The organism is Nocardia sp. NBC_01499, from assembly GCF_045040275.1.
GTDB lineage: Bacteria > Actinomycetota > Actinomycetes > Mycobacteriales > Mycobacteriaceae > Nocardia.
Genome location: NZ_CP109426.1, coordinates 3,622,837 through 3,738,179, shown reverse-complemented (window position 1 = coordinate 3,738,179; position 115,343 = coordinate 3,622,837). Strand labels below are relative to the sequence as shown.

Here is a 115,343-nt window from a genome sequence, read left to right as displayed (position 1 = left end):
CGGATCTCGGCACGGCCCTGATCACCTGCGAGTCCGGCGGTGGGGAGCTGATCGCGCTCGACCTGGATCGCGAGACCGTACTCGGGTCGGTGTCCGTCGGCGCGCACGGCCCGCACTGGATGGTGCTGACACCGGACGGTTCCACGGTCTTCACCGCCAACAAAGAGGATGGATTCGTCTCCGTCGTCGACGTGGCATCGATGACGGTCACCGGCCGCATCGAGACCCCGAACGGGACCGAGGGAATCGCCGTATCCCCCGACGGTGCCCGGATTTTCGTGGCAAGCCAGCGGTCGCCGCAGTTGTACGTCGTGGACGCGATCGAGGCCCGGATCGAGGCGACACTAGAGTTGCCGGAATCGCCGGGGGCGGTCGCGGTCACACCCGACGGCCGCTACGTTCTGACCACCAGCTTCAACTTCACCTACTGGACCGACAGTCCCGAACTACGCCAGGGCTTCTTCCAGACCGTCGACGCAGACACCTTGGCACTCGGGCCAAGGATCGCGGTGGGCCGGTTCCCACTCAATGTGATCGCCAGCGCGGACAGCTCGACCGCCTACGTCAGCAATTACAAGGACGATTCCGTATCGGTGATCGACCTCGAAGCCATGTCGGTCACGGCCACGGTGCCAGTCGGCGCCGGACCACACGGCCTGGCGTATCTGCAGGAGGGTGAAGGGCTTTCGCGGCCGGAGCAGATATGAGCAGCTACGCCTGCAAAGCATGCTGGTCTCGAGCGAGACCAGCGGACCGGCAGTGGCGACCGGACTGTCCTGACTACCTGCCATAGAGGCGGTCATTGATTCGGTTGACATGCCCAACCACTGTGAACGTCCGCTATTGCCGCATGGTGCGCGTTGGTCAACCGACCAAATTGGTTGTCCGGCACGGCTTCTCAACGTCCGGTATTGCCGATTACCGCACACCTAATGATTCGTACTCCTGTAGATAGAGAGCACAGCCCTGGCCGCAGGAGCACAGCTTGTGTTCAGTCGTCTATCCGCCGCTCAACGCGGCATCCATGCTGGTCCTGCGCCCAAAACCGTTGTGGCAGTTCACCGGAACATAGCGAGGTGCTCGGTGGCCCACTGGCGGAATGTGCGGCCGGGGCGGCCGGTGATCCGCTCGACGGAGCGCGCGGCTTCGGTCTGCTTCCCTGGCAATTGCGACCAGTAGTCCAGTACCGCCTCGACCAGCGGCGCGGGCACATGACCGCGCAGCTGCTCGGCCGCCTGCTCTCGGGTCGGTTCACGCAGCTCGATCCGGCGTTCGAGCAGCTCACCTAGCGTCTGCACCTGGTCACCGAAGCTGAGTACCTGCGGGCCGCCCAGGCTGATCGTCTCGCCGTCCAATGTGTCGGTGGTCAGTGCCAGCTCGGCGACGTCGGCGATGTCTTCGGGGTGGATGGGATCCAGCCGGGCGTGCGGGTAGGCCTGCTCGACCGGCTGTCCGGCACGGATCGACTCGGCCCAGCCCAAGGTCATGGTGGCGAATCCGCCGGGCCGTAGCAGGGTCGCGGTGAGCGGTGCGGCGAGTAGTGCCCGTTCCACCAGGAGGTGATGCCGGGCCAGCGCGTTGCGCTCGGCGGTGGGCAGGGTCACCGAGTCCGACGAGAGCAGCACCACCCGCCGCACCCGGGCTGCCACCGCGGCCGCGAGCAATGCCTCGATTCCGGCCGGCTCGGCGTAGAGGAACACATCGGTGACTCCGGCCAGCGCGGGAGCGAAGGTCGACGGGTCCGCGAGGTCGAGCTCGACGGCTAGGACACCGGCAGGCAGTTCGGTCTTGGCCGGGACGCGGCTGGCCGCCCGGACATTGTGGCCGGAGGTGTGTAGGCGGCGCAGCAGGCCGGCGCCGATGCCGCCACGGACACCGGTGATCAAGATGGTCATATTCTTCACCCTGCATCGCCCCGGCGATCGAGTCCAACGAAGAATGCCGATCACATTGATCACCGTGTGCGATAATTCAGCGGTGGAGTTGCGCCAGCTGGAGTGCTTCGTCGCCGTGGCCGAAGAGTCCAGCTTCACCCGTGCCGCGGCCCGGCTGCACGTCGTGCAGTCCGCGGTATCGGCAACGATCGCCGCCCTGGAACGTGAGCTGGAAACCCCGCTGTTGTTGCGCACGACCCGGCGGGTCGGGCTCACTGATGCCGGGCGCGAACTGCTCCCGAAAGCCCGGGCCACGCTCGACGCCGCCCGCGACGCTCGCGACGCCGTGCACGCCGTCAAAGGTGGACTGCGCGGCACACTGCGTATCGGGACCATGAGCTCACTCGGGCTGATCGACTTACCAGCACTGCTCGGCCGATTCCATCGCGAACATCCCGCCGTGACCATGCGGCTCGCAACGGCGGCATCGACAGGCGGATCGCCCGGGCTTGTCGCCGCACTGGCCCAGGGCCGCCTCGACGTCGCCTTCGTCTCGATCCCTGGACATCCGCCCGCGACGGCACACCTGCGGGGTCTGACATCCACACCCTTGGATCTGGTGGTTCCCCGAGATCATCGCCTCGCCGACCGCGGCGAAGTAGCGATTTCAGAATTGGCCGACGAGTCCTTCATCGACTTCCCGCCCGGGTACGGAAACCGCGCCGTGACCGATCGCGCCTTCACCGCCGCCGGACTCCAGCGTCGAGTCAGCCTCGAGATCACCGATATCGACGCAGGCACCGACTTCGTCCGGCAACACCTGGGCATCGCTCTGCTGCCCCGCGCAGTCATTCCATCCGGCAACGATCTCAGCATCCTGCCTGTCACCGGCGCCGACTTGGATTGGCCCATTTCCTTGGCCACGCCCACCGGTCGCACCCCCGGGGCCGCGACCCGCGCGTTCGAACACCTCGTCACGCAATATCTCGCGAACTCGCCCACGGGTTCGCTGCCGTGTGCGAGTCCGCCGTGAAGGGGCACCAGTTCCTCGGGCAGGACCCGTTGCCGGTCTGAGGTCGGTCCGTCTACGCGACTCCCGGAAAGATCAACGGGCCGAGATCATCTCGGTCCGCTCGACGCACCATAATGCCGCGTTCCGGTCGTTCGCGCCGCGCGGCCGGTGCCCAACTACGGCACCGGCCGGTCGATCCGAATCAGCCGACGTAGTTGCAGAACGCCGACTTCTGGCCGAGCAAGCACGGCAACCACGCCGAACCGGACGCCAGCGAATTCGCCGACCCGGACGGCGAGATGTCCCCCACCTGCTGCGCATCGGTGCCGACAGTCGACCCTTCCAGCGGAAGGCCCGGCCCCGCCATCGCGGGCGCGGCGGCGAACACCGCACCGACGACAACCGCACCGGCAACCAGTGCGGTAATTCCAAACTGCTTCATCGACAATACCTTTCGCTGATACACGTATGCGCGCACAACGGTAGCGAGAAGGTCACCCGGTGGCTGCCGTCAGTTGCTACGCCCTGAGCGCCGGTGGCACCACCGTTACCGGCACTGCGGATCAGGCGGGCGCGTGCTCGGGCCGGATGCCTCGGGCGACCGGGAACGGTGGGACGCTGTGCAGCACCGGGATTCAGCGCAGGACCCCCGGACCGGCAATGGCGGCCTCGGGCGACCCGGCGATGCTGATGCCACCCGCGAGGGCCGGGCGGATCATTGCGGTCTTTCAGTCAAGGCACCCGCAGTCGAATCTCACGGACATCCGGAAATGCCGCTGATCGTGCTGAGAGAACCGGCCAAGCCGCGCGGTCAGCGGAACGCGCGCTTCTGCCGAGACCCGCGCGTTGGTCGACCGTCCAAACCGGTTGGCCGACACCACTTCCAACGCCCGCTTCTAGCCGAATTCCGTGCATCGATCCGCGGTGAACTTTCCCTGCGATTCGTGGCACTCTCAGACGGGTTTCCGCAAATCTACGCGCGACTTGCACGAAAAGTTCACTTCTACAGGCGAATTCATGGCCGATCGCAGCCAAGTAGCACCCTGGTTATCGGAGATGCCGTTTGTTGCTACCGGCGGGATCGGTGGGTCTGGTCGAGACGCGTGAGCCATTCGCGCAGCAGGCCGGCTTCGAAGACGCTGAAGCCCGCGTCGGTCACGGGGTCAGCGTTGCCAGCGGGGGTGATGATTCCGAGTAGTGACTGTGCACGGTCGGCGATGGGGCAGCGGTCGTCGGCGCGGGGTACGGCTTGCTCAGTGAGGGCGTCGAGCACGATGTCGCGTAACGGCCGGATCAACTGGGCGTCCCGAGCCTGTTCCGGCTGGGCCAGCAAGAGCAGAACCGCGCCGGTCGTGGACGCCTCAATGGCTACCATGGCCGCCTCGACAGACACCCGGAGCAGCCCTTGTTCGTTGGCGCGTTCGAGCATGCCGCGCAGGATGGCCCGGTTTTCCGTTACTGCCGCGGGGTGGCGGTCCGGTCGCAGGTTCGCGTACATCAGCGTATAGATCGCGGGGTTGGCCAAGCCGAACTCGACGTGCGTCTCCCAGCCTCGGCGCAAATCCTCGACCGGGTCCTGACTGGGCAGGAACGCACGCTTATCGGCGAGGTAGCTCTCGAAACCGAAGCTGGCCACCGCATCGAGCAGTGCGTCCTTGTCGCCGAACAACCGATACAGCGTCGGTGTCTGAACTCCGGCCGCTGTCGCGACCGCCCGGGTGGACAGCCCGGATGGCCCGGCGTCGGCGAGCAAGGTCACTGCCGCGCTCAGGATGCGCTCGCGTTGATCGTCCGAGCCGCCGCGTCGATCCAGTGATGACATGTTGCGATGATAACGGAAAATTGTTGACGTTGACAATGACGCTGTCACGGTAATAGCGTTATCGATGTCAACAATAGGCGGAAGAGTGACAGAGAACCCCGCCGCTCTGCACGACGAAAGGATCCAACATGCCATCCGTTCACGTCGCTGTCGCCTACTACTCCGGCTACGGGCACACCCTCGAGCTCGCCAAGGCCGTCCGCGACGGCATCGAGTCGGTACCCGAGGCCTGCGCCGACATGGTCGATGTCGCCGACATGACCGACGCCAAGTGGGCGATCCTCGATTCTGCTGACGCGATCATCTTCGGAACGCCGACCTACATGGGATCGGCATCCGGGGCGTTCCACGCATTCGCCGAAGCGACCTCCAAGCGCTGGATGACCCAGCAATGGCTGGACAAACTCGCGTCCGGCTTCACCAACTCAGGATCGATGAGCGGCGACAAGCTGCACACGCTGCAATACCTGGCCCTGCTGGCCGCCCAACATGGCATGCACTGGGTCAGTCTGGGCCTGCTGCCCGGCTGGAATACCACAACCAGCAGCGAACACGACGACAACAGGCTCGGGTTCTACCTCGGCGCGGGCGCCCAAACCTGGAACGACCAAGGACCGGACGCCGTCCACACCGCCGACATAACCACCGCCCGCCACCTCGGAGCCCGGGTCACAACTCAAGCACTGCGCTATCGACATCCGGTCGCGTCATAGACCCCATTGTTTCCCGGCGCGCGTTCCGGGTCGTCCATCTTGCTCGGTTCGGAACGGCCAGTGCAAGCACTCGAAAGGTCAACGGGCCGCGGGCATCTCGCACCGGCCGAACGACGCTTCTGGAAGGGGTAACAGCCCCCGCGGATCAGATCTCGGGATTGCGGTCAATGCGATGCGATAACCGCTCGGCGAAAGTTTCCGCCCATGCAGCCGACTCGGAGTCGTCGTCGATCTCCGGGTTCGATTCGCAGTTTTCACCTGACCGAGATCGCCTGCCCGCTTGCCGCCACCCGGACGGGCCTGCAATGCGAAGATCCGAATACACCACGAGGCGTATGCCTCCACCGACATGCCCGCAGTGTCGATGAAGGTGCGCCAGTCGTCTTCGCCGACGGTCACCACAATCTCTTTGCTCGCTATGGGGGACAACGCTAGACCCTGCATGTCGGCTCAGCGCGCTATCCAGGACCCTCGGATATCCGCACATGCCGCTGGGCGCGCGTTGGTCGGCCGTCCAAGTCGGTTGGCTGACAGTGTTCCGCGGGGACGGTAGCTCGTTCGACCGGTTCCTACTCCTCGGAGAAGGTCCGCAATGCTGCTCGAGCTGTCTCCATAACTTTGCTCCACTCAGGCATCGCGATAACGGCAGCATCGCTGGTGCCAGGCGGCAACGAGGCGTAGAGAGGAAGTAGTACGCCAGCCAACTCCGCTACCCTTTCGGCCTCGCTACTATTCCTGAGCACCGCGCCGATATACCGTTCTATATTCTTGTCGTCAAGGTACAGGTCGAACAAGTCCGCAACCGCTTGGTCTAAATTCTCGATCAGATTTGGATCACCTTTACGCTCTACCCAGACGCGTTGTTGAAAGGCGGGGTCGGCCAAGTCTCCCAGTAGGTCGATTACAGCGCTTCGCGCATCGGGATGTTCGATCATCTATAGACCCCATTCAACGAGTAGGTTTTCCTGGTCCAGGTTTACTAACCGAGCCCGGTGCAGCGCCACCCGACCCAGGTTTCGCTGCACCCGAGGTCGGTGCCGTGCATCCTGGTCCAGGTTTCGCCCCGCCCCCACCTGTCGGAGCCTTACCCGGTCCAGGTTTCGCGCCACCGTCAGTCGACGCCCCACCGGTTGTGCCGGGCTTGGCGCATGATCGACCCGTTGAGATTGAATAGCGCTGTCGGGCTGACCTTTGTCAATTCGGATGGAGTTTCCGGACTTATCGGGATCGCTCCACCGCCAGCCAGGCTTCGAAGGATCTTTCGCTCCCTTCTTCGTAGCTTCATCGTCACCCCAAGGCTGACGAGCATCTGCGACTGGCCGAACTCACCATCGGCAACACCAGCGTGGAATCGGTGTTCTGGGGGCAGCTATCGCCTGCTGGTGCCCGAGCTCGCTCGCGCCTTCGTCTCCTCGGGTTCGCTGAAGCACCTGAACTGTCGGTCGCGGCCGTCGCCGCGCTGCTCGACCGGGATCGGGCCGAGGCCGAGCAGCTCTGCGAGGCACTCGTCGATCACGGCATGTTGCAGACACCGAAGCTGGGTCAGTATCGGCTGCACGACCTGATGCGGCTGTTCGCCCACAAGGTGGCCGATCCCGCACAGCGCCGTGAATCGCCGCAGGCGCTGTGTCGGCTGCGTGATTTTTGCACCTCGGCCGAGCCGCGGTTCACCGGCGAACGCGACGGCGCCGCGGCGGTGGGTGCCACTCTCCTCATGACCGACAGGCGGGCTCCGTGATGACCGAAACATCCCGCACCCCAGCACTTCCGGTGACCCGGCCGACCGGCGGCCCCTTCGATCCGCCCGCCGACTACGTCGCCTTGCGCGATACCGAGCCGGTGCGCGAGTGCGCTGCCCGACCGGCATCGACGCCTGGCTGATTGATGATCTCGGCTATCGCGATGTGAGCGCCGAGCAGCTGCGAGTCATCGCCGAGGAACTGTGGTCGATCGAGAACAACATCTCCCTCGCCGACATGGACTGGGACGAGTTCGCCAGTGCGGCCGACGACGACGGCATCTTCCGGGGTTTCTGACCTTGATCTGGCCCAGGTCGCGCAGTCGCCGTCTGTGTGGGCCGGGCTCATCGCCGGAACAACAGGGGGTGGCTAGCGGGTTGGCTCGAGGAGTTCGGCCAGCTTGACGGTGTCGCGCAGGTAGCGCTCGTACGGGAAGCCGGCGGCGAGCAAGGCATTACGTAGTTCGTCGTAGAGTGGCTTACCGCTGGCGTGGAAGCTGTTGCGGCCCGCTTCGGTGGTGCTGACCAGTCGCCGTCGCCCGTGTTCGGGGTCGGGGTTGACCTGGATGAGTCCGGCTGTTTCCAGTGGGCGCAGGGCCCGGCTGATCGCCGGATCGGACACCGAAAGCGCTTGCGCCAGTTGGTGCTGGGTCATCGGCTCGCCCTCTTCCAACGAGCCGAGCAGCCGCATCTGGCTATAACTCACCCCGCCCGAGCCTGTCACGCGCCGCCGGGTCGCCTCGCCGAGCAAAAACACCACGCGATGAAACAAGTCGCCCAGCCCATCATCCATGGTGCGAGCGTACCAGAATCTTGTTCAGTTAATATTAACTGCACAACGCTCTTTGATTCCGACCCGCCGGTCTGTCGCGCGGGCCAGGGGGAGCGGCGACCACCAGCAGGTTTCACCGATAAGTGGTGTCAGGATTCGCACTTACAGCGTGCGTCGCTCTTCCATCTGTCCGTCGCGTTCATGGGTGCCCAGTGGTCGATGAACCGCCCGCCGCCGCGCCGTAAACCGGCGAAGTCGGCGACTGGATGCCGATCACCGGCAGGGTTGTTCCGTCGGCCAGCTCAGATCCAATCGGAACGCTGGTCCGATAATCACGATATCCAGGGACCGGGTGAAATCAGTTGCAGTACATACGATTTCGATCGTCCGCCTCTTACGCGGATGTGATTCGTTTCGCGCCGTGCCACGCTTGCCCTCGTAGCCGACGATCCGATCGGAGAACACGTCCTTGATCGCACACAAATAGAGCTTGCCCGCACTGGTGTGGTGCTCGGTGATGTCGGTAAGCCACCGAGCGTTTGGCCTGTCTGCGGTAAATCGTCGTCGGCGTTGGTGCCGGTGCGGGATCGGGAGGCTCGGGCGGTGATTCCGCTCCTCACGCCGCGGGAGGGCTAGCTGTCGCGTTGCGGTGTCCGGTTCAGGGGTGTTTGACCGGCTTTGCTTCGCGGTAGAAGCAGTTGTAGGGCCATTACACCTTGGTTGCTGGCTTCGCATGCGTTCGGGAAAACGTGCTCGATGAGACACGCCGACACGTCCAGCCTTCGTCGGTATTGGACCAGCGACCATCCCGTTATCCGGTTGAGGCCAGCCGGTCGGGTGCCGGGTTGGGTCACGACTGGTTCCAGCAAACTTCGCGCGTGTCTCAACTGCGTCGTGGTGGGTGATCGAGGGTGCGCGCGGACTCACCGGAACACGCAAAGGCGACATCGATGACGGGGAAGTGCGCTGGGAGAGGCCTGGTTGGCTCATCTGAGACGTGCCAGGGAGTCCGTGGACTCCTGAACACGACATATGTGACACAACGTGGTGCGCGAGAGGGGACTTAACCCCGTCGTTGCGACACCGATGACACATGGGTGTGTTTAAGCACTGTTCAGATACGTCGCTGAAGCGTAGCACGGAGATGTTGTGGAGTTCTCCATGCTCGGTATTGTGTTGAGCTGTAGGGGGTTTCGGTCTCCTCTCTGAGGTAGCTGGCTTGCCGCGTGCTTAAAGTATTTGACGGTCACTTGTTTACGAGGCGATCCAGGCAGCATCCACGGTAGAGCGGAATCGGTTGCTGGGTGCTGTGTTTGGTGGTGGTCGCCGTAGTGCGATTGGCTCGGTAACACGTCCGGTATGTCGGCTGCGACCCCTGCGTTCGGTGCGTAATCGGTTCCGTCTCATCACCTCTCGATCAGGGGTGGTTTTGGCGGATCTGACTGCCGGTCGGGCCTGATCGGTCGCTGGTGCAGGTTTCGTCAGCCGATCTGGTAGATAAACCGGTGCGGGTGATATGTGGTAGCTGCAGGCCCGGTCGCCGCATGGCAGCGACCGGGCTGGCGCTCAGTGGCTGTTTGCCGCGAGAGGGTCGTCGGTTAGGAGTCGGTGGGGTTCTTGGGTGAGTATCGCTAGGGCTGTGGTGATTTCGTAGAGGTTGGCTTTGACGTAGGTGGCGGTGGTGCCGTGTGCTTGGGTGTGGTGGCCGGCGTAGGCGCGGGCGGTGGCGTAGCCGAAGGCGCGTTCGACCCAGGTGAGGGTGGTGTGGCGGAGCCAGTGGGTGGTGATGTGTTGGGTCGCGACCCAGGGGAGGTGGGTGCCGAGGCGGTTCCAGAGGTGGTCGTAGCGGCGGCGGGTGATGGGTTTGCCGTTGCGATAACGCAGGAGTTGACCGTCGGGTGGACTGTGGCGTTGTGCTGCGTGGTGTTGTAGGTGGGCCATGAGGGTGGGGGAGATCGGTTGCCAGCGGTCGATGTTCTTCTCGCGGAGCAGGATCAGGCATTGGTGTGGGTCGAGGTCGCGGGGTCGTAGGTTCAGGGCGCCGCCGCGGCGGCAGGCGGTTTCGATGTGCAGTCGCAGCAGTAGCGTGTCGAGTTCGCGGTCGTCGCCGGTGATGGAGGTGACGTGGCAGATCTCGGCCAGTCGTGGTGAGGGGATCGCTTGCCGATGCGAGGCGGGCCGGGCGGGCATGGTCAGTCCGCGGGCCGGGTTTCGGGTGGGGTGGATCCAGTTGTTGTCTTCGGCGTAGCGGTAGAGGCAGCGCACGGCGCTGATGAAGTGTTGTTTGGCGCTGGCGCCGTTGCGGGTGCCGCGGGTGGTTCTACTGTCCGCCTGGACGTGTCGTGCTCGTTCATCGAGTTCGGCTTTCGACACCTCGTCCAATCGTCGGTGGGGCCAATTGTTTTCGAGCCAGCGCAGGTGGGTGTTGTAGGTGCGCAGGGTGCCTGGGGTGAGGGTGGTGCGCAGTTGCGGGATCGCTTGGCTGAAGGTGGGTGCTGGGTGGGTGTCGGTGAGTAGGTCGGCGGGTGTGATGCCGATTTGTGAGAGCAGGATTCGGGTGGTGGCGATGGCGGCGGGGTCCGCGACGCTGCGGACTGGTGTCGTCATCGGCTATGACGCCCGGTTTCGCGGTTGGCCGAAAACGGCGTGTAATGCTGGTGGTGGGTAACATCGAGGGCAACTACCCGAGCAACGGTTGCGGGGAACGAGCAGCCTGGTTCCGTGACAGCGAAGGCAACATGCTCGGCCTCGCCGAGGTGGTGCGCTGATCATCATGCTGTGAGGTCGGGTCGAGAGTGCTCGAAGCGGCTGCGGGGCCGCCGACCAAACTGCTGGCGGAAGATCAAGGCAGGGCTTGCGCTGGGCTCAGGGCTGATCAGTCTGGCTCTGGGGAGCTGGTTCGCGGCCAGCCCCGGCACCGGCAACGGGATAGTCGGGGCCTGGGCCGCCATGGTGTTCGGACTGGTCGCGCTGACCCTCGGCGCGGTAGCACTGAACCGATCTCGTCGTGTCGCCCGCATCGACTGAACCCGCAAGTTCGAGACCGGGCACCCGCACCCCTGACCGCGGACCCGCCAGTCCGTCGCTGTCACAGGCAGGTCGGAAGCTTGAAGATGTCAACGGGACGGTGGGGTAGCCACGGGCCCAGCGGGCGGTGGCGAATGCTTCAGCGCAGGACGCCAGCAGGCGTAGCCGTTCGGGCTTGTCGTATGGTGCAGCGTCGACTTCGGAGCGTAACTCGATGACACGGCGTTCGAGGAATCGAGCTTCGTCGGGCCCGATTCCGCTTTGTGCGAATTTCAGAGCTGTTCGGACCCTGTGCTGCAATCCGTCCATATTTCGACCTCCTGGCGCGTGTTTGCCGCGCCTGAGCACCGAAATGTTCAGGGCTGCTTGGCGGTTGAATGCGGATTCGGATAATAGCTTCACCACGTCGGGTACCCCTATGGGCATTGGATAAACGATCCGAGGCCGCTGCGTCATCCGTGGGATCGGGGACCTGGATCATCGGCATTACCCCTAGCTGATGCCGGTGTTCTGCGAACGGCCGAGAAGTGCTGAACACCGGGTGATCACGCAGAAGTAGAGCGACCGCGAATAGTGTTGCTACGAAGTCGGTTTCGTGAAGCCGCACAGCGGAGTCGCGGCAATGGGCCACGGCTCTAGGTCCGGAGAGTTGGCTGGAGGGGACGCGCAGCAGGTGGGATGACGAGCTTGCTTCACCGAATCCGGTTCCTGGGGATGTCGTGGAATCCGCTCGGAGTCTCGACGTTGTGCCATTTCCTGGCACCGTCGATCGTGCGCCCGGCGGTCGGTCCGAACGGCGTGGCGAATTGGACATCGGCCTGCTGACCGGCGGTGATGACGGTGGCCGCTTGCGCCCTGCCGCGCCATTCGGTCATCCACAACTTGTGGAAGACGATCACCGCGGGATGGCTCCGGTCATCGAGGGTGACCTGGACGTCGGCGCCGGTGTACTCGCCCCACACCGCCCACCACATAGCGGCGGGTTCGCCGACGATCGGGCCTGAAGTGCCCACGGCCATGTTGTGTCCCGACCATGGTCGCCAGGGCAGCTGGTCGGAACTCATCCGAGCGTCGCTGGCGGGCGATCGAATCCGGAAATGCTCGTCTCCCGCTCGCCAGTGCACCTGCAAACCCGATACCGGAAGCATCAACTCCTCGTATTGTGTGGCGGTCATGTCGACCAAGCACCCCACCGCCTCTGTTACGAAACCGTGATCCGATGGAGGCTCCAGGATGTCTTGCTGTATAGAAATCCGGCAGGCCGCCGTCATCCCGCCGTCGTGTCGTTGTCAACGGATAGCGAAGTGCCGGAAAATATCGCGCCGGTGCGTCCGAGCGCGGTTGCCTGTCGATACCACTCCTGGGCCTCATCGGTCCGATCTCACTCGTCGAGCAGGGCAGCCTCGCTCAACCGGTTTCGGACTGCGCTGCTACTGCGTCGAGAGACTCCGAGCATCGCGCACTCGCGACAACCCGCTGCCTCGGATTCACCAACCCCAGAACGCCACGATGCCCTTGCCATCGCGCTTGGACTCGTGCAGCAAGTCGACATGCCGGCCAATGTCTATGAGCACCAACCGATCCAGGGTGGCGCGCACGACGGGACCACTGGTCTCTCACCGGTGCAAGGCTGCCGCGCATGCTGCCTTGCTCCAGTGCCCCATGTCGGGTACGGGATTTCTGTGACCCCGTCGTTGAGAAGATCTGCCACGGTTGGATTGGCCATACGCGACAGCACAGTGTGGCCGGGTTGCCGTCGTCATTGGCGGATCGTATGGTGGCGGCGCACCGGAGAATGTGCGACTTCCAAGTGGTAGGTCGCGTGCGGCTGAGGTTCTAGGTTTGTCGGCCGGTTTAGGGTGTGGTGCCGAAGCCAGGTGCGGAAAATTCGCACCTGACCGGTAAATAGACGAGGCTGGTCAACGTGGCGTTGTGTCGTATGCGTTCAAGTCATGCCGTAGTCGACCGATGTGGTGAGTCGGCTACCTGAAAATCGCATCCGAGGGAAATCCCGAAGCGAATAGCGCGGTGCTGCCGATCCTCCTTCGGCTGGAAACGTAAATACCCCAGTGGTCTTGAGTAGTGCGAGTCATTCGGGACCTTCTTAGATTCGTGTGAGCAAGCCGTGGTCGAACTCTCGAATGCAGCTTCGATCATTATGTTCGAAGGTGAAGTACCTTCCGATCCCTACTTCTGACTGTTACCGTTCGAGCGGCGCAACCAGCGTCTGCAAAGAGTCGCAAAAATCTGTTTCGAGTGAGAATGAGAGCAGCTAGATGACGTCGAGCCTGTCGGACAAAGTGATTATCAACGTGTGCCCTACGGGAATGATTCCGCGGCGGCATAAAGTGCCCAACGTTCCGATCACACCGGAGGAAATTGCCGCTGACGTCAAGCGATGCCGTGATGCGGGTGCGTCAATGGCGCATCTCCATGCACGCGACGATGACGAAGAACCGACCTGGCGTCCGGAACGGTTCAAGGATATCCTCGAAGCGGTCGCGTCCGAAGTTCCCGACATGATTTTGGTTGTAACAACCAGCGGCCGAGACTGGTCTGAACTGGAGAAGCGTTCGGCGGCGCTGCGTATTGATGGGATCGCAAGGCCGGAAATGGCCTCGCTGACGCTCGGATCGATGAACTTTGCTACCGGACCGTCCGTTAATTCACCAGAGATCATTCGTGGGTTAATCACGGAAATGCACAATAATAATGTTGTTCCTGAACTCGAGATATTCGACACGGGAATGGCCGACTACTGCACTCATCTGGTTGAGAAGGGGATTCTCAAGCCTCCTTACTATGCAAATATCCTGCTGGGCTCTCGCGGCACTGCCAACCTGTCTGCGTCGAATGTGGCGTCAATCTTGGCAGGCTTGCCGCAGGGAACGGTATGGGCGCTCGCCGGGGTTGGTAGGTACCAGCTCTCCGCAAACACTGCGGCCTTGAGTCTGGGCGGGCACGTGCGCGTGGGGCTCGAGGACAACCCGTACTACTCCTGGGCAGATCGATCGCCGGCTACGAACAGCGGCCTGGTGGAACGGGTTGCAAGGATCGCTCGAGAGCTCGGCCGCGAACCGGCAACACCGGAGGAAGCCCGCTCGATCATCGGCCTGAAGCCGGTGGATCGAACATTGGCGTAATCCTCAGTGGGCGGTGGCACGGAGAGCCTGCCGGTGATGCCTCAGGGCGCTGGTGTGCTTCGCAAGTCGGCTGTACCAAATCCGTCATCGGACCTCGGTTGTTCATGGGCCGATGCGGCCTCGATCGCGCGGGCAGGTTTGCAGGCTGGCAAAAATTTCTATGATGAAGGAGTAAGGATTAGCGTGTCCAGTTCGTCTCAGATGATCAATGCACGGTTCTCTATCGACGAAGATGATGTGCGCAGCTTCGCCGTGCATGGGTTTCTGAAGTTGCGTCAGATATTTTCCGAGAAGTTCGTCGAACACTTACGCGAGATCAATACCTCGCAGATTGTTCCACCCTCTGACAACTACGGTGCGGGTTTCAGCAAGCTGAAGTATGATATCGGAAACGATGACCCCGCTATTCTTGCGCTCATGAGCGATACGAGCTTCTCGGCAGCGATAGCTCGTATCGTCGATCAGTCGGTGTTCTTTACCCAGGGCCTCGGCTTCGAGCTGGAGAAGAACAAAAGTACGGGGTTTCCCTGGCATGTAGGCACGCAGAGTTTCGGTTTTCAGCGCCGTGAAGACGCGGGCTATACGATCTGGGCGCCCCTTTGTCGTATCAACGCACATGGGCAGCGGGGCGGGATGAAATATATTTCCAAGCAGCTGTTGTCCGGAGAATTCATCTACCAACATATCAATCTGTTGCCGACTTACATGCAAACCAAGATCGAGTCCGGCCAGAGTTTTACGTTCGACGACTTCAGCAACCTGAAGAATAGTCTTGTGAACTCCCCTCAAATGGCAGGTCTACTCGACCATTTTGCCGTGGAGGACTCATTCGAGCCGGGCGACGCGCTCATCTTCGACAAGTACGTTCTGCACCGCAGCGTGAAGCTTGAAGAGGGTCCGCTTCCGTCCCGGTTGGCGTATGCACTGCGATTCTGCTCTATCGATGCCCGTTACGATGACGCGCGCGTCAAAGCGCTGTCCTACCCGCGGGACGTTTTCAAATATGATGTCGGTAGCAATTTCAACGACATGGTTGCTGCCACGGATGGCGAACAGGTCTACGCCAGCCCGTACTTCGACGGAAGTCGAGAAGCGCGAACGCTGATGTCCGGTCAGTCGCTACAAAACATATGACCTGACTGGGAATTCACCCGTGAACCGTGTTCGTCTGGAATAAAATGACTGGCATATCGTCCGAAACTCATATCCAGCTGCGTCTGGCATTGCCGGAGGATGGAAACCAGCTGGCGGAAATCGCACACGAGGCCTACGGAAAATATCTTGATTTGGTGGATGAACCGCCAGCTCCCATTCTGCTGAATTATGACGAAGTCGCTGCTGCCGGTAGAACTCATGTTGCCGTCACTGCCGATCGAGTTTTGGGCATGGTGACGGTAGAACCGAGCTATCCGTACCTGATTCTGCGGAACCTTGCTGTTCGGCCGTCCTGTCAGGGGCAAGGGGTCGGAAAGAGGCTGGTGGAGGTCGTCGAAGGGGTGGCACGGTCTACCAGATCAAAAGGGGTGAAACTTTGGACTCGGGCCGAGATGTCCGGCAATCTCTCATTCTACCGGTCGCTGGAATACGAGATCACGCACTCCGAACGAAACGACCGCTCACATCGTATCTTCTTTCTCAAGGAACTCGGCTGAAGAGCCGGGCGTGCTCCTTTCTTGTTCCTAATATCTGACTGTCGATCATCTAATGAAAGGACAGCTGTGACCGTCGATACCGCCGTCATCGCGACTCGGCTCTCGGAAACTTTCGTTGCAGAGGTAACGGGCCTGACTATCAGTCCAGAGATAACTAGCGAGTTCGGCCGCAGCATCTATGAGCACTACCTGGACCACAAAGTGCTCGTCTTCCGCCGACAAGACATCGATGCAGGGGCGTTCGCGGGTTTCGGAACTATTTTCGGGCGGCCGGAGGAGCATCACGTCGTCAAGCTCCGGCACCCGGAGCAACCGACCCTGACCTATCTTTCGAATCAGGACGAGCTCGGCCGAAACAAGGAGATGAAGACGTCGGGCCAGGGTTGGCATTCCGACTATTCATACAAATTGGTTCCCGGCGGTGCGACGATGTTGCATGGCCTGGAGATCCCGGTGGCCGGCGGTGACACGCTGTTCGCCGACGCCGAAGCAGCTTTCGCAGCCCTGCCGGAAGCGCGCAAGGAGTTTCTCCGGACGCTGCGGGTTAGACACCAGTACCGCTGGTCGCCGGACCGTACCGATCCTTGGGCCCGCTGGCAGTACATTGGGCCAGAGGAACGTAAACGGACTCCGGAGATCACCCATCCACTCGTTCGGCGTCATCCGGACACCGGTCGAGAGTCGCTATTCATCCAGCCCCGCGTAATCGGCAGTGTGATCGGTATCGCTGAAATGGCCGAGGCGGAGAGCACGGAACTCATCGAAGAATTGGTCGCACACATTACCAGCGCACCCTACGTGTACCGGCACAGTTGGAATCCACTGGACGTGGTGGTCTGGGACAATCGATGTGTCTTGCACTCGGCAACAACGAAGGACCTCGACGAGAAGCATGTGCGTCGGCTGCTGCGTCTTACCACGCATGGTCAGCCGGTGACACCGTCGATGCCGAAAGTCGGTTACAGCAGGTTGTCGTCCAGGTAAGCACGTTGCTCAGTCAGGCTGTGCCGAACATCGTTGTACGTGCTCAACCAATGTCGCTTGTCCAATCTTGGGTCGACGCAGCAACGTTTGGTCGCCCTATTCGAGTTTGTCAGTGAGATGTCATGAGTTCTGGTATTTTCGTCCGCTGCTCCGACGACGATCTCTATTCGCATATGCTTGCGATCTTGGAACGGCTGGTCGGATTCGACACCACGAGCAGTAATTCCAATATCGAACTGGTTCATTATGTTCAAGAGCTGATTTCCGAAAATGGAATAAGCAGTCAGCTGTACTGGAACGAAGAACATACTAAGGCGAGCCTGGTGGCTACCGCCGGCGCCCGATCCAACGAGCGTGGTGTTATCTGGTCGGCGCACACTGACGTGGTCCCCGTCGAGGGGCAGTCATGGTCCGCTGATCCATTCGAACTACGTATCGAGCAAGGCGTTGCGATCGGTAGAGGAACTGCGGACATGAAAGGTTTCATAGCCTGTTGTCTCGCTATTCTGTCTCGGGTTGATCAAAGTGGATTGACGACACCTATCACACTCATGCTCACCTACGATGAAGAGGTGGGCTGTGTTGGAGCGCGTCAACTCGTGGATGAGATGCGTACCTGGGCAGGGGTCAAGGGCTGTATTGTTGGCGAGCCGACCGGCTTAGAAGTCGTGGTCGGCCACAAGGGAAAACAGATTCACAAGGTCAGATTTATAGGAGAATCCAGGCACGCGGCATTGGCTCCACAGGTAACCAATCCGATCGTTTCGTCGGTATCATTTGTCGGTACTGTCCAGGCGCTCAACGAAAGATTCCGTTCCGAAGGTCCCCACGACGATCGTTTCGATATCGGTCATTCTTGGATCAACGTCGGCCGTATCTTCGGGGGACTGAAGGCGAATATCGTCCCTGAGGATTGCGTTCTGGAACTGGAAATCAGGAACGTCCCGGGCCATGATTGTGATCGAATCGCTGCTGAACTCATGGACCATGTCGGTGCTGGCTTATGCACGGATGGGTCCGCGAATTACGAAGTCGCCGAGGTGTCGACAGAACAGCTTTCCGATACTCCGTCGTTCACGATTGATCCGGCCCACGAGTTTGTGACTTTCGTGCGAAGATCATTCGGTGCGGAGCAGGACCCACTGTGGGTTCCATTCGGAACTGAGGCGGGCATCATTTGGGGGTGTGCCGGCATACCGGCTGTCGTGTGCGGACCAGGATTCATCACCGAGGCGCATACTGCGAACGAGTTCATTTCGCTCGATCAATTGAGCAAATGTCTGCGGTACCTGCAATCATTGCCGCTCGTCTGACGAAGCGCGCCGGAGCAAGTTTAGCGGACTCGGTCGGATGCCATTGCTGGAGGTGTTCTTCGGCTATTTATCAGAATTTTGGCTACGCGAATTCGACCGTAGCCGGTCGAACGTCGATCCGATCCTATCGAAATGAGTAACTCATCATGACACTGCCGCCGTCAGCTCCGTGTATTCCGCGCTCGCGTCTCGGCGCCGAGTACATCGAGCACGTGCAGGAACAAGGATGCGAGCCGGCTGACTTGATGCGGCACGTTGTGGCCGATGAACTCGTCACAGTGGCGTACGGAGGACGCTTCCTACCGTCGCCGGTTTTCCTGTCGAGGGCGGAGCGTAGTCAGGTCGCCGACGACCTGAACCAGATCTATCAGCTGTTGACCGAGCTACCGGAGAGGCTCTTCAGGGGCGATGTCGGTGCCTTGGCCCGAGCCGTGGGGATGACGACAACCCAAGTAGACGTCGTTCAACGCGCAAGGCAGGCGGGCACCGCCCTCCTTCCGCTCGCCCGGTCCGACCTCTACCGCGGCTCAAGTGGCTTCAAGCTGCTGGAGTTGAACATCACCAGTGCCCTCGGTGGATTCGAGAGCGCGGGTATCAACCGGGCCATGTTGCTGCATCCGGCCCTGGCCAGCTTCGTGTCGGACAAACGTCTTGCCTACACGGACACATTCGGCGACATCGTAAAGACGTTGTACGCAGAGTGTGCGAAACACCTGAACCATGGTCGTCATCCTGTTGTCGCTCTTGTCGATTGGCCAGAGAGCTTCGAGTCATACGAGCCTCGTCTGAAAGTCATGGCGGCGCTGTTCGAGACTCTTGGAATCGACGCAATCCCCTGCCATGTGGGCCAGATTGCCGAGCGCAACGGCCGGTTGGAAGTTAGGGGGCGCCCGATCGATGTGGTGTACCGATTTTTCCTAGTCGAGGAGATCGTTACACCTGCCGATGGCGAGCTCGTCGCACCGCTACTGCGGGCATTCGAGGAGGGAAGGGTCGGTATCTTCAGCCGCCTCGACGCGGAGTTGTACGGCAACAAAGGAACTCTTGCCATGCTGTCCGATGATCGGAACCGGAGTGCGTTCAGCGATGAGGAACGCAGGTGCATCGACCGATTCCTACCGTGGACCCGCCACGTGCGGACGACTGCGACGGACTCGGTAGGACAAGAAGTCGACCTGGTGGCCTATGCGTTGGCACATCAGGAAGACCTGATCCTCAAGCCGACGTTGCTGCACGGTGGTAGCGGCATTGTGCCTGGCTGGACCAGCAGCCAGGAGGATTGGAAAGCCCAGTTGGCCGCGGCGGTCGGTGGTTCCTACGTGCTCCAGGAGCGCATACGGCCGATACCCGAGGCATTTCCGGCGGACGAGGGTTCAGGGGTGCAGGAACTCTATTTGAACTGGGGGGTCTTCCTGACGGACCCACGAGTGACCGGCGCAGACGGTTTCAGCGGCTGCATTGTGCGAGGCAGTAGCGACCCCGAAGTCGGCGTGGTGAGCATGTCTGGTGGTGCGCGAGTCGCATGCACTTTCTCGGAGTGCACCGCCGAAGCGATCGACCTGCCCTGATGAAAAAGGATGTTGGAAGGGACACGCCGATGAAGATTGCAGTGATCGACGGCTTTTCGACGGGGCGTTTGCTCGTTTCGGAGCTTCGACGTCGCGGGGTCGATTGTGTGCATGTTCAAACGTCTCGCGACATACCCGAATACTTCCTTCGAGGTTTCCGCCCCAGTGACTACTCCGATCGATTGGACGGTGAGATCGATCCCACTATCCTTGCCCATCGACTGGCCGAGCTAAGAGTCGACCGGGTCGTGGCAGGCGCCGAGTCCGGGGTGATCCTCGCGGACACCCTTACTCATCTGATGGGGCTTCCGGGCAACCGGCATGAGACGCTCGCGGCACGGCGGAACAAACAGCTCATGGCCGAGACAGCCGCTGCAGCGGGTATAGCTGTGCCGCGCGGCAGAACATTCGGTAATGCGGATGATGCCAGAGCATGGTTCATTTCGAATGGCTTAACAGAGGCGGTGGTCAAACCACTGAGCAGTGCTGTCACCGACAACGTGCGGTTCTGTTGTTCTGCTGATGACGTACACCATGCCTGTAAGGCTGTTCTCTCCTCGAACAACGTCTTCGGACAGCCCAATACGGCGGTGTTGGTCCAGGAACGGGTGCACGGCGTCGAGTACTACGCAAATACCGTTTCATATGACGGGGTACACAGGGTCGCCGAGCTGTGGCGATATTCCAAGCGGGCAGGCAGCACTGGTAGCCCGGTTTACGACTATGAAGAGCCTGTGCCAGTGCACGCAGAAGAGACAGCGCCGTTGCGAAGTTTCGTTGTCGCGGTTCTGGACGCACTGGGAGTGGTGTGCGGTGCCGCCCACACCGAGGTGATGATGACCGAGCGCGGTCCGGTTCTCATCGAGACAGGTGCACGTCTCGGCGGAGGGACCGCACCTGATGTGGTGCAAAGGTATTCGGGAATCTCACAAACAAGCCTGCTGGCCGACATGCTTACGGTCTCGGATGGGTTGCTGGACTTCGACGACGACGCTGTGACCTGGTCCGGGCGGCTGCGCAATGTTGCCCTGATCAATATGGCAGCGGGGCACGTGCGGTCACTGGACTGGGCGGAACGGCTCCGAGCCTTACCCACCCTGGTCCATCTCACATGCGGAGTCGGTCCCGGGAGCTACCTCCCCGAAACAATCGATCTGGCCAGCTCGCCGGGATATGTCTACCTGACCTCCGAGGATTCTTGCGACGTGCAGCGCGACTACGAGGTCTTGCGGGCGATGGAAACGGAAGGCCTCTACACCGCCTACACCGCCTGAACTCGAACACACTGCCACGGCGGCCGGCAGTGGCGGTCACCGGTAAGGCGACACTGCAGACCTCGAACCAGCCTCGGTTGGCAGAAGAGAAAGAGATGCGACAGTGCTCGCGACAGCATTCATACCTGGTATCAGCCACGACAAACTACTCGTGCTGCTCGTGCAGATCGGTGTTCTACTGCTGTTGGCGACGGCCCTCGGTCGCCTGGCGGCGCGGGTCAATCTTCCGGCAGTCGTGGGTGAATTACTTGCCGGAATCGTTATCGGGCCTTCTTTATTGGGAAACTTCGGCCCAGCATTATCCGACTGGCTCTTGCCGAAGAACTCCGAGCAGATGAATCTACTCAGTGCGATCGCGCAGTTGGGGGTTCTACTACTGGTAGCCATCACCGGCGCACATATCGACCTCGGATTGCTCAGGAAGGAGCGGACGACCATAACCTGGGTGAGTGCGGGTAGCGTGCTGGTTCCCCTGGCGTTAGGTGGTGCGCTCGGCTTCCTGCTGCCTGGATCGATGCGAGGCGAAGCGGGCGATCGTGCCACATTTGCGCTCTTTATAGGCGTTGCGATAGCGGTGAGCGCGCTCCCTGTAATCGCGAAGACGTTGATCGATATGCGGCTCCTGCATCGCAACGTCGGCCAGGTGATCATCGGTGCGGCGGCTGTCAGCGACGTTCTGGGATGGTTGCTGCTGTCGATAGTGTCGGCGATGGCCACTGCGGGATTTCACGCCGACCTAGTCGCGGAGTCGGTGGGAGCTTTGCTGTTAGTGCTCGCTGCGGCCGTGTTTGCCGCTCGACCGCTGATCAGATGGTTGCTGCGCGCTATCGAGCGTTCCACGAGCCGCAACGAACTCGGCATTGCGGCAGTGATGGTGTTGATCATGCTGGCTGCTGCGGGCACCCATGCCTTAAAGATGGAGGCCATCCTGGGTGCGTTCCTCTGCGGTATGGTCATGAGTTCGCTCGGTCCACAGGGTCGGCAATTCTTGGATGCCATGCGGCCGTTTGTGATGGCAGTCCTCGCGCCGCTGTTTCTCGCCACCGCGGGTCTTCAGGTCGACTTGTCGGCGTTGCGCGATCCCGCGATGCTGGGTATCGCTGTGATCACGCTCGCCGTAGCCATAGGAGCGAAGGTCACCGGTGCCTACCTGGGCGGCCGAATCGGCAAATTGGACCACAATGAAGCCTTGGCCGTCGGCTTCGGCTTGAACGCTCGCGGAGTTGTGGAGATCGTCCTGGCTTCGGCGGGACTGAAGATCGGTGTGCTCAACCCGGCCTCTTACACCGTCATCGTCTTGATGGCGGTCGTCACTTCGGTGATCGCGCCACCGATCCTGCGCCGTACCGCCGGTCGCATTACGCACACGGCGGCAGAGATCGAACGCGAACGACGGTACGCGGACTAGGGTGTCGAGTCGGCAATTCAGTCGCATTGGTAGGAATCTTCCCCGCGAGCGGTTGAACCTCAAAGAGCGTCGGCGGGCAGGGCTTTGCTGACAATCGGCTAGGCAAGCGGTACGGGATCGTGTCGTCCTGCCTTCCCCTGGGCGAGAGCGTCGTGCGCGCGAGCGAGTCGGTGGATTCCTTCGATGAGTTGCTCGGGAGGCAGTGAGTAGGGCATGCGGATATTGCGCTCGAACGCTCCACCGATGCCGAACCGCGGCCCGGCCGCGATGGCGACGCCGTAGTCGGGTGCGATCGCGGCGAGGCGCGAGCTGACAGCGTCTGGGAGGGCCGCCCACTTGGACAGCCCACCTGGTGTCTTGATGACGCGCCATTCCGGGAACTTTTCGGATATCGCGGTGTCCAGCGCCTGGCGCTGTGTGCGAAGGCGATGGAGCATGTCGGCTCGGTAGCCGTCTGAGTAGAGGAGTTGGGCCGTCGCGAGCTGTTCGAGGAGCGGAGTGCCCAAGTCGGTTCCGGTCCGGATCTGTGCGACGCGCTCGAGAACGGAGGGGTGCGCGCGTATCCATCCGATACGGAGCCCTCCCCAGATGCTTTTGGAAGCAGACCCGATGCTGATCGCGGTGGGGTGATGGCGGGCGAATGGTGTGGGCGGAGCAACGTCGAGGGCAAGGTCGGCCATGGTTTCGTCGATGACGGTCAGGCAGGAAAGATTGATCTGCTCTCGAACGGCGCCGGACATGCACAAACCGGTGGGATTGTGGAAGTCGGGTATGAGGTACGCCAGCTGCGAGACACGACTTGCGGACTGGAGTTGCGTTGTGTCCCAACCAGTTTCGGTGAGAGAAACGGGTGTGATACGGGCACGGGCATCGTTGAATACCCTGATGGCGTGGGGATAGGTGGGGTGGTCGATCAGTACTCGGTCACCTGGGGTGAGCAGTGCCCTGGCGATGAGAGCCAGTGCGTGCTGGGCGCCGGTAGTAATGAGGATGTGATCGGGCCGTGTGCGCAAACCTCGCTGTTCGTACCGGTAGGCAACGGCCGCACGCAATTCGATCACTCCGAGGGGGTCGTATCCATTGCGACCGAAGTGCCGGGGCAATTGTTCCAGTGCTGTCGCGTAGGCGCTGTAGAGAACCTCGACCGGTGCCGGCGGTGCGGCAAATGACAGGTCGATCGTTGTCGCCGACGGGGTGACCTGTTGGTGAGGTGCTCTGTCACCTGGGAGTCTGACGACGGCCCTGGCACGTTCGTGTGTTTCGACGTACCGCTGATCAGCCAGTGTTCGGTAGGCGGTGCCGACGGTAGTTCTGCTTGTCCCCAGCGTCGAGGCAAGCTCACGCTCGCTCGGCAGAACGACTCCGAGTCCGAGCCGGCCATCCAGTACCAACAGTCGCAACCTGTCGGAAAGGTGCTGATGGGCTGGCCCCGGGCCTTCGTTCCACGAGCCGACCATCTGAGCCACAGTGTGCGAGCTGATCTTCACTGAACCAGCATCTCTCATCTGGCTATGGAATCAAATACCAGAGCAGAGCAGGATGCTTTCCATGACTACACCAATCCGTGCAGCGCCAGTCGTAGATCCACGCCCCTACGGGCATGCCGTGGTCCGCCGGATGAACGCGGCCGACCAACTGAGGTCCGGTCGCAAGCTGCGGAGGTTATCGCAACTGTTGATCGGGTTGATCGGCTACGGGGCGTCGGTGATGATGCTGGTGACCTCGGGGTTGGGGGCGGCGAGCTGGAATGTCCTGACAGAAGGGATCGCCGAGTCGTTGGAGATTACGTTCGGGTGGGCGACGAATCTGGTTGCGGTAGTTGTGCTCCTTGCGTGGATCCCGCTGAAGGAGCTGCCGGGCCTCGGAACACTCCTCAACGTGGTCGTCGTCGGATTCGCCGCCGATGCGGCCTCGATTGTCCTTCCGACTCCGCACTACCTCCCGGTCCAGGTCGGCTATCTGGTCGTCGGGCTCGTGCTGCTGGCGTTCTGCGACGCGCTCTATCTGGGTGCTCATTTCGGTGCTGGACCCCGTGATGGCGTCATGACAGGGCTGGTCCGGCTCACTCGATGGCCTGTCGCGGCGGTCCGGACCGGCATCGAAGTCGTCGTCGCAACGGCAGGCTGGCTCCTCGGTGGCACGGTTGGTATCGGCACAGTCCTGATCGCCTTCGGCGTGGGGCCGCTCATCGGGTACTTTCTGCCACGAGTTGCTGTTTCGCTACCCGAGACTCCCGACACTGGGCGGCCTGCCCGTCTTCGGTGATGAACACTGTCGGCGACGAGGCGCTATCTGCTCGCGCAGGGAATCCCGTTGTGCGGATGCGGGTTTCGGCGCATTTGGAATTCGAGACACTGCTGCAGTGTGCGCGCGGACCCGCATCTCTCGGTGAACGCGGGTGGAACTGCAAGCACGTGGCCATTGAACTTTCTACGCACACGTATCCGTCGTCAACAGCGTTCGCGATTTGTGCACGCGCACAACGGATTTGTAGCCACGACCAGACATGGGATGAAACTTGACCCGATAGATGCGCTCCGGTAATTTACTGGTCCTCGCGCTCATACGGCCGGGTGCAGACAAGGGGCGGAACCTGTCGCAATTTCGGGTGCTCTTATACGAGGGAGTTGTGATTAGAGCATTGATGGCGTCAGGCTTCCGCGAGAGTGGCGATATATCCAGATTCGGAATTCGGCCCCAGCTGGCGGGTGAATTCCAGAATCTCCTCCGAGAAGCGGAAATGATCACCGCCTATTCATTATGTGTGGAGATGCACTGAGCGAGCTCATGAAGTAGATCCATTCTGTAGTAGGTGAGGCGTGCGCGTCAATTCTGGACGTGCGCTCAGTTGTGTTTGAGTGGTGTGCCGGGCTTTGCCGGCCGGGATCGCAGGGTTGACGGCATTGTATTAAGGGTGCGTGTGTCGAGGTGAGCATGACGCACCTCTTTCGGTGTTCGGAGACGAAGAAGTAGCTATAGCGAGGGTTCGATGCCCTAAAGTTTCAGGGGCATGTGGTTATAAGGAGGGGTTATGCAAAAGGCCGCTAGAAGGACGATAGGGCCGGTCGTGTCTGGCATCCTAAAGCACCAGCCCATGTCCCATATCGGACAGCACGAAGTTGTGCGGCTTTCCCTGGAGCAGGTCAGGGTGTCGGGTTCTCCTCGTACCAAAGGGGAAGACGAGTTGCATGTCCAGGCTTTAGCGGAAGCCGTGGGCCCCTTGCCTCCGATCGTTGTTCATAGACAGACCATGACGATTATTGATGGGGTGCATCGGTTCAGGGCGGCGCAGCGTACCAGTGCCGACGCTATCGATGCGGTTTTTTTTGATGGAGATATGCGGGAGGCCTACGTACTGGCCGTGTGTATGAACAGCGCGCACGGGCTGCCGCTGTCTTTGGCCGACCGTAAGGTGGCGGCGCGGCGCATACTGTGCGACTTCCCGGAGTGGTCGAACCGTCGGGTGGCCGAGGTTGTGGGGTTGTCCGACAAGACGATTGGGGTTGTGCGGCGCAGGGTAGGTGCGGAAAATCCGCATCTGACCGGTGAGCGGGTGGGGCGCGACGGTGTTGTGTATCCGAGTGAGGCTGGGGTAGCTAGTCGCCTTGCGTTGGAATTCTTGGATGCGAATCCAGGCGCGTCGGCGCGGGACGTTGCCTCGGCTACAGGTGCTTCGTTGTCGACGGCGAAGAAGGCTCGGCGCGACATGCGGGTGGGCGATGCTGTCGGGGACAGGGCGAGCGGATCCGCTGTCGCGGTGGGCGGAGGTCGTGCGGCTGCGCCCTGGGCGCCGACCGGCAAACTGCCTGGTGAAAAGTTGAACGACCCGGGTGCCATGGTGCGGAGATTGCGTGCCGATCCGTCAGTCCGTTTTTCCGAGCACGGCCGAAGATTGTTGCGGATGCTGGATGTCGCGCCCGTAGAGTCAGCGACCTGGGATTCTATTGCCAATAGTCTGCCAATTCATTGTGTGCCATCGGTCGTAGAACTGGCACGACGGTATTCGGAGAGTTGGCGGCAGTTTGCGAACGAGGTATCGCAACGTGCGGATATACGCCAGGACGCCACTGACCACCGCAGCGCCCGTCGAGTGTCTGATCGGTCCCAACTTGACGAACAAGTTTCGGACCGTGGCCGCAATTGATCGAACACAGACAGCTCGAATACCTGGTTGCGATCGTCGAACACGGCGGTTTCACCAACGCGGCACGTGCATTGCAAGTGACGCAACCGTCCATCTCCCGCGCCGTCGGCAGGCTCGAGAGGGAGATGGGTGTCGAACTGTTCCACCGGATCGGTCGCAATGCTGTGCTCAGCAGGGCCGGCGTTCTGACGGTCGACCGGGCCCGACAGGTGCTGCGGGAATTGGATGATCTGCGTGCCATGGCGCGGGCGGTCGGCGCCGGAATCGCCGGACGAGTCGATATCGCGGCTACCACCTCCGCCGCGTTGGGGCCGGTCCTCGATACTGTCGACGAACTGCACAAGCGTCACCCCGGCGTGACGGTGAGTATATGGTCGGTGTCTTCGGCAGCCGAGGCGGTCGCCATGGTGCTGCGGGGGCGCTGTTCGGCGGGAGTGTGTGGCAGCCGGGACCGCCCGGCTCGACCGGGGCTGATGGCGTCCCGACTGCGTGATCGGGAGTATTTGCTGGTCGCGCCACCAGGCACACAGATAGGCGTCGATGGGGCCGTGGCTGCGGAGGATTTGCGCGGCCACAGATTCGTCGTACCGCCACCGGGCACTGCCGTTCGCGACTATTTCGATCGTCTTGCTGAGGTAGGTGATCTGTCCATCGCGGCCGAGGTTGGTGATTGCAGCGCTATATTGCCGATGGTGCTTCGAGGTATCGGAGTCAGCATTATGTCCGATGGTTGGCATGCGCTGGCCCACCGCTCCGGATCGGCGGTTCGTCGATTTTCCCCGTCAGAGCGGGTGCCCCAGTGGCTTGTATATCGAAGCGTCCCCCGCGGCTCAGCGCTGCAGGTGTTCATAGATACCATCAATTCGCTCAATACCTGTGTGCCGTCCGATGCACATTCGGATTCGCATGAGATTAGCCTCCGGATCGGTCAGTCTCATGGAGAGCGATAAGTAGATTCTGGGATGAGGTCGGGGGACAGTTGCCTGCTTTTCTCGTGCCATGAAAGCGTCGCGTGATCGCAATAGGGATCGGATTGTCCCACCGAGCCGTTTGTTATCGGCGTGTGTGTACCGGCGAACTTTTCGGTCCTCGAGACAGCTGTCGGAACATTGTCTAAAGGAATCGGTCGTGCCATCATGAATATTGAAAAATGATAACTTGGAGGAATTCCAGTGACTGATCGACCGCCGTTATACGGGACCTTTGGTGTTGTTTCTGCTCCGGACTCGATCACTTCGTCAGTGGGGATGGCCATCCTGGAGAAGGGTGGCAACGCGTTTGATGCAGCCATAGCAATCGGATTTACGTTACAGGTGGGTGCACCGCATCATGCGGGGGCCGGCGGAGAGGTCGTCGCTACATTCTTCACTAAGTCCGAGAACGCTGTTCGCGTCCTCTGTGGTCAAGGGCCCGCGCCGGCGGGTGCGACACCCGAAGCGATGGTCCGCCTGGGGTTCGAGTCTGTTCCGGCCATCGGACTCTTGGGTGCTGCCGTTCCTGGCGCGTTCGATGGATGGATGCTGATGCTTCGCGACTACGGGACGAAATCTTTGCGAGAAGTGCTGGAGCCGGCAATCGGATATGCGTCATCAGGTTTTCCCGCGGCACCGCGGTTGGCCTATCTCGTCGACAAATTCAAGCATAAACTCTTGAACTACTGGCCGACGACTGCAGAGGTGTACCTGGAACAGGGGAATGCGCCGAGACCCTATTCCTTGGTGAAGAACCCGGCCCTTGCGGAGACTTACAGCCGGATTGTTCGCGAAGCGGAGGCGGCATCGAATGACCGTGACGAGCAGATCGAGAAGGCCCGAGAAGTCTGGCGTCAAGGATTCGTGGCGGCAGCCATAACAGAGTTCGCAGCAACGCCGAAACCGGACCTGACCGGCACCCTTCATGCGGGTTTGCTATCCGCGGACGATCTCCTGGCATACCGGGCGACGTACGAGGCTCCTACAACGTTCGATTGGGGAGACTGGACGTTGTGCAAGCCGGGTCCGTGGAGTCAAGGGCCGGTGATGCTGCAGCAGCTTGCTTTGCTGGCTGATCACAAAATGGACGCCGATAACTTCGATTCGGCGGATAGCATACACATGCTCAGCGAAACGGCCAAGCTCGCCTACGCTGATCGAGACGCATACTATGGCGACAACGGTGTAGTTCCCATAGACGTGCTGTTATCGAAAGAATATGCGAAGCAGCGGGCCAGTCTCATCACCAGGCGAGCATCTCTGGACTTCATACCCGGTTCGATTGCAGGAATCGAACCTGCTCTTCCTCGGTTCGTGTCGAGTCTGTTCGAGCGCGGAACGGGGGCGGCGGACGATGTGGCGGCCGGATCCGAACCGAAGCTTCCCAATGGTGATACCTGTTACATTGCCGTTGTAGACAAGTTCGGGAATTTTGTATCAGCGTCCCCGAGCGGCGGCTTTCTGATGCGATCGCCAGTCATCGGGGCACTCGGCTTCCCACTCGGCAATCGGTTGCAGACGGCGTGGCTGGACCACGGCCTACCGAACACGCTGACACCGGGGCGACGTCCGAGAACAACTATTTGCCCTCCGCTCGCTATGTTCCAAGGAGAGCCGTTCATGGCTTTCGGATCGCCAGGGGGAGACCGTCAGGATCAATGGTGCTTACAGTTCTTTCTGAGAGTAGCGGGCGGAATATCTCCTCAGCAAGCTATCGAGATGCCCCGCTGGCACACAGAGCACCTGGTGAGTTCATTCGATCCTCATGAAATTCATCTGGGCAAGTTGGAGATCGAGAGTTCCGTCGGAGAATCGGTAATAGAAACGTTGCGATCATGGGGTCACGATATCGAGGCCCGCCCGCCGAAGTCCTTGGGGAGGTTGGCGGCCGCGGGCCGTGATATCAAGTCCGGGTTGCTGTTCGGTGCTGCCGATCCCCGCGGCTCGGTAGTCCAGACGTGTGGCCGGTAGACGACAAGATTATCGATGAGATTATCGAGTGGGGGATTGATGATTACCGACGGCGCCACGCGCTACTCTCCATTGGCGCGCCGATTGATCGCAGGGCAATTGCTTGTCGGCATCGGTAACGGCTTGGTAATTCCGATATGGTTTCTGTTCCTCGACCAGGTTCGCGGCTTCGGGCCGGGGGTCGCCGGCATGTCGTTCGCGCTGCGGGCGGTCGCACTTATCGCGGTGGCCCCGATCGCGGGGTGGGTGATGGACCATCGCGGTACTCGAAGCGTATTTCTCGCAGGGACAGTGCTCACACTCTTCGGAGCGATCGGGATGGGTATGTTCCGGTCACCGGTGCCGGTGCTGCTGTCGAGCTTGGCGATGGGCGCTGGGATCGCGTGCACAACGCCGGCAACGCGCGGCATTCTGTTGCAGTCGGTACCCCTGTCGTGGCGGAGTCGTGCCGCTACGACGAGCTTCATGATGTGGAACCTGGGGTTAGGCACCGGCAGTCTGCTCGGCGGCTTGATCGCGGATCCCATGCATCCGGTAACTTTCGAGCTGTTGTTCATCTCGTTGGCCGCCCTGGGTGTGCTCACCAAAGTCATTTACATACCTGCCATGCCGAAGCGGCGCGCCGCGGAGCCGCCGAGTGCTGGTTGTGACAAAGCACCATTCACACTTCAGCCGGCCTTCCTGTGTTACCTGGCACTAGCCGGGCTGTTGCAGCTGGTGGGCTACGGCCAAGCCAACTCGGGATTGCCCGGCATGGCGACGACCGTGCTCGGAGTGTCGCCGAAGATCATCGGCTTCGCGCTAGCAGTCAATACTGCGGTCATCCTGTTGACCTCGCCCTTTACCCGCCGCATGGCTCGTGGAAATCCTGCTTGGTCGTTGGGCGCGGTCGGACTGCTATGGGCCGCAGGGTGGGCACTGGTCGAGGTTGGTGCCTTGACCGGTCGAACAGACCTGATCGTTGTCACCATATTCGGTTTCTACGCGCTTTTCGGCATTGGTGAGGTCATGCTCGCTGCGTCAGCGTCGCCGCTGGTCGCAGATCTGGCGCCGTCAGGAGGATTGGGCCGCTATCTAGGTATAGATATGTTCATCCGGCAGCTGGGCATGGCGCTGGGTCCGCTGACATCGGCAGTATTCATAGCTCAGGCCTGGGTGCACCCTTACTTCGCGCTCTCTGCCGGTGTATGTCTGCTGGCCGCTATCTTCGCATTGCCGCTGAGTCGCCTGGTCGTCGGTGACAGCGAACCCGTCCCGACCGGGAAGGATGGTGCGGACGTGCGGCCATCGACTCGTTCGTAGTTCCATGCGACAGGGGGGACTGCCCCCGGTTGGGTTGACTCCTTGACCTTCCCTAGGTCACCTGAGCTGCGAGGATGCGTCCCCACGGGGGAAGGATCATCGACATGCCCAAGCCCTATCCCGAGGAGTTCCGCCGCGAGGGCGTCGCGGTCGCCCGCAAGGTCGAGATCCCGCTGACCCAGATCGTGAAGGATTTCGGATCTGGCAGAGCTGTGTGAAGAACTGGGTGAAACAGGCTGATATCGACGAAGGACACCGGCGGGGAACCGCGGGTGATGAGTCGGCCGAGTTGCGGGAGGCGCGGAAGCGGATCCGCCAGTTGGAGCAGGAAGCCGAGGTCATGCGTCGTGCGGTCGCCTACTTCTCGCGAGACGTCAACCCAAAATTACAGATGTACCCGCTGGTCCTGGGCCTGGCCGCTGACAAGATTCCTGTCGCGGTGACCTGCCGGGTGTGCGGCTTCTCCCCGCAAGCATTCTTCAAGTGGAAGAAGAACCCTGTCTCGCAACGTGATTGGGACGACGCACATCTGATCAACGTCGCGTACGACATCCATGCTGGGGACCCGGCGTTCGGTGACCGGTTCATTGCCGATGAGCTGCCTGCCCGCGGCATCCGAGCGGGTGAGAATCGGGTCGCCAGATTGTGTTCCCAGCAACGGATTTGGAGTGCGTTCGCTAAGAAGCGTGGGTTGAACCGCAAGGCCGGCCCACCGGTCCACGATGATCTCCTCGACCGCAGATTCTCCGCCGATGTCCCGGATGCGCTGTGGCTTACCGATATCACCGAGTACCACACCGGTGAGGGCAAGCTGTATTTGCGTGCGATCAAGGATGTGTTCTCCAACCGGATCGTCGGCTATTCGATCGATTCCCGGATGAAAGCGTCACTGGCGGTATCGGCGCTGGTCAACGCGGTGAAGCTACGATCGTCCACCGCGACGATCGTGCATTCGGATCGAGGCAGTCAATTCCGGTCCCGAAAGTACGTGAATGCGTTGTCGGTCAATGTTTACGGGTTCGATGGGCCGGGTCGGGCGTGTGGTGACAATGCGGCGATGGAGTCGTTCTTCGCGTTGCTGCACAAGAATGTCTTGGACCGGCAGCGCTGGTCGACTCGCGCGGAACTACGCCTCGCGATCGTGGTCTGGATCGAGAAGGCCTACCATCGCACCCGCCGGTAACGCTGACTCGGCCGACTGACCCCGATCGAGTTTGAGACAATAAGCCAGCCCGCGCTCACGGCCTGAAACACCACACCCGCGAGTCAACCGAACTCGGGGCAGTCCCGTTAGAGCGGGACCGGTCGATCGTTGCGGCGCTTCACGGAGGTTCGAGTCACGTCGTAGGCGTGGATCGCGGAGCAATTCTGCTGCTGTAGGTATCCGGCTGCCCGGATCGTCGGTGCGGACAGCGCGGCGACGAGCGTGGGGCGATCGATCGCACCCAGGACGAAGCTGGCGTGATACTGCCGCTCCGGCGGATTGTCGTGGGCAACTCCGGGACTGGGCCACAGAAGCGCCGACCACGGCAGGTACTCCTGAGTGCGTATCTCGGCCAAGTCGGGGATCGCGGCCAGCCGTCGCCCGAAGTCGTCGAGAAATGCGTGGAATGCCTGTGCGGCTACGCCGGGCCGTCGTCGGAGCAGCACCACGGTGCGGGCGCCGCTCTGGTCGTCGAGACCGTCGCGCAGCCACCGGCCACCACCCGGGCCGGTGAGGTAGAACAGTGTCCGGTCGAAGGCGTTATGTTCGTCCAGCAGGACCGGCACGCTGGCGGGTAATCCAGCCACCGGCCCCACGATGTTGCCGAAGGTGACTTCCGGTGTCCCGTCGACCCGCCACTGCGGATCGATCGCGGTTTCCACCCCCGGTGTCGGTGCCCACAAGCCGCGGGAATCGACAGCGAATTCGTGCTGCCGGTACTCCCATATCCCAGGAATCGCGGCGACTTTACTTCCATGCGGTCCATGCCAATGAGCAAGGGATTCCGCCCGAGGTAGGTCGCGGCGAAGGAAGAGCAGATACAGGGCGGACATGTTCGACCCGTCAACTGCCTGCGATGATCCCGACGACAACTCTGCAGGTGGCGGGTCGGCCCGTGCCGAAATCCCTGTGACGGCGCAGCAGGTCAGTGCCGCCGCGCCCGACAACAGGCCCCGTCGACCGATTACCGATCTGATCCCCCCAGCTCCATTAACTCCCATTGTGCCCACTCCATCAAGGGTTTCGAAATGCCGGTCAGGGATAGTCCACGGATAAATCGCCGGTAGTTATAGGCAACGGCCAGCACAGCAGCAATCTCGTAAGATCGTCCGATCTCGCGGATTGCCTCTGATAGCTACTCATTGGAGCCTCGGCTTGCGGTCCCACGATGACAAGGTAGAAAAAGGTGTAGTAGTGGTCAAAATTGGACAGCGGATGCTGATCGAGCGTGCGCTGTCATGAGGCTGGGTGCTGCTGTGTTCGGCGGAACGCAGCGGGGGTGGTTTGTGTTCGGAGAGCGAAGAATTTGCCGAAGTTTGTCGGTTCGGTGAAGCCGAGTCGGCTCCCGATCGTGACGGCGGGGAGATCGGTGTGAGCGAGGAGGCGTTTGGCTTCCAGGACGACTCGGTCATCGATGATTTCTTTGGCGGTGTGGCCTGTGGCGTGCTGGCAGGCTCGGTTGAGGGTTTTGAGTGAGTAGCCGAGGCGGTCGGCGTAGCTCTGTGCGCGGCGCAGCACTGTGTAGGACCGTTCGAGTTCGTGGCGGAACCGGTGGAAGCAGTCGCTGTCGATCGCTGTGAGGTCGCGGGGGTCGGTGAGGCGGGCGATACGCAGTAACAATGCGGCGAGTAGGTGTTGGAGCAACTCGACGTCGAGGTCGGCGGTCTGCGCGCTCGGTGGGCAGGACTCGGTGGCCAGATCGGCGAAGGAGTGCGAAATGACTGCGTGGTCGGCGGGCGCGAGCTGAAACGCTGTCTGGCCGAACGGGTCGCCGACGACCGGTGCGGTGTGCGGTGAGTGGGCGGGGAAAGCTGCGGTGAACAGCACCAGGGTGGCATCGATCTCGGCCGGTCGCTCGCCGCAATGGCGAGTCGGCAATCGCTGAACCTGGCCGGGCCTGGTGTGCAGCAGCGTCCCGGGCGTGCAGGGTAGCTCGGCGAAATCCACCATCGCCGTGGCGTGGCCGTCGTTGACCAACAGCAGCTGATGGAAGTCCAGCCGGTGCAGCTGTCCGAAGCCCGATGCAGGTAGACGGCTGATCAGATCGCGGTAGTCCAGCACCTCGACACCGAGCCCGGGGCGAGTCGGATGCCGGTAGCTGCGCTCGATCAGCTCCATCTGTCCCATTCTAACCACCCCAGCACCGATTTATACCTAGCAGCTATGAGTGCGAAAACCTAAAACTGACTGCATGAGTTATTCGATAGCAATCTGCGAGAGGGGATGAAATGACTCGAACCGAGGTTCTGGCAGAAGCGGCTATTGCCTGGCCCGCGCCGGTCGTGGTTGCCGATTCCGGCGATGTCAGCGAACGCGGCCGCCTGATCGTCGACATCGGAGACCACACGATCGGCATCTTTCGTATCGACGGACATCTCTACGCCTACCACAACATCTGTCCGCATCAAGGGGGCCCCGCATGTCAGGGGCGGATCATCCCGAAGGTCCGTGAGGTACTCGACGATCAGCAGCGCGCACACGGGATGCGTTTCGACGAGTCGGAAATGCATGTCGTATGTCCTTGGCACGGTTCGGAATTCGTCATCACGACCGGAGAACACGCCACGAAACCGAACTTCGGGCTCAGCGCCGTCGAGGTCGCCGAAGAAGGAGGCAAGATCTATGTCCGCATCTGAGAATCTGATCAACGCGCTCGACCAGCTCCATGGCGGCGTCGAGCGACTGACCTGCGGCGGTGCCGACACGTTGACATCGCAGGCGTTGTCGAGGTTGGTCGCCGATACGGCCACCTTGTACGCGGCCGCCGCGCAGTCGGCCGGATACCTCCCGGCGATCGAGGCCGAGGGCTACTCGAGCACCGACGCGGTCGTGCTGATCTCGGCGCTGATGGAGTCGCAGAATCTCAACACCTTCGACCTCGCGTTGTGGCTGTCGCGCATCCCGTCGATGGCAGCAGTTCGCTCGTGACAAGCACCATGGAGCCGAGGGTCGCGGTTCACCCGACCCAGGAAATCACCGTCACCACCGACTCGCGCCAGATTCTGGCCAACGCCGCCAACGACACCAAGCGTTACGACCTGGACAATCGCTTCATCGTCGATGTCGACTCCCATCACGTCGAACTCGACTCCTGGCCGGAGATCATCGAGTATCTCGATCACCCTATCCTGCGCGACTACGGCGAACAGATATCCCAGAACTGGCCCCAGGCAGGACATTTGGCACTGTCCAACCATGTCGCGGGCCTGACATTTCAGGACACGGCCGGTCGGGTTCCGCATCAGGCAGCTCTGTCGGAGTACGTGGAACCCAGTGGGGAGCACCGGGATTTGACTCTGGTGCGGCGCGCCATGGATGCGATGAGCATCGACTGTCAGGTGGTGTTCCCGCAGCCGATGCTCGAAATCGGCCTGCACCCCAATCCGTTGATCGGTGCCTCGCTGATGATGGCCTACAACAAGTGGTTCGTGACCAACATCCTCGGCAAAGACCACCGGATCAAGACCATGCTCGGGCTGCCGTTCGAAGACCCGGACATGGCATTGGAAACCATCCGCCTCTACCACGACCACCCCGATGTCATCGGGTTCCTGGTCACCAGCCAGCGCCATATCTCCGTGCACGACAACCGATACATGCCGATCTACGCTGAACTGGAGCGTCTCGGTTTGCCGATCGGTTTCCACGCCGGACCGTCGTGGGGCGACTCGATGACCTCGACGATGAACCGGTTCACCGCCGTGCACGCGATCTCGTTCGTCACCTGCAACATCACCCATCTGACGAACTGGCTGTTCAACGGAATCCCCGAGCGGTTCCCCGGATTGAAGACCATCTGGATCGAGAGTGGCCTGGCCTGGCTCCCGTTTCTGATGCAGCGCCTGGACCACGAGTTCATCCTGCGCACCTCCGACGCCCCACTGCTACGCAAGGCACCGAGTGACTACATGCGCGAAATGTATTACACCTCACAACCTTTGGAAATGCCCGACCCTGATCTGCTGCAGAGCACCCTGAAGGCTATCGCCGCCGAGAACACGCTGATGTACTCCTCGGACTGGCCGCACTGGGACTTCGACACCCCCGGGCGCATCATGTCGATCCCCAACATCTCCGAACACGCCAAGAACAACATCCTCGGCGGCACCGCCCTGCAGGTATTCGGCGCCAAAATCGCCGGACTCGCACCCGCCACCGCCACACCGCGCGGTGCAGGGAATCGGTAGTTCCAGCTCTGACCATCACTGCGATCCGGCTGTAGATCGCCGCGGTGCTTGCTCCGCAAACAACCGCGACGAGCAACCGGATCATCCACCAACACAAGGAGTTTCACATGAACAACCGTGAGCTGGTCATGCAGGCCATGACCGAACTGTTCGTCGACAAGGACCCCACGGCCGTCGACCGCTGGGTCGCCGCGGACTACACCCAGCACAACCCCCAGGTCCCGGACGGCCCTGCGGGTCTGCGTGGCTTCCTTGAAGCACTGCCCGAGAGGTTCGGTTATGAACTCGCACGGGTTCTCGTCGATGGCGATCTGGTGGCCGTCCATGGCGTCTACCGCGAGCTCGAGCCGGGATCACAACTGGTCGCCTTCGATATCTTCCGGTTGCGCGATGGCAAACTCGCTGAACACTGGGACGCGCTGACTCCTCTGGTCGAGCACACCGTCAGCGGACGCAGCCAGGTCGAGGGCCCCACCCGCATCGCTCACCCCGAACAAACCGACCAAAGCCACAAGATCGCTGCCGGTTTCGTCGAAACGGTACTCATCGGTGGACACACCGAGCAGATCGCCGACTACATCAGCACCGAGCAGTACCACCAGCACAACCCCCGGGCCGGCGACGGGCTCGACGGCTTCGGCGCACTACTCACCACGTTCGCCGAACAGGGCATCACGTGGTCGCTGACGGCGAGTTCGTGCTGACCCAATCCGAAGGCAGCCTCGGCGGCACACCGACCGCTTTCTACGACCTGTTCCGCATCGCGGACGGCAAGATCGTCGAGCACTGGGACGTCATCAACGAGATCCCCACCGCCTTCGCCCACGACAACGGCATGTTCTGACCGCACCGCAACGCGACATCAGATCGACGAACAGCGGGCCATTCTTCCCGTGCGGTTCAACGACGCCATCGGCCGACCCAGCGCATGCCGCCACCGGCACATCGGACGGGCGAGGACACAGAGTCAGGTACTGCCATTCTGAAGGGAGCTGTCGATGACACAGGCGTTCGCAGCAGTGCCCGCTCCGACCAACACCGACCAGGACGCCGGACCGTTCTTCTGCCTCGGTCTGGTGCTCAGTAGCGACCCCGACGCGGGCATCGATGTCACCATCCACCGGCTGTGCGTCCAGGGCCGAGACGAGATGACCATCTTCTTCGCCCCTGGCCGACACATCGACGAGTTCCGGAAAAGGCAGAGGCCCAGGGTAATTCGCTACCTGTATCGATCAACATGGGGCTGGACCCGGCTATCAACATCGGCGCAACCTTCGAAGCACCGACCACCCCGTACGGCTACAACGAACTCGCCATCGCCGGCGGGCTGCGCGGCGGACCCGTCGAACTGGTCGACTGCGTGTCCGTCCCACAACAGAGCATCGCGAGCGCTGAAGTGGTGATCGAGGGCGTCATCCTGCCCGGGCGCCGCGAAGCAGAAGACCAGAACACCCACAGCGGGCACGCCATGCCCGAGTTCCCCGGCTACAACGGTGACGCCAACCCTGCACTACCGGTTTTAAAAGTCACCGCGATCACCCGGCGCAACCCGATCCTGCAGACCCTGGTCGGCCCCGGCGAAGAACACGTCAGCCTGGCGGGGATCCCTACCGAGGCCAGCATCTACAACGCCTGCGCCGTGGCCCTGCCCGGTTTCGTCAGCGAGGTGTACGCACACTCCGCGGGCGGCGGAAAATTCCTGGCCGTCATGAAATGCCTCAAACGCAAGCCGCTCGACGACGGGCGCGTCCGACAAGCGGCATTGGTTGCGCTGGGCACCTACTCGGAGTTGAAGAACCTGATCATGGTCGATGAGGACGTCGATATCTTCGACACCGACGACGTGTTGTGGGCCATGACCACCCGCATGCAGGGCGACACCGACATCGTCGTCATCCCCGGCGTCAGTGGCCACGTCCTGGACCCCTCACAGTCACCGGCCTACAACCCGAGACTCCCGGCGCGCGGGGTCACCGCCAAAACCATCTACGACGCCACCGTGCCCTACCGCCTGCGTGCCGAATTCGCGCGCGCACAATTCCGTGACGTCGACCCCCGGCCCTTCGCCCCCGACCTGGGACTCGAATATCCGGCCAACACGTAACTCACCCGCGCTACGAAAGCAGGACGATATTCATGACCACCCCCAAATCATTTACCCTCGCCGACCCCATCGACGGCCCCCACGTGTGTGCCCCACCGAAACAGCGACCCCCTAGCGATAGCCTTCAGTCATGACCGGGGTCACGGCGATATCTGGCGCGAGCGGGCACATCGGCGGGCAGGTCGCCCGCGTGCTCTCAGGTACGGGCATATCGACACGGTTGCTGGGGCGAGATCCCGAACGGATATCACCACTACCTGCCGCGGTCCCGGTCCGCATCGATTTCGCCGATCCCGCCACCGTGCAGGCAGCACTCACCGGGGTACAGACCTTCCTGTTCGTCTCGGCCACCGAATCGGCGGACCGTGCTGCACAGCAGATCGCCGTAGTCGAGACCGCGCGCCGAGCCGGGGTCGAGCGAATCGTCTACCTCTCGTTCGTGGGCGCGGCACCGGAGTGCACCTTCACGTTCGGGCGCGATCACTGGTACACCGAACAGGCGATCCGAGCCTCGGGCATGGACTTCACGTTCCTGCGCGACAATCAATATCAGGACCTCATCCCGCTGCTCGCCGACACCGACGGTGTCATCCGCGGGCCCGCCGCAGACGGTGCGGTAGCAGCGGTCACCCGCAGCGACGTCGCCGCCGCCGCGGCCGCGGTACTCACCGGCCAAGGGCACGCCGCAATGACCTACGACCTCACCGGACCACGCGCATTCACACTGACCGAGGCCGCCGAGATGATGACCGCAGCCCATGGCCGGCAGTACACCTATGTGTGCGAGTCCCTCACCGAGTCCTACGCTTCTCGATCGAAATACGCTGCCCCGCAATGGGAACTCGACGGCTGGGTCAGCTCCTACACCGCGATCGCCACCGGCGAACTAGAAACCGTCACCGACTCGATCGAGCAACTCACCGGACACCCCGCAACAGACTTCCGCGATTTCCTCACAGCGCCGCCTCGACGCGAAACATAAGCGGCATTCGGCAAGAGTCGTCTGACCTCGACGTCAGCGTTGCCTATTGCTCCTCTATTGGCGGCTCGGAGTTCTGCTGTTCTTTCAGTGCCGCCTGCATGCAGTCCTTGAATTTGGCGTAGGTGGCAGACTTTTCGAAGCAGTTCTGCAGTGTGGTCTCGATTGGGTCCGGGTGTATCGGCATCATCGGTCCAGCCGCAGTTGCCGGGGCAGCCAGAGCGACGCCGACGAATGCTGCAACCAGCGTTCCAGCTGCTGCACCGAGGATTTTATGGTTGTGATTGCGCATGGTTGTTCTCCAATTCGCTCAGCGAAACCTCTACGGGCGATGCACGCAACTTCGATGGAGCCGGACGAAGTGTAGCCGTGCACCACCGCGGCCCGGATTCGGCCGCCGTGGCGGCCATGGTGGCACGCCGCCGACCGGAACTTATGCTGGTCCGCGCCGCTAGCCGACCAACCGCCGCGCAAAGACTGACGACCGCGACTGAGGAGGGGATTGACCGTTCACCGATGCAGCGATCCGCCGGATTCGTTCTCGCGCAAGCAATTCAATCATTTCGATCAGCGAGTCGGCCCCAATGCCGCCGTCCTCGATGCCGTCGCTGAAAATCTCCGGCAGCATGATCGATCACCAAGTGCCCATTCGGATTCCGAGTGGGATCAATCACGCGAAGTGGGACAGATCCACACTCTGCGGAGGGGTTCATTTCTCGGGAGATCCGCGGTGCTGGTGGCGCAGGCGCTGTCGCGGGACCCCGGCAAAGCGTGGCTTGGCTTCTCTGGAGGCGTAACCGAGGACGGTTCTTATCAGCCTCTCGTCGGCAACGGTCGACGCTCCGGTCTGCGTGGTCGGTCGTGGGTGGCGCGATTCGTGATGTTCGGCTTTGATGGAGTTTGACGAGGATCAGCGGCGGGTCAGGAGCCGATGTCCGATGTCCACATTCGATCGTAAACAGTTCCACGCCCTTATGGACCGCTGTCTGGACGCGGCGGAGTCCTTGCTCGAGCCAGAGAGTCCTGATCCGTCAGATCGGTTGTGGTTGCCGCAGTTCGCGGTATCGATCATCAATGATCGGTCGCGGGTGTGTGCGCCGCGGGTGTTCGAGGCGATGGGGTGGCCGGCGGGGACGGTGGTCGGGTTCGGGTGGGTCGAGGACGTGATCACGATCGGTGCGGTCGAGTGGGGCCGTTCGGCGATTGATCGTCGGGGTCATGTGCGGTTGCCGACCGAGGTGCGCCGCGATGCTGGTATCGAGGCGGGGGATCCGGTGCTGTTGGTCGCGATGCCGGAGGAAGGGCTTGTCGCGGTTCTGGGTCCGCGGATGCTAGGCCAGGCCCTGTCGCCGATGTTGGCGCCGGTGCGGGATACGGAGGCTCGGGCGGTGACTCCGCTCCTCGGGCCGGGGGAGGGCTAGCTGCTGTGTTGCGGTGTCCGGTTCGTGGATGTTTGACCGGCTTTGCTTCGCGGTAGGAGCGGTTCTCAGGCGCATACACCTTGGTTGCTGGCTTCGCACGTGTTCGGGAAAACGTACTCGATGAGACACGCCGACACGTGCTGGCTTCGTCGGTGTTGGACCAGCGACCACCCTGTTATCTCGAAGAGGCCAGACGGTCGGGTTTTCGACAGGTTCCTGGCCGGGTCGGGCAAACTTCTCGCGTGTGCCGCGGTCGCGTGTTCTAGGTGTCTTGAGCACGGTAGCTGGCTTCGATAGCGGGGAAGTGTTAAAAGAGCCCTGGTGGGGGCATATGTGTCGCGTTCGGGGGCTCTTGAACCCCTGAACGCGACACATATGACACAAGTAATGCGCGAGAGGGGACTTGAACCCCGCGTTGCGACACCGATGACACATGGGTGTGTTTAAGCACTGTTCAGATACGTCGCTGAAGCTTAGCACGGAGATATTGTGGAGTTCTCCATGCTGGGTATTATGTTGAGCTGTAGTGGGTTTCGGTCTCCCTTCTGAGGTAGCTGGCTTGCTGTGTGCTTAAAGTAGTTGGCGGTCGCTTGTTTACGAGGTGGTCCGGTCAGCATTCGAGGTGGAGCGGAATCGTTTGCTGGGTGCTGTGGTTGGTGGCCGTAGTGCGATTGGCTCGGTAACACCCCCCGGGTATGTCGGCTGCGACCCCAAAAGGCAGTGACTCCGAGGAGCTGCATCGACACCAATCGGTTACTGGTCCCGATGCCGCCCGGTGGTCGGGGCCGCTCCAAGGGATAGTAATGTGACCGGCCGAGATCCGACGCTAACGCGAAGATATCCAGCGCATCGCGAAAACCCTTGCCGCTCTGAGGATCAGGCTCCTATTCCGATGGACGGCGTGTTCTGGTTGTGAATGCTTTGTTCGCGCTTTAGCGGAGGCTAGTGTGGCCGAGCTTGTCTCATATCCTCGATATCTTCTGTCGCAACGAGTGTTGGAGAGGAAACCTGAGTGTTTATGCGCAAAGGTAGAATTCGATCGGTCATTCGGGCGGTGTACCCGGTGTTGGCGATGCTGTTGTTGGGTGTGCCCGCCGCTGGTGTCGGGTTAGCGGACCCGAGTATCGACAAGGACCAGACGATCGAAACACCTGAGGGATGGGCGATTTCGGTCGCGAAGACCGAGGAGAATCTGGACAGGGTGCCGCCGTTGAACGCCGCTGCGTTCTCCCGTGAGGCGTTCTTTTCCGCTACTGCTAGAGCTGTGATCGGTGGGCAGGGCAGCACACCGGTGCGGGCGGGAGTGCTCGCGCTGGGGTTGATGATCGGCTGCAACACTGACGTCTCGAACGGGTTGACTCTGGGTTTGAACACCAACCTCGGGGTGAACGTGGGTGTCACCGGCAACGGCACGCTGTCTCAGTCCCCGTCCGGGGGTGCCGGTGGTAACGCCGGTGCCAATGCGGGGGTCGGCGGGAATGTCTCGGTGACACTGCGCCCAGGCTCTATCACCACGGTCACGTTGGCGTCCAAGCCGATCGCCGCAGCGACGGGGGACTTGGCGCTCAAAGGGGTGGCCTTGCATGTGGATTCCTGTATCGGGCAGGTCGCGATGCGTTCGATCGCCTCGCTGACGGTCTCCACCGCTACCCGCGACGACTCGGTCACGGTCTACGGCGAACCACAATCGTTCTGATCACGATCGCCAGTCCATTCGGTGCACGGATTTAAGTGTCATAGCTGGTCACAACGCTGGAACGATGCGATAGCATCAGCGCATTATTCGATCTTGATCGGCTTGGTGCGACCAGCTCTCCCCCGCTTTCCCCAGTTTGGCGAAGCCCTGCAACGCAGCAGAAGGGAGCACGCCCCGTGACCGCCGCAGTGCCCTCAACAGATCCTGGTGCCCTGGCGCGAAACCGCGTGCGAACCACGCCGACGCCACCTCCGGCAGGACGGCGTTCGCCGCGGTGGCATCGAACCGTCACGATCGCGGCACTGACTGCTTCCCTCCTCGGCACCACCGTCGCGGGGTGGTCGAGCCCTGTCGCGGCGCAACCGATCTGCATCCCCTCACCAATGGTGTCGTGCCCACCTCCGCCGCCACAACCGCAGCCACAACCCGGACCCCCCTCGACATTCGCTCCGCCGCCGCCCGTCATCCCGACCGCGCCCAGTCAACCTGGCCCCAACGGCGGACCCAACGGCGGCGCCTACATCCCACCAGCACCCGGCCCGTACAACGGCACACCCATCATCCCTGTACCCGGTGCGCCGCAGCCAGTACTACCCGGCAACGAGCCACCTCCGCCTCCACCACGGCAGAACCAACCGGCACCACCTGGCGCCGAGCCCGTTCCCGGTCCGGATGCGCCCGCCCCGCCCGCACCGTCGCCGGCACGTCAGGTCGCGTGCATCCCCGGCGGAGCCTCGCTGGCTGACCTGTTCTGCGGGCAACGCCGCGAAGTGGTCTGCGATCCGGCGTGTTTGATGACGTTCGAGGACCTCGAGCGGTCCATCATCGTCGGCCGCGGCCTGCACGGAAGGTACGAGGAAGACTTCAAGGCGGAATTCGAGCAGGTCAAAGACCTCAACGACCGCCAGTTGTGGGAGCGGGTCGGCAGGGACCTGGCTGAGAAACAGGTCCAGCGTGAAACGCTCGACCAGTTCAACGAGTGGAAGATCTCAGGCAACAAGACCGATCGTTGCAAAGACTTCAACCGGCTTCAGCACACCTACGACGGCAAGAGTCGATGCGGCGGTCCCGTCGCGGTGTGCCCGCCCCGTGGGGGAGAAACCGCCGAGGAGGCTTCGCAGCGGCTCGAATACATTGGCCGGGCCAACAACACCCCACGCCCGAGGATGAAGGTACCCACCAACGTCCCCGATCCTCGATACGGCGGCAAGACATTACGGCAGGTCGGCAGCGACGAAGCGAACAAGGAACGCAACGCCAGCGAGGCCAACAAGATCAAGTACCAGGGCTATCAGGTCGGGCACGCCCCCGATACGACATGGGGTGGTGACCCGAAGTCGCCCGGTGGATGGGTCGCAATGACCCCCCGGCTCAATCAGTCGATCGGCGGGCAATCCGGTGCCTACCCCGACGGCTACCTGGCGTACTCGTTTGTCCCAGGACACTGGGACGAGACAAATATGGAATGCGTTGCCGACACATTCTGACCCGACCGGACAGACAGCACGAAACGGAGGAGGCACAGTGAGGAACTGGAGCCAGCTCGTGGCGGCCCTTGCGCCATTGCAGGAACGCGCGGCCACATTACGTGCGGAATCGTGGCGATCGGCGCCACCGAACCCGCCCGCCACCGACGCCGACATCTCCGCGGCCGAACAACGACTGGGTGTGCTTTTCGACGACGCCTACCGGGATCTGCTGCGTACCTGCGACGGCTGGCCGGTATTCGGCAACAGCCAGCTCTACGGCACCCACGATCTCGGCGTCAGCGACGACTGGGCCATCAACAAAGACGCGATCGAGGAATACTTCGCCAGCCAAGGACGCGACGCAACCACAGCTCCCGAAGGTCACCGGTTCGTCCTGATCGCCCACGACAACTCCTCCTCCCGCTTCGTCGTTGCCGCGTTCCCCTCCTCGACTCGTGAACAGTCCAGCCGCTGCTACGACTGCCAATCCGGTGAAGACACCCCCTTCGACGACATCTACGCCTGGGCACAGTTCGAGTCACGGGCCATCACCACCAGCCTCGACGAGGCCATCGCCGAGGTCGCAGAGCCATGACAGACACACCCACCGGCAACGACTCCGCCGACCAGCCCACCCCCGCCCACGACACCGAGGCCGGCACGACCGAAGCCCCGCCGAGCCGAACCAGTGACAAGTCCGCCACCACCGAGGCGGGCGGGCACCGCCGGTGGCACGCCTCCCGGCCGGTGTGGGCTGTGCTGACAGTGGTGACCCTCGCTGCCCTAGCGCTTGCGGGCACGACGATCGCCCTGGCCGTGACACACCGCGACACCGACAGCAGTGATGTCGGGGTACCTGACCCCCGCGATATCCCGGTTCTCGACGCGTTCGGCCTCAAGCAGCGAGTCCTGGTGCTCGACGCTGTCCGCCAGTACTTCGAATCGGTCGGCGCGAAGGACCCTGTCGCGGTCAACGCGCGCTCGTGCGCCCACAGCCGAATCGACCTGAACGGGGACGGCATCACTCGAGCCAACGACGCCCTCCAGCAACAGTTCGATGCGCACGGAGCACCACACCTGGAGTACACGATGCTGATCGAGTTCCCGACACGCGACACCGCCTACCTCGACGCGGTCGCCTACTACGACCGCCCCGTCGACGCACTAGGTGGCGCGACCAACGAACGACTGCGGATCGATCTCGAATGGGAAGACTACGAGTGGAACGTCTGCTCGATCCGTAAACGTTGAGCGCGCTACGTCGGACCGGTCCGGGGCTAGGAACGGGCCGACTCACATCAATGTTGCCGATGTAGGTGTCCAGGCTGGCAAAGACCGCTGGTCAAGTCGTCGCCATTCGGGCGTGAAGTCGAGGTCACCGCAGTACGTGACTGACCAGCAGCGACCAGCCCGACCTCGAAAGCGGAGGACCAGTCGTCCGAACGAACATCCTCACATCAGCGTAAGACGTTCTGTATCGCACTCGCCGATCCTGACTACAGTTAGGGCGAGCGAGCGGTAATGGCTCCCCCTACTTGTCTCTTACCCGAACCCGTTGCCGCAAACGGAAGCCACAAGGAGTTCCGTTCGCTGCGCAGGGGGTCAATGGCCTGCGGCGGTTATGGCAGGCAGTCACCTCGGTATCGGTGGAAACCAGCGGTGCTTGGTGATGAGATGCCATGCGGATGCTCTACGGGTCGCGAGGGGACACGTGTAGCTGGAGGGGTTCGTGGCGCCGGTGGCTGGTGTGGTTGGTGGCTTCGGTGCGGATGGGCTGTGCGGTATCGCTTGGTTGAGAGTGATCTGTGCCCGTTGCTGATGGGCATTCGGTATTTCGGTGAAATGCGCCGAATCTATCGAACGAAGGTTGAACGATGGCGGTGCAGCAAGTTTCTCGGAATACCTTCATGTAAAAATACTGGAGAGTCAGTGTGGATTCGGGCGGTCGTCGACAACGAGGACGAAAAATCGGATGGTAAGCCAATGGGCCTGATCACGATGTACTGCGAGGCGGGAGGCGACGGTGTCACCTTGAACAAATACGGGACCGGCACGGCATGCCCGGACTGGGTCAACACGAACGTTCCCATAAACTAGGTGGATGGAAGCTTATGGACGATGAATCTTTCGCCAGCAGGGCATTGTCGGAATTGCTCAGGCTGTCCGCCAAGGATGACGAGCTGCGTGAGGTTGTCATCGACCCAGTGGCGCACTGGGTAGAAGGTCCGTGGATTCACCTGGTGTACAGAGTGGACGGCTCTCCGCTGGTGTTCGGTCTCGCCAGGGATACCAGCCGCCCGGAAAAACTGTCCCCGTGGCGAAACCCGACAGAGGCTGCCAGTTGGTATCTTACGGGTGACATCTACGGTGTGCCGTACGAGTTGTTCGAAGGAAATCTCCAGAATATTGTGTGGCTGGGGCAATCGAGTGAGCATGGACTCCCGATTCTTGTGAATGAGGTGGTCAATCGTCATGGATGACGCTACAAAAGGGCTCAGTCTATCGAATCGGCAGCGGCGCCTCTTTCTGATCGTTGCGTGCGCGATTGCGCTCGGAATCGCGGCCCTGGTCGTCTATATGATCGTGGGCTCGAAGCCGGATAATTCGAGCGGCGTGGAACCCTACGAAAAGCCTCTGAATACTGTCATATCGATGCATCAAGGTATCAGTCGCCAGGAACTACTTGATAGTACGTGTGGCGTTTACCATGATGAAGTCCAAAAGCTTACGGAGGACGACGCCAACCAAGCAGCCCATGCCTATCTTGGGCAATTTGGTGAAGTCAAGGTGGTTGACATCGGTCCAGTGCAGTATATGACAGGGGCCAAGGCCAAAGTTACGATCACCGTACAGGCGCAACGCTCTGACGATCCACAGCAGCCGCTGATTCAGAAGGCGGAGGCGGAATTTGATTCCTCATCCCAGCCGTGGAAGGTTTGCGATATTCAACCAATAAATTAACTCGGTACGGCTGAAGAATAACCCAGCCGGGGCAGGGGGTCCGGAGGCTCGGGCGTGGTTCCTCGGGCGACTGAGCCGTCATCGGGGTTCTCCTGCGCGATGGACCGGATGGGTTCGGCGTCACCGTGAGGGCGCGAGAACACCGCCATCTATCACGGCGAATCACACGCGTGAGCACGACCGCGCAAGAGATGGTCGAATGCCCGAGTTGGGTCGGTCGAGAAGGCTTCGCTGGCACCATTTGCGGCGTACCCATCGACCCGGACGACCCGGGTATCCGTCCCCAAAAGCGTGATCTCCAGCCGCCCTCGCGGGAAGCGAACGCGATGACCACACCGAGCATGATCGAAGTGTTGTCCGCACTGCTGGGCTAATCGGCACGGACTCCCCGCTCAGGGAAACCGACATCACTGTTCACGCGTCGTGGATCGACGGGCGGTTCGTATTCGTGGTGTATGAGCAGACCCGCTGGCCCGGGCTGTACGGATTCGCCGCGGACACCGATACGGGCATCATCGAGCCCTACACCGCTGACCCGCAACGGCTGGGCATCGAATTTGCGATGTTCGGCATCTACGAACCCAACGCGCAAGCACCGGATGACGTGGTCGACCGCCACGAGATCTTCTGGTTTGGCGATATCAACGAACTCCCCGATCTCCCCCGAAACCTGGGGCCAGGGAGCCGTGGTCTAGTCCAGACAGGTCTCCTTGTCCAAGTCGGTTGCTGTGGAGGGGGATTGGGTTGTGTCGGATGGTGCCGGTCGCTGTGGTGGGCGACCGGCACCGTGTGGGTTAGGTGGGTTGGTGGGTCAGGAGTGGGTGAGGTTCTTGGGTAAGTGTTGCTAGGGCTGTGGCGATTTCGTAGAGGTCGGCTTTGACGTAGGTGGCGGTGGTGCCGTGGGTTCGGGTGTGGTGGCCGGCGTAGGCGCGGGCGGTGGCGTAGCCGAACGCGCGTTCGACCCAGGTGAGGGTGGTGTGTCGGAGCCAGTGGGTGGTGACGCGTTGGGTGGCGACCCAGGGGAGATGGGTGCCGAGGCGGTTCCAGAGGTGGTCGTAGCGTCGGCGGGTGATGGGTTTACCGCTGCGATAACGCAGGAGTTGACCGTCGGGTGGGCTGCCGCGTTGGGCTGCGTGGTGCTGTAGGTGGGCCATGAGGGTGGGGGAGATCGGTTGCCAGCGGTCGATGCCGTTCTTCTCGCGCAGCAGGATCAGGCATTGGTGTGGGTCGAGGTCGCGGGGTCGTAGGTTCAGGGCGCCGCTGCGGCGGCAGGCGGTTTCGATGTGCAAGCGCAGCAGCAGGGTGTCGAGTTCGCGGTCGTCGCCGGTGATAGAGGTGACGTGGCAGATCTCGGCCAGACGTGGTGAGGGGATCGCTTGCCGATGCGAGGCGGGCCGCGCGGGCATGGTCAGTCGGCGGGCGGGGTTTCGGGTGGGGTGGATCCAGTTGTTGTCTTCGGCGTAGCGGTAGAGGCAGCGCGTAGCGCTGATGAAGTGTTGTCGGGCGCTGGCGCCGTTGCGGGTGCCGCGGGTGGGTTTGCTGTTGGCCTGGACTTGTCGTGCTCGTTCGTCGAGTTCGGCTTTGGACACTTCATCCAATCGCCGGTGGGGCCAATTGTTTTCGAGCCACCGCAGGTGGGTGTTGTAGGTGCGCAGGGTTCCCGGGGTGAGGGTGGTGCGCAGTTGCGGGATCGCTTCACCGAGGGTGGGCGCCGATCCGGTGTCGGTGAGTAGGTCGGCGGGAGTGATACCTATCTGCGACAACAGGATTCGGGTGGTGGCGATGGCTGCGGGGTCCGCGACGCTGCGGACTGGTGTCGTCATCTTCTATATCGCCCGGTTTCGCGGCTGGCCGAATACGGCGTGTAGTGCTGGTGGTGGGTAGATGGCGAGTTGCTGATCGGCGGGGTGGGCGACGAGCAGGACTTTGTCGCCCACGTTGAGGTCGGCGATGCGGCGTTGCCGGTAGGGGACCCGGAAGTTGTAGTTCGCGCTCACGTGCGTCTCCCCGTACTCGGTGGAGTGGACGAGCACGGCACCGTCAGGGCGGCAGCGAATGTCGAGTCGGGTGCCGACTGTCCAACCCAATGCGGCCAGGAGGTGTTTGTCGTGGATGCGTCCGGCATCACCGACGGTGCACATGCCGTAGACGATGTCGCGTTCGATCGGTGCCGCGGCCGGTGGTGGTGTGGTGCGCAGGCTTTCGATCAGTTCGTCTATCGGTGTCAGGGGTGGGATCGCTGGTGGGACCAGCACTGCGCGCGCTTTCCCGCGGTGGTGGCGCTGCGGTGGAATGTAATGCTCGGGTTCGGTGGTGGGTGTGTGCTGGTGTTGTGGTGTGACGGGGTGAGCCAAATGCTGCCTCCAGGGTGAGGCACTCGACCGCACGGCCCGGGTGCGGTCAGCCGCACCGCCGGGTGCATGAACGATGACGGCGCGCATTCGACCATGTCGGCGCAGACATCACGCGCAGATATGCGCTGGCGCACCGAAGGTGGACAGGATTGAACCTGCGACCACCTGACCCTGGTTCAGATGAAATGTCCGATTCCCGTCAGGTCTCGTCCGCGACTACGACGATGCCAGCGGCACCGCTGAGCCCCTGGCTGAATCGGCTGTATCCAATACCTCGACCGCGGGTGCGAGCGCGCATGCCGCTGACAGTCGAGGTTTTCGTCGATGTCCGCTGGGGTTCCTGTTCAATCCTGGTTGGTGGTGATGAGTAGGTCCCCGGTCTCGGTGCGGCTGTAGACGACCCGGCGGCCTATCCGGGTGCTGGTGATCAGTCCGGCGTCGCGCAGCACTGTCAGGTGCCCGCTGATAGTGCCGAGGGACAGGTCGAACAAGGTGGTCAGTTCGCTGGTGGTTGCGGGTCGTTGGAGTTCTCGCAGGATCGCGGCGCGGTTATGGCCCATCAGGTTTTGCAGAGCGGTATCGGCCTGCTCGCGATCCTCGACGGCGAAACCCCGGGCGGGGTAGACCAGTGCGTGTTGGTCCGGTGGCGCCTCGCACAGCCAGGAGCCACTGGTGTGGGTGATCGGCACGAACAGCATTCCGTCGTTGCCGACGATACGGTCCGGGGCGTGCTGGCGGCCGAATTGTATTGCGTCCGAGTCGATCCAGGCGCTGTGCCGGGCCATGTGCCGCAATGCGCTCGGCCAGCCGTCGCGGGCCAGCAGGCCGGAGCGGTAGGTGATGTCGCGTTCCAGCACGGCTCGTCGAGCAGACCATTCCGGGGATACATAGCGTTGCCAGGCCGACCGCAGTAGTTCGGCGGTGCGGGCTCCCCAGCTGTGTCCGGTCAGCCAGTTCAGGTCGTGGCCGAGTCGGCTGTTCGCCACCGAGAGTTCCAGTTCGGTGCGCACGCACGCGTCCGGCATGGCGGCTACTGCGGCCAGTTCCTCGTCGAGCGTCGTGCGCATGCCGCCCGGTGGGGGAATCGCGACGAACCGGGGTATCCATTTCGTGGTGGCCAGCAGCCGGATCAGTTCGATCGCGAATGGGTCGCCGTCGATGCTTGTCAGGAAGTCGGCGTGGTGGCGCCCGTACCAGGATGCGAGCCACGGTTTGGCGGGGGCATCCTTGCCCAGCACGATCACCGATCCGAGGGTTTCGGCGAGTGGGGACAGCGCGAAGCGGGACCGCGACACTGCCGCCGCGTTCAGTCGAAGTCGCACCAGGTTTCGCCTCCAGCCGAAACCTTAGTCGTGCGCCGTGCCCGCCCGCACACTCCGGCAGGTGCGTTCTTCTCCTCTCGGGCATGCGGGGTTTCGGTGGTTTCTCCTCGGGCAGACGGTGTCGTTGTCGGGCAGCGCGATGGCGCCGGTCGCGGTGGCATTCGCCGTACTGGATGCGGCCGGTGTCGGCCAGCTCGGTGTGGTGCTGGTGGCCCGCACGGTGCCGATGCTGGCGTTCCTGCTGATCGGAGGTGCGACAGCCGACCGATACTCCCGGCGGACGGTGTTGCTGGTGACCAACATTGGTTCGGCGCTTACCCAGGGCGGTGTCGCCGCGCTGCTGCTGACTGGACACTACTGGCTGCCTGCCGTCGCCTTGCTGGAGTGCCTCAACGGTGTTCTCGCGGCGTTCATCACCCCGGCATTGCGTGGCGTTGTGCCCGACCTGGTGGATAAATCCCAACTCCGCCAGGCGAATTCGCTGTTGAGCACGGCGCGTAACGCCACGAAGATCGTTGGGCCGGGTGCGGCGGGCGTGATCGTCGCGACGGCCGGAAGCGGTGCGGCAATCGCCGCTGACGCGGCCAGCTTCCTCGTCGCTGCGGTATGCCTGGCCCGGTTGCCGCTGGCCACGCCCGTGAGGTCGGCCACCTACGGGCTGCTGGCCGACATCGGTGCAGGCTGGACCGCGTTCCGGTCCACACCGTGGATCTGGACGGTGACAGTCGCCTTTTTCGTGGTGAACCTGGCCCTCACCGGTAGCTGGCAGATCCTTGGCCCCGCCTTGACCAGACAGACCTCCGGAGAACAGGTTTGGGGGTTCGTGCTCTCCGCCCGCGGGCTGGGCATGCTGTTGACCGGCGCGCTGATGTCCCGGCTGATCGTGCGACACCTTCTACGGTTGGGACTGATCATTGGTGTGCTGTCTGCTCTGCCGATGATCGTGCTCGGTGCGCGCTGTGCGCCACCGGGGCTGATCCTCGCCGCCCTCATCGGTGGGGCAGGCATGTCGGCGTTGGCGATCAGCTGGGACACCTCGCTACAGGAACACGTGCCCGAGCACGCCATCTCCCGGGTGTCGTCCTACGACAACCTGCTCTCCTACGCGGCGATCCCGATCGGTCAACTGTGCGTCGGCCCGCTCTCCAGCGTGCTGGGCGGTTTCCACGTCGCCTTCGTCGCCGGCATCCTCGCCGCGCTCGCCGCGCTGGCGCCACTCGCATTCACCGCTGTCCGCCGGTTACCCCACACCCCGCCCGAGCCGCGCACGTTCACCTCTGGATAGCTGAGACGCTTCAGGCCGAGTCCGCTCCCCGGTGATCACAACCTCGGCCTGCCGTGCGGGTTCCTCTCGGCTGCCCGGACGCCGGTTGGTCCTGCGAGGTCAGCCATGCGGCGAGCGTTGGGCTCGCGAAAACGTGCGCATAGCAACTATTGCATTGGGCATTCATCGGGTAGTCTCCAAACCCGTGATGCACGACGCCCCGGCACGACGCCCACTGTGCTCGACGCTGATTTCCGACCCAGAAATTGCTGTGGCGCAACTCGATTCGACGGCGAGCGCAGGTCATTCGACGCCAGTCCGATGAGCCTGACCAGTGACTTCCTTTTCTACGCAGTCATTGCCGCGGCGGTCGTTGCGGTACTGACCACTTTGCTGGCCTGGAATTCGGTGCCGGGTCCACGGGCGGGGCGCTGGCTGGCGCGGTTGTTCATGATCGGCCTGTGCCAGGCCACTGCGGTCGCGGTGTTAGGCCTGTGGGTCAACAACAACTTCGCTCTCTACAGCTCCTGGAACGACCTGCTCGGCGAGCCGCCCGCGGCCGACTCCGCGCCGAGCGGTGCCTTGGGTGCCGCCGACTTCCACGACCTCGGCGACCGGGTCAGCACCACCGAATATCGTGGGCCGCAGTCGAAGCTGCGGGGCAAGGTATTGGTCTGGACGCCACCGCAATACGACCAGCCCGAGTACCGCGACTACCACTTCCCGGTGATCATGCTGCTGCACGGTGTTCCCGGCACGCCGCGCGCATGGATCAAGGGCGGCCACGCGACAACCGAGATCGCCGACATGATGCGTGACGGCCGACTGTCGCCGGCGATTCTGGTCATGCCGCGTGTCGACCCCGGCGGCAATACGGACTGCACCAACATCCCGCGCGGCCCGCAGACCGCGACCTGGCTGGCGCAGGACGTCCGCACTCTGATCCTCCGCCATTTCCGGGCGCTCACCGAGCCATCCGGATGGTCGATGGCCGGGGACTCGACCGGCGGCTATTGTGCGACCACGCTGCCGCTTCAATACCCGGCGTCGTTCGCCACCGGACTCGCGTTCAGCCCCGATGACTTCCACGGTGATCCCGATATCGTGCCCAGCCGGACACTGCGGCGGCTCAGCGACCCGATTCGTCTGGTCGGCACCGGTATTCGAGTGGCGCTGCTGGTGGCGACCAGTCGCCACGACCCCTCCAGCACCCCCGCGAACGCGCAAACGCTGCTCGCCGCCGCCAAGGCGCCGACACAGGTCGCGCCGCCACTGATCGTCGATGACGGCGGACACAACTGGGGCACCTGGCGGGCGATGTACCCGAAAGTGTTCGGCTGGCTCAACGCCCACCTGAGCCCACCCCGGAAACCCTCTGCGCCAACGGCACTCGCCGTCGGCCAGCCAGGTACCGCGCCGCTACCGGCATGTCAGCACGGTGACCGCTGCAACCCCCAGCGCTGAACTCGGCTCTGCCGCAGGCAGTCCGGGACGAGGAGCCGTTACCCTCGGCGAATTCGGGTGCAGGCCCCGCGGACCGATTCGTGCGGTCTTGACGGTCAGCGGAACGAGCGGCGGCAACAGCATTGTCGCGGGATCGGCTATGCGGCTTCGATGGTGGCGTGGGCGATGCCGCGAGGGCGTCCGGCTCGGGTCCAGCCCCAGTAGAGCAGGGCGGCAAGGAGGAGAGCGGCGGCCAGGGACGCCAGCGGTTCGCCGCGAGCGAGGTTGACGATGAGGGTGAAGGTGACGACGGTGGCGCCGAAGAGGTTGACGGCGAACCACTTTCGCTGTCGGGCCCGGCGGGAGAAGTGGGCCATGGCGATCAAGCCGGTGAGGAAGCTGACGAAGACTGCGACGGCGTAGAACAAGACGAGGCGTTGGTCTTGGCCGTCGGCCGCCACGGTGACTGCGGCTGAGACACCGGCGAACACCGCGACACCCCAGTATGGGGTGTGGTGGATGTTGGTGTGGCCGAGCACTGCTGGCAGTATCCCACCTTCGCGGCCGGTCGGATCGGTGCGTCTGGCGAGGGCTTTGAGGAGTCCGGGTCCGGCCTGGAACGATGACGATGCCGCCGAGAGCAGCAACAGGGCGGTGGTGGCTTGGAAGAAGGCGTACACCACCGGTGAGGTAGCTGCTCGGGCGAGGTCGGCGAGTTGGGTGGAGTCGGTGTCGGGGACACCGATGTGCAGATACACCGCGGCAGCGGTCAATCCGAGGGTGAGTCCACCGACCACACCCAAGGTGAGCCACAGCGTGATCTGCCCGAATCGGCGGCGTCCGCGATCGTCGAGCTGGCCAAGCTGGGCGATCGCCGAGGATGGTGCTTCGACACCGGTGGCTAGTGCCATTGCGACCGGGAATGCCAGTGCGACAGCCAGTATCGGAGTGTGGCCGGGGTCGGTGGCGACATCGGTGTGCGGTGTGCCGCCGATGAATCCGTCGATGACGACGATGGTTCCAGCAATGATGAACAACACGGCGAGTACTGCGAACAGGGTGCGACCCAGGTGCCCGAACCAGGTGACCGCGGCGACGAATATCAGCAACCCCAATGCCAGCGGAATCCGCCAGTCCGCCAGTCCGGGGAGATAGGCGATCACCGCCGAGGACCCCGCGGACACGCTGATCGCGATGGTCAACACGAAATCGACGATCAGTGCGCCGATCGGGACGAACGCCCACGCCTCACCGAACGCCTCACCCGCGGCTGCCGCGGCGCCCCCGCCTTGTGGGTAACGGGCCACCAGCTGCTGGTAGTTGACGATGATCACCCCGATGATCGCGACGACCAAGCCCATCGTGACCAGCAGCAGTCGCAGGTCACCATGCAGTGCCCGCAGGGCGGCTTCGATGGCGTAGGCGACCGAGGACACCGGATCGGCCATCACCGCAAAGGCGAAGGCCCCCAGCAACACCGGCCGTGAATGCAGCACCGACCGGAATCGGGCAGCCGCGGACCGGGCCGGTGCTGCGGTCAGGTTCTGTGACACGGGCATGAGCGCGGTTCCCTCCGGCCGACAGCGCGATTCGATTGCCGACCAGATCTTCCCGGCGCATCAGAATCCAAGTTACCCCCGCTCTCGCCGCGTTGTAGCTGGTATCGAACGGGTGCCGGCGTCCCGATCTGGGGTGCTTGGGCCGGCATACAGGAATACACTTTGTCCGCTGGCGATCTGGCGTGGCTCCGTATTACCGGCGAGCCCAGATGTCGTCGTCCGGACTGCGCCGACGCTGTCGAATTCCAGGTCGGCTTGCGAGGTAGCGATCGGGCAACCGTATCGGCCGGGTGCATTCGGCCGCGAGAAGGTACGCGGTGGGCATATGGTCCCGTTAGACAGGTGCTTTCTGCCTGGCTCGATGGTCCGACGGATCGAGAAGGTCGAGATGGTGCAGCGAATTCTGCTTCTGAGCGGTGCCGATAACGGGCTTACTCGGCGTGCGGCTTTAGCGCTGCGCCGCGCTGGGCGGGTGGTCCACGTAGTGATCGTGGCGGGTAGTGCGGACATGGAGGCCGCGGTCGCGCGCGGTGACTTCGATCTGGTCATCTGTCCGTTTTTGAAGGCGCGAATTCCTGAATCCATCTATCGAAAATGGACCACCGTGGTCATTCACCCTGGCCCGGTAGGTGATCGAGGCGCGCATTCGTTGGATTGGGCAATCAGCGAGGCGGCGCCGGTCTGGGGTGTGACGGCGATGTCGGCGGTCGAGGAGTTGGATGCCGGACCAGTCTGGGCAACAAGAACATTCGTGCTTCCGGTGGCGCGGAAGTCGGTGGTGTACAACGCGGCTGTCGCCGACGCGGCGGTGGAATGCGTGCTGGAGACCGCGGACAAGGCGGCCGACCCGGCTTTCGAGCCTGTCGACCAAGCCTCGGTGAAGCGCCGGGTGGCCGATACCGCCGCTCGGCCGAGGATGCGGCAGGGGGACCGGGGGTTCGATTGGTCCGCTGATCCCGAGCTGATTCTGCGTCGGATCCGTGCCGCGGATGGCTCTCCGGGGGTGTTGTCGATGATCATGGGCTGTGCTGTCTACCTTTATGACGCCCATCCCGGACGAGCCGGCGGCCTTGATGCCGGACCGGGCACGGTGATCGGTCGCCGCCACCATGGCGTCGAGGTCAGTTGCGGATCAGGTGGCAGCATCTGGATCGGACATCTGCGCGTCGAGCTCGGCGAAGGATGGTCGTGCAAGGCCCCGGCCGCTGCGGCGCTGGCGTTGGCGGGGCTTTCGTTGAATTCGGTCGCGCTCGATCGTGGCGATGCGTTCTCCGACATCAGCTACGAGCGAACCGGGTATATCGGCACGGTGACATTCGAGGCCTACAACGGAGCGATGACCGCGGACCTTTGTCGCCGATTGGTGGCAGCCATCGACGCCGCGGCTCGTCAAGACACCCGAGTACTGGTCATTCGGGGTCGTGGGGGCGCGGTGTTCAGCAACGGCCTGCACCTGGGGGCGATCGAGATCTCCGACGATCCGGCCGGGGCGGCGTGGCGCAATATCAAAGCGCTGAACGCGGTGTGCCGGGCGATCTTGTCAGCTACCTCGCAGGTCACCATCGGTGCGTTTACCGGATCTGCGGGAGCCGGTGGGGTGATGCTGCCGTTGGCGGCCGACGTGGTCGTTGCTACCGATCGTGCGTTACTGGATCCGCACTACGCCACCATGGGGCTCGGCGGATCCGAGCTGCACACCTATACCCTGCCGCGGCGAGTCGGCGCCGAAACCGCGCAACGCTTGCTTACCGAGGGCGGGTCGATCGATACCGTGGAGGCTCGAGCGATAGGTCTGATCGACCAGATCTGTCCTGACGATGGATTCGACCGCACACTAACCGATCTGGCCCACCATTACGCACAGCCCAGCCGATGGCGCAAGACCACAGATCGCAAAAAGGAACGACTCGCGCGCGATCTTGCGCGAAAGCCACTCGATGCCTATGAATACGAGGAGTTGGGGGAGATGGCACGCAATCTGTTCGACGACAGCGGCGGCTTCGCGGCCAAACGATCGGCGTTCATGAACAAGACCGCGCGCCGCAACGACGACCGCGCCCGAGGAATTGGCCGCACAGTTGGACTCGACACGCACGGCGCCGATGTTTCTTCGACGCAGGTAACATCAACCGTGGCTAACGGATCGCCGACGCGAGGCCGACAATGAAGGTAAATTACCTGCGCCATCTCTGATCACCGCGGCTGATTCGCCGAAGAAGTCTACCGGTCACCTGGGGTGATTCCATTCGCAACCAGCCGCGGTGAAGACGATCGTGGGCGGCACCGACTGTTCGGCAACGTTGGTCAGAGATGGCTCCGGAACGACTCCAACTCTTCGTGTCGTTCGGGTGTGGTTTCGGGGTAGGCCATCTCGAGGGTGTCGAGCACAATCTGGGAGACGATGAGTCGTGCATTGTCTTTGCGGTCAGGCGCCCAGATCTCGGTGGTTGAACCGGTAGGTTCCCGCAGCAACGAGAACCGTTGAAACACCCAGGAGTACAACAATATTCACTGGTTGGAAGCCGTAACGCAGGGGTTCGCCGTCGAGGTAGTAGTGGAACGGGGACAGATAGGCGACCCACTTCACGCCGAGCTGACCGGCGAAGGCGTGTGCGGCGTAGGCGAGCACGCCGACGACCGCCGTGACCGCGAACACGACGGCGCGGCGACCGAACGCCGCGCCCAGCCCGACGGCGAGCGCACCGAAAATCACGGCGAGCAGTGCGACATTGAGACACTGTGCGGCGAACTGGGCGGGACTGATCGCCGTGAGTTCCGCGCTGCCCCGGATGGCGAGCATGCCGAGCCAGATGAACGCCGTGATCGCGGCGGCGGCGACGGCCAACGCGCCGAAACGCTGCAGTATCAGGGAGGTTCGGGTGATCGGGTAGGACATCAGCAAGTCCAGGGTGCCCGATTCCTCGTCCGCGGCGGTGGCGCGGGCGCCGGTGGCCGCGCCGAAGAACATGGCGAGCAGCGGCACGATCAACCCGAACACGGTCGATCCCAAATAGCCTGGGGCTGAGGCGATATCCTCCATGCGCAGCGCCTCGCGCAGCCCTTCGGGGACGTTCTGGACCTGTTGCCCCCCGCTTTTCGCCATTTGCGGGTAGAAGCTCGCGTACATGACGGCGGCCAGGGTGCTGCCCGCGGTCCAGCCGATCAGTGCGCGGCGACTCTCGCGGAGGGTTTTGGTCAGGATGGTGACGGTCATCTCGATCGATTCCTTGTCGTGGTGTGGTCGGTGCGTCTCGGGTTCACGCCACGGGCATCGGGTGGGCTTCGTCCCCGGTGTATTGCGCGTGGAAGATCTCGTCGAGGTGGGGTTCGCTGGTGCGCAGCGAGGTGACCAGGTGGTGCGCGGCAGCCTTGATGATCGCGTCGGGTGTGCCGATCACCTTGGCGCGCAGGATGGTCCGAGAGTCGTCCAGAGTCAGGTCGGCGATGCCGGGCAAGGCACGGAATTGTTCGAGGGTCACCGGGTCGGCGAACTCGATCTCGATGCGCCGCACTGCGGAGGCGCGCAGATCGGCGACCGTGTCGAGGGCGACGAGCCGGCCCTCGCGCAGGATGGCGATGCGGTCGGCGACCGCTTCGACCTCGTCCATGATGTGGCTCGACATGAACACGGTCTGGCCGTTCTCGGCGGCTTCGCGCACCAGGTCGAGGAAGGTCTGCTGCAGCAACGGGTCGAGCCCGGAGCTGGGTTCGTCGAGGATCAGCAGCTCGGGGGTGTGCATGAAGGCCTGGACCAAGCCGACTTTCTGCCGGTTGCCTTTCGAGAGGCTCTTGATGGTCGAGTTCGGTTCGAGTCCGAGCCGGTCGGTGAGTTCGTCGATGTGGGACTGGGGCACACCGCCGCGCAGCGCAGCCAGATACCGCAGGCATTCACGGACTTGCTGGCGTCCGTCGACGACGAAGTCCCCGGCCAGGTATCCCACGCGGCGACGCAACTCGACCCCATCGTGGCGCGGATCGAGCCCGAGCACCGTCGCCGCACCGCGGGTGGGACGGATCAGGTCCAGCAGCAACCGGATGGTGGTCGACTTACCCGCGCCGTTGGGGCCCAGATAGCCGAACACCTCGCCGGCGCAGACGTCGAGATTCAGACTGTCCAATCCGCGTCTGGTGCCGTAGGTCTTGGTGAGGTCGCGGATCTCGATGGCGTTCTGCATGACTCAGAATCTATCGAAGTTTCAGAGATTTGTGAAGATTCAGAGTGTTGGAAGCTATCCGGTATTGTGCGGGTGCATGGACTCCATGCAGCAACTCCGCGATGCGGCCGAGAAGCTGGCCTTGATCCTGGCGCAGGGCGGCATGCAGAAGGCGACCGCCCGGGTGATGACCGCACTGCTCTATACCGAGCAGGAAACGATGACCGCCGCGGATCTGTGCGAGCAGCTGAGCATCAGCAGCGGCGCGGCCTCGACCGCGCTCAAACAGCTGATCCAGAACGGGCTGATCGAGCGAGTGCCCGCGCCGGGCAGTCGCCGTGAGCACTTCCGGTTCGTCACCGGCGCCTGGGCAACGCTGATGTCGCAGCAGAACACGATGTACGCGGTGATGCGCGCGGCGGCACAGGACGGGCTCGATGCCGCGCGTGCGGAGTCGGTCACCGCCGACCGCCTGCACGAGATGCAGGACTTCTACCGGTACATGGAACGAGAAGTGTTGCCGCTCATCGACAAATGGCGGCAGCAATACAAGGTGAACACCCCGAAATGATCGATCGCCACTGGATGCCGCAGCGTCCAGTGGCGATCTCACCACGCCGGATAATCAGGGTTTGCGCGCAATCCCGCCGACGATCAGTCGTTCGATGAGGGTCAGTTCGCTGGGCGCGGCGCCGTCTGGTCGCCATTGCGGCAGCGGCACCAGTCCGGGCTCGATCAGGTCGAAACCGCGGAACAGGCGCAGGATTTCGTCCTGGGTCCGGAATCGGCCGGTGCCGAGGAATTCCAGGAACGACTTCTCGAGTTCGCGTGCTTCGGCGCCGGTATCGATGAAGTGGGTGATGAACAGATGGCTGCCGGAAGGCACCGCGTTCATATAGGCGTCGACGATGCCCTCGGGGTCTTCGTCGTCGTGCAGGTGATGCAGCACGCCGACGAGCATGACGGCGACGGGCTCATCGAAGTCGATCACCTGCTGTACATCCGGGTGAGTGAGAACGTGCTCAGGAGTGCGCAGGTCGGCGGTGATCACACGAGCCTGATCGTGATCCTTCAGCAGTGCCTGCCCATGCGCGCGGACCATCGGATCCTTGTCGACGTAGACGACACGAGCGTCGGGCTGCAGTGCTTGGGCGACCTGGTGGGTGTTCTCCATGGTCGGCAACCCCGCGCCGAGGTCGAGAAACTGCCGCAGCCCCGCTTCACCGGCGAGGTAGCGCACGCCGCGCCCCAATGCGGTGCGGTTCAGTCTGGCAATGTCGTCGACTTGGGGCATGGTTTGCCGCAGGTGCGCTACGACATCGCGATCGATGGGGAAGTTGTCCTGTCCGCCGAGTAACGCGTCGTAGACGCGCGAAATGCTCGGCTTGCTCTGATCGAACTCCATGGACGTGGAATCGGAACTCGCCATCACTCTCCCTTTGCGTGGGCAACGCCCGCCGGAACCGTTCCGGCGCAAGGGTAGTCACGGGGCAGGAATTCAGCGGACATTTGAGCTAATTCTTCGCGCTGCGCCGGCGACGCCGTAATTCGCGATGAGACAGCCGGTTTCGCGCCGTGCTCGGGGCTGCCGTCAGCCGTGCCGTCCCGGCCAGCCTGGATACGGAGGCGTCGGATCAGGCGGGGGGTCGGCGGGAATACGGCGGTGGACGCTATCGATACCCACAGGGTTGGTCTGCGGGTTGTTACGCGTCCACGTCGTGCATGCTTCGACCAGCGTCGCGCTGTCGACGTCGTGCGGTGTGGGCCCCCACGCTCGGGTCACTCGCAGGCCCTCGAACACGTTGTAGTGGGGTGCTCGGTCGGGCGGTCCCGGGGTAAGAGAGGTAGTGACGGGCTGGTCGGGGATGTTATCGGCGAGGTCTTGGGCGGTGAACCCGATCAGCCAGCCCCGCCGGGGTTCGCCGCGTTGGCCGGGCCTGTTCCAGCGGTAGGTGGAGCCACCGTCGATCGAGTCGGCGACGTTGGTGTAGTCGAGGCAGTAGGCGGCGGCGAATCCCTTGGGCTGGAGCTGGATTCGCATGATTCGAGCGAGGAAAGTGCCTGACCATCGCAGTTGCCAATCGCCGTGTTCGGCGCCGACGGGATACGCGCCGCCGTCGGGGGTGTTCAACCAATCCACTGCCGAGACTGCTGCCGAGTACCCGGGATAGGACAGGGTGTTGCCCACCGACATGGCCAAGCGCTTGCTCTCGGCGAATGCCCGGACCACGGCCGCGTTCGGAGCCGCCAGATCGATGCCGTCGGCGGCGCTCCACTGGAAGGTGTAATTGCCCGCCCATTCCGTCGGGAATGTGTAGTCGGCAGCGGGGACCGTGGACCGTCGCGGTGTAGTGGTCGACGTCGTGAGTGCACGGTCGGGATGGCTGTCCGTCGCGCACGCGGCGGCCAGCAGCACAGCCGCTGCGGTCGCGCTCCAGCCCGTGCGGCCGATCAGCCTCATTTGACGACTCTTCCTTGTCTTTCCGCGGCGTTCGACGCGAACATCGACGTTAATGCACGCAGGTGTTGTCGATTGTCACAGGTCCGCGGTCCAGTTGTCGGCTGGCGGACAAGAGAGTCAGCCGATGCGTCCGTCGCCTGGGGCCGCCGCCATCCTCAGGCGCACCATCGGTAGCGTGTCGACAGGCTTACCGGTCGCGTGCTCGATGGTGGCTCTCAGCTTTTTCCATGCCGCGGGGTGGTCGCGGACGTAGTGGGCGAGGGCTGTGGCGGACTCTTCCCCGGTCATCGGTGTCGCGATGCCGGGTCGGTTTCTCGTGGTGCCGGTGGAGATCCGAACCTGCGGGTTCGTTCGAATATTGCGATACCACTGGGCTCGAGTACCGAACCCGGACACGATGACGTATTCGCCGGGGGCCGGCCGGTCGACGACTTCGAGCACGACGTACCTGGTTTCGCCGGATTTTCGTCCGATATGTTGCAGCATCAGCATGCGTGAGCCGAACAGGAAACCGAGCCCCGCTCGGTAGAGCTGGATCGGCGCGCGAACCAGCCATCGGGTGTGCAGCGCACGGGCGCCGAGTGCGGCGGTCAGGCTTGTCGTGGCCATTTCTGTTCTCCTTCAATGGGATTGATCGGAATCGGGGTTGCGGTCACTGAGCGCGCTCGCGGACGACGCGCGCGATGTCGATTTGTTCGACGAGGCGCCCGGCCGGGAGTTGCGATAGTGCGGCGGCGGCCAGGACCGCGATGACGGCGAGTAGCGGGGGGAGCGGGCCGAGGGAGAGGTGCAGGCTGAACATGTCGTTGTTGAACGAGCGCAGAAACGCCCAGGCCGCGGCGATTCCGGTGGCCAGCCCGAGGGGGACGGCGAGCAGTGTCGCGGCGAGGTTTTCGGTGGCCAGTGCGGCGGTGAGGCGCCGGACCGGTACGCCCGCGGCACGCAGGGTTGCCAGTTCGGTGGTGCGTTCGGCGAGGTTGACGGTCATCGTGACGTAGATGACGGTGAAGGCGAGTATCGCGCCGAGGATCAGCATGACGATGATGAAAACCCAGAACAGGCCGAGGAATTGGCCGGCTTGATCTTCCAGTGCGTGGGTGTCGGTGTAGATGACGACGCCGGGCAGCGAGGTGATCCTCGCGCGTAGTGCGTCGTGATCGGCGCCTGCGTCGAACCGGACCAGATATCCGTGCAGGCCCAGGCCGCCGAGGCGGCTCGCCGTGGCGTCGGTGGCGTAGAGGAAGGTGCCCAGCGGTTCGTCGACGAAGCCGGTTACGCGTTGCTGCTGCGGGGCGCCGAAGGCGGGGGTGAGCGTGACGGTGTCGCCCGCGGCGATGCCGAGGCGGTCGGCCAGTGGCGCACCGGCGAGGAGACCATCGGCGGGTAGCGTCCGGGTTTGGCCGTCAGGGGTACGGAATCCGTGCATCGTCGTGTTCGGGGCGAGCCCGTTGAGGGTCGTCGAGTAGGACCGGTCGCCGGCGGTGACGGTGACCGGGGTGGTTGAGGCCGGTTCGACGGCGGTGACGCCGGGCAGGTCGCGCAGTCGGGTGGCGAGGTCTTCGGCGCCGGGGGAGAGGTAGACGCTGGCGTCTTCGCGTTCGATCTGATGGAACTGCAGATCGAGCACGGTGCGCATGCTGGTGAGCATGCCGACCGAGGCGAGGATCAGGGTCAGCGAGAGCACGGTGCCCACCATGGTCGCGATCGTGCGGCGTCGGCCCCGGGTCAAGGAGCGTAGCGCCATCCGCGCTACGACGGGCAGCCGATGCTGGCGTGCGGACCATCGAGCGAGCGGTCCGGCCTGGGCGGTGCGGACGCCGTCGCCGCGCATGGCTTCGGCGGGCGCGAGCCGCGCCGCGGCGATCGCGGGTGCCAGACCGGCGATGAGCCCGGTGAGCAAGCCGAGCGCGAATCCGATTAAGGCGGTGGGGATTCGGTGGTCGACGACCGTGTCGGGGATGCCGAGGGCGGAGGTGTAGGCCGAGGTGACCGCGGAGGTGGCGACGAATCCGCCGAGGACTCCGAGTAGCGCGCCGACGGCGGCGATGCCGACGCCGTAGCTCACGTAGTGGCCGACCACGCTGCGTCGCCGGGCGCCCATCGCCAGCAGGGTGCCGATGATCGGGCGCTCGGTGTGCACCAGCCTGGTGATCAGCACGTATTCGGCGATCGCCGCAGCGGCCAAGAACAACGCCGGGAACCCGACGGCGAGTTCGGAGAAGCCGTTGAGGTCTTCGTGCAGGATTGCGTTGGAGGGTTGTTCGGCCTGTGTCACAACATCAAGCGCACCTGCTGAGCGTAATGCCGCCATAACCTTGTCGCGGTCGGCTTGTGTTGCCGTGCTGGTCATTTCGACCAGAGTCTGGTTTGGCCTCGGCGCGCCGGTGAGTCGCAAAGCTTCGGGTTGTGGGGCGAAGGCGACGGCGAAGGAGTGGGGATCGCCGAGGGCCTCTTGGCGGTTGCGGGCGGGCCACAGGTATTCGGCGGAGCGGGCGATACCGCAGATCGTGACGGTGTGCCAGTCGGTGCCGTCGAAGATCTGAAGCCGGTCACCGGTTTTGAGGTGGAAGGTATCGGCGGCGTGCTGCTCGAGGACGACCTGATCGGTCTGTGCGGGATCCGGCAATTGTCCTGCGGTCAACTGGATTTCGTTGATACGCGGGCCGCCGGGCTGCGGCAACCCCGCCACGCGTCCGAACAATTTGGTGTCCCCGATCGAGAACGGAACATCGGTCTGGGTGCGTTGCGTGACCAGGGCGACACCGTCGGCGCCACCGACCGCGGCAGCGATAGTCGCGGGATCGCCTCCGGTGGCGGTGAAGTCGGCCAGGTGCAGGCGATCGTAGGTGCGCTGGTAGGAGGTTTCGAGGTTGCGGAACGAGTCGTAGCTGGCGATGAACAGCAGCACCCCGAGCAGCACAGTGGTCGCGATCGCGGCTACCTGCGCGGTTCGCCTGCGCAGGTCACGCAGAATCTTCTTGGACAGCACCCGATTCGAGGCCATGAACATCGTCCTCACCACCTGACATTCGCGGCATCGACCGGGCTGGCGTTGGTGTCGGCGGAGACGACGCGGCCATCACGCATCCGGATGACCCGGTCGGCGATCTCGGCGGTGACCTCGTTGTGGGTCACCATCACCACCCCGCGTCCGGCGCGACTGGTGCGTTGCAGTAGCTCGAGTACGCTGCGTCCGGTGGCGACATCCAGTGCGCCGGTGGGTTCGTCGGCCAGCAGGAGGTCTGGGTCGGTGGCCAGCGCCCGCGCGATCGATACCCGCTGCTGTTGCCCGCCCGAGAGCTGTGCGGGGAAATGGTCGGCCCGGTCGGCCAATCCGACCGCCGTCAGCAGCTCCGATGCCCGGCGGCGGTTGCCGCGTCCGGTCAATTCGACGATGACCTCGATGTTTTCCCGTGCGGTCAGACTGGGGATGAGATTGAAGAACTGGAAGACGAAGCCGACGTGGTCGCGCCGGAAGGCACCGAGCGCTGACGGTTTCGTGGTCGAAATATCCTGACCGGCAACGACTATCGACCCGATGTCGGCGGATTCGATACCGCCGATGAGGTTGAGCAGCGTGGTTTTCCCCGATCCGCTGGCACCGAGTATCGCGATTAGTTCGCCCGGCGCGATATCGAGGTCGACCTCGGTGAGGGCGTGCACGGCGGCCTCGCCCTCACCATAGGTCTTGCCGACGCCGCGCAGGCGGATTCCGCCGCGCGGCCGGTCAATCGTCGGAGCGTTCTTGTTCCCGTGTTCGTTCACTGGAATGTCCTTCGCTGTCTGGACTTTCGGTCAGTCCCGCCGCGCGCAGCAGCGGGCCGGTCACCTCCACCCCGGCCAGGGTGGGATCGATCATCCGGTGCAGGATCAACCCGTCGATGAGCGCCAGTACCACCGCCGCGGTGGCCTCCGGGTCGGCGGTGGTGCCTTGCTCGCGGAACCACGTTGTCAGTGCTGCGCGCACGCGAGCGACGAAGTGGCCCAGCTCGGTTCGCAGCCGCGGGAGCCGGGTCGCGGCGAGCATCATCTCGCTCATCGCCATCGTCGCGGTGTCGGTCTCGGTGTAGGAGCTGATCGCGGTGAGCATCTGGGTCATCGCCGCAGGACCCGACATCGCCAGCACGCCGGCCATCACGTTGTCGTACTCGGTGCGTGCCGTCTGTAAGGAAGCGTCGATGAGCAGGTCGGTCACCGAGTGGAAGTGGTAATGCACCAGCCCCGGACGGACGCCCGCGCGCTCGGCGACCAGCCTGGTGGTCACTGCGCCCCAGCCGTGCTCGGCGATCAATTCGACCGCCGCTGCCATTAGCTTGGCGCGCGTTTCCTCGCCTTGTGAGGCTGCCGTGACCACGGGACCTCCTGTCGCACTTCAGGTTGGTAGATCGCCTTGGGCGTTCGCCCAATCCTCATGATAGTGGCACACTGCAACAGTTGCTATAGGCAATTTGGTTGACGTGGTCTGGTGCGCAAAGAGGTCGTCGATCGCCGTCCCGAATCGAGGTGCGGTCAGTGCGAGCGATCCGTGGCGCGCAGCGCGAGCAGGACGTCGTCGTAGTCGATCCACCCGGTCAACTCGCCGCGCGTGCGATCGACCACCGGTAGGCCGGTGCCGTCGTGACCGATCAGCGCGGTCAACATGTCCGGCAAGGTCGCGTCGACCGCGAGCGTCGGCGGCAACGTGAGCAATGCGCGCACCGTATCCGCCGACCCCGGATCCTCGAGGGCTTCAGCGATATCGCGCGCGGTGACACAGCCGTGGTAGTAGCCGTCCGCGCCGACGACGGGCAGCATCGTCGCCGTGGACCGAGCCAAGGCGTCCGCGGCGGCGCGAATGTCGGTGTGTTCGTCCAACGGGATCGGCACTTCGCGGGCGACGTCGCGGGCGAGCAACGCGGGACGAGCTGGTTGATGGCGGTCGATATCGACGCCACGGCGCAACAGCTTTCGCGTGTAGATGGTGTCTTTCGACAGCAGCCTCGAGCTGAGATCGGCCATCGCGACCGCTGCCATCAAGGGCAGGATGATCGTGTACTCGCCGGTGAGCTCGAACAGGATGATCACGGCGGTGATCGGCGCCCGAGTCGCGCCACCGAGTGCTGCGCCCATGCCGATCAACCCGTACGCGCCCGCTGATTCGGTGAGGCCGGGCAGGAGCAGGTGGGCGAGGTCGCCGAAGGCGACGCCTGTCATCGCGCCGATGAACAGCGTCGGCGCGAAGACCCCGCCGGAGCCACCGATACCGATCGTCAGGCTGGTAGCCAGCATCTTCGCCACCAAGAGCAACAACACCATGCCGACGAGATAGCGGCCTTCGACGGCATTCTCCAAGACCGGATACCCCACCCCGTACATCTGCGGCAGTGCGAGTAGCAGCGCCCCGAGCGCCAGCCCGCCCACCGCGGGCCGAGCCCACTCCGGTCCGCGCCACACCCGATCGCACAGATCGTGGACCAGATACAGCACCTTGGAAAAGCACACCCCGACGACACCCGCGACGATTCCCAACACCAGATACAGCAAGTACTCGACTGGACTGCGCACGCCGAACTGCGGTAGCGCGAGAAACGGCTCGTCGCCGAGCAGCGCGCGTCCGATGACACTGGCGGTCACGCTCGACAACACCACCGCACCGAAGGATTCGGCGGCGAAATTCCGCAGGATCAGTTCCATCGCGAAGAACGGGCCCGCGAGCGGGGCGTTGAAGGTGGCCGCGATGCCACCGGCCGCGCCGCAGGCGACCAGCAGTCGCATGCGTGGTGCGTCGAACCGAAGCAGCTGTGCCAGGGTGGATCCGGCGGCCGAGCCGATCTGCACGATCGGGCCCTCCCGACCCACCGAACCGCCGCCGCCGATGCACAACGCCGACGCGAACGCTTTGACCAGCGTTACCCGCGGCGCGATACGGCCCCCATGCTCGGCGACGGCATACATCACCTCGGGGACCCCGTGGCCGCGCGCCTCAGGGGCGAATCGATACACGATCGGTCCGTAAATCGCACCGGCCAGCACCGGCGCGAACAACAAAAACCACACGCCCAGCCACGGAAGATGCAGGCTCGCCACCCGGCCGAGCCCCGCGTAGTCGGCTCGACCGGTCACCATCCAGGTGAATCCGGTGATCAAGTAGCGAAATCCCACCGCACCGAACCCGGTGACCACGCCGACGGCGATTGCCAACGGCACCACGGCCGAAGGGCTTTCCCGCAACCAGCGCCCCGTGGATTCGCGGCGCGGCAACGGAATCGCCGCCCAGGTTCGTCTGTCTATTTCCGCATCACCCACAATGGCAGTATGCAACAGTTGTTATAAGCAATTCTTGGTGGGCGGTAAAATCTGTGGTCACATCCACTGAGGAGGACGATGGTGCCGCCAGCCCGCTCGGTCACCCGGGACTCGGTCGACGAAGTGACCGATGCGCTACTCACCGCGTCGCGGCTGCTGGTGGCGATATCGGCCCGATCGATCGCCCATGTCGACGACACGATCACCCTCCCGCAATTTCGCACCTTGGTGATTCTGGCCACCCAGGGACCGGTGAAACTGGCCACGCTGGCGCAGCAATTGGATGTGCAGCCCTCGACCGCGACCCGGATGGTGGAGCGGCTGCTGGCCGCCGAATTGATCACCCGGCAACCGAATCCGCAGACCCGCCGTGAATTGATCATCGATCTGACCTCGCATGGCCGCGAGGTCGTCGACGAGGTCACCGCGAGCCGCCGCCGCGAAATCGCCCGTGTCGTAGCGAACATGCCCCGCGCGCAACGGCAGGGGTTGGTGGCCGCGCTCAACGCTTTCACCGCCGCCGGCGGCGAATTCGCCGCCGAGGGCAGTCAGGCGTATCCGCTGTAGCGGGCAGCGTTCACGAGCCGACGGTCGCGAGGGACCGCTCCGGGTCTTGCTCGGATGTCGTTGTCTGCGTGGCGATGTGAGTGTTGCGGCGACGGGATCGGACGCCTGCCCAGTGGAGTAGCGCCAACCCGGCCAACCCCGCCGCCGCCGTCCCGATGCCGATCTGCCAGCCCGGTGGTCGCCAGGTCAGGATCAATTCGGCATTGCTGGTGCCCGCCGGGATGTCGACGGCGACGAACGTACCCGCCACCGTCGTGAGCGGAACGTCCTTGTCCTGCAGACTGGCTCGGTAACCGGGCCACGCGAGCCGGGCGAAGACGACCCGTCCGCCCTCGGCCGAGCTCACTCGAACCCGGCTGGTGACGTCCGCCCGTGAGGTCGAGATCGCCGTCACCCCTGCGGAATCGGCGATCAGACCGTTGCGGGTCGAGATCGGGCCGTCGGTGCGTTCGAGCACCCAGATGTAGTTCTCGTGTCCTGGATAGTCGACCCATCGCCAGCCCGGCGGCGCGGGCTGATTGCGTGCGTCAGGGAACTGCGCTCGCTGCAATACGACCCGGTCGACCTTCATCAGGTCGACAATCGTTCGCCCGGTGGATGATTCGGTCGCGAACGCGCGCCGGAACGCATCCGGGCACGTGCTGCCGTCCCAGCCCATGCACAGCATCGCGCTGAAGGCGGCGTGGCCGATAGGGGTGTAGGCGTTGACGTAGTCCAACCCGAGATTCTTGGCATAGTTGCCGAACGCGAGCGAGCTGTAGGCGCCCGCCAGGCTCCTGTCCTCCGGTCGCAGCAGGCCGCGGTCGGCTAATTGCAGTGTGACGCCGTCGAAATGGGGGAACGCGGCGGTCATCTCGGAGCGTCGTTCCGGAAAGTTGTAGGACAGCGGTGTCGGTGGTGCGGAGTGCACCTGAAGGTAGGCGATCGGGAACATGGAGCCGATGATCAGCAGGCACACCGCCACCGTTCCCCGGGTCCGGCCGAGCCACAGCGCGACCGCACCGAGCGTGACGACAGCCGCGACCGCGACGAGATGGCGGATCAGGTGATGCGGGTCGGCCGAGAACGAGCGCGCGAGCAACAGGCCGATCAATACCGCCGCGGCCACGCCGCGACTGCGTGCCCGCGTGAAAGTCCCATGGCGGCTGAGCAATACGCACACCAGCACGAGCAGCGCGAGCGCGACCATCGGCAACACCCGCGCGGGCCAGCGTAAGGGACCGATCCGCCCGGGGCCCGCGGTCCACATCAATACCGCCGCCGCGAACAACCCGACTCCGCTGAGCTCTCTGGCCGACCGGGCCGCCGCACGCCAGTCGATGAAGGCCAACGCCGGAATCGCGAACCACGCGATGTACACCATGGGCAGCGGCTGGACATACCCCCACCACCCCGTGAACGCGGGCACCGTGCTGGGCAGGCTCGCATTGAGCGACTCCGACCACGGCACCGTCAGAAACGGGTCATTGAGTACCCGCTCGTTGCCACGCCAGGTCGCCGCCGACGACAACATCCCGGGCAGATAGGTTTCCAACCCCACCAGCCCGGCGCACCCCGCCGCCGCGAGCAACCGCCACGAGGGTGCCCATCGCCGCTGGTATACGACTTCACCGACAGCTACTGCGGCGATCATCAGTGCCGATTCCACTGCGGGAAAGATGTATTGGACCGAGATCGCCAGGTACAGGAAGACGACAGTGGGAATCGGCCCGCTGCGACCCCTCGCGTAGCGGACCCCCGACGCCCAGGCCTGGACCAGCCATGCGGTGCCGGTCAGCGAGGTCGCCCAACTCGCTTCATCGAAGAACAGGAACCATCCGCTGAGCGTGAACCCGATCCCGGCCACCGCCGCCCAGGGCGCCCGCGCGCCGTACTCGCGGCAGATCCGGAACACCCCGAGCGCGGCGATGATCGAGAACACCAGCTTCACGACGGTCGCGTAGACCGCGAGGTTGTCCACCGACGGCGCGATCAGATCGACGAGCAACTGCGGCGGGTTGTACAACCCGGCCTCTTCCATCGCATAGTTGCCCGACATCCACTCCCACGGCACCAACGCCGGAAAATGACCGTCGCGCAGGCGCCGCCCCAGCATCACCCACAGTGCGGCGTACTGGGATTCGGTGTCATCGGTATAGAAATGCCGTGCGTTCGCCAGCAGCACCGCCGCGTAGCCGACCACCACACCGAAAGTGGTGACCGCTCCCCATCGATACGCCTCGTTGCGCGATTCCGTTGCCGCAGTTGCCACCACGAGTGCCAGACCCTACCCGATAGCGGCAGTCTGCAACAGTTGCCATATGCATGCGTAGTTGAAGTCTGCACGGCCTCGCTGTGGACACTCAGTCGCGAGCACGATTCATGCGACGAATGAGCAGTGCGATACCGACGAAGAGTCCGATGAGTGCTATTGCGGCAACCTCGGCCATGGCGAGCTCCTTCTGCGTGCGAGTGGGCACCGTAACCGGGCCGGGCCCGACTCGGCAGGCATATGTGAATTCAGTGTCGGTGCGTCATCAGCACCGCGCCAAAGCATTTGCCTGAGTGCTGGCTTTACGGCATCTTTACGGGTGGTGTGCCGGGAAGTCTGGTCTGCAGCGTGACCCCGCAACGACGGGCAGCGCTCAACGGCTCGAGGGGTGGGACTGATGGCACTGGTGCTTGCGTTCGGAGTGGTGTTGCTGGTCAGCGTTTCGCTGTCCGGCGTGGCCGCCAGGACGGTGTTGTCGACAGCGTTGCTCTTCCTGCTGGCGGGCGCGCTGATCGGGCAGGGCGGATTCGGTTTCGTCACGATCGAGCCGCGCGATGGACTGGTCGTCGTGCTGGCGGATGTCGCGCTGTTCACCGTGCTGTTCACCGACGGCCAACGGGCGAATCTGCCCGCGCTGCGCGAAGGTTGGCGATTGTCGGGTCGTGCGCTCGGCCTGGCGATGCCGTTGACCATGGTCCTGATCGCGCTGCCCGCGCACTGGCTCGCCGGGTTGGACTGGCCGACCGCGTTCTTGCTCGGTGCCATCCTGTCGCCCACGGATCCGGTGTTCGCGGCGGCGATCGTGGGGCGCAGCGATGTTCCGGTCCGGCTGCGGCGGCTGCTGAACGTGGAGTCGGGGCTCAACGACGGTCTGGCGCTGCCGTTCGTGTTGATCTTTCTCGCGACCGCGGCCCATCGCGAGTCCGGACTCGAGCACATCGCGGTGGAGCTGGTGCTCGGTGTGGTGCTCGGCATCGCGGTGCCCGCGGTCGTCGCGTTCGCCTGGCGGTCGAAGATCCTGACCGCGGAACCGCGGCTACAGGCGTTGGGGCCGTTGGCCATTGCCGTCACCCTGTACGGGTTGTGCCATCTCACGCACGCCAATCCGTATCTTGCGGCGTTCGCGGCGGGTTCCACACTGGCCACGCTGGATCGAGTGGCGGCCGAGCAGTACGAGCCGTTCGGCGAACTTCTTTCCGAAATCACGAAATTCGCCGCGCTGCTGGTGTTCGGTGCGTTGATCACGCCGGATCGCCTCGGCCACCTCGGTGTCGGCGGCTGGGCGGTCGCGGTGCTCGCCATCTTGCTGGTCCGGCCGGCAGCGATGCTGATCTCGTTGCTGCGGACGTCGCTGAGCGGACCGGAGCGAGCAGCGGCGGCCTGGTTCGGCCCTAAGGGTTTCGCATCGGTGGTCTATGGATTGCTAGCGTTGCAATCCGAGATCGCCGACCGCGAGGTCGTGTTCGATCTGGTCGCCGTGACGATCGCGTTGTCGATCGTGCTGCACTCCTCGACCGACGTTCCGGTCGCGCGGGTGCTGCGGGTGGAACCGCCGGACAGTCTGCCGACCGGGCGCAAGGCCCCGCCGCGCGAGGACACGCCGGACGCCGCGCCCTAGTTGGCTCGGCGCGGGTCAGACCAGGAGGGCTCGGACCTGGGGTACTGCTTCGGCGGGATGTCGTGCGTGGATGGCGTCGCCGATCGATGTGAACTGCCAGATTCCGTTGGTGCGGAACACTTTGCCCATCACCAGGCCGGTGTGTGATCCGCCGCCGCTGAGGTCGTAGCGGGCGATCTCGACGCCGGTCACGCTGTCGATCAAGCGGCAGAAGGCGTTCTCGATGTGTTCGAAGGTTTGACCCGTGTAGCAGGTCACGATGAAGACCACTGCGTTGATCTGCGGGGTCAGCCTGGTCAGGTCGACGGTGATGATCTCGTTGTCGCCCTTGCCTTCTCCGGTGGTGCTGTCGCCGAGGTGTCGGATCGCGCCGTCGCGGGAGAGTAGTTGCTCGTGGTAGACGACGTCGGCGATCTGATCGTCGGCGAACAGCAGTGCGGCGGCGTTGAGGTCAATGTCTTTGCTGTTCGCGCCGAACCAGCGGTGGGTGCGGACCGGGTCCCAGCCGAGTGCCATGGTGACGTAGTCGAGCGCGATGCCGCTCTCGTCGTGGAGTGTGATGAACATGGGTTTCCCCCTCTTTCCTGGCGGCCGCGGCTCTGTTGCCGCCCCGCCGAACCGTGCCGGACTGCCGATGTCAGCCGAAGGCGAAGTAGCGCAGCCACAGATACGGTGCGGCGACGGTGATGGTGATAGCGGTGACGATCGCGCCTTTGCGGGTGAACTCCCAGAACGAGATCGGTGCCCCTGCCTTGGCGGCGATGCCGAGCATGACGACGTTGGCGCTGGCGCCGACCGCGGTCAGGTTGCCGCCGAAGTCCGAGCCCAAGGTCAGCGACCACCACAGCGCGTCCGAATGCACCGGGTTATCGATGTCGGCGGCGAGGTCGGCGACCAGCGGACTCATCGTGGCCACATACGGAATGTTGTCGATAATTCCGGACAGCAGCGCCGACACTCCGAGAATCAACATGACCGCTACCAGAGCATTGCCGCCGGTCGCGTCGGCGGCCCAGCGCGCCATCGTTTCCACGACGCCCGTCTTCACCAGCGCGCCGACCATGACGAACAGCCCCGCGAAGAACAGCAGCGTCTCCCATTCGACGCCGGAGAGGTAGTCCTCGGGTTCGGTGCCCGAGATCAGCACCAGCACGCCCGCGCCGAGCAGTGCCACAATCGCGGGATCGACATGGAACCAGGAATGACCCACGAACCCGACGAACACCGCCAGCAGCACCACACCGCACTTGGCCAGCAGTCGCGGATTTCGGATGGCTTCGCGCTCGTCGAGGGTCATCACGTCCGCGATGCGTTCCGCGGTGGTGTTGAAAGAGCCGCGGAACAGGATCGGCAAGACGAGGGTGAATACCACCAGTTCGATCGCCACGATCGGCGTCATGTGCACGAGAAAGTCGTTGAACGTCAAGCCGCTTCGGCTGCCGATGATGATGTTGGGCGGATCACCGATCAAGGTGGCGGCGCCACCGATATTCGACGCCAGTACCTCCGCGATCAGAAATGGTGCGGGCCGGATGTCGAGCCGATCGCACACCAGCAGGGTGACCGGGGCGATCAACAGTACGGTGGTGACGTTGTCGAGGAACGCCGAGGCCACCGCGGTGATCAGGGTCAGCAGGATCATCACCCGCACCGGAGATCCCTTGGCGCGCTTGGCCGCCCAGATCGCCGTATATTCGAACGCGCCCGTTTGGCGCAGCACCCCGACGATGACCATCATCCCGAACAACAACAGGATGACGTCCCAATCGACTCCGGTGTCATGGGAGAAGAACGCGTCCCCGGAATCGAGCACACCGGCCGCGAGCACGAGGGCGGCACCGCCGAGCGCGGCCTTGGTCTTATGGATGCGCTCGGTGGCGATCAACGAATACGCCGCGACGAACACCACGATCGCGATCGCGGTCACCGCAGACCGCCGCGACCGTCACCGGTCAGGTATTGGCGAGGGTTACCTGCAACAACCGCGACGCGGTGATCACCCCGACCATCCGCTTTCCCTCGACCACCGCGACTAGCGGGGAACGGCACCGCGCCATCAACGCGGCAACCTCGATCACCGTGTCGTCGGCGCGCACCACCGGGATCACCGGTTTCGCCGCGGAGTCCGGCAGCAGTTGACCAACGGTCTTGCCGCGCAACGCGTCCGCGACCCGGTCGGCCACCGACTCCGACAACACCCCGGCCAACGACGGATCGTCCTGGATATACCCGGGGACCAGGAAGCGCACGACTTGGGAGGCAGGTAGTACCGCTCGAGGCACCTGATCCCCGTCGGTCACGACGATCCCCGGTAACCGATGCTCGGCCAGCAGCTTGGCCGCGGCCAGCGCATCGGAATCCATCCGCACCGACGGGTAGTCCTCGGCTATCTGACTTGCCTGCATCTATGCACGATACGGCGTGTCGGGTGCGGGTCACGGCGGATCGCCCGCTGCTGTCGGCAGACGCCAGATGGGACACGGTTGCGCTATCCGCAAAACCAAGCACAGAAATCTCCCATGACCAGCCGCCCGACCCGTGATCACGAGCCGGGTTTGCCGACCAGACTTCCCGGCGCACCACCCGTAAAGATGCCGTAAAAATACGTCCAGGGCAAACTTGGTCGGTGACAGCCGTGTCGGGCATCAGCCCGCGCGTGGCCCGGATTCGACCGCGCGGATGGCGGTTTCGATGGCACCGATCTGTGCGATGACATGACTTCGCGTCGGCCCCGTACTCGACCTCGGCGCCGCCATCAGCTTGCACATCGAACGTGCCTGCGCCGACAGCGGCTCGCCCGGACCAGTCCGCAGCGTCGGGCGAGGCGAATTATTGTGCAGACCACACCCGACATCTATTAAGGGGGCTGAGACCTCGTGGTCGACAACGGTGCCCCGGCCGCGACGCACGCACTGCTGTTCGACCTCGACGGCAGCACCCTGAAGCCGTTGCGGACCGGAGACGGCAACAGCGCCGTTCTCCAGGGGACGCGCGTGGTGGTGTCCAAGGATGCCGCCGCCCTGTTGAACAAGACGTTCAACACCGACGCGGTCAAGGCCGGCTTGCTCGTCGGAATCGCGACGATCACCCTCAACCAGTAAATTCTCTCAGGCCCCGGAGCGGGTGCCCGCACTGAAATCGGCTACTACCGGATGTGCTGTTCCGTAGTACTTCTCGCCTGCCGATCGCGCGATAGGCGGCATAGATTTCCGTGTACTGAGATGTCCCGTGCCGAGGCTATGTATCACTGGTCACTGACTTCAGGGGATTAGGGCGTACTCCCCTGGGGTGCAAGTTGATCGGGGGTTCGCCCGCCGGGGACGGTAACGTGCCGGGTCGAGGTGTACTCGGCTTGGACCTTGTAGTACCGGTCGTTCGGGCCGTAGGCGGTGTAGAAGGTGAAGCCGCGGGGTCCGGTTCCAGCGTAGGGCGCGCCGGAGACGAAGCGGTCCAAAACGGGATCGAGTTGCTTCGGGAAACTCGTGGCGTCATAGCGAACAGGGAAGCAGATGCGTTGCATCCGTGGGGAAGTCCAGGAGAAGGTGCGGTACAGGTCGAAGGTCTGGCCGAGCAGCGCGAGCTCCTGGTCGGTCGCCGCGACGAAGCCGAGGTCGGCCAGGATCGTGCTGATGTCGGCGGCGGTGAGCTGACCGGGGGTGAATGGCTGTGAGTACAGGTTCATGGTGCGACTGGTGAAATCCAGCGCCAGTATCCCGATTTCGCCGCCGTAACGGCTCAGGTGTGCTGTATGCGCACGCGCCGCCTCGGGGATGCCCGCGAATCCGAGTAAGCGTTCCACGCTGATCAATTCGGGAAACATGAGCCAGATCTTCTCGACTCCGCGAGCGACCCCGACGTCGACACCGAAGGACGCCGGCACAGCCGCGGGAATGTCGGTGAGCAGCTGTTCCATCGGATGCCCGGTGAACTCCAGCAGCCCGGCTTCGCGGAGCGCCGTCACCGGATCGGTGCCCGGGCCGGAGTTGAGCAACCGCACGTTCAGTCCCCGCTGCGCGACCGGATGCGTGGTCGTGCGAACGCCGATCACCGAGGTGGTCCACAGATCCTCGAGCGCCGCGAGAACCGGATCCATCACCGCCGGGTCGTATCGGACCTCGGCCAGACGTGCGAATTCCTGCAGATCCTGTCGGATCCGATCGAGCGTCACGACAACGGACATGCCTACTCACCTCGATTGTCCAACGATCTTCCACACCACAGATGGCTATGCGTAGCGCTGCTCAGGATAACCGGGCCGCGCTCGTCGGACATCGGGCTCGACAAATCCGCCAACCATCCTGTCATAGCATCTTCGTGACTACCTGACTAGGACATTCCAGGTCCCCGCGCTGAGCCAGAGCTTGATCTGTGTGCCGGACATGGTCATTCCGGCGCACACTCTTCGGCTAGTTGCCTGGATCCGCTGCGGGCAAGTATAGGCGCGAAACTCGGGCAATATCGCCGAAAAAACCTGGTGCCCAAAGGAACTCGTCCGCCAGCTATCGTTGGCGGTATCAACGAACTGTGCGTGCACCACCTCGTTCTCGAGCGGCCGGACACCCTGCCCCATCTGACTCGCCGACTCCCCGGGATCGCCCTACGACTACTCGGCGTGAATCAGTGAAGCCGTGTCGAAATAGAGGTGGTCGCCTCTGTCGTGCTCGGCGCTCTCGACTCGCTCGGTAGAGAAAGCCGCGGATGCACGATGGCCCCGATGCATCTGTCGAGCAAGGCATCCGGCCGGGGAGCTGTCGTCGGCAACGGTCGACGGGCCGGTCAGTGTGTGGTTGGGCTTGGGTGGCACGGTTCGTGATGTTCGGGTTTGATGGAGTGGGAGACGAGGATCAGCGGCGGGGCAGGAGCCGATGTCCGATGTCCGCATTCGATCGTAAACAGTTCCATGCTCTTATGGACCGTTGTCTGGACGCGGCGGAGTCTTTGCTCGAGCCGGAGAGTCCCGATCCGTCAGATCGGTTGTGGTTGCCGCAGTTCGCGGTGTCGATCATCAATGATCGGTCGCGGGTGTGTGGGTCGCGGGTGTTCGAGGCGATGGGGTGGCCGTCGGGGACGGTGGTCGGGTTCGTGGTGGGTCGAGGGCGTGATCACGGTCGGAGTGGTCGAGTGGGGTCGTGCGGTGGTCGATCGTCGGGGTCATGTCCGGTTGCCGGCCGAGGTGCGCCGCGATGCTGGTATCGAGGCGGGGGATCCGGTGCTGTTGGTCGCGATGCCCGAGGAGGGTCTCGTCGCGGTTCTGAGCCCGCAGACCCTGGGCCGCGCCCTGTCGCCGATGCTGGCGCCCGTGCGGGATCCGCAGGCTCGGGCGGTGATTCCGCTCCCCGGGCCGTGGGAGGGCTAGCTGCTGCGTTGCGGTGTCCGGTTCGGGGATGTTTGACCGGCTTTGCTTCGCGGTAGAAGCGGTTGTTGGACCCCTACACCTTGGTTGCTGGGTTCGCATGCGTTCGGGAAAACGTGCTCGATGAGACACGCCGACACGTTCGGCCTTCGTCGGTGTTGGACCAGCGACCACCAGGTTATCTCGAAGAAGCCAGACGGTCGGGTTTCCGACAGGTTCCTAGCTGGTTCGGGCAAACTTCTCGCGTGTACCGCGTGCGCGTGTTCGAGGTGTCTTGAACACGTAGCTGGCTTCGATTGCGGGGAAGTGTTAAAAGAGCCCTGGTGGGGGGCATATGTGTCACGTTCAGGGACTCTTGAACCCCTGAACGCGACACACATGACACAAGTAATGCGCGAGAGGGGACTTGAACCCCTCGCTGTGACACCGATGACACAAGGGTGTGTTTAAGCGGTGGTCAGTTACGTCGCTGAAGCTTAGCGCGGAGATGTTGTAGAGTTCTCCATTATCGGTATTGTGTTGAGCTATAGTGGGTTTCGGGCTCCCTTCTGAGGTAGCTGGTTTGCCGCGTGCTTAAAGTAGTTGGCGGTCCCTTGTTTGCAAGGTGGTCCAATCGGCATCCACGGTAGAGCGGAATCGTCTGCTGGGTGCTGTGGTTGGTGGGTGCTGGTCGCCGTAGTGAAAGTCCCGGGACGCACCGGCGGGATTCAGCACATCGTCGGAGACGCGAAAAGTGTTCTCGCCAACCATGTTCCAGAGCACGACGATGCTGGAGGAAAGTGTCAGGTACGCGGCCAGATGTGGCCTTGCGGGCAGATCGCGATGCTCCAGGACGTGCGGTACTGGGTTGTAGGAGCTTTCGCGCCAGGAGTTGACCTTCGATAAGCGGTTATTACCGGCGGTCAGACCGATCAGCGGTTGTCCTGAGAACGCGCGGTACTAGCCGAATACCGTGCCTCGCTCGCTCAGGGGCTGTCCGAAATCCGTAAATGCACCTTGTTCGGCACCCCGTCAGCGTGCGGGCAGGGTGTTCCACAGTTCGCATTGGTGGTTGTGTTCGTAGGTGTCGGTGGTGGTGCTGGTGCCTGGTCGTAGCGTCAGGCGTTGACCCTGGTCGAGTCGGGGCCATGGTGGTTGATTCGGAGAGTTGGGGTCCCCGGTGTTCACGAAGCGGGTCCAGTAATCGATCATCTGCCTGGAAAGAGCTTGCTGGGCGTCGGTGGAAAGGTTTGTGGCGCCGTCGATATGGTCGAACAGATAGGGCAGTTCCAGGCTGTGGGCGGCGCCGAGGGGAAAGGGTGGGGCGCTCAGTGCGGTCGGCGCTGGTGGGGCAGGGTCGTTGAATTCGTAGGCGTAGACCGGCGCCCCGGCAGCCATGGTTTCGGCGATGCGGGCGTTGGGGCAGGCGAAAGCAAAATCGGTGATGACTGCCACGTAGGCCAGGGCGGGCTGGGGGTAGCGTTCGAGTGGGTAAGCGGCAGAGATGGATTCGGCCTGGTCGCCGAAGTCCACGGCCAAGCGCGGTAGATACTGTTCGGCGGTCATCTGCCGGTGTGTTGCGGCCATTTCACCGGCCAGGAACACTGCGAACTCATCGTGGTTGGTGCCGATCAAGACAGGAACCTTGGCACCGGTCGTACTGGCTAGTGCGTCGAGGGGGTTGGGTAGCGTTCGTTGTCCGGTCGCTGGTCCGATGATGGGCAGACCCGCCACTCGGTAGAACGCGGGCGGTTGGGCGATCAGGGCGTTGACGGGCAGGTCGCGTAAACAGGTGTCTCGGGTATCGGGATCGCTACAGCCGAGAGTTTCGGCGTATGCCTGGCTGGCTTGGATTGCGCTGGGTCGGTCGGCTTGCGCCTGGCAGCGGCCGCTTTGCATGATGGCTGCTCGGAACAGCCCTTGTGAGTCCGGTGCGACCAGATGATCACATACCGAGGTCGCGCCGACCGATTCACCGGCGATAGTCACCTTGCGCGGGTCGCCGTCGAATCCGGCGATATTGTCGCGAACCCATCGCAACGCGGCTTGCTGGTCGAGCAAACCGAAGTTACCGACCTGGTCGTCGTGCGCTAACGCTGGATGCGCCAAGAATCCCGGTGCGCCGAGACGATAGTTGAGGGTGACGACCACCATGTCTCCGGTGGTGGCCAGCGTCTGTGGCACATAACTGTCACCGCTACCCGAGGTGAACGAGCCCCCGTGAATCCACACCATGACTGCGCGGTCTTCCTGCTTGCGTGCACGCATTGGGGGGGTCCACACGTTCAAGTACAAGCAATCCTCACCGGACACGGTCCCCGCCTGCGGGCCAGGAGCCTGTGGGCATCGCGGCGCGGGCATAGTGGCATCGCGCTCCCCGGTCCATTTCTCCGGCGCGATCGGGGGTTTCCAGCGCAACTCACCCACCGGTGGCAACGCATACGGGATCGCGCTGAACAACCGATGATCCGACGCCACGATGCCACGCACAGCCCCCGCGGTGGTCAGTGCGAGCGCGGGATCGGCTCCCTCCGATCCCGGTGAATCAGTGGCGTTCGACCCGCATCCAGCCAGCAACGATACCGCCAGCACACTGATCAACACCCGGATCGCCCTGCGACTGACACCATGGTTAAGCGGATACTGCGGGATCGCACGCGGGCGACCTGCGCAGTTCGAGGGGACTCGGTCGATCAGGGACTCGGCTACCACGACGAACCTCGCTCTCGATTACTACCGCCGGGTCGAGTCGAGCTCGGCCTGGCAAACCATTGGAAAACCATTCTTACCAGAATGGGAGGCTTCGTGTGCGGATTCAGCTCTCTCGAGAGCGCAGCCTGCGCAGGCACCATCACGTAGACCGGCCGCCGGCACTCCCGGCTCGACTACCTGACCTCGGCCGAATACGAAACCGCGTACTACTCTCAACAACCACCACGCTGACCGGCGCTGGTCACAACCTGAAGCCGGTCCCTTACCCATGACGGTTCAATCCCTGCGCCGGCCACGCTCGTAGGAGGCTTCTCATACGGTTGTCGTTCTGCTGTTCTTTCTCAGCGCGTCTGGCGTTCGAGGGTGAAGATGAATGATTCGTAGTGGCCGCCGGTGCCGTGTTCGAGCCCGATTTCGCAGGTGCGGTTGTTGCACAGGTAGGCGTCGAAGTGCTGATCGGCGAGTTCGTCGGCTTCGTCGCGGGTGGCTGCCTCGGTGAGTTCGGGGTGCAGGAAACCTCGGTCGCCTGCGAAGGCACAGCAGGTGGCGTTTTCCGGGACGACTACTTCGTCGGCGATGGCGGCGCCGATCTCGGTGAGCGTCCCGTCGATGCCGAGGTGGCGGGTGGAGCAGGTGGGATGCACCGCCACCCGGTCGAGTTTCGCGCCGACGGTGAGGTTGGGCAGCAGCTTCTGCTGGGTCCAGCTGGTGGCGTCCATGATCGTCATCGCCGCACGATGCGCGGTGTTCTCGGCGGTCAGGTATTCGGTGATCTCGTCGAGTACGCCGAGGGTGCAGGAGGCGGCGTCGATGATGACCGGCAGTGTGCCGGAATCGCTCCAACGCCAGAGGTTTTCGATGATCAGGTTGGCCATGTAGGTGTTGCCGTCGTGGTAACCCTTGGAGTGCCAGACGGTGGCGCAGCAGCTGCCGCGCACGTCATCGGGGATCCACAACGGTAGGCCCGCGCGGGCGGAGAGCGCGACCAGGGCTTCGGGCAGGCTCAGGTCCCGCCGATCCTGTTGTCCGCGACCGAAGATGCGGTTGATGCATGCCGGGAAGTAGACCGCCGCCGCACCGTCGCGCTCGGTCCGCGGCAGACGTGCGGGGGCTGCGGCGGGCATCTCACGCAGCCAGCCCGGCATCAGCTCGGTGCTCACGACCAGGCGTAGCAGGCCGGTGATGGCCGTCATCACGGTGGCGCCCAGCAGGTGACCGCCGCGCACCGCGACCCTCGCCAGCCGCTCGACCGATCCCCAGCGCTTGGCCACGAGCAACGCTGTCTTCTCTTCTCGCGCGGTGTGTTCGGAGTGGCGAAAGGCTTTCATCATGGTGCCGGTGTCGATGTCGAGTGGGCAGGCCAGCGAACAACTGCTGTCTCCGGCGCAGGTTTCCACCGCGTCGTATTCGTATTGCTCGAGCAGCGCGCGCCGGAGCGGTGTATCGCCGCCCTGGCGCGCCATCTCCCGGCGCACGACGATGCGCTGGCGCGGGGTGGTGGTGAGGTGGCGGCTGGGGCAGACATGTTCGCAGAAACCACATTCGATGCAGTGCTCGATGGTGTCCTCCACCCGAGGCATCGACTGCAGATGCTTCAAATGCGACGTGTGATCGCGGGTGAGCATGACATCCGGGGCGAGCACCCCGTGCGGGTCGAACAGTTCCTTGATCCGCCACATGAGATCGGTTGCCTTCTCGCCCCATTCGATCGGCACGAATGGCGCCATGTTGCGGCCGCTGCCGTGCTCGGCCTTCAATGAACCGTCGTATTTACCGGTGATGAGCTCGACCAGCTCGTCCATGAACTGCGCGTAGTTGTTCTTGCCTGCTGCGGTGCTGAAGTCGACCATCAGACAGAAGTGGAAGTTGCCTGCCGAGGCATGCCCTTGCAGAGACGGGTCGTAGCCGTGCTTATCCAGCAGGGCGGCAAGGTCTTTCGCCGCATCAGTGACCCGAGCGGGTGGTACGCAGACGTCCTCACCGATCATCGTGGCGCCGACGGGCCGCTGCATGCCCACCAAACCGCCCAATGCCTCACGAATCCGCCAGTAGGTGCCGATCTGGGCTCGGTCGCGAGTAAAGCGGCCCGGTTCGAGGAGGGAACAGCCGGCCAGCACCGCCTCCACCAGCGGCAGCGTGGAATCCAATGCCGCCTCGTCGGTGGCCCGCACCTCCACCAGCAATGCCGCGGAGCCCGAAGGCAATTCGGCCCAGGCCGGATTCGCCGCAGGCAGCTGCGCGCACGCACGCAGGGTGCGCCCGTCGAGCAACTCGGCTACCTGAGCACCGGCCGCGGTGAACTTCGGCACCGCCTCGGCGGCGTGCGCGAGGGTGTCGAACAGCAAAAACGCGTCCGCGCGCGCGGGCAGCAGCGGCACCGTGTCGAACACGGCCTCAGCGACGAATCCCAGCGTGCCTTGCGAACACACCATCAGCCGGGTCAGGATTTGTGCCGGTGTCGCACCGATCAGGAAGCCGTCGAGCCGATACCCGCTGGCGTTCTTGATGGCGAACTTGCGGCGGATGCGGTCGGCGAGTTCGGTGTCGGCCTCGATCTCGGCCTTGATCCGCAGCAGTCCCGCGGCCAGCTCCGGTTCGGTGGCCGCGAGCACTTCGTCGGCGTCGTCGGCGCCGGTGTCTACCATCGTTCCCGATGGCAGCACCACCGTGACCGAACGCAGTGTGGCCGAGGCGGTTTGGGCGACTCCCGCCGCGAAACCGGAGGAGTTGTTGGCGATGACGCCACCCACCGTGCACGCATGGGCGCTGGCCGGGTCGGGGCCCAACCGGGTACCGCGCCGAGCGAGGGCAGCGTTGGCCATGGCAAGGACGGTGCCCGGCCGCACCCGCACCCGCGCCCCCTGATCTTCGACGAACGTGCCGCTCCAGCCGCGGCGTACATCGATGAGGATGTCGTCGCCCGCGGCCTGCCCGTTCGGGCTGGTTCCTGCTGCCCGGAAGGTCGCGGTGTGTCCGTGCTCGCGGGCATAGGCCAGCACCGCCGCGATCTCCTGCGGTGTCTGCGGATTTACCACCACCTTCGGAATCAACCGATAAGGGCTGTAATCGCTGGCATACCGCACCAGATCGAGTGCCCGCGCGTGCACTTTGTCCGCACCGAGCAGGGACTCCATGTCAGCCTGTAATGCTGCGGGGGAGCCTTGGGCCAATTCCGCGGGTGCGGCGTCAGCGCAGCCGCCGGGCGAATCCAGCAGCGCAGGCGCGTGCAGAAATGGTTGCCACAACTTCACGATCAGCTCCTTCCGTCCGGCGCACCGGACAACACATGCCGAGCATGGGAATGAAAAAGGCCGATCTGTGCCCCGGTGGGGCGGCGTTTGTTCAGTCGAGCGGGATGCTCATGGCGTTGTGGAACAGGTTGTCCGGGTCGTACTTGCGTTTGATGGCCTGGAGCCGGGGGAAGTGTTCGCCGTAGTAGCTGGCCCACATGTCCCGGCCATGGGCCTGTTCCTCGAGGTCGTCGTCACCGATGTAGCCGCCGACGGTGTAGGGATACATCAGCTCGTAAGCCTCGCGGGGCCACCAGCGGCGGTCCTCGCCGAGCGGGACAAGCTGCGCGGGGTCGTCGGTTTCGTCGGATTCGACGTCGGTGCCGAAGCCGAGCAGCCAGACATCGCCGCGCACCTTGACCGCGGTGGCGTCGGCCGGCAGTCCGGAGGCCGGGTCCAGGGCTTGCATCTGCATGCGGGCACCCTGCAGTGGTTGCCTGGCCGCGAGTTCGCCGAGTTTCGCGATGACCTCGGGAGTAAAGGGCTCGGGCAGGTGTGCGGCCTTGATCGCTTGGTAACGCAGGTTTTCGTCGGCTTCGCGGGTGAGTTTGCCGGGTTCGGCCAGCCAATGGGCCGAGGTCTGTGTCGCGGCTTGGGTGGCGATCACGTCGATATAGCTCATCGGTTCGATGTCGGACTCTGTTGGTTGGGGCAGGCGCGCGCGCATGTCGGCGATCATGGCGTCGCGCTCGGCGGGTGTGTCGGTGAGGATCACACCGACCATTTCCAGGATGCCTTTCCAGATGACGAGCATCGGACTGAAGGTCGTCGGTGTGCTCAGGGTGAAATCCTGTAGCGCGGTGAACGTTTCGACGAAGTCGATATCGGTCAGGCGGTAACGCAGCGAGAAGTTCGCCGGGGCTTTCGGTGCCTGGTGCAGGCGGAGTACGAACTTGGTGATCACGGCGAACGAGCCGGTGCCCGAGCCGCGTAGCGCCCAGAACAAATCGGAGTTGGTGTCCTCGTCGGCGATCTGCACGCGGCCATCGGCCGTGACGACTTCCACCTGCGTCACATGGTCGGTCAGGATGCCGTACCGGCGCACGGCTCGCCCGTATCCACCGCAGGTGGCCTGTCCGCCGACCCCGACCGGCAAGCAGTCACCACCGGGAACCATCAGCTCGCCGTGCGACCACGCCTCCCAGTACAGATTGCCGAGCAGCGCACCGGGTTCCACGGTCGCGGTGCGCGCCTGCGGATCCACGGTGATCTTGTCGAGATGGATCAGATCGATCACCAGAGCATGCCCGCCCCGCCCGCCCAGCCCGTTGCCCTCGATCGAGTGACCGCCCGAGCGCATCGCGATCTGGGTGACGCCTGCCTCGCGGGCACACCGCACGACCGTGGCCACCTCGGCGGTGCTGCGTGGCCGCACGATCCCTAGTGGACGGAACTGGGTCCGCACATTCCAGGTCGCTCTGGCCCGGTCGTAGTCCGGGTCACCCTCGAAACTCATCTGCACCGAAGGCAGGTGCTGGTGGAGCAGCTTCGCGATGTCGACCATAGCTATCTCCTCTCGATTTACATAAAAGACCGGCAGCAGGCCGTTCGGCTGGGCGCGGCTTTTCGTACCGTCGTCACGTGTTCGATTCCTGAGCGGGGATCGCCCCGCGCTGGTCAGTCGAGCGGGATGCTGAGTTTGTGGTGGAACAGGTTGTCGGGGTCGTATTTGCCCTTGACCGCTTTCAGTTGCGGTAGGTGTCGGCCGTAGTAGCTGTCGAACATGTCGCGGCCCTTGGCGCCTTCTTGATAATCGTCGTCGCCGATATAGCCGCCGGTCAGGTAGGGGTAGAAGATCTCGTAGGCCTGCTCGAGCCACTGTTCGTACTTTTTGCCGGTCGCGACCATCGTGGCCATGTCGCCGGCGTCTTCGAGTGGCACCCAGCACGACATCCCCATCAGCCACGGGCAGCCGCGGTTCTTGATCGCGGTGGCTTCGACCGGGAGCCCGGAGTTCGGATCCAGGCACAAGAGCTGGATGCGGACTCCTTCGGTGGGCTGGGTGATGGCGAATTCGGCGAGTTTCTCGATGAATTCGTCGGTGAACGGCTCGGGCACGAAACCGGCCTTGATCTTCATATAGCGCAAATGTTCTCGGCGTTCGCGCCGGACATCACTGAGGTCGGGGTAGTAAGGCGCGGAAGTGTCCTCGAGGCCCTGGATCCGCATCGTCTCCACGTAGTCCGCCGGGCGGATGTCGAACTGATCGGTGGCAGGGAGCTTTTCGCGCATGTCGGCGACGAGGGCGTCGCGCTCGGCTTCGGTCTCGGTCGCCAGCGAGCCCAGGATTTCCAGATGCCCGCGCCAAATGACGATCATCGGATTGAACGCAGGCGGCGCGTTCAGTGAATAGTCCTGCATCGCTTTGAACGTCGACACGAACGACGCGGCGTCGCTGAGCGGGTATTTGATGAAGAAGTTCGCCGGTGCGGCGGGGGCCTTGTTCAACTGTACGGTCATGCTAGTGATGACACCGAACGAGCCGGTGCCGCTGCCGCGGATCGCCCAGAACAGATCCGGGTTGTGATGATCATCGACGGTGACCGCCGATCCATCGGCCAGCACCATCTCCGCGCGCAGCAGACGATCGGTGAGAATGCCGTAGGTGCGTGAGTAGTGACCGTAGCCGCCGCACTGGATCTGACCGCCCATGCCGACGGCGATGCATTCACCGGTCGGCAGCATCAGCCCGCCCTGTTCGAAGGCCGCCACCATCAGGTTCCCGGTGAGGGTGCCGCCGCCGACGGTCGCGGTCATGGCGTCGCGCTCGATGGTGATGTCGTCCATCTCGACCATGTCGATCACCATCGCTTGCCCATCCTGGCCGCCGAGGCTGCCGCCTTCGAACGCATGTCCACCAGAGCGGATCGCCAACTGCGTGACGCCCGCCTCGTGAGCGCAGCGGATGATTTCCTGCACCTCCGCGGTCGAACGCGGGGCGACCACGCCGACCGGCTGCGCTTGTGCCAGGTAATTCCAGGTCGCGGTGGCCTCATCGAAAGAGGCGTCCTGCGGGAACGCCGCCGGAATCGAGGGAAGACGATCGTGCATCAAATCCTTGAAACTCACCATTGCAGATACCACCCTTGTCGTTGGAGGACCAGTGCTGGTGAAGCATTCGAGATCAAGTTGCCCAACAGTAACCGATCACAGATTATTGCCTGAGTGGAACTCATTGGATACGCCAACTTCGCATCCGACGTTAGCAGGGTGTTGGTGTGCCCAACAATGTGGGATAGTCGACAGTATGGCCCCACAACCACCTGCTTCGGCCTCGGTGCAGCCCTCGCTGACTCGTTTGCGTGTCACCGCCACGTGGCTGTTGCATCAGTCGGCGCTACGGGCAGATCAGCGGTCGCTGAGAGTTATCTCGGCGGCCGGATCTCGGCGCTATCACTATTCCGTGCTGGCCGCTCTGGCGGAATCCGGTCCGTCCAGTCAGGCCGATCTGTGCCGATGGTGCGAGATCGACCGCAGCGATATGAACGCCATCGTCAACAGCCTGGCCGAACAGTCATGGCTGCAACGCGCCGCCGACCCTGGTGACAAACGCCGCAACGTCATCACCATCACCTCGGCCGGGCGTCGTCAGCTACGCCGGCTCGACCAGATCCTGGCCGAACTCGACGACGAGGTGTTCGCGCCGTTGTCGGCGACCGAGAAACAGCAACTGATCGACATGCTGGGCCGAGTCCTCGCTCACATCACCTGATCGGCGCACTGGTAGGGCAGCCCCCGCCCACGAAGCCCTCGAACCGGTCGCAGGCGTTGAGTATTACTGTGGATGTCCGTTATCTCACATTGTGCGGGCGTAAACCGTCGCTCATGATCAGTAGACCAGTGTTGGGGTTGCCAACCAAATGGTGGCCCGCTCCACCAATAGCCATCAGCATTCCGCTCGACTAGCCATCAGCATTCCGCTCGACTGAACGTCCGGTTCGACTTATCGGCTTCGAGAAGGGAATGGTCATGACGAACTTCGCCGATTACACCGAAGTGGAAGAAAAAGCGCGCACCACGATGGCGCCCGATATCTGGTCCTATGTCTCCCACGGGGCGGGCGATGAATTCACTCAGTCCAACAACGTGGCCGCATTCCGGAAACTTAGTCTGCTTCCCCGCATGTTGCGGGCCACCGACCAGCGCGATCTTTCCGTCGAGCTGTGTGGCATAGTCCTGCCGACCCCGCTGTTCCTGGCTCCGGTCGGGGTGATCGGCTTATGCGATCCCCAAGGCCACGGTGAGATCGCGACCGCACAGGCCGCGGCCCGCACCGGAGTGCCGATGATGGCCTCGACCATGGCCGTCGACCCGCTCGAGACCGTCGCCTCGCATTTCGGTGACACCCCTGGGATGTTCCAGCTCTACACCCCGACCGATCGCGACCTGGCCCAAAGCCTGGTGCACCGCGCTGAAACCGCCGGATTCCGAGCGCTGGTGGTGACCCTGGACTGCTGGCAGACCGGCTGGCGGCCCCGCGATCCGTCGCTGACCAACTCTCCCCGGTTACGCAGCGAGTGCCTGGCCAACTACCTCACCGATCCGGTGTTCCAGAAGCTGCTCCCGGCCTCACCCGACAACGACGCGTCGGTGGCGATGGATACCTGGAACTCGATCTTCGGGAACCGCCTCACCTGGGACGATATGGCTTGGCTTCGCTCGCTGACCGATCTGCCGTTGATCCTCAAGGGAATCTGTCACCCCGATGACGTCCGGCGCGCCAAAGACGTCGGTGTGGACGCGGTCTACTGCTCCAATCACGGTGGCAGGCAAGCCAATGGCGGGCTGGCCGCCATCGATGCGCTGCCCGGTGTCGTCGCGGCCGCCGACGGAATGCCGGTCCTGTTCGACTCCGGCGTCCGGACCGGCGCCGACATCGTCAAGGCCCTGGCCCTCGGCGCGACCGCCGTCGGCATCGGCCGCCCCTACATCTACGGCCTCGCCCTCGCCGGAGCCGACGGCATCGTCAACGTCCTCGACGCGCTGTTGCGGGAAACAGACCTGATGATGGCCCTCGACGGCTACCCGAGCATCGCCGAACTCACCCCCGAGGCGTTCCTGCCCACCGGCGGGTGAACCGGCACCGATCGTTGCCGCGCCCCACGTGATCACGGCGTCTGCCGTAGTGCCAGAGGACGGGTGCTTTCTCAGTGCGTCTGTGTTCGTCGACTTGATCGAAGGATGTCATGGAACGTCGCAAATTCGCCCAAGCGGTAACGGTGGGCTCGGCCGCGGTCGTCGTCGCCGGCTACAGCAAGGCCGGCTCATCCACTATGTCGCCGGCAACGACCTTGTCCTACCCCGAGCAGCCACCGGCGACCGATCCCACCAATACCGATGCCCTCGCGCCTTTCCCGGTGCAGCAGGCACCCCGCCCGGTAGCGAAACCCCGCACCTACGAGCTGTCACTGCCCGATCATCGCGGCATCGATGCCGCTGATCCGACCGGGCTCGGTGTGCTCGAGCTCGCGGCGCTGCTGCGCGCGGGCGCACTCACGAGCGAGCAGTTGACCAGGTCGCTGCTGGACCGGGCCGAGGACAAGGACATCGAGATCAACTCCTTTGTCCGCCGCTACCCCGACACCGCGCTCGCGGCAGCTCGGGACGCCGATGCACGCCGCCGATCCGAGGGCGAGCGCACCCCGCTGCTGTGCGGAATTCCGTTGGCGCTCAAGGACGTATTCGCCGTGCAGGGTCGTCCGTTGACCGCAGGCCTGCCCGCCCTGCTCGGTGACAACGTCGCCACGGGCGACTGCACCGCCTGGGCACGACTGAAGGCCGACGGGATGCCGCTGCTCGGGCATGCGCAAACCCATCAAATGGCGATCGGCTCGCTCACCGAGCAAACCGCCAACCCATGGAACTTCCACAAGGTGCCCGGCGGTTCCTCCGGCGGCTCGGCCGCCGCGCTCGCCGCCCGGTTCACCCCGGCCGCGCTGGGCACCGACACCGCGGGCAGCCTGCGCATCCCCGCCTCCGCCTGCAACGTATGCAGCATCAAACCCACAGCAGGACTGGTCTCGGTCTACGGCACCATCCCCGTGGCGTGGAGCTTCGACAACGTCGGGCCCATGGCGCGCAGCGCCGCCGACCTCGGACCCCTACTCGCCGCGATCGCTGGATTCGACCCCTTCGATCCCCGCACCAACGGCGCCATCGACTGGCCCCAGTCCTACCCCAGCACGCCACGCCCGTCCGGCCTGTCCGGCACCCGCCTCGGAATCCCAGCCACCGCACCGACATTGGACCCCGGCGTGGCCGACAGCTACCGCGCCATGCAGGCGACGCTGCGCTCCCTCGGCGCCGAGGTGATCGAGGTCGAGACCCCCACCCCGATGAACTACCTGGACATGATCATCGGCCAGGGCGTGGAAATCGGTGCCTACCAAGCACAATGGTGGCCCGCTCGACGCGACGCCTACACCCGGTACCTCAAAGAAAGCTTCGCCTTCCTACTCGATCACGAACCCAAGGCCATCGCCTACAACCAGCTACTGCGCGAACGCACCCGCCGCCAACAACACTGGTGCGCGCTCCTGCGCGACCATGCCCTGGACGCGATGCTGCTCCCGGTCCTGGGCACCGAACTCGTCGACCGCCCACCCTTCGGCGACTACGGCCCGCAAGAGGGCATGGCGATGTCACCACAAACCAACGACGCCAACTACTGCGGCCTGCCCGCCGTCGCCATCCCGGCCCAACCCAGCACGGTCACCGGGCTACCCGTCGGCGTGCAACTGATGGGCGCGCCCTACTCCGACGCCCATCTGCTGCAAATCGCCGTGGACATCCAAGCCCACACCGACTACCACACCGCGACACCGGACATCTGACAGTTCCTCTGAGGACACCGCCAACTTGCGCACTCATTTTCCGTACAACGCATATCAGGGAGGTTGGGTCTCGGCGGGAAACGGTCGAACGGTCGCGATCCGAGGTTACCGCCGCGCGGGCTGTCCAGAAATGCGGTTCGGACGTGGCGTTGTCCGAATTTGGACGCTCGGGCCGTATTCTGTGCGAGGAATTTCTGATTTCGACCGGGCCGCCGATGTTGGCGCATTCTGCGGCTCCAGGAATGGGCTGCTCACGATAGTTCGACTCGGAACGAGGTGGCTGAGCGTGAAAACGGTTCGTGATCAGATTCGGAAGTTTCTTCGCGAGACCGGCGATTCGGTGGTGTTCGGCAATCCTGGTTCGACGGAACTGCCGTTCTTCGCCGAGTGGCCCGCCGAGCTGCGCTGGGTGATGGCGCTGCAGGAAGCCTCGGCGGTGGCCATGGCAGACGGCTACGCGCAGGCCAGCGGCGGACCGGCGTATGTCACGCTGCATTCGGCGGCGGGCCTGGGCAACGGGCTGTGCGCGGTGTACTCGGCCGCCCGCAACTTCAGCCCGGTCGTGATCCTGGCCGGTCAGCAGGCGCGGGAACTGCTCCCGTTCGATCCCTATCTGTTCGCCCAGCAGCCCACCGAGTTCCCGCAGCCGTATGTCAAATGGGCCATCGAACCCGCACGCGCACAAGATGTTCCACTCGCTATCGATCGGGCCCGCCATATCGCCATGCAGCGTCCCGCCGGTCCGGTGTTCGTCTCGGTCCCCATGGACGACTGGGATGCGGCCACCGAGCCCGTGTCGGTTCGCCACGTCGGTGACAGATTCACCGGCGACACCGACGAACTGGCGGCGGCCGCCGCGAAACTGGCTGCCGCGCAACGACCCGTGCTGGTCGTGGGTCCCGAGGTCGATCGCGACGACGCCTGGGACCAAACCATCGAACTGGCCGAACGAATCGGCGCGACGGTATGGATCAGCCCGCACGCCAACCGAATCGGCTTCCCGGAGAACCACCGGGCCTTCCGCGGGCAACTCATACCCGCGCGCGACAAGGTACGCGCGGCCCTCGACGGCGCCGATCTGGTCCTGGTCCTGGGCGCCCCGGTCTTCACCTATCACATCGTCGCTCAGGGCTCACCCCTGCCCGAGGGAGCGGAACTGATTCAGCTCAGCGAGGATCCGGCCGCGCTGGCTCGCGCCGAGACCGGAACCGGGATCCGCACCTGCCTCCGAGAGGGCGTCACCGCGCTGCTGGATCGGCTGCCGCCCGCAGCGGGTGCTCGCCCCCGCGTCGAGCCGATCACCCATGAACAGCCGCCGTTGACCGAACCGCCCACCGGTGAGTACGTCCTCCACCTGCTCGGCGACATCCTTCCCCCGGACACCATCCTGGTCGAGGAGACCCCGACGTTTCGCGAGGTACGCAGCCGCCACCTGCAGGTGCGCCGCCCCCACGGCTACTACAACACCGGTGCCGGCGGACTGGGCTGGGCGCTGCCCGCCTCCATCGGCGTCAAACTCGCCGAACCGAACGCCCCGGTAGTCTGCCTCATCGGCGACGGCGCCATGCAGTACTCGATCCAAGCCCTGTGGACCGCAGCACAATCGGGCATCGCCGTGATCGTCATCGTGCTCAACAACGGTGGCTACGGCGCGATGAAGGACCTGGCCGCGCAATTGGGAGCGACGCACCCGCCCTCGTTCGACCTCCCGGGCCTCGACCTGCCCGGCCTCGCCCGTAGCTACGGCTGCACCGGCATCCGCGCCACCACCCCCGAGCAGGTCCGCCAAGCGGTCAGCCAGGCCCTGGCGGCACAGACCACCACCGTCATCGACATCCCCGTCACCGCCGTCACCGCCAACCTCTACTGACCCGGCGAAACGGAGCCACGAGGCGCCGCTTCGCCGCCCGCCCCGACCCTCCCGACACCGAGTGTGAGTTCCAGACGATCATGGTCGGCCTCGATCATGTGCGCACCATCGAGGGCCGGGACATGAATGGACTCCGCGGCGAAGACGAATTCACGATGACCGGGCACAGCCAGGGTGACGGCCAAAGTATCCGAGGCGCGCAACCGAACCTCGGGGCGGCATCGGTCTGCACTGAGGTCTGCGTGTGGTCGGTTGTGGGTGGCGCACCTGGTGATGTTCGGCTTTGATGGAGTGGGACGAGGATCAGCGGCGGGGCAGGAGCCGATGTCCGATGTCCACATTCGATCGTAAACAGTTCCACGCTCTTATGGACCGCTGTCTGGACGCGGCGGAGTCCTTGCTCGAGCCGGGCATCCCTGATCCGTCGGATCGGTTGTGGTTGCCGCAGTTCGCGGTGTCGATCATCAATGATCGGTCGCGGGTGTGTGCGCCGCGGGTGTTCGAGGCGATGGGGTGGCCGTCGGGGACGGTGGTCGGGTTCGGGTGGGTCGGGGACGTGATGACGATCGGTGCGGTGGAGTGGGGTCGTGCGGTGATTGATCGTCGGGGTCATGTCCGGTTGCCGGCCGACATGCGCCGTGATGCTGGTATCGAGGCGGGGGATCCGGTTCTGTTGGTCGCGATGCCCGAGGAGGGGCTTGTCGCGGTTCTGGGCCCACAGGCCCTGGGCCGCGCCCTGTCGCCGATGTTGGCGCCGGTGCGGTATCCGCAGGCTCGGGCGGTGATTCCGCTCCTCACGCCGGGGGAGGGCTAGCTGTTGCGTTGCGGTGTCCGGTTCGGGGGTGTTTGACCGGCTTTGCTTCGCGGTAGAAGCGGTTGCCGGGCCATTACACCTTGGTTGCTGGCTTCGCATGCGTTCGGGAAAACGGGCTCGAAGAGACACGCCGATACGTTCGGCCTTCGTCGGTGTTGGACCAGCGACCACCCTGTTATCGCGAAGAGGCCAGACGGTCGGGTACTCGACAGGTTCCTGGCTGAGTCGGGCAAACTTCTCGCGTGTACCGCAGGCGCGTGTTCGAGAGCTCTTGAACACGTAGCTGGCTTCGATAGCGGGGAAGTGTTGAAAGAGCCCTGGTGGGGGTCATATGTGTCGCGTTCGGGGGCTCTTGAACCCCTGAACGCGACACATATGACACAAGTAATGCGCGAGAGGGGACTTGAACCCCTACGTCCGTGGACACCAGAACCTAAATCTGGCGCGTCTGCCAATTTCGCCACTCGCGCGTGATGGTACGACCGTCCAAACTCTACCGGGCTTGACCGACTTCGCGAAGCTTCGGGTGGGCGTGGCGTACTGGTCAGTAACCCTACCAGGGATTATAACGATTAGATAACTCTCAACATGAGGAGCGCTCATGTTTCGTACGTGTTAGTAACCCGGCAGACCAGCGTGTTCAAACATGAGGGGGAGTCATGTTTGGCATGATTCTGGTACGGACGTACATGAATACTCGGCAGTATGCGGTTTAGCCGGCGAGCAAACGTGAGGATTTCCTCATGATTTTGGCTATCCTCGCCGGTATCAGGCCCCAACGCTGAGGAACACCTGCGCACCGGAGGGAGCGGCGTGTCTCGCCAGGGCGCGTCGCCAGGAGAAGGAAGTCGAATCGTCTTGACGATCAACGAGAGCACCGAGACCGGTACCGGACAGAGCTCGAAGGTCGGTGCGGCCCAGGCGGCTGGGACCCGATCGCCACTGCTGGATCGCCTGCTGAACGGGACGCCCTACGCGCTCGCGTTCGGCGGACAGGGCGCCCAGTGGCTCGACGAGCTGGAAGAGATCGGCCGCGACAGCGCGCTGGAGCCGGAATTGACCGCACTGGTCAATGAGGCGGAAGCGCTGCTCGAGCCTGTTGCCGCACAGCTACTTGTGGTCCGACCCGTCGGCTTCGACCCGATCGGGTGGATGCTCGAGGAGGAACTGGCCGACACCGACCAGGGCGAGGTCTCCGCGGCCCCGTCGCCGCAGGTACTGCGTTCCGCCGCGGTGTCGATGCCAGGCGTGCTGCTCTCGCAGCTGGCCGCGATGCGCGCGCTGCGACTGAACGGACTCGACCCGACCGAACACGCGCCGGTGGCGATCGTCGGCCACTCGCAGGGGCGCTTGGCGGCGACCGCGGTGGAGGCCGGCGGGCAGCGCGACGCCGAGATCCTCGCCGTGGCCCAATTGATCGGCGCGGCAGCCGGTTTGGTCGCTCGGCGGCGCGGGCTGATGCCGGTGGGCGAGCGCTCGCCGATGGTCGCGGTGTCCAACGTCGATCCCGAGCAGCTGCGCGCGGTCGTCGCCCAGGTGTCCGAAGGCGTCGATCCAGCGGCGGCCGCGGTGGTGTCTATTCGCAACGGACGCAGGCGCGCAGTGCTTTCCGGTACCCCAGCCCAGCTGGAGCGGGTACGGCAGCGCTGCGCGCAGATTCACGACGAGCAGTCCCGTGAGCGCGACGCCAAGGTACGCGGCGGCGCGATCTTCGCGCCGGTCTTCGAGGACGTATCCGTCGATGTCGCGTTCCACCACCCGGCGCTGGCCGACACGGTGGATCTGGTGACCTCCTGGGCCAACCAGTGCGGCCTGGACGCGGCGCTGGCCGGTGTGCTCGCGCAGGAGATCCTGGTCGACCCGATCGACTGGGTGGAGATCGTCGACGGCATGGTTGCCGCTGGCGCGCAATGGATTCTGGACCTCGGCCCCGGCGATCTGCTGTCCAGGCTGACCGGCGGTTCGCTGAAGGGCACCGGCGTCGGCATGGTCGCCGCCGCGACCAGGGACGGGCAACGCAGCCTGCTCACCCCGGGTGCCGCGCCGGAGACGGCGGCGCCGTGGACGGCGTTCGCGCCACGTCCGGTTCGGCTGCCGAACGGGCGGATCGTGGTGGAGACCGCGTTCACCAAGCTGACCGGTCGTTCGCCAATTCTGTTGGCGGGCATGACACCTACCACCGTCGACGCGAAAATCGTTGCGGCGGCGGCGAACGCGGGCCACTGGGCGGAGCTGGCCGGTGGCGGCCAGGTGACCGAGCAGATCTTCGCCGATCGGGTTGCCGAGCTGAAGACGCTGCTGCAGCCGGGCCGCGCGGTCCAGTTCAACTCGCTGTTCCTCGACCCGTACCTGTGGAAGCTGCAGCTTGGCGGCAAGCGACTGGTGCAGAAGGCACGCACCGCGGGCGCCCCGTTCGACGGCGTCATTGTCACGGCGGGCATTCCGGAACTCGACGAATCCGTCGCGCTCATCAAGGAACTCACCGAGGTCGGCATCTCGCATGTCGCGTTCAAGCCGGGCACCGTCGCGCAGATCCGTGCCGTGCTGCGGATCGCCGCCGAGGTGCCGGACTACCCGGTGATCATGCACATCGAGGGCGGCAAGGCGGGCGGGCACCACTCCTGGGAAGACCTGGACGACCTGCTGCTCGAGACCTACGCCGAACTGCGCAACCACGAGAACGTTATCGTCTGCGTCGGCGGCGGCATCGGAACCCCTGAGCGCGCAACGGAATACCTGACCGGCGAGTGGGCAACCCCGCACGGCTACCCGGTGATGCCGCTGGACGGCGTGCTGGTCGGCACGGCCGCCATGGCCACGCTGGAGGCGACCACCGCGCCCGAGGTGAAGCAGCTGCTCGTCGACACCCCCGGCACCCCCGACTGGGTCGGTGCGGGTACCGCGTCCGGCGGAATGGCCTCGGGCCGTAGCCAACTGGGCGCCGACATCCACGAGATCGACAACGCCGCCTCGCGCACCGGTCGCCTGCTCGACGAGGTCGCCGGTGACGCCGAGGCCGTCGCCGCGCGTCGCGACGAGATCATCGAGGCGCTGAACGGCACGGCCAAGCCGTATTTCGGCGATGTGGCATCGATGACCTACCTGGACTGGCTGGAGCGCTACGTCGAGCTCGCGGTAGGCCTCGACCGCCGCAAGGACTTCGACTGCGGCAGCGATATCGGCGACGCGATCACCGACGCCACCCGCTCGGTCTGGCTCGACATCACCTGGCGTGACCGTTTCGCGGACATGATGCGCCGCACCGAATCTCGCCTCAACCCGGCCGATCGCGGTGAGATCGCCACGCTGTTCGCCTCCGACGAGGACTTCGAGAACCCGGTCGGCGCGCTGTGCACGCTCAAGGCGCAGTACCCGGTTGCGGAGCAGACAGTGCTGCATCCGGCCGACGTCCCGTTCTTCGTGACGCTGTGCAAGACCCCGGGCAAGCCGGTCAACTTCGTGCCGGTCGTCGACGGCGACGTGCGCCGCTGGTGGCGCTCGGATTCGCTGTGGCAGGCCCATGATCCGCGCTACTCGGCCGACCAGGTGTGCGTCATCCCCGGCACTGTCGCCGTCGCCGGCATCACCCGGGTCGACGAGCCCGTCGGCGAACTGCTCGACCGGTTCGAGCAGGACACGGCGTACTCGCTGGTGCGCGCCGGTGTGGTGCCGGTGGCGATCGACGCCCGCCGCGTCGCCGGCGTGACCACCGGCCCGATCGACACGGTGCTGGCCGCGCCGGACCTCGAATGGTCCGGCCGCACCACCGTCAACCCGGTGCACCGGCTCGGCGATCTGGCGGACTGGACGGTGGACGGCAAGGGCGCCGTGCACCCGCCGACCGGTGCCACGCTCACCGAGACCACCGGACCGGACGCCGACAACTCCTACGTCGAGCTGACCGTTCCGCTGTTGGGCGCCAACGTGGTTCGCATCCGCGTGACCGTGCCGACCGCCACCTACAACGGCGGCGCACCGGTCGTCACCGAGGCCGACGCGCACGAGGCGATGGCCGCGCTGCTTGCCGTCGCCGCCGGACAGGATCTGCCCGAGGTGAAGGGCAAGGTCGCCCACCTCAACATCGCGTGGTCGCCCGACCTCGTCGCCGACCACGCGGGCGTGACCGGTTCGGGTATGCCCCCGGCGCTGAGCACGCTCGGCCGCACGGTCCCCGACGTGCTGGTCGGCGCCTGCTGGCCCGCCGTGTTCGCGGTGCTCGGCGCCTCGCGTGCTGCCGATGGCGCGAGCGTTATCGAGGGCATGCTGGACCTGGTCCACCTGGATCACCAGATCGAACTGGCGGCCGAATTGCCCGACAGCGCAAGCGTTCTCGCGGTGCGGGCGGAAGCGGGCGAGACGCTCGACACCGACCTCGGCCGCGTCGTCGAGGTGCGGGTGCGCATCGCGGGCATGCTCGACCGCCCGGAAACCGGGATGTCCATGCCGACGGTCGCCACCCTCACCGAACGGTTCGCCATCCGCGGCCGCAACGGTGCGGGCGAGCTCACCGATCCGCCGCGCGCGGCGGGCACGGTGTCCGACGCCGCCACCGACACCCCGCGGCGGCGCCGCCGGGACGTCACGGTCGTTGCGCCGCGCACCATGCACGCCTTCGCCGCGGTCTCCGGCGACCACAACCCCATCCACACCAGCGATTCCGCCGCCAAGCTCGCCGGTCTCGGCGGCCCGATCGTGCACGGCATGTGGCTCTCGGCCGCGGCACAGCACGCGGTCTCGGCGGTCGACCCGGAAAGCGCGATCCCGGCTCGGACCGTGACGGCGTGGACCACCCGCTTCCTCGGCATGGTTCGCCCCGGCGCGGAGATCGACGTGCGCGTCGAGCGGATCGCGGTCGACGCGGGCAGCGAGATCGTTGAGGTATCCTGCCGCGCCGCAGGCGATTTGGTGATGACCGCGACCGGTCGCACCGCCGCACCGAAGACGGTCTACGCGTTCCCGGGCCAGGGCATCCAGCGCAAGGGCATGGGCCTGGACGCGCGGACTCGTTCCAAGGCCGCCAAGGCGATCTGGGACCGCGCCGACAAGCACACCCGCGACGCGCTCGGCTTCTCCATCCTCGCCGTGGTCAGGGACAACCCGACCTACCTCAAGGCGCGCGGTGTCGAACACCGGCACCCGGACGGCGTGCTGCACCTGACCCAGTTCACCCAGGTCGCGATGGCGGTCCTCGGTGTCGCCCAGGTCGCCGAGCTGCGCGAGGCCGGTGCGTTCGTCGAGGGCGCGATGCTGGCCGGTCACTCGGTCGGTGAATACAACGCGCTCGCCGCGGCCGCCGGGGTGCTGCCGCTGGAGGCGGTGCTCGAGGTGGTGTTCCAGCGCGGGTCCGCGATGCACGAGCTGGTGCCGCGGGATGCCAAGGGCCGCAGCGACTATCGGCTGGCGGCTATCCGCCCCTCGCAGATCGGGCTGCCCGACGACGAGGTGATCGACTTCGTCACCGGCATCGGCACGGCGACGGGAGAGTTCCTCGAGGTCGTCAACCTGAACCTGCGTGGTTCGCAGTACGCGATCACGGGCACCGTCGCCGGACTGGAGGCGCTGGAGACCGAGATCGACCGGCGCCGTGCGGAATTCGGTGGCAAGCGGGCGTTCATCGTGGTGCCCGGCATCGACGTGCCGTTCCACTCCACCGTGCTGCGCAAGGGCGTTCCGGAGTTCCGCCAGAAGCTCGAGCAGCTGCTGCCCGCCGATCTGCACCCGGAAGTCCTGATCGGCCGCTACATCCCGAACCTGGTGCCGAGGCCGTTCTCGCTGAAGCGTGAATTCATCGAGGAGATCGCGGATCTGGTGCCGTCGGAGCCGCTCGCCGCGGTCCTCGCCGACTTCGAGGGTTGGTCGACGCGGCCCGTCGAGCTGTGCCGCGTCGTGCTTGTCGAACTGCTCGCGTGGCAGTTCGCCAGCCCGGTGCGCTGGATCGAGACCCAGGACCTGCTGTTCACCGATACCGAGCACGGTGGTCTCGGGGTCGAGCGGTTCGTCGAAATCGGTTTGGGCGCAACGCCTACCGTGGCGAACCTGGCTACCCAGACGCTGAAGCTGCCCGCGTTCAGCGGCGCGACGGTGGAGGTGCTCAACATCGAGCGCGAGGCCGGGGTCGTCTACTCGACCGACACCGATCCCGCGCCGGTCGACGAGCCCACCGAGGACACCGTCGAAACCGCCTCGGCCGCAACGCCTGCCGCGGCACCCGTGGCGGCCGCCGCACCGGTGGCCAGCTCCGGCGGACCGCGTCCGGACGACATCGTGTTCAGCGCCGCCGACGCCACCCGCGTGCTCATCGCGCTGTGGACCAAACTGCGGCTGGACCAGATCGGCCCGGTCGACACCATCGAGGGCCTGTGCGACGGCGTCTCCTCGCGCCGCAACCAGCTGCTCGTCGACCTCGGCTCCGAGCTGTCGCTCGGCGCCATCGACGGTGCCGCCGACGCGGACATGGGTGCGCTGTCGGTCACGGTCGAGCGGCTCGCCCGCACCTACAAGCCCTTCGGTTCGGTGCTGTCCGACTCGATCGGCGACCACCTGCGCAAGGTGTTCGGTCCGTCCGGCAAGCGCCCGGCCGCGATCGCCGAGCGCGTGAAGAAGGTATGGGAGCTCGGCGACGGCTGGGCCAACCACGTCACCGCCGAGGTCTCCCTCGGCACCCGCGAAGGCGCCAGCGTGCGCGGTGGCGACCTCGGTGGGCTGGTCTCCGGCGCGCTCGGTGACGCCGCCTCGGTCGACGCGGCCATCGACACCGCCGTCCAGGCCGTCGCCGCCCGCCGCGGTGTCGCGGTGTCGCTGCCCTCCTCGGGTGGTGGCGGCGGAGGCACCGTCGACGCGGCCGCGCTCGGCGAGTTCACCGAGCAGATCACCGGACGTGACGGCGTGCTCGCCACGGCCGCGCGGGTGGTGCTCGAGCAGCTCGGCCTGGCCGAGCAGGTGTCCGCGCCGACGGCGACCGACAACTCGCTTGTCGACCTGGTTTCGGCCGAATTGGGTTCGGACTGGCCGCGTTTGGTCGCACCCGCGTTCGACGCTCGCAAGGCCGTGCTGCTCGACGACCGATGGGCAACGGCCCGTGAGGATCTGGCCAAGCTGTGGCTCGGCGACGACGCCGAGAGCGCGGAACTGCCGGTCAACGGGTACCTCGGTGCCGGTGAAGCCGTTGCCACACAGGCAAACTGGTGGCGCGAGCGGGCCAAGCACGAGGCTCGTTCGGTGCTCGCCGGTGTCTACGAGCGCATCGCCACGGCGGCGCTGAGCACCGATGATCGCGGCATCTGGTCCGCGGACATCGCGGTGATCACGGGTGCAAGTAAGGGTTCCATCGCGGCGGCGGTCACCGGGCGGCTGCTCGGCGGCGGCGCGACCGTGGTGGTCACCACGTCCAGCCTCAACGACGACCGCCTGAGCTTCTACCGGAAGCTGTACCGGGACAACGCCCGCCACGGTGCCGCCCTCTGGGTCGTTCCCGCGAACATGGCGTCCTACCAGGACATCGACGCGCTGATCGAGTGGGTCGGTACCGAACAGGTCGACAACGCCGGTGGCGCGAAGGTCAAGACCAAGGACGCGATGACGCCGACCATGCTGCTGCCGTTCGCGGCGCCGCGGGTCGCCGGTGACCTCGCCGACGCCGGTGCCCGCGCGGAAATGGAAATGCGCGTGCTGCTCTGGTCGGTGGAACGGCTGATCGGTGGCCTGTCCACCATCGGCGCCGACCACGACGTCGACGCGAAACTGCATGTGGTGCTTCCGGGTTCGCCCAACCGCGGCCTCTTCGGCGGCGACGGCGCCTACGGCGAATCCAAGGCCGCGCTCGACGCGGTGGTCGCCAAGTGGCGGGCCGAGAAGTCGTGGTCGACCCGGGTCACCCTGGTGCACGCGATGATCGGCTGGGTGCGCGGCACCGGGCTGATGGGCCACAACGACCCGATGGTCGCGGCCGTGGAGAAGGCCGGTGTGCACACCTGGTCCACCACCGAGATGGCCGACGAGCTGCTCAAGTGGTGCACCTCGCGCGCTCGCCAGGTCACCCTCACCGGCCCGCAGCAGATCGACCTGACCGGCGGACTGGCCAGGGCCAAGCTCGACCTGCCTGCACTGGCCAAGCAGGCCGCGGAGCAGGCAGCCGAAGACGACGTGGAAACCGTTGCGGCGGCCACGATTTCGGCACTGCCCGCGCCGCCGACCCTGTCCTCCGCGCTGCCGGTGCCCGAATGGGGCACGGTCACCACCGATCTCGCCGACATGGTGGTGATCGTCGGTGCCGGTGAGCTCGGCCCGTACGGCTCGGCCCGCACCCGGTTCGAGATGGAGGTCGAAGACCAGCTCTCGGCCGCGGGCGTGCTCGAGCTCGCCTGGACCACCGGCCTTGTCACCTGGGAGAACGACCCCAAGCCCGGCTGGTACGACGCCGAATCCGGTGACTACGTCGCCGAAGCCGAGCTGGCCGACAAGTACCACGACGCGGTGGTCGCCCGCTGCGGCGTGCGCCGCTACGGCGACGACGGCGCCATGCTCGACAACACCGCGCCGCTGATGACGTCGGTGTTCCTCGATCAGGACCTGACCTTCACCGTCGGCGGCGAGGCGGAGGCACGCGCCTTCCACGAGGCCGACCCCGAGCACACGGTCATTGTGCCGGTGGCGGATTCGGCCGACTGGACGGTAACGCGCAAGGCGGGCACCGAGATTCGGGTGCCGCGCCGGGCCAAGCTGTCGCGCACCGTCGGCGGCCAGATCCCGACCGGCTGGGATCCGACCATCTGGGGCATCTCCGCGGAGATGGCGAATTCCGTTGACCGCGTTGCTCTCTGGAACGTCGTCTGCACGGTGGACGCGTTCGTCAGCTCCGGCTTCAGCCCGTCCGAGCTGATGAGCTGGGTGCACCCGAGCCTGGTGGCCAACACCCAGGGCACCGGCATGGGCGGCATGTCCTCGATGCGTTCGCTCTACGTCGACAACCTGCTCGGCGAGTCGCGGCCGAACGACATTCTCCAAGAGGCGCTGCCGAACGTGGCCCTTGCCCACGTGGTGCAGTCCTACGTCGGCAGCTACGGCGCGATGGTGCACCCGGTGGCCGCCTGCGCCACCGCGGCGGTGTCGGTGGAAGAGGGCGTCGACAAGATCCGCCTCGGCAAGGCCGAGCTGGTCGTCGCCGGTGGCTTCGACGATCTCGGCATCGAGGGCATCGTCGGCTTCGGTGACATGTCGGCCACCGCGGACTCGGCGGCCATGACCGCCAAGGGCATCAGCGACCGGTACTTCTCCCGCGCCAACGACCGCCGTCGCGGCGGGTTCGTGGAATCACAGGGCGGTGGCACCGTGCTGCTCGCCCGCGGTGACGTTGCGGTGGAGATGGGCCTGCCGGTGCTCGGCGTGGTCGCCTTCGCACAGTCCTTCGCCGACGGCGTTCACACCTCCATCCCGGCGCCCGGCCTCGGCGCGCTCGGTGCGGGGCGTGGCGGCCGCGAATCCCGATTCGCCGCCGAACTGCGCAAACTCGGTGTCGGGCCGGACGATATCGCGGTCGTCTCCAAGCACGACACGTCGACGGCGGCCAACGACCCGAACGAGTCCGAGCTGCACACCCGGCTCGCCACGGCCATCGGCCGCTCCGACGGCGCACCGCTGTTCGTGGTTTCGCAGAAGAGCCTGACCGGGCACGCCAAGGGCGGTGCGGCCGCGTTCCAGCTGATCGGCCTGTGCCAGGTGCTGGAAAACGGTGTGGTGCCGCCGAACCGGAGCCTGGACTGTGTCGACGAGAAGATGCAGGCGTACCCGCACCTGGTGTGGGCGCGCGAGCCGCTGCGCTTCGGCGAGAAGTTCTCGCTCAAGGCCGGTCTGCTGACCTCGCTCGGCTTCGGGCACGTCAACGGGCTGCTCGCGGTGGTGCATCCGGAGGCGTTCATCCAGGCGATCGAGCCGGAGCGCCGCGAGGCCTACCAGGAGCGGGCGCAGCAGCGTCAGCTCGCCGGGCGGCAGCGGTTCACCGAGGCCATGTGTGGCGGCGCACCGCTGTACGAGCGTCCGGCGGACCGTCGGATGGGTGGTGACGGCACGCCTGCCAAGCAGGCGCGCCAGCTGGAAGCGGATGTGTTGCTCTCGGCCGAGGCTCGCCTCGGCGGGGACGGCGCGTACCGGGCCGACGGCTTCGGCTGCGGCGCTGGCCACACTGCGGACGGTTCGTTCACCGACCGCCAGACCAGGTCGTAGGCTCCCGGCTTATGACGATCCTCGGTATCGGCTTGGACTTGGTGACCATCTCCGAGTTCTCCGAACAGCTCGAACGCGCCGGAACAACCATGGTCCGGGAAAGTTTCACCGCGGGCGAGCGACGCTACTGTCAGAGCAAGGGGACCGATCCGGCGCGCAGCTACGCGGTGCGGTGGGCGGCGAAGGAGGCGGTGATCAAGGCTTGGGCCTCATCACGTTTCGCGCGCCGCCCACAGATCGGCGACAACCCGTACCCGCTGATCGAGGTGGTCAACGACGCATGGGGCAGGCCGAGCATCAAGCTGCACGGCCTCGCCGCCGAATTCCTGCCGCGCGCAAGGGTTCACCTGTCGCTGACCCACGACGGTGACACGGCCGCCGCCATGGTGGTCCTGGAAGACCCAGGCGAAATGGTGGATCTGATCGAGGGCCGCGAAGGGTAAGGCGGACAGTCACTCTCGGTGCGTGCGCCGCAGCCGCCTGCGCTGCAGCGCCCACCACGCTTCCAGGGCACGGTCGGCATCGGCGAGGTCGATCCCGACCAGCTCCTGGTAGCGGCGCAACCGGTAGCGCACCGTATTGGTGTGCAGCTGCATCTCCTCGGCGACGTGATCCACTCGCATGCCGTTGCTCAGATAGTGCTGGGCGGTGTCGAGTAGTGCTGCGGCGCCGTCACTTTCGCCGAGTGGCGTGATGTAGCGGTTGAACAGTTCCTCGCCGACTTCGGTGTCAGCCAATACCGCGGGCAGCAGTCCGAGGTCGGCCAGGTCGTGCACGCCGGTCAGCTCGAAGGCGTCGGCGGTCGCCATCGCGCGGGTGGCGCGGCGGAAGGACGGTTCCATCCGATCCAGCCGGACGGCAGGGCCGACACCGACCGCCGTGCCGATATCGCCCGAGGGGAGGGCGTCGACGATTCCGGCGACATCGCCGTCGATGACCGCGAGCAGCCCGTGCGGCCGGTCGCCGCCGAAGGGCTCGAGCAGCTTGGTCAGCGGGTCGGCGGGGAGGTCGGCGCTCGGCCTTGCCCGGATCGCGTGGAATTCCCGGTAGGAGTCCAGGCCGTAGCGTTCGACCTGTAGGCGGATCTCGCCGGGACCGAGCGTGCCGAACAGGATGCCGCGGACCAGGTCGGTGCGGTGCTGCTGATCGTGGCGGGTCTGCTGGAATTCGGCGTCGAGGTGACCGCGGGCCACCGCCAGAATCGCGGTATCGGTGAGGGCGAGTATGTCATTGGTCAGCTCGAGCAACTCGCCGTCCGAGATGCCGATGCGGCGGCCCGCCGTGACCACCTCATCGATGGCGATCCGGACCGCGAGCCGCCAGCCGCGTAACATCTCGGTCACCGGAATCCCTTGGCGGCCACGGGTTTCGCCGTGTGCGGTGAAGACAGCCAACTCGCTGTCGGTGAGGTCGCGCTCGGCGGCCAGTGTGCGTAACAACTGCTGGACGGTGCGTACCGCGTCGGGCAGCAGCACCGTCGGATCGATCCGCGCGTAGGTCGGTATCTCGGCGCGCATCTTGTCGATCGTCTTGGCGGTCAGTTCGGTGGCGTGCGAGAACAGCCGCGCCAACAGGGCTCGGCGGTCCGCGGGAGGTGGGCGGCTGACCATTACTGTGCAGGGTAACTCTCGTTGGACTGAGCAACAAAAGATGTGCGCGGAATTCGACGGTCGCACCATAGCCAGCCAGCATTTTCCCGGGTAATACTGGAGAGTCGGCACCGATACCGAGCCGTGCGGTTGTACTTTCGGACAACACGCCAGGTCGTGGCCGAGTAGCGCAGGTGGATCGAAGCCTTGCTCGATCGGACGACGAAGGGGTTGTCGATGACCGAATGGAATCGCATCGAACGCGGCGAAGGCCGTCCACTGGTATTGCTGCACGGCGGCGGCGCGTCGGCACGGTGTTGGTTGCCCGTGCTCGACCGGTTGAGTACCGGCCGTCGCGTGATCGCCCTGGACTTTCCCGGCTTCGGACAGACACCGGCACCGGGGCCGGAGGTCCGGGTCAGCATGGACTGGATCGTCGACGGGCTGGCCGAGGAGCTGCGTCGCCTCGGCATCGACGGTCCGGTCGATCTGGTCGGCAACTCCATGGGCGGACTGATCGGCCTGGAGGCGACCAAGCGCGGCATGGCGAGCGCGTTCGTCGGACTCGCTCCGGTCGCGTTGTGGCACAAGCAGATGCCGTTGTCGCTGCGGGCGCAGTTCCAGGTCGGACTTGCCGCCGCGACGGTGACGCGGACGTCAGCGCGTTCGGTGATCGGCCGGACTCGGTCGGTCGGGCTGTGGTTCCCGGTCGGTCATCCCGATCGGATGACGGCCGCCGAGGCCGTCGCGTTCGTGCAGGATTTCGACCGGTCCGGGCCGACGTTGCGGCGCGCGCTGAAGATCGCGAAGAAGCTGCGGTTCGAAGGCGGGCAGTCGATCACCGTGCCGGTCACCATCGCGTTCGGCACGCTGGACCGGATGCTGCCGCCGAGCACCTCTCAGGTCCGCGATCAGTTACCCGCGCACACCAAATGGGTCACGCTGCCCGACTGCGGTCACATGCCGATGTGGGACAACCCGGAGCTGGTCGCGAACACCATCCTCGACGGGGTCTCGGCCACCCGATCGGCAGGGGAGCAGACCGCCTAGCGCCCGCTCGCCGAGCGCGACTCCTTCTCCGCGACCAGCAGATACGCGACCATCAGGCGTTTGAGTTCGGACACCGCCTCGGCATGGCTCTGCTCGTCCTGCACCGAGAAGTTCAGCATCGAATAGACGACGTGCACCAGCACCTCGGCCATCATCGTGCGCCGCACCCTCGGCGTCCGCGGCGTCAGCGGCCGCAGCATCTGCGAGACGACCTCGGCGAACTCCTTCTCGTGGATCGCGCCCGTCGCCCGCGTCGAGGGGGTCGACTGCATCGCCAGCCACACTTCGCGCCGGGACGGGTCGTTCATCCACAGATTCGCCAGATGGTCGACCAGCTGGTTCATGTGCCGCAGCCAGTCCAACGACGGGATCTCGCCGTGGAAATCGGCGAGTTCCTGCGAAACGGCAACGAGGTCTTGCCGATTCAACTCGCAGACGATGACGTACTTGTTGGCGAAGAACTGGTAGAGCGTGCCGATCGGAACCTCGGCGCGCGCCGCCACTTCTTCACAGGTGAACGACTCGAACCCCACCTCTACGAGCAGTTCCCTCGACGCCTGTAAGAGCGCGTCGAACTTGCGTTTGCTGCGTTCCTGCGTCGGCCGTCGCCGCGGCATGAGCTCCTGTGGGTCGTCCTGCAGCTCCAACGCAGGGTCCAGACGTTGGTTCGACCTGGCCTCCGCGCGTACTTCCACGTATCCAGGCTAACGGTACGGACACACGCATAACACGCGCACGGCTTCTGCGTGTTCATCTTCTGTCCGAATTCACTACCCATCCGGATCGAATGTGGCTCCGAACACATACCGAGCGCGCGTGGCTTCTGACGCGCGAAAGGACCAGGAAGGCGCGACCAGTGGTAGCTCGATCAGTGGTAACTCTCGGCGTTTCCACCGAACGTGGCGCCGTGCACGCGGTAGCTTTCGCCGATACCGGCGCACGGCTACCCGAGCGCGTGCTGCTGCACCGGGTGAAACGGACGCTCGGCGACGCCAAGGCGGACTTGGCGGAAGCGGTCGAGACGGCGATGGACGACCTCGCCGTCGAACTCGGGCCGGACCATGAGATCGCGGGCGCCGCGGTCGTCTATCGGGACGCCGCCGAGCGGCGCGCCATCGTCACCCGCCTGGCGTCCGGCCGGTGGCATACCGCCTCCCTGGTGTCGTCCAAGTCGGCGCACCTCAGTGTGGCCGGGATGATGACCTGGCTCGACGAATTCGACGACCTACTGATCTGCGAGGTCGTTCCCGGCTACCAGACCTTCACGCTGGTCGACGGCGGCCGTCGCCGGATCCTGGCCTCGATCAGTCAGGCGGGGGGCGCGACCGCGGAATCCATGGGCGCCGCGGTGACGGCGGCCTGGGATCAGTTCGAGGCCGAAGCGGTCCGGCCGGACGCGGTGGTGCTGATCGGCTCGGCCGCGGGTAAACCGGCGGTTGTCGCGGCCGTCGACGCCTTCGGCGCGCCGGTGATCCCGTGCAAGACCTCGGCCGCCGCGTCCGCGGCCGGTGCCGCGCTGTATGCGATGGCCGACGTGGACGGCATCGGCGAGACGGAAGAAAGGGTGCGTCGCGTGCGCGGCGGCGCGGCGGTGTTCGCGGCGGCCAGCGTGCTCGCGGGCGGACTGGTGGTCGGTGGCGTCTACGTGGCGGGTGGTTCGGCGCGGACGCTGCCGGGTGCGGTCGTCAAGGACGCGCACGTCACCGCCGAGTCGAAGGTCGTGCACGGCGATTCCGGTGCGAGCAAGTCGGATCAGGTTCGGATGGATCCGCATAGTGTCGATGCCCCGGTGGCGGATCGTCGAGCGCCGGTCGCCGAGGCGGAGCCGGACATCTCGATCGTCACCATCGATCCCGCCGACGCTCGACCGGAGTACTCCGTACAGCGATGGGGTAGTGGCACGCAGGATCGGCCGGAGGCGCTGGTGCCCGCCGAACCCGCACACGACGGCGAAACCAGTGCCGCGGCCCCACTGATGTCGGGGTCGGGCATCCCGGCCGCCACCAACAAGGTCGGCGCACCCAACGGATCCCTGCTCTTCCCCGGTGAGACAGCGCCACCGCAGGCGTTCACCGCGGACTCCTACAACTGGTGGGACAACCACTTCCGCATGATGTTGCAGTGGGCGGCCCAGCAGATCATGCCCGCCTGAGCCGCAACGCCCTGCGGCGTAAGGCCCGACGCTCCCCTCTGGCGTCGGGCCTTACGCCGTTCGTCAGTGTTGTGTCTTGCGCCGGAACAGTGCGTTCGCGGCGAGATACCCCGCCAGCGCGATACCGCCGCACCAGAGCACGGCCAGCAGGGCGCTATCGCCGATCGGTGTGCCCATCAGCAGGCCGCGCATGGTCTCGATCACCGGAGTGACCGGCTGGTTCTCGGCGAACCAGTGCAATGCGCTGCCACCGACATTCATCGCGCCGCCGAGCACGTACGCGAACATCAACAGAATCGTGATCGGCACCGCGACGGCCATCAACATCGCGTCGGGACTGCGCAGGGTGTGGCGCAGGTTGCGACTCAACATGGTCGCCGAATCCTGCACGGCCACACGGGAGTTCATGATCGTCACACAGCCGCCGCCTGCTGCGCTGGACCGCTATGTGGACAGCAAGGACACGCTGATCGAGTTGGTGCGCGATCGGGTGAGTGGGACGCCGCCGGAACTCTCGTACGGCGGGGACTGGCGGGCCGGGATCGAGGCGTGGGCGCGGGCGATGGCCCAGACGATCGCGCCGCATCGCTGGTGGTACGACCTGCCCATCTCCTCGGCGCCCGATGGGCCCGAACAGTATGGCGTGGCTGGACGCCGGGCTATCGATGTTCGCCGAGACGCCCGTGCCCGAGCCGGTCAAACTGCAACTCGTACTGAATGTTTCGTTGTATGTGATCGGTCGGATGCGCGTCGCCAGAGAGATGGCGACCGGCATAGCGAACAGCGAGGAGACCGATGAGTACCCGGCTCAGTTGAGCCGAGTACTCGATCCGCAGCGCTTTCCGGCACTGACCCGCGCCCTCGCCGCCCAGGCATTCGAGGACGACGACGTGGCCTGGGAAGACGCCGACCTCGGTTTCGGACTCCAACGGTTGTTGGACGGATACGAGCAGTTCATCCGCTCGAATGCGCGGTAGCCCTATACCGAGAGATCGCGGCGCAATTTGGCGACGTGGCCGGTGGCGCGGACGTTGTATTGGGCGACCTCGATCTTGCCTGCCTCGTCTACCAGGAAGGTGGAGCGGATGACGCCGGTGACGGTCTTGCCGTACATGGTCTTTTCGCCGAAGGCGCCCCATGCGGTGAGTACGGTGCGGTCGGGGTCGGACAGTAGTGGGAAGGTGAGGTGTTCGGCGTCGCGGAATTTGGCCAGTTTGGCTGGCTTGTCCGGCGAGATGCCGAGGACGTCGATGCCGGCGCCGTCGAGATCGGCGAGGTTGTCGCGGAAGTCGCAGGCCTCTTTGGTGCAGCCGGGGGTGCTCGCGGCGGGGTAGAAGTAGACGATCACCTTGCGGCCGCGGTAGTCGGCGAGCGACACGTCCTTGCCGTCGGCGTCGGGCAGCGTGAAATCGGGGGCGGTGTCGCCGGGGGAGAGTCGTTGGTTGTCGGTCACGTCCTGCACGTTAACCGAAGGCTCGGACATCTCGGGGACGGACCGAACGACACTGTATGGACCGACAGACCGGCCTCGCGCACAAGCCTGGAGCACTGTAAGGAATGACAGAACCCCGCGCGCCCCGGGGCAACCGCGCACGGACCGATAGACTCGTCCGGGAGCTGAGGGTGACCCGCGAAGGCCGAACACGCACCGCGATTCGAGCCCTGGCGCGGCACATCAAACACAGGAGGCCTGAACGTGGCGAAGGATACCGAGCGGATCGAGCAGGAGATCGAGGCCGCGCGCACGCGGCTGGCGAGCACGCTCGACGAACTCGCGGTGCGCGCGGATCCGCAGCGGATCGCGAGCGACAGCAAGCAGATCGTGCTGCGGAAGCTGAACGAGCCCAAGGTGAAGTACAGCCTGATCGGCGCGGCCGCCCTGGTGGTCGGGCTGGTGCTGCTCAAGATCTTCCGCTGACTCGTCGCCGAACAGCAGAACACCCGGTGTGCATGTCACACCGGGTGTTCTGTATTCACAGGAATCAGACTGTAGGGCAGGCGAACCCGTCGCCATCCGGGTCGAGACCCGGCTGGAACCCCGGTTGCCCGCGGAAGAGCGGCTGGTTTCCGTTGGCGCGGTGCGCTTCGTCGCAATTCGCGTAGCCGCCACCGGCGGAACCGGTCTGGGACAAGTTGGCTGAGCCGGTCGCGGCGGAGCCGCTGTCGACGGCGGACGAGCCGGTCCCTGAGGAACCCGTGGGGGGCTGGGCCAGCGCGGTCGGCGCCGCAAGGAGGGTCAGTCCCGCGACGGCAGCGCTGAAGGTAAGCCGACGAACGTTCATGTATTCCTCTAGATAGTTGCTGCGGTGGATAGGGCGTCCGACCGGACGCCGCATCCACTGTCGTGACGCCTCGCCCGCTTGTCAACCGCGTCTTCGGAGAACTAGGGCATTAGGGGATGTCCGCGCGGCCGTGTTCACTCGCCCAAGCGATGGCCCGCCAAGTGCTCGGCGGGGATGTTTCCCATGCGTCCTGCCTGGTAGTCGTCCATTGCCTGGATGATTTCGGCGCGGGTGTTCATAACGAACGGCCCGTATTGGACAACGGGTTCTTGGATCGGTTGTCCGCCGAGCAACAACACCTCCAGATCGCCGGTCCGATTGTCTTGGCGCACATCGGCACTCACCGTGATCGCGTCGCCGGGGCCGAAAACCGCCAGCTGTCCCTCGCGCACCGGCCTGCGCTCGGCGCCGACCGTTCCGCTGCCGGACAACACGTACGCCATCGCCGTGAAGTGTTGCGGCCATGGCGTTTCCAGCTGTCCGCCGGGGCTGATCGAGGCGTGCGCGTAGGCGATGGGCGTGTAGGTCGAGCCGGGGCCTTCGAAGCCGCCGACCGCGCCAGCGATAAGCCGGACCAGTGCGCCGCCGTCGTGCGAGCTGACCAAGGTCAGTTCGCTGCCGCGCAGATCCTGGTAGCGCGGCGCGGCGAACTTGAGCGCGCGCGGCAGGTTCACCCACAGCTGGATGCCGTGGAACCAGCCGCCCGCCATGACCAGCTGCTCGGTGGGCAGCTCGTCGTGCAGGATGCCGGAGCCCGCGGTCATCCACTGCGTGTCGCCCTCGCCGATCACGCCACCGCCGCCGTTGGAGTCGTGGTGCACCATGGCGCCGTCCATCACATAGGTGACGGTCTCGAACCCGCGATGCGGATGCCACGGCGCGCCCTTCGCCTCGTGCGGCTCGTAGGCGACCGGGCCCATCTGGTCGAGCAGGATGAACGGGTCGGCGGTGCGAAGGTCCATGCTCGGGAACGGCCTGCGCACCTCGAAGCCAGCGCCCTCGCGCTGTTTCGGCGCGCTGACCACGGTGCGAACCGGGCGTTCGCGCATGGTCTCGGTGGGCTTGGGCAGGCGCGGCAGCACCATGATGTCGGGAGCGGTGATGGCTGGCATCGAAACCTCCTTGGAGGGGAGTTGGTGTCCATGTCAACCAACTGCCGGTAGACTTCATTCCCATGGAATGGCTCAATGACGACGAGCAGGCGACGTGGTCGGCCTACATCCGCCTGCGGCAACGACTGGACGCGGCGCTCGCCGCCGGGTTGACCAGGGACGGGTTGTCCGCGGCCGATTACGAACTGATGGTCGCCCTGTCGGCCGCGCCGGGGGACTGCCTGCGGGCCAAGGATCTCGCGGCCGAGGTCTGCTGGGAGAAGAGCAGGTTGTCGAAGCATCTGGCGCGGATGGACGCGCGCGGGCTGGTCGACCGGCAACCGGTGGCGGAGGACGCGCGCGGGGTGCTGGTCCAGCTGACAGCCGCGGGACGTAGCTTGCTCGAACGCGCGGCCCCGAATCATGTGCGGCTGGTGCGTGAGGTGTTCATTGATTGCATTACCCCGGCGGAGGCGCGCGCTATTCAGGCGTTGTCGGACAAAGTCGTTGTCGCAGTGGAGGAGTCAACCCAGTCGGCCATAGGCGCCTGACCCGGAATCGATCCCACAGACCGTCCATAGGTCTCACAAAGAGTACGAGTCTTGTGAAAGGTGTGGACGCTCTGTGAACCTCCACCACGCTGCCCAGCTGCGCGTAGGTACGCAGTGTGGCTGTGGTTGATCGAGGCGAGTCAAATGGTTGCTGTTGGAGATCATCTAGCGACCATTTGACTCGCCTCGATACAGGAAACCGGGGCGCGGGCGGTCAGGTTGCGCGGCGACTGCGGAAGAGATTGCGCCATCGGCCCGTGGTTCGAGGCGGCCGCGACGCGGCTGTCGGCGCGGGCGAGCGCTTCGGCTGCCGCTCGGCGCGCCACTGGGCGACGATCTCCTCGGTATCGACCGGTGCGACGCGAACGTGCGGGCCGTGTGGCAGGCGCAACCACTCGACCACGCGCTTGTTGAGCTCGCGCACGGTCTCCCTGACCGCCGACTCGGAGCTCAGCTCGCGCACGGTCTCCGGCAGCCGCTCGATATCCCGGCGCAGCAGCAGTGACGGCGGCAGCAGTGCGTCGCCGCTCACGCCTTCTTTCCGGAGATAGCCCTTCAGCCACCAGTTCTCGTCGTCATTGCCGCGCGGAATGGGTTTGCCGGCGCCGGGCAGATTCTCGAATTCACCACGATCGGTCGCCTCGCGGATCTGCTTGTCGATCCACGTTTCGAAGTCCAGGTTCGCTGGTTTGCGCTCGGTCATCTCGTCACCTTTGACGGGGCGGGTGCATCACCACCATCGTACCGAACGGGCCGCAGCGGAAGCCGGTGTCCGGCAACGGTTCACGACCAGGGCGTGATCGGCGGCTTCACCCACATCAGCTTCTCGTCGGTGTGCTCGCGCCGTGCCGAGGGATGGTCCGGGTGCTTGGCGGCCCAGTCGTCCTTCTCCGTCAGCAACTGAGCCACCGTTGTCCAGGTCTCCTCGGTGCTCGGCGGGTTGGTATCGGCCGCCCTGGCGAGTTTGCGCCGCGTCGCCGCTGGCATCGCCAGCAGCTCGGGGCCGGTGATGCCAAGGTGCCAGACATAGCTCGCGAGGCGCCTGGCCTTCTCGGCGCGGCTCTTGGCCGCCGTATCGCTGTGCGCGTAATCGGTCATCGCGGGAGTCCAAAGGGTCGGTGGTGAACGACCCTAGCCGGAGGTCGGGCCGGATGCGACGACGCCTCCCCGCGGCTGGGCGGGGAGGCGTCGACGATGCGTGACTCAGTATGCGCTGTTGACGTTGTCCATCGAGCCGTAGGTGCGCGCGGCGTAGTTGCAGGCGGCGGCGATGTTGGCGACCGGGTCGTAGATGTCCCAGGAGGTGCCGTCGACGTGGTACGCGTGGAAGGTCGGGTCGATCACCTGGAGCAGACCCTTGGACGGGATGCCGGCGGCGGCGTTGGAGTCCCACAGATTGATCGCGTGCGGGTTACCGGTCGACTCGCGCATGACGTTGCGGAGGATGCCGTGGTAGCTGCCCGGGATGTTGTTGGACTGCATGATGTCGAGGGCCTGACGGATCCAGCCGTCGAGGTTGTCCGGGTAGGACGGGGCCGGTGCGGGCATGGGCGCCGGAATCGGCTCCGGCGCGGGCGCGGGCAGCGGGGCGGGCATGGGCGCCGGTGCGGCCGCCTCGACGACCGGAGCCGGGGCCTTGTGCTGCTCGGCCACCATGGCGATGCGAGACGGGACGCTGTCGTCGGCTACCGAGACCGCCGAGGAGGCGGCTACGGCCACGACGCCTGCGGCGGCGATGGCGAAAGTTACGCCCTCGCGAAGCGTCGAGCGGCGGAGAGAAGAAAAGCGTCTGTCAGGCATTACGAAATCGGTTCCTTTGTCGGGGACAGGTTTCGATCCGGGCGCGCGCAGGCAGCACGGATCCAGGGCGGGCGCGCGGTTGGCGCTCGCCGGTACGGGCTGATGTGCTGTTGTGGGGTTTTGTTGTGGGGGACGCTCCGGTCCCCGGAACGCGACGGTTCAGCGCTGCGGTGCCGGGGCGCTCAACTGCGAGCCCGGCCGCGATGTCGCGCGGGACTCCGCATCTCGATGCGGAGAGAAAAGCGGCCTCTCGGCGCGCCCATTCGGCGGAAGGTTGGGGTTAGCGGGTCCATTGCCGGATCCCGATCCGCCGACCGCGGCTGGCATTGGGCCTGCCGTTGCGGTCGTTTTCCGAATGTGGGTGTACAACTCCTCGGTGTTACCAAACTCCAGGTCGCTTTATGACCTGATCGCAGAATGGTCACAATAGGTTAACGTGAGGTAAACGAACTCTGAATGAACGGGGCTACCGATCTTGGAACGCCCCCCACCGCGTTGCCGAACCGTTACCTACGCAGGGAGTTTGCTACTAAACCGAATGTGCGTCACGTCACAGAAGTTTTCGGCTAACAAACCGGACTTCGTTGCCGGAGCGCGGTGTTGGTCCGGATTGGGACTCGTGAGACGGCCTCGGCATCGGCCCGATCACGCCGTTTTCGTCGAGGCAAATCCGATCCGTCGGGTCCTCGGGGCCGAATACAGGGGAGTGACCAGCCGTCGACGCCCCACCACCGGGGAGACAGGGAACCTCCCGTCCATGAACTCGAACAGCCTGGTGCGTCGCACCGGCGCCCTCGCCGCCGGAACCGTGATCGCGGCGCTACCGCCCCTCGGCGTCGCCGCGGTAACCCTCGCCACCATGACCGCCGTGGATATGCCCGACGCGTCCGGGCGCGACATCGCCGCCAGGGAATACGCCGTCGTCATCCCGATCGAGACCCACTCCGACTTCTGCGACAGCAAGGGGGAGGGCTACTACGTCGACCCGGATGACCGCGCTGTGTTCTTCCGATGTGTGAATTCCCGAAACCGGCGCATGTCGACCTATCAATTCCGCTGCGCCGACGACGCGTGGTACGACAACCAGCGTTTGGTGTGCGTCGCGCGAAGTCTGCGTTGAGCGGCGAAAACCAGCTGCCGCCAAGGTGATTCACGCCCAAGCTAGACGCAGGCTGACCAAACTTGGGAAACGGCCCGGGGCCACTGGATCTGGTGCGCCGACAGTTCGCCGCTATGAATATGAGCTCCAGGGCCGATACCCTCATCAGGTTCGCTGCCTCCACCGGGCGATCCCCGATCGAGACCAGCGAAAGACGCAGGGGGTACTTCTCTCTCCGACTTCGACGGGAAGGAGTCGAGCATGGCTGACGAGCTGGCCGATCGGCCGCTCGTGCAGAAAATCGGCCAGCGGCTCACCGAGCTGATCGATGCGCTGTATCCAGACCAGCTCAAACGTCCTGGATATGGGCGGTTGGCGACCGAGATTCGCGAGGCGACAGGCGGCACGATCTCCGGTACCTATCTGTGGGAACTGGCCACCGGGAAGAAGCGCAATCTCACACTGGGACAGCTTGATATCCTCGCCGAATTCTTCGGAGTTCCGCCTGAGTACTTCTTCAACGACGAGGTAGCCGAGAGCGTCAGCGCCCAGCTCGAGCTCGCGACCGCGTTGCGTGATGCCAAGATTCGTCGGCTCGTCATGCGCGCGGACGGACTGTCCGCCGGTGCCTTGGACTCGATCCTCACGATGGTCAACGAGGCCCGCAAACTTC

100 protein-coding genes, 1 tRNA gene and 3 pseudogenes (2 of these 104 only partly in view) are annotated in these 115,343 nt (G+C 64.4%); 60 read left to right on the top strand and 44 right to left on the bottom strand.

The window, feature by feature from the left end:
• A protein-coding gene (locus OG203_RS17215) for a YncE family protein (RefSeq protein WP_405166665.1) crosses the window boundary here: on the top strand, positions 1-707 show its 3' portion. It extends 139 nt beyond the left edge of the window; only the last 707 of its 846 coding nucleotides appear in the window; the start codon falls outside the window, past its left edge; the stop codon is at positions 705-707.
• Between the two features lie 351 nt (positions 708-1,058).
• On the opposite strand, the gene OG203_RS17210 is transcribed toward OG203_RS17215, so the two are convergent.
• Positions 1,059-1,895: an SDR family oxidoreductase gene (locus tag OG203_RS17210; protein ID WP_405166664.1), complete on the bottom strand. Its 837-nt coding sequence runs from the start codon at positions 1,893-1,895 to the stop codon at positions 1,059-1,061.
• Between the two features lie 82 nt (positions 1,896-1,977).
• Here OG203_RS17210 and OG203_RS17205 point away from each other — a divergent pair, with 82 nt between their 5' ends.
• Positions 1,978-2,907 carry a LysR family transcriptional regulator gene (locus tag OG203_RS17205; protein ID WP_405166663.1) on the top strand — a complete coding sequence of 310 codons (930 nt, stop codon included), beginning with the start codon at positions 1,978-1,980 and terminating at the stop codon, positions 2,905-2,907.
• Positions 2,908-3,088: 181 nt separating this feature from the next.
• Here the strand turns inward: OG203_RS17205 and OG203_RS17200 are convergent, their stop codons facing one another.
• Together OG203_RS17200 and OG203_RS17195 are read right to left on the bottom strand one after the other, a co-directional pair.
• Entirely contained in the window at positions 3,089-3,328 is a 240-nt protein-coding gene (locus OG203_RS17200) for a hypothetical protein (RefSeq protein ID WP_405166662.1), read from the bottom strand.
• A gap of 627 nt (positions 3,329-3,955) precedes the next feature.
• Entirely contained in the window at positions 3,956-4,708 is a 753-nt protein-coding gene (locus OG203_RS17195; protein ID WP_405166661.1) for a TetR/AcrR family transcriptional regulator, read from the bottom strand.
• A gap of 128 nt (positions 4,709-4,836) precedes the next feature.
• Here OG203_RS17195 and OG203_RS17190 point away from each other — a divergent pair, with 128 nt between their 5' ends.
• Complete coding sequence (locus OG203_RS17190; protein ID WP_405166660.1) at positions 4,837-5,421, top strand: flavodoxin family protein; 585 nt, start codon at positions 4,837-4,839, stop codon at positions 5,419-5,421.
• Positions 5,422-5,990: 569 nt separating this feature from the next.
• Here OG203_RS17190 and OG203_RS17185 read toward each other — a convergent pair.
• Positions 5,991-6,356: a hypothetical protein gene (locus tag OG203_RS17185; RefSeq protein ID WP_405166659.1), complete on the bottom strand. Its 366-nt coding sequence runs from the start codon at positions 6,354-6,356 to the stop codon at positions 5,991-5,993.
• Between the two features lie 419 nt (positions 6,357-6,775).
• Here OG203_RS17185 and OG203_RS17180 point away from each other — a divergent pair, with 419 nt between their 5' ends.
• Genes OG203_RS17180 through OG203_RS17170 form a run of 3 tightly spaced genes read left to right on the top strand, consistent with a single transcriptional unit; the run spans position 6,776 to position 7,457 of the window.
• Entirely contained in the window at positions 6,776-7,159 is a 384-nt protein-coding gene (locus tag OG203_RS17180; RefSeq protein WP_405166658.1) for a hypothetical protein, read from the top strand.
• Entirely contained in the window at positions 7,159-7,302 is a 144-nt protein-coding gene (locus OG203_RS17175; protein ID WP_405166657.1) for a hypothetical protein, read from the top strand. Before OG203_RS17180 ends, OG203_RS17175 begins: the two co-directional genes overlap by 1 nt.
• Positions 7,269-7,457, top strand: a complete 189-nt coding sequence (locus tag OG203_RS17170; RefSeq protein ID WP_405166656.1) for a DUF6924 domain-containing protein — start codon at positions 7,269-7,271, stop codon at positions 7,455-7,457. Before OG203_RS17175 ends, OG203_RS17170 begins: the two co-directional genes overlap by 34 nt.
• 72 nt (positions 7,458-7,529) lie before the next feature.
• Here OG203_RS17170 and OG203_RS17165 read toward each other — a convergent pair whose 3' ends face one another.
• The 3 genes and pseudogenes from OG203_RS17165 to OG203_RS17155 all read right to left on the bottom strand — a co-directional run bounded on the left by OG203_RS17165 (position 7,530) and on the right by OG203_RS17155 (position 10,538).
• Complete coding sequence (locus tag OG203_RS17165) at positions 7,530-7,952, bottom strand: MarR family winged helix-turn-helix transcriptional regulator (protein ID WP_405166655.1); 423 nt, start codon at positions 7,950-7,952, stop codon at positions 7,530-7,532.
• 417 nt (positions 7,953-8,369) lie between these two features.
• A pseudogene (locus OG203_RS17160) lies at positions 8,370-8,495 on the bottom strand (IS3 family transposase); the annotation flags it as partial.
• 1,002 nt (positions 8,496-9,497) lie between these two features.
• Positions 9,498-10,538, bottom strand: coding sequence for a tyrosine-type recombinase/integrase (locus OG203_RS17155; protein WP_405166654.1), 1,041 nt, complete (start codon positions 10,536-10,538; stop codon positions 9,498-9,500).
• A gap of 171 nt (positions 10,539-10,709) precedes the next feature.
• On the opposite strand from OG203_RS17155, the gene OG203_RS17150 reads away from it, so the two are divergent.
• Complete coding sequence (locus tag OG203_RS17150) at positions 10,710-10,958, top strand: DUF6223 family protein (protein WP_405166653.1); 249 nt, start codon at positions 10,710-10,712, stop codon at positions 10,956-10,958.
• 692 nt (positions 10,959-11,650) lie between these two features.
• On the opposite strand, the gene OG203_RS17145 is transcribed toward OG203_RS17150, so the two are convergent.
• Positions 11,651-12,133 carry a hypothetical protein gene (locus OG203_RS17145; protein ID WP_405166652.1) on the bottom strand — a complete coding sequence of 161 codons (483 nt, stop codon included), beginning with the start codon at positions 12,131-12,133 and terminating at the stop codon, positions 11,651-11,653.
• Positions 12,134-13,234: 1,101 nt separating this feature from the next.
• Here OG203_RS17145 and OG203_RS17140 point away from each other — a divergent pair.
• From OG203_RS17140 to OG203_RS17105, 8 genes are all read left to right on the top strand, one after another.
• Complete coding sequence (locus OG203_RS17140) at positions 13,235-14,101, top strand: 3-keto-5-aminohexanoate cleavage protein (protein ID WP_405166651.1); 867 nt, start codon at positions 13,235-13,237, stop codon at positions 14,099-14,101.
• A 6-nt stretch (positions 14,102-14,107) separates the two neighbouring features.
• Positions 14,108-15,235: a hypothetical protein gene (locus OG203_RS17135; RefSeq protein ID WP_405166650.1), complete on the top strand. Its 1,128-nt coding sequence runs from the start codon at positions 14,108-14,110 to the stop codon at positions 15,233-15,235.
• 26 nt (positions 15,236-15,261) lie between these two features.
• Complete coding sequence (locus OG203_RS17130) at positions 15,262-15,753, top strand: GNAT family N-acetyltransferase (protein WP_405166649.1); 492 nt, start codon at positions 15,262-15,264, stop codon at positions 15,751-15,753.
• A 66-nt stretch (positions 15,754-15,819) separates the two neighbouring features.
• A complete protein-coding gene (locus OG203_RS17125) occupies positions 15,820-16,737 on the top strand; it encodes a TauD/TfdA dioxygenase family protein (protein ID WP_405166648.1) in 918 nt (305 codons plus the stop codon).
• A 122-nt stretch (positions 16,738-16,859) separates the two neighbouring features.
• Positions 16,860-18,050, top strand: a complete 1,191-nt coding sequence (argE, locus tag OG203_RS17120) for an acetylornithine deacetylase (RefSeq protein ID WP_405166647.1) — start codon at positions 16,860-16,862, stop codon at positions 18,048-18,050.
• A 146-nt stretch (positions 18,051-18,196) separates the two neighbouring features.
• The gene (locus OG203_RS17115) at positions 18,197-19,618 is read left to right on the top strand and encodes a hypothetical protein (protein ID WP_405166646.1); all 1,422 of its coding nucleotides are present in this window, start codon (positions 18,197-18,199) and stop codon (positions 19,616-19,618) included.
• A gap of 29 nt (positions 19,619-19,647) precedes the next feature.
• The gene (locus tag OG203_RS17110) at positions 19,648-20,892 is read left to right on the top strand and encodes an ATP-grasp domain-containing protein (RefSeq protein WP_405166645.1); all 1,245 of its coding nucleotides are present in this window, start codon (positions 19,648-19,650) and stop codon (positions 20,890-20,892) included.
• 103 nt (positions 20,893-20,995) lie between these two features.
• The gene (locus OG203_RS17105) at positions 20,996-22,300 is read left to right on the top strand and encodes a cation:proton antiporter (RefSeq protein ID WP_405166644.1); all 1,305 of its coding nucleotides are present in this window, start codon (positions 20,996-20,998) and stop codon (positions 22,298-22,300) included.
• A gap of 98 nt (positions 22,301-22,398) precedes the next feature.
• Here OG203_RS17105 and OG203_RS17100 read toward each other — a convergent pair whose 3' ends face one another.
• A complete protein-coding gene (locus OG203_RS17100; protein WP_405167894.1) occupies positions 22,399-23,757 on the bottom strand; it encodes a PLP-dependent aminotransferase family protein in 1,359 nt (452 codons plus the stop codon).
• A gap of 91 nt (positions 23,758-23,848) precedes the next feature.
• Between OG203_RS17100 and OG203_RS17095 the strand changes: the two genes are divergently transcribed.
• The 6 genes and pseudogenes from OG203_RS17095 to OG203_RS17070 all read left to right on the top strand — a co-directional run.
• On the top strand, positions 23,849-24,565 hold the full coding sequence (locus tag OG203_RS17095) for a YitT family protein (RefSeq protein ID WP_405166643.1): 717 nt from the start codon (positions 23,849-23,851) through the stop codon (positions 24,563-24,565).
• Between the two features lie 829 nt (positions 24,566-25,394).
• Positions 25,395-26,444, top strand: coding sequence for a ParB N-terminal domain-containing protein (locus OG203_RS17090; RefSeq protein ID WP_405166642.1), 1,050 nt, complete (start codon positions 25,395-25,397; stop codon positions 26,442-26,444).
• Positions 26,441-27,394, top strand: a complete 954-nt coding sequence (locus OG203_RS17085; protein ID WP_405166641.1) for a LysR family transcriptional regulator — start codon at positions 26,441-26,443, stop codon at positions 27,392-27,394. Before OG203_RS17090 ends, OG203_RS17085 begins: the two co-directional genes overlap by 4 nt.
• Before the next feature lie 222 nt (positions 27,395-27,616).
• A complete protein-coding gene (locus tag OG203_RS17080) occupies positions 27,617-29,386 on the top strand; it encodes a gamma-glutamyltransferase family protein (protein ID WP_405166640.1) in 1,770 nt (589 codons plus the stop codon).
• A gap of 39 nt (positions 29,387-29,425) precedes the next feature.
• Complete coding sequence (locus OG203_RS17075; RefSeq protein WP_405166639.1) at positions 29,426-30,688, top strand: MFS transporter; 1,263 nt, start codon at positions 29,426-29,428, stop codon at positions 30,686-30,688.
• Positions 30,689-30,792: 104 nt separating this feature from the next.
• Positions 30,793-31,874, top strand: a pseudogene (locus OG203_RS17070) (IS3 family transposase); the annotation flags it as partial.
• Between the two features lie 104 nt (positions 31,875-31,978).
• On the opposite strand, the gene OG203_RS17065 reads toward OG203_RS17070, so the two are convergent.
• Positions 31,979-32,725 (bottom strand): strictosidine synthase, encoded by a 747-nt coding sequence (locus tag OG203_RS17065; RefSeq protein ID WP_405166638.1) that lies wholly within the window; start codon positions 32,723-32,725, stop codon positions 31,979-31,981.
• A 403-nt stretch (positions 32,726-33,128) separates the two neighbouring features.
• Positions 33,129-34,010 carry a helix-turn-helix domain-containing protein gene (locus OG203_RS17060; RefSeq protein ID WP_405166637.1) on the bottom strand — a complete coding sequence of 294 codons (882 nt, stop codon included), beginning with the start codon at positions 34,008-34,010 and terminating at the stop codon, positions 33,129-33,131.
• A 110-nt stretch (positions 34,011-34,120) separates the two neighbouring features.
• On the opposite strand from OG203_RS17060, the gene OG203_RS17055 reads away from it, so the two are divergent.
• From OG203_RS17055 to OG203_RS17020, 8 genes and pseudogenes are all read left to right on the top strand, one after another.
• The gene (locus tag OG203_RS17055; RefSeq protein WP_405166636.1) at positions 34,121-34,528 is read left to right on the top strand and encodes a Rieske (2Fe-2S) protein; all 408 of its coding nucleotides are present in this window, start codon (positions 34,121-34,123) and stop codon (positions 34,526-34,528) included.
• Positions 34,515-34,820 (top strand): hypothetical protein, encoded by a 306-nt coding sequence (locus tag OG203_RS17050; RefSeq protein ID WP_405166635.1) that lies wholly within the window; start codon positions 34,515-34,517, stop codon positions 34,818-34,820. Before OG203_RS17055 ends, OG203_RS17050 begins: the two co-directional genes overlap by 14 nt.
• Positions 34,817-36,079, top strand: a complete 1,263-nt coding sequence (locus OG203_RS17045; protein WP_405166634.1) for an amidohydrolase family protein — start codon at positions 34,817-34,819, stop codon at positions 36,077-36,079. Before OG203_RS17050 ends, OG203_RS17045 begins: the two co-directional genes overlap by 4 nt.
• A gap of 107 nt (positions 36,080-36,186) precedes the next feature.
• The gene (locus OG203_RS17040; protein WP_405166633.1) at positions 36,187-36,783 is read left to right on the top strand and encodes a nuclear transport factor 2 family protein; all 597 of its coding nucleotides are present in this window, start codon (positions 36,187-36,189) and stop codon (positions 36,781-36,783) included.
• On the top strand, positions 36,777-36,923 hold the full coding sequence (locus OG203_RS17035) for a hypothetical protein (RefSeq protein WP_405166632.1): 147 nt from the start codon (positions 36,777-36,779) through the stop codon (positions 36,921-36,923). Before OG203_RS17040 ends, OG203_RS17035 begins: the two co-directional genes overlap by 7 nt.
• Positions 36,924-37,077: 154 nt before the next feature.
• A pseudogene (locus tag OG203_RS17030) lies at positions 37,078-37,221 on the top strand (UbiD family decarboxylase domain-containing protein); the annotation flags it as partial.
• Between the two features lie 95 nt (positions 37,222-37,316).
• Positions 37,317-38,183, top strand: coding sequence for a UbiD family decarboxylase domain-containing protein (locus OG203_RS17025; protein WP_405166631.1), 867 nt, complete (start codon positions 37,317-37,319; stop codon positions 38,181-38,183).
• Positions 38,184-38,313: 130 nt separating this feature from the next.
• Complete coding sequence (locus tag OG203_RS17020; protein WP_405166630.1) at positions 38,314-39,165, top strand: SDR family oxidoreductase; 852 nt, start codon at positions 38,314-38,316, stop codon at positions 39,163-39,165.
• Positions 39,166-39,208: 43 nt separating this feature from the next.
• Here OG203_RS17020 and OG203_RS17015 read toward each other — a convergent pair whose 3' ends face one another.
• Complete coding sequence (locus OG203_RS17015) at positions 39,209-39,454, bottom strand: hypothetical protein (protein WP_405166629.1); 246 nt, start codon at positions 39,452-39,454, stop codon at positions 39,209-39,211.
• Positions 39,455-39,664: 210 nt separating this feature from the next.
• On the opposite strand from OG203_RS17015, the gene OG203_RS17010 reads away from it, so the two are divergent.
• The 9 genes from OG203_RS17010 to OG203_RS16970 all read left to right on the top strand — a co-directional run bounded on the left by OG203_RS17010 (position 39,665) and on the right by OG203_RS16970 (position 47,083).
• Positions 39,665-40,066, top strand: coding sequence for a hypothetical protein (locus OG203_RS17010; protein ID WP_405166628.1), 402 nt, complete (start codon positions 39,665-39,667; stop codon positions 40,064-40,066).
• Between the two features lie 34 nt (positions 40,067-40,100).
• Positions 40,101-40,583, top strand: coding sequence for an AbrB/MazE/SpoVT family DNA-binding domain-containing protein (locus OG203_RS17005; protein WP_405166627.1), 483 nt, complete (start codon positions 40,101-40,103; stop codon positions 40,581-40,583).
• A gap of 1,018 nt (positions 40,584-41,601) precedes the next feature.
• A complete protein-coding gene (locus OG203_RS17000) occupies positions 41,602-42,279 on the top strand; it encodes an MspA family porin (protein ID WP_405166626.1) in 678 nt (225 codons plus the stop codon).
• 794 nt (positions 42,280-43,073) lie between these two features.
• The gene (locus OG203_RS16995) at positions 43,074-43,766 is read left to right on the top strand and encodes a hypothetical protein (protein ID WP_405166625.1); all 693 of its coding nucleotides are present in this window, start codon (positions 43,074-43,076) and stop codon (positions 43,764-43,766) included.
• 37 nt (positions 43,767-43,803) lie between these two features.
• Complete coding sequence (locus tag OG203_RS16990; protein WP_405166624.1) at positions 43,804-44,343, top strand: SMI1/KNR4 family protein; 540 nt, start codon at positions 43,804-43,806, stop codon at positions 44,341-44,343.
• Positions 44,340-44,999, top strand: coding sequence for a hypothetical protein (locus OG203_RS16985; RefSeq protein WP_405166623.1), 660 nt, complete (start codon positions 44,340-44,342; stop codon positions 44,997-44,999). The genes OG203_RS16990 and OG203_RS16985 overlap by 4 nt, the downstream gene beginning before the upstream one ends.
• 860 nt (positions 45,000-45,859) lie before the next feature.
• Positions 45,860-46,228, top strand: a complete 369-nt coding sequence (locus OG203_RS16980; protein WP_405166622.1) for a hypothetical protein — start codon at positions 45,860-45,862, stop codon at positions 46,226-46,228.
• The gene (locus OG203_RS16975) at positions 46,221-46,709 is read left to right on the top strand and encodes a hypothetical protein (protein WP_405166621.1); all 489 of its coding nucleotides are present in this window, start codon (positions 46,221-46,223) and stop codon (positions 46,707-46,709) included. The genes OG203_RS16980 and OG203_RS16975 overlap by 8 nt, the downstream gene beginning before the upstream one ends.
• Positions 46,710-46,879: 170 nt before the next feature.
• On the top strand, positions 46,880-47,083 hold the full coding sequence (locus OG203_RS16970; protein ID WP_405166620.1) for a hypothetical protein: 204 nt from the start codon (positions 46,880-46,882) through the stop codon (positions 47,081-47,083).
• A 420-nt stretch (positions 47,084-47,503) separates the two neighbouring features.
• Here OG203_RS16970 and OG203_RS16965 read toward each other — a convergent pair whose 3' ends face one another.
• From OG203_RS16965 to OG203_RS16955, 3 genes are all read right to left on the bottom strand, one after another.
• On the bottom strand, positions 47,504-48,532 hold the full coding sequence (locus OG203_RS16965) for a tyrosine-type recombinase/integrase (RefSeq protein WP_405166619.1): 1,029 nt from the start codon (positions 48,530-48,532) through the stop codon (positions 47,504-47,506).
• 3 nt (positions 48,533-48,535) lie between these two features.
• Positions 48,536-48,964 carry a hypothetical protein gene (locus OG203_RS16960; RefSeq protein WP_405166618.1) on the bottom strand — a complete coding sequence of 143 codons (429 nt, stop codon included), beginning with the start codon at positions 48,962-48,964 and terminating at the stop codon, positions 48,536-48,538.
• A 443-nt stretch (positions 48,965-49,407) separates the two neighbouring features.
• The gene (locus tag OG203_RS16955) at positions 49,408-50,385 is read right to left on the bottom strand and encodes an ArsR/SmtB family transcription factor (RefSeq protein ID WP_405166617.1); all 978 of its coding nucleotides are present in this window, start codon (positions 50,383-50,385) and stop codon (positions 49,408-49,410) included.
• A gap of 61 nt (positions 50,386-50,446) precedes the next feature.
• Between OG203_RS16955 and OG203_RS16950 the strand changes: the two genes are divergently transcribed.
• Positions 50,447-51,670 (top strand): MFS transporter, encoded by a 1,224-nt coding sequence (locus OG203_RS16950; protein ID WP_405166616.1) that lies wholly within the window; start codon positions 50,447-50,449, stop codon positions 51,668-51,670.
• Positions 51,671-51,970: 300 nt separating this feature from the next.
• Positions 51,971-53,113: an alpha/beta hydrolase gene (locus OG203_RS16945; RefSeq protein ID WP_405166615.1), complete on the top strand. Its 1,143-nt coding sequence runs from the start codon at positions 51,971-51,973 to the stop codon at positions 53,111-53,113.
• A gap of 137 nt (positions 53,114-53,250) precedes the next feature.
• Here the strand turns inward: OG203_RS16945 and OG203_RS16940 are convergent, their stop codons facing one another.
• Entirely contained in the window at positions 53,251-54,651 is a 1,401-nt protein-coding gene (locus tag OG203_RS16940; protein WP_405166614.1) for an amino acid permease, read from the bottom strand.
• Positions 54,652-55,012: 361 nt separating this feature from the next.
• Between OG203_RS16940 and OG203_RS16935 the strand changes: the two genes are divergently transcribed.
• Complete coding sequence (locus tag OG203_RS16935; protein ID WP_405166613.1) at positions 55,013-56,818, top strand: enoyl-CoA hydratase-related protein; 1,806 nt, start codon at positions 55,013-55,015, stop codon at positions 56,816-56,818.
• A gap of 258 nt (positions 56,819-57,076) precedes the next feature.
• Here the strand turns inward: OG203_RS16935 and OG203_RS16930 are convergent, their stop codons facing one another.
• Positions 57,077-57,865 carry an ABC transporter permease subunit gene (locus tag OG203_RS16930; RefSeq protein ID WP_405166612.1) on the bottom strand — a complete coding sequence of 263 codons (789 nt, stop codon included), beginning with the start codon at positions 57,863-57,865 and terminating at the stop codon, positions 57,077-57,079.
• Between the two features lie 43 nt (positions 57,866-57,908).
• Entirely contained in the window at positions 57,909-58,826 is a 918-nt protein-coding gene (locus OG203_RS16925; RefSeq protein WP_405166611.1) for an ATP-binding cassette domain-containing protein, read from the bottom strand.
• Positions 58,827-58,902: 76 nt separating this feature from the next.
• Here OG203_RS16925 and OG203_RS16920 point away from each other — a divergent pair, with 76 nt between their 5' ends.
• The gene (locus OG203_RS16920) at positions 58,903-59,376 is read left to right on the top strand and encodes a GbsR/MarR family transcriptional regulator (protein ID WP_405166610.1); all 474 of its coding nucleotides are present in this window, start codon (positions 58,903-58,905) and stop codon (positions 59,374-59,376) included.
• A 54-nt stretch (positions 59,377-59,430) separates the two neighbouring features.
• Here the strand turns inward: OG203_RS16920 and OG203_RS16915 are convergent, their stop codons facing one another.
• The 7 genes from OG203_RS16915 to OG203_RS16885 all read right to left on the bottom strand — a co-directional run bounded on the left by OG203_RS16915 (position 59,431) and on the right by OG203_RS16885 (position 67,551).
• Positions 59,431-60,234 (bottom strand): SAM-dependent methyltransferase, encoded by an 804-nt coding sequence (locus OG203_RS16915; protein WP_405166609.1) that lies wholly within the window; start codon positions 60,232-60,234, stop codon positions 59,431-59,433.
• Positions 60,235-60,396: 162 nt separating this feature from the next.
• The gene (locus OG203_RS16910; RefSeq protein WP_405166608.1) at positions 60,397-61,266 is read right to left on the bottom strand and encodes a hypothetical protein; all 870 of its coding nucleotides are present in this window, start codon (positions 61,264-61,266) and stop codon (positions 60,397-60,399) included.
• 117 nt (positions 61,267-61,383) lie between these two features.
• Positions 61,384-61,875: a nitroreductase family deazaflavin-dependent oxidoreductase gene (locus tag OG203_RS16905; RefSeq protein ID WP_405166607.1), complete on the bottom strand. Its 492-nt coding sequence runs from the start codon at positions 61,873-61,875 to the stop codon at positions 61,384-61,386.
• Positions 61,876-61,918: 43 nt separating this feature from the next.
• A complete protein-coding gene (locus tag OG203_RS16900; RefSeq protein WP_405166606.1) occupies positions 61,919-64,270 on the bottom strand; it encodes an FtsX-like permease family protein in 2,352 nt (783 codons plus the stop codon).
• Between the two features lie 11 nt (positions 64,271-64,281).
• Positions 64,282-65,031, bottom strand: a complete 750-nt coding sequence (locus OG203_RS16895) for an ABC transporter ATP-binding protein (RefSeq protein WP_405166605.1) — start codon at positions 65,029-65,031, stop codon at positions 64,282-64,284.
• Positions 64,994-65,620, bottom strand: a complete 627-nt coding sequence (locus tag OG203_RS16890) for a TetR/AcrR family transcriptional regulator (RefSeq protein WP_405166604.1) — start codon at positions 65,618-65,620, stop codon at positions 64,994-64,996. The genes OG203_RS16895 and OG203_RS16890 overlap by 38 nt, the downstream gene beginning before the upstream one ends.
• 155 nt (positions 65,621-65,775) lie before the next feature.
• Positions 65,776-67,551: a chloride channel protein gene (locus OG203_RS16885; RefSeq protein WP_405166603.1), complete on the bottom strand. Its 1,776-nt coding sequence runs from the start codon at positions 67,549-67,551 to the stop codon at positions 65,776-65,778.
• 78 nt (positions 67,552-67,629) lie between these two features.
• Here OG203_RS16885 and OG203_RS16880 point away from each other — a divergent pair, with 78 nt between their 5' ends.
• Entirely contained in the window at positions 67,630-68,118 is a 489-nt protein-coding gene (locus OG203_RS16880; protein WP_405166602.1) for a MarR family winged helix-turn-helix transcriptional regulator, read from the top strand.
• A gap of 10 nt (positions 68,119-68,128) precedes the next feature.
• On the opposite strand, the gene OG203_RS16875 is transcribed toward OG203_RS16880, so the two are convergent.
• Positions 68,129-70,369: a hypothetical protein gene (locus OG203_RS16875; RefSeq protein ID WP_405166601.1), complete on the bottom strand. Its 2,241-nt coding sequence runs from the start codon at positions 70,367-70,369 to the stop codon at positions 68,129-68,131.
• Positions 70,370-70,766: 397 nt separating this feature from the next.
• On the opposite strand from OG203_RS16875, the gene OG203_RS16870 reads away from it, so the two are divergent.
• Positions 70,767-71,987 carry a cation:proton antiporter gene (locus OG203_RS16870; protein ID WP_405166600.1) on the top strand — a complete coding sequence of 407 codons (1,221 nt, stop codon included), beginning with the start codon at positions 70,767-70,769 and terminating at the stop codon, positions 71,985-71,987.
• Between the two features lie 15 nt (positions 71,988-72,002).
• Here OG203_RS16870 and OG203_RS16865 read toward each other — a convergent pair whose 3' ends face one another.
• The 3 genes from OG203_RS16865 to OG203_RS16855 all read right to left on the bottom strand — a co-directional run bounded on the left by OG203_RS16865 (position 72,003) and on the right by OG203_RS16855 (position 74,392).
• Positions 72,003-72,554, bottom strand: coding sequence for a TerD family protein (locus tag OG203_RS16865; protein WP_405166599.1), 552 nt, complete (start codon positions 72,552-72,554; stop codon positions 72,003-72,005).
• A 70-nt stretch (positions 72,555-72,624) separates the two neighbouring features.
• On the bottom strand, positions 72,625-73,914 hold the full coding sequence (locus tag OG203_RS16860; protein ID WP_405166598.1) for an SLC13 family permease: 1,290 nt from the start codon (positions 73,912-73,914) through the stop codon (positions 72,625-72,627).
• A gap of 25 nt (positions 73,915-73,939) precedes the next feature.
• The gene (locus OG203_RS16855; protein ID WP_405166597.1) at positions 73,940-74,392 is read right to left on the bottom strand and encodes a CBS domain-containing protein; all 453 of its coding nucleotides are present in this window, start codon (positions 74,390-74,392) and stop codon (positions 73,940-73,942) included.
• A gap of 471 nt (positions 74,393-74,863) precedes the next feature.
• Between OG203_RS16855 and OG203_RS16850 the strand changes: the two genes are divergently transcribed.
• Positions 74,864-75,088: a hypothetical protein gene (locus OG203_RS16850; RefSeq protein WP_405166596.1), complete on the top strand. Its 225-nt coding sequence runs from the start codon at positions 74,864-74,866 to the stop codon at positions 75,086-75,088.
• A gap of 167 nt (positions 75,089-75,255) precedes the next feature.
• Here the strand turns inward: OG203_RS16850 and OG203_RS16845 are convergent, their stop codons facing one another.
• Positions 75,256-76,167 (bottom strand): aromatic prenyltransferase, encoded by a 912-nt coding sequence (locus tag OG203_RS16845; protein WP_405166595.1) that lies wholly within the window; start codon positions 76,165-76,167, stop codon positions 75,256-75,258.
• 918 nt (positions 76,168-77,085) lie between these two features.
• Between OG203_RS16845 and OG203_RS16840 the strand changes: the two genes are divergently transcribed.
• Positions 77,086-77,343, top strand: a complete 258-nt coding sequence (locus OG203_RS16840; protein ID WP_405166594.1) for an AbrB/MazE/SpoVT family DNA-binding domain-containing protein — start codon at positions 77,086-77,088, stop codon at positions 77,341-77,343.
• 1,008 nt (positions 77,344-78,351) lie between these two features.
• Here OG203_RS16840 and OG203_RS16835 read toward each other — a convergent pair.
• The 4 genes from OG203_RS16835 to OG203_RS16820 all read right to left on the bottom strand — a co-directional run bounded on the left by OG203_RS16835 (position 78,352) and on the right by OG203_RS16820 (position 86,372).
• Positions 78,352-79,911 carry a carboxylesterase/lipase family protein gene (locus tag OG203_RS16835; RefSeq protein ID WP_405167893.1) on the bottom strand — a complete coding sequence of 520 codons (1,560 nt, stop codon included), beginning with the start codon at positions 79,909-79,911 and terminating at the stop codon, positions 78,352-78,354.
• Positions 79,912-80,372: 461 nt separating this feature from the next.
• Positions 80,373-83,282 (bottom strand): FAD-binding and (Fe-S)-binding domain-containing protein, encoded by a 2,910-nt coding sequence (locus OG203_RS16830; protein WP_405166593.1) that lies wholly within the window; start codon positions 83,280-83,282, stop codon positions 80,373-80,375.
• A gap of 91 nt (positions 83,283-83,373) precedes the next feature.
• Positions 83,374-84,825: an FAD-binding oxidoreductase gene (locus tag OG203_RS16825; RefSeq protein ID WP_405166592.1), complete on the bottom strand. Its 1,452-nt coding sequence runs from the start codon at positions 84,823-84,825 to the stop codon at positions 83,374-83,376.
• 113 nt (positions 84,826-84,938) lie between these two features.
• Complete coding sequence (locus OG203_RS16820; protein WP_405166591.1) at positions 84,939-86,372, bottom strand: FAD-binding oxidoreductase; 1,434 nt, start codon at positions 86,370-86,372, stop codon at positions 84,939-84,941.
• A 352-nt stretch (positions 86,373-86,724) separates the two neighbouring features.
• Here OG203_RS16820 and OG203_RS16815 point away from each other — a divergent pair, with 352 nt between their 5' ends.
• From OG203_RS16815 to OG203_RS16795, 5 genes are all read left to right on the top strand, one after another.
• On the top strand, positions 86,725-87,033 hold the full coding sequence (locus OG203_RS16815; RefSeq protein ID WP_405166590.1) for a MarR family winged helix-turn-helix transcriptional regulator: 309 nt from the start codon (positions 86,725-86,727) through the stop codon (positions 87,031-87,033).
• A 251-nt stretch (positions 87,034-87,284) separates the two neighbouring features.
• Positions 87,285-88,397, top strand: a complete 1,113-nt coding sequence (locus OG203_RS16810) for an alpha-hydroxy-acid oxidizing protein (protein ID WP_405166589.1) — start codon at positions 87,285-87,287, stop codon at positions 88,395-88,397.
• A gap of 110 nt (positions 88,398-88,507) precedes the next feature.
• On the top strand, positions 88,508-90,154 hold the full coding sequence (locus tag OG203_RS16805) for an amidase (protein ID WP_405166588.1): 1,647 nt from the start codon (positions 88,508-88,510) through the stop codon (positions 90,152-90,154).
• A 286-nt stretch (positions 90,155-90,440) separates the two neighbouring features.
• Positions 90,441-92,024, top strand: coding sequence for a benzoylformate decarboxylase (gene mdlC, locus OG203_RS16800; RefSeq protein ID WP_405166587.1), 1,584 nt, complete (start codon positions 90,441-90,443; stop codon positions 92,022-92,024).
• Positions 92,025-92,355: 331 nt separating this feature from the next.
• Positions 92,356-92,838: an AbrB/MazE/SpoVT family DNA-binding domain-containing protein gene (locus tag OG203_RS16795; RefSeq protein WP_405166586.1), complete on the top strand. Its 483-nt coding sequence runs from the start codon at positions 92,356-92,358 to the stop codon at positions 92,836-92,838.
• Between the two features lie 388 nt (positions 92,839-93,226).
• Here OG203_RS16795 and OG203_RS16790 read toward each other — a convergent pair.
• Positions 93,227-93,308: transfer RNA gene (locus tag OG203_RS16790), tRNA-Leu, on the bottom strand.
• A gap of 388 nt (positions 93,309-93,696) precedes the next feature.
• On the opposite strand from OG203_RS16790, the gene OG203_RS16785 reads away from it, so the two are divergent.
• Positions 93,697-103,056 (top strand): fatty acid synthase subunit beta domain-containing protein, encoded by a 9,360-nt coding sequence (locus OG203_RS16785; protein WP_405166585.1) that lies wholly within the window; start codon positions 93,697-93,699, stop codon positions 103,054-103,056.
• An 11-nt stretch (positions 103,057-103,067) separates the two neighbouring features.
• The gene (locus tag OG203_RS16780; RefSeq protein WP_405166584.1) at positions 103,068-103,499 is read left to right on the top strand and encodes a holo-ACP synthase; all 432 of its coding nucleotides are present in this window, start codon (positions 103,068-103,070) and stop codon (positions 103,497-103,499) included.
• A 9-nt stretch (positions 103,500-103,508) separates the two neighbouring features.
• Here the strand turns inward: OG203_RS16780 and OG203_RS16775 are convergent, their stop codons facing one another.
• Positions 103,509-104,666 carry a PucR family transcriptional regulator gene (locus tag OG203_RS16775; protein WP_405166583.1) on the bottom strand — a complete coding sequence of 386 codons (1,158 nt, stop codon included), beginning with the start codon at positions 104,664-104,666 and terminating at the stop codon, positions 103,509-103,511.
• A gap of 216 nt (positions 104,667-104,882) precedes the next feature.
• Here OG203_RS16775 and OG203_RS16770 point away from each other — a divergent pair, with 216 nt between their 5' ends.
• Positions 104,883-105,695 (top strand): alpha/beta fold hydrolase, encoded by an 813-nt coding sequence (locus OG203_RS16770; RefSeq protein ID WP_405166582.1) that lies wholly within the window; start codon positions 104,883-104,885, stop codon positions 105,693-105,695.
• Here the strand turns inward: OG203_RS16770 and OG203_RS16765 are convergent.
• The gene (locus tag OG203_RS16765) at positions 105,692-106,312 is read right to left on the bottom strand and encodes a TetR family transcriptional regulator (protein WP_405167892.1); all 621 of its coding nucleotides are present in this window, start codon (positions 106,310-106,312) and stop codon (positions 105,692-105,694) included. The genes OG203_RS16770 and OG203_RS16765 overlap by 4 nt on opposite strands.
• Positions 106,313-106,551: 239 nt before the next feature.
• Here OG203_RS16765 and OG203_RS16760 point away from each other — a divergent pair, with 239 nt between their 5' ends.
• Positions 106,552-107,847, top strand: coding sequence for a hypothetical protein (locus OG203_RS16760; protein ID WP_405166581.1), 1,296 nt, complete (start codon positions 106,552-106,554; stop codon positions 107,845-107,847).
• Between the two features lie 63 nt (positions 107,848-107,910).
• On the opposite strand, the gene OG203_RS16755 is transcribed toward OG203_RS16760, so the two are convergent.
• Entirely contained in the window at positions 107,911-108,255 is a 345-nt protein-coding gene (locus OG203_RS16755; RefSeq protein WP_405166580.1) for a hypothetical protein, read from the bottom strand.
• Between the two features lie 215 nt (positions 108,256-108,470).
• On the opposite strand from OG203_RS16755, the gene OG203_RS16750 reads away from it, so the two are divergent.
• Positions 108,471-108,824, top strand: coding sequence for a TetR/AcrR family transcriptional regulator C-terminal domain-containing protein (locus tag OG203_RS16750; protein WP_405166579.1), 354 nt, complete (start codon positions 108,471-108,473; stop codon positions 108,822-108,824).
• 2 nt (positions 108,825-108,826) lie between these two features.
• Here the strand turns inward: OG203_RS16750 and bcp are convergent, their stop codons facing one another.
• The gene (bcp, locus tag OG203_RS16745) at positions 108,827-109,300 is read right to left on the bottom strand and encodes a thioredoxin-dependent thiol peroxidase (RefSeq protein ID WP_405166578.1); all 474 of its coding nucleotides are present in this window, start codon (positions 109,298-109,300) and stop codon (positions 108,827-108,829) included.
• Positions 109,301-109,543: 243 nt separating this feature from the next.
• Between bcp and OG203_RS16740 the strand changes: the two genes are divergently transcribed.
• Positions 109,544-109,765, top strand: coding sequence for a DUF3618 domain-containing protein (locus OG203_RS16740; protein ID WP_218474887.1), 222 nt, complete (start codon positions 109,544-109,546; stop codon positions 109,763-109,765).
• Between the two features lie 64 nt (positions 109,766-109,829).
• Here OG203_RS16740 and OG203_RS16735 read toward each other — a convergent pair whose 3' ends face one another.
• The gene (locus OG203_RS16735) at positions 109,830-110,129 is read right to left on the bottom strand and encodes an excalibur calcium-binding domain-containing protein (RefSeq protein ID WP_405166577.1); all 300 of its coding nucleotides are present in this window, start codon (positions 110,127-110,129) and stop codon (positions 109,830-109,832) included.
• 134 nt (positions 110,130-110,263) lie between these two features.
• Positions 110,264-111,241, bottom strand: coding sequence for a pirin family protein (locus OG203_RS16730; RefSeq protein WP_405166576.1), 978 nt, complete (start codon positions 111,239-111,241; stop codon positions 110,264-110,266).
• Between the two features lie 62 nt (positions 111,242-111,303).
• On the opposite strand from OG203_RS16730, the gene OG203_RS16725 reads away from it, so the two are divergent.
• The gene (locus tag OG203_RS16725) at positions 111,304-111,771 is read left to right on the top strand and encodes a MarR family winged helix-turn-helix transcriptional regulator (protein ID WP_405166575.1); all 468 of its coding nucleotides are present in this window, start codon (positions 111,304-111,306) and stop codon (positions 111,769-111,771) included.
• A gap of 214 nt (positions 111,772-111,985) precedes the next feature.
• Here the strand turns inward: OG203_RS16725 and OG203_RS16720 are convergent, their stop codons facing one another.
• From OG203_RS16720 to OG203_RS16710, 3 genes are all read right to left on the bottom strand, one after another.
• The gene (locus OG203_RS16720) at positions 111,986-112,474 is read right to left on the bottom strand and encodes a DUF1992 domain-containing protein (protein ID WP_405166574.1); all 489 of its coding nucleotides are present in this window, start codon (positions 112,472-112,474) and stop codon (positions 111,986-111,988) included.
• 80 nt (positions 112,475-112,554) lie between these two features.
• A complete protein-coding gene (locus tag OG203_RS16715; RefSeq protein WP_405166573.1) occupies positions 112,555-112,869 on the bottom strand; it encodes a hypothetical protein in 315 nt (104 codons plus the stop codon).
• A 105-nt stretch (positions 112,870-112,974) separates the two neighbouring features.
• Positions 112,975-113,571 (bottom strand): transglycosylase SLT domain-containing protein, encoded by a 597-nt coding sequence (locus OG203_RS16710; protein WP_405166572.1) that lies wholly within the window; start codon positions 113,569-113,571, stop codon positions 112,975-112,977.
• Positions 113,572-114,328: 757 nt separating this feature from the next.
• Between OG203_RS16710 and OG203_RS16705 the strand changes: the two genes are divergently transcribed.
• Together OG203_RS16705 and OG203_RS16700 are read left to right on the top strand one after the other, a co-directional pair.
• Complete coding sequence (locus OG203_RS16705; RefSeq protein ID WP_405166571.1) at positions 114,329-114,691, top strand: chitin binding peritrophin-A domain-containing protein; 363 nt, start codon at positions 114,329-114,331, stop codon at positions 114,689-114,691.
• Between the two features lie 240 nt (positions 114,692-114,931).
• Positions 114,932-115,343: the 5' portion of a hypothetical protein gene (locus OG203_RS16700; RefSeq protein ID WP_405166570.1), read on the top strand. 41 nt of this gene lie beyond the right edge of the window; 412 of the gene's 453 nt are visible here — the first part of the coding sequence; its start codon is at positions 114,932-114,934; its stop codon lies off the right edge, out of view.

Coding starts and splice junctions, on each gene's coding strand:
- OG203_RS16780 (WP_405166584.1), top strand. CDS start 103,068: ATGACGATCCTCGGTATCGGCTTGGACTTGGTGACCATCTCCGAGTTC.
- OG203_RS16975 (WP_405166621.1), top strand. CDS start 46,221: ATGGATGACGCTACAAAAGGGCTCAGTCTATCGAATCGGCAGCGGCGC.
- OG203_RS16735 (WP_405166577.1), bottom strand. CDS start 110,129: ATGAACGTTCGTCGGCTTACCTTCAGCGCTGCCGTCGCGGGACTGACC.
- OG203_RS16920 (WP_405166610.1), top strand. CDS start 58,903: ATGGACTCCATGCAGCAACTCCGCGATGCGGCCGAGAAGCTGGCCTTG.
- OG203_RS16865 (WP_405166599.1), bottom strand. CDS start 72,554: ATGTTCATCACACTCCACGACGAGAGCGGCATCGCGCTCGACTACGTC.
- OG203_RS16810 (WP_405166589.1), top strand. CDS start 87,285: ATGGTCATGACGAACTTCGCCGATTACACCGAAGTGGAAGAAAAAGCG.
- OG203_RS17050 (WP_405166635.1), top strand. CDS start 34,515: ATGTCCGCATCTGAGAATCTGATCAACGCGCTCGACCAGCTCCATGGC.
- OG203_RS17060 (WP_405166637.1), bottom strand. CDS start 34,010: ATGGAGCTGATCGAGCGCAGCTACCGGCATCCGACTCGCCCCGGGCTC.
- OG203_RS16750 (WP_405166579.1), top strand. CDS start 108,471: ATGGGCCCGAACAGTATGGCGTGGCTGGACGCCGGGCTATCGATGTTC.
- OG203_RS16880 (WP_405166602.1), top strand. CDS start 67,630: ATGGTGCCGCCAGCCCGCTCGGTCACCCGGGACTCGGTCGACGAAGTG.
- OG203_RS16945 (WP_405166615.1), top strand. CDS start 51,971: ATGAGCCTGACCAGTGACTTCCTTTTCTACGCAGTCATTGCCGCGGCG.
- OG203_RS16715 (WP_405166573.1), bottom strand. CDS start 112,869: ATGACCGATTACGCGCACAGCGATACGGCGGCCAAGAGCCGCGCCGAG.
- OG203_RS17100 (WP_405167894.1), bottom strand. CDS start 23,757: ATGGTCGGCTCGTGGAACGAAGGCCCGGGGCCAGCCCATCAGCACCTT.
- OG203_RS17145 (WP_405166652.1), bottom strand. CDS start 12,133: ATGACCGCCACACAATACGAGGAGTTGATGCTTCCGGTATCGGGTTTG.
- OG203_RS16995 (WP_405166625.1), top strand. CDS start 43,074: ATGACGTTCGAGGACCTCGAGCGGTCCATCATCGTCGGCCGCGGCCTG.
- OG203_RS17005 (WP_405166627.1), top strand. CDS start 40,101: ATGTCCACATTCGATCGTAAACAGTTCCACGCCCTTATGGACCGCTGT.
- OG203_RS16905 (WP_405166607.1), bottom strand. CDS start 61,875: ATGGCCACGACAAGCCTGACCGCCGCACTCGGCGCCCGTGCGCTGCAC.
- OG203_RS16795 (WP_405166586.1), top strand. CDS start 92,356: ATGTCCACATTCGATCGTAAACAGTTCCACGCTCTTATGGACCGCTGT.
- OG203_RS16720 (WP_405166574.1), bottom strand. CDS start 112,474: ATGACCGAGCGCAAACCAGCGAACCTGGACTTCGAAACGTGGATCGAC.
- OG203_RS16900 (WP_405166606.1), bottom strand. CDS start 64,270: ATGGCCTCGAATCGGGTGCTGTCCAAGAAGATTCTGCGTGACCTGCGC.
- OG203_RS17175 (WP_405166657.1), top strand. CDS start 7,159: ATGACCGAAACATCCCGCACCCCAGCACTTCCGGTGACCCGGCCGACC.
- OG203_RS16725 (WP_405166575.1), top strand. CDS start 111,304: ATGGAATGGCTCAATGACGACGAGCAGGCGACGTGGTCGGCCTACATC.
- OG203_RS16855 (WP_405166597.1), bottom strand. CDS start 74,392: ATGCAGGCAAGTCAGATAGCCGAGGACTACCCGTCGGTGCGGATGGAT.
- OG203_RS17090 (WP_405166642.1), top strand. CDS start 25,395: ATGTCCCATATCGGACAGCACGAAGTTGTGCGGCTTTCCCTGGAGCAG.
- OG203_RS16730 (WP_405166576.1), bottom strand. CDS start 111,241: ATGCCAGCCATCACCGCTCCCGACATCATGGTGCTGCCGCGCCTGCCC.
- OG203_RS17055 (WP_405166636.1), top strand. CDS start 34,121: ATGACTCGAACCGAGGTTCTGGCAGAAGCGGCTATTGCCTGGCCCGCG.
- OG203_RS17140 (WP_405166651.1), top strand. CDS start 13,235: ATGACGTCGAGCCTGTCGGACAAAGTGATTATCAACGTGTGCCCTACG.
- OG203_RS16845 (WP_405166595.1), bottom strand. CDS start 76,167: ATGTCCGTTGTCGTGACGCTCGATCGGATCCGACAGGATCTGCAGGAA.
- OG203_RS16935 (WP_405166613.1), top strand. CDS start 55,013: ATGGTCCGACGGATCGAGAAGGTCGAGATGGTGCAGCGAATTCTGCTT.
- OG203_RS17195 (WP_405166661.1), bottom strand. CDS start 4,708: ATGTCATCACTGGATCGACGCGGCGGCTCGGACGATCAACGCGAGCGC.
- OG203_RS17095 (WP_405166643.1), top strand. CDS start 23,849: ATGACTACACCAATCCGTGCAGCGCCAGTCGTAGATCCACGCCCCTAC.
- OG203_RS17200 (WP_405166662.1), bottom strand. CDS start 3,328: ATGAAGCAGTTTGGAATTACCGCACTGGTTGCCGGTGCGGTTGTCGTC.
- OG203_RS17040 (WP_405166633.1), top strand. CDS start 36,187: ATGAACAACCGTGAGCTGGTCATGCAGGCCATGACCGAACTGTTCGTC.
- OG203_RS17165 (WP_405166655.1), bottom strand. CDS start 7,952: ATGGATGATGGGCTGGGCGACTTGTTTCATCGCGTGGTGTTTTTGCTC.
- OG203_RS16980 (WP_405166622.1), top strand. CDS start 45,860: ATGGACGATGAATCTTTCGCCAGCAGGGCATTGTCGGAATTGCTCAGG.
- OG203_RS16805 (WP_405166588.1), top strand. CDS start 88,508: ATGGAACGTCGCAAATTCGCCCAAGCGGTAACGGTGGGCTCGGCCGCG.
- OG203_RS17110 (WP_405166645.1), top strand. CDS start 19,648: ATGAAGATTGCAGTGATCGACGGCTTTTCGACGGGGCGTTTGCTCGTT.
- OG203_RS17185 (WP_405166659.1), bottom strand. CDS start 6,356: ATGATCGAACATCCCGATGCGCGAAGCGCTGTAATCGACCTACTGGGA.
- OG203_RS17075 (WP_405166639.1), top strand. CDS start 29,426: ATGATTACCGACGGCGCCACGCGCTACTCTCCATTGGCGCGCCGATTG.
- OG203_RS16770 (WP_405166582.1), top strand. CDS start 104,883: ATGACCGAATGGAATCGCATCGAACGCGGCGAAGGCCGTCCACTGGTA.
- OG203_RS17115 (WP_405166646.1), top strand. CDS start 18,197: ATGACACTGCCGCCGTCAGCTCCGTGTATTCCGCGCTCGCGTCTCGGC.
- OG203_RS16775 (WP_405166583.1), bottom strand. CDS start 104,666: ATGGTCAGCCGCCCACCTCCCGCGGACCGCCGAGCCCTGTTGGCGCGG.
- OG203_RS16755 (WP_405166580.1), bottom strand. CDS start 108,255: ATGAACTCCCGTGTGGCCGTGCAGGATTCGGCGACCATGTTGAGTCGC.
- argE (WP_405166647.1), top strand. CDS start 16,860: ATGAGTTCTGGTATTTTCGTCCGCTGCTCCGACGACGATCTCTATTCG.
- OG203_RS16705 (WP_405166571.1), top strand. CDS start 114,329: ATGAACTCGAACAGCCTGGTGCGTCGCACCGGCGCCCTCGCCGCCGGA.
- OG203_RS17000 (WP_405166626.1), top strand. CDS start 41,602: ATGCGCAAAGGTAGAATTCGATCGGTCATTCGGGCGGTGTACCCGGTG.
- OG203_RS16930 (WP_405166612.1), bottom strand. CDS start 57,865: ATGACCGTCACCATCCTGACCAAAACCCTCCGCGAGAGTCGCCGCGCA.
- OG203_RS16925 (WP_405166611.1), bottom strand. CDS start 58,826: ATGCAGAACGCCATCGAGATCCGCGACCTCACCAAGACCTACGGCACC.
- OG203_RS16820 (WP_405166591.1), bottom strand. CDS start 86,372: ATGCACGATCGTCTTCCCTCGATTCCGGCGGCGTTCCCGCAGGACGCC.
- OG203_RS16765 (WP_405167892.1), bottom strand. CDS start 106,312: ATGCCGCGGCGACGGCCGACGCAGGAACGCAGCAAACGCAAGTTCGAC.
- OG203_RS17025 (WP_405166631.1), top strand. CDS start 37,317: ATGGGGCTGGACCCGGCTATCAACATCGGCGCAACCTTCGAAGCACCG.
- OG203_RS17015 (WP_405166629.1), bottom strand. CDS start 39,454: ATGCGCAATCACAACCATAAAATCCTCGGTGCAGCAGCTGGAACGCTG.
- OG203_RS17210 (WP_405166664.1), bottom strand. CDS start 1,895: ATGACCATCTTGATCACCGGTGTCCGTGGCGGCATCGGCGCCGGCCTG.
- OG203_RS16915 (WP_405166609.1), bottom strand. CDS start 60,234: ATGGCGAGTTCCGATTCCACGTCCATGGAGTTCGATCAGAGCAAGCCG.
- OG203_RS16940 (WP_405166614.1), bottom strand. CDS start 54,651: ATGCCCGTGTCACAGAACCTGACCGCAGCACCGGCCCGGTCCGCGGCT.
- OG203_RS17190 (WP_405166660.1), top strand. CDS start 4,837: ATGCCATCCGTTCACGTCGCTGTCGCCTACTACTCCGGCTACGGGCAC.
- OG203_RS17020 (WP_405166630.1), top strand. CDS start 38,314: ATGACCGGGGTCACGGCGATATCTGGCGCGAGCGGGCACATCGGCGGG.
- OG203_RS17155 (WP_405166654.1), bottom strand. CDS start 10,538: ATGACGACACCAGTCCGCAGCGTCGCGGACCCCGCCGCCATCGCCACC.
- OG203_RS16825 (WP_405166592.1), bottom strand. CDS start 84,825: ATGGTCGACATCGCGAAGCTGCTCCACCAGCACCTGCCTTCGGTGCAG.
- OG203_RS16870 (WP_405166600.1), top strand. CDS start 70,767: ATGGCACTGGTGCTTGCGTTCGGAGTGGTGTTGCTGGTCAGCGTTTCG.
- OG203_RS16985 (WP_405166623.1), top strand. CDS start 44,340: ATGACAGACACACCCACCGGCAACGACTCCGCCGACCAGCCCACCCCC.
- OG203_RS16965 (WP_405166619.1), bottom strand. CDS start 48,532: ATGACGACACCAGTCCGCAGCGTCGCGGACCCCGCAGCCATCGCCACC.
- OG203_RS16910 (WP_405166608.1), bottom strand. CDS start 61,266: ATGAGGCTGATCGGCCGCACGGGCTGGAGCGCGACCGCAGCGGCTGTG.
- OG203_RS16710 (WP_405166572.1), bottom strand. CDS start 113,571: ATGCCTGACAGACGCTTTTCTTCTCTCCGCCGCTCGACGCTTCGCGAG.
- OG203_RS17065 (WP_405166638.1), bottom strand. CDS start 32,725: ATGTCCGCCCTGTATCTGCTCTTCCTTCGCCGCGACCTACCTCGGGCG.